Source organism: Paenibacillus sp. B1-35, assembly GCF_050474385.1.
Taxonomy (GTDB): Bacteria; Bacillota; Bacilli; order Paenibacillales; family Paenibacillaceae; genus Paenibacillus_B; species Paenibacillus_B alvei.
On sequence record NZ_JBCHVJ010000010.1, the window covers coordinates 1 to 85,491 of the forward strand.

77 protein-coding genes, 1 tRNA gene, 2 rRNA genes, 1 other RNA gene and 1 riboswitch are annotated in these 85,491 nt (G+C 47.0%); of the genes, 58 read left to right on the forward strand and 23 right to left on the reverse strand.

The features are described from left to right. The 13 genes from ACQ5BJ_RS24715 to ACQ5BJ_RS24775 all read left to right on the forward strand — a co-directional run. Positions 1-225: ribosomal RNA gene (locus ACQ5BJ_RS24715) — 23S ribosomal RNA — on the forward strand; the annotation flags it as partial. A 79-nt stretch (positions 226-304) separates the two neighbouring features. Next, positions 305-421 (forward strand): 5S ribosomal RNA (gene rrf / locus ACQ5BJ_RS24720). Between the two features lie 340 nt (positions 422-761). Continuing rightward, complete coding sequence (gene guaB, locus ACQ5BJ_RS24725) at positions 762-2,225, forward strand: IMP dehydrogenase (RefSeq protein WP_005545604.1); 1,464 nt, start codon at positions 762-764, stop codon at positions 2,223-2,225. Between the two features lie 123 nt (positions 2,226-2,348). Beyond that, entirely contained in the window at positions 2,349-3,737 is a 1,389-nt protein-coding gene (locus ACQ5BJ_RS24730) for a D-alanyl-D-alanine carboxypeptidase family protein (protein WP_005545605.1), read from the forward strand. 135 nt (positions 3,738-3,872) lie between these two features. Further along, entirely contained in the window at positions 3,873-4,754 is an 882-nt protein-coding gene (pdxS, locus tag ACQ5BJ_RS24735; protein ID WP_005545606.1) for a pyridoxal 5'-phosphate synthase lyase subunit PdxS, read from the forward strand. Between the two features lie 119 nt (positions 4,755-4,873). Further along, positions 4,874-5,467 (forward strand): pyridoxal 5'-phosphate synthase glutaminase subunit PdxT, encoded by a 594-nt coding sequence (pdxT, locus tag ACQ5BJ_RS24740; protein WP_005545607.1) that lies wholly within the window; start codon positions 4,874-4,876, stop codon positions 5,465-5,467. A gap of 167 nt (positions 5,468-5,634) precedes the next feature. Continuing rightward, on the forward strand, positions 5,635-6,912 hold the full coding sequence (gene serS / locus ACQ5BJ_RS24745) for a serine--tRNA ligase (protein WP_005545608.1): 1,278 nt from the start codon (positions 5,635-5,637) through the stop codon (positions 6,910-6,912). 78 nt (positions 6,913-6,990) lie between these two features. Beyond that, positions 6,991-7,079 (forward strand) — tRNA-Ser (locus ACQ5BJ_RS24750). A gap of 106 nt (positions 7,080-7,185) precedes the next feature. Beyond that, a complete protein-coding gene (locus tag ACQ5BJ_RS24755; RefSeq protein ID WP_005545610.1) occupies positions 7,186-7,545 on the forward strand; it encodes a hypothetical protein in 360 nt (119 codons plus the stop codon). A gap of 11 nt (positions 7,546-7,556) precedes the next feature. Further along, positions 7,557-7,727, forward strand: coding sequence for a hypothetical protein (locus ACQ5BJ_RS24760; RefSeq protein WP_005545612.1), 171 nt, complete (start codon positions 7,557-7,559; stop codon positions 7,725-7,727). A gap of 19 nt (positions 7,728-7,746) precedes the next feature. Next, a complete protein-coding gene (locus ACQ5BJ_RS24765; RefSeq protein WP_005545614.1) occupies positions 7,747-7,899 on the forward strand; it encodes a small acid-soluble spore protein P in 153 nt (50 codons plus the stop codon). 315 nt (positions 7,900-8,214) lie between these two features. Then, positions 8,215-9,108, forward strand: a complete 894-nt coding sequence (locus ACQ5BJ_RS24770) for a YitT family protein (RefSeq protein WP_163978638.1) — start codon at positions 8,215-8,217, stop codon at positions 9,106-9,108. Between the two features lie 148 nt (positions 9,109-9,256). Next, positions 9,257-10,318 carry a DUF6612 family protein gene (locus ACQ5BJ_RS24775; protein ID WP_268598198.1) on the forward strand — a complete coding sequence of 354 codons (1,062 nt, stop codon included), beginning with the start codon at positions 9,257-9,259 and terminating at the stop codon, positions 10,316-10,318. Positions 10,319-10,433: 115 nt separating this feature from the next. On the opposite strand, the gene tadA is transcribed toward ACQ5BJ_RS24775, so the two are convergent. Further along, the gene (gene tadA / locus ACQ5BJ_RS24780; RefSeq protein ID WP_005545619.1) at positions 10,434-10,922 is read right to left on the reverse strand and encodes a tRNA adenosine(34) deaminase TadA; all 489 of its coding nucleotides are present in this window, start codon (positions 10,920-10,922) and stop codon (positions 10,434-10,436) included. A 417-nt stretch (positions 10,923-11,339) separates the two neighbouring features. On the opposite strand from tadA, the gene ACQ5BJ_RS24785 reads away from it, so the two are divergent. After that, the gene (locus ACQ5BJ_RS24785; protein ID WP_268600382.1) at positions 11,340-13,682 is read left to right on the forward strand and encodes a PAS domain S-box protein; all 2,343 of its coding nucleotides are present in this window, start codon (positions 11,340-11,342) and stop codon (positions 13,680-13,682) included. 97 nt (positions 13,683-13,779) lie between these two features. On the opposite strand, the gene ACQ5BJ_RS24790 is transcribed toward ACQ5BJ_RS24785, so the two are convergent. Beyond that, positions 13,780-14,607 (reverse strand): flagellar motor protein MotB, encoded by an 828-nt coding sequence (locus ACQ5BJ_RS24790; protein WP_289356789.1) that lies wholly within the window; start codon positions 14,605-14,607, stop codon positions 13,780-13,782. Then, positions 14,600-15,391: a flagellar motor stator protein MotA gene (gene motA / locus ACQ5BJ_RS24795; protein WP_005545622.1), complete on the reverse strand. Its 792-nt coding sequence runs from the start codon at positions 15,389-15,391 to the stop codon at positions 14,600-14,602. The genes ACQ5BJ_RS24790 and motA overlap by 8 nt, the downstream gene beginning before the upstream one ends. Before the next feature lie 399 nt (positions 15,392-15,790). Between motA and ACQ5BJ_RS24800 the strand changes: the two genes are divergently transcribed. The 5 genes from ACQ5BJ_RS24800 (at position 15,791) to ACQ5BJ_RS24820 (ending at position 20,830) form a co-directional block, all read left to right on the forward strand. Beyond that, a complete protein-coding gene (locus ACQ5BJ_RS24800; protein ID WP_005545623.1) occupies positions 15,791-16,909 on the forward strand; it encodes a sulfonate ABC transporter substrate-binding protein in 1,119 nt (372 codons plus the stop codon). A gap of 256 nt (positions 16,910-17,165) precedes the next feature. Next, positions 17,166-17,927: an ABC transporter permease subunit gene (locus ACQ5BJ_RS24805; RefSeq protein WP_040735758.1), complete on the forward strand. Its 762-nt coding sequence runs from the start codon at positions 17,166-17,168 to the stop codon at positions 17,925-17,927. Between the two features lie 129 nt (positions 17,928-18,056). After that, a complete protein-coding gene (locus ACQ5BJ_RS24810) occupies positions 18,057-18,863 on the forward strand; it encodes an ATP-binding cassette domain-containing protein (protein WP_367667676.1) in 807 nt (268 codons plus the stop codon). A 76-nt stretch (positions 18,864-18,939) separates the two neighbouring features. Further along, positions 18,940-20,208: an acyl-CoA dehydrogenase family protein gene (locus ACQ5BJ_RS24815; protein WP_430112831.1), complete on the forward strand. Its 1,269-nt coding sequence runs from the start codon at positions 18,940-18,942 to the stop codon at positions 20,206-20,208. 328 nt (positions 20,209-20,536) lie between these two features. Next, positions 20,537-20,830: a hypothetical protein gene (locus ACQ5BJ_RS24820; RefSeq protein WP_005545627.1), complete on the forward strand. Its 294-nt coding sequence runs from the start codon at positions 20,537-20,539 to the stop codon at positions 20,828-20,830. 99 nt (positions 20,831-20,929) lie between these two features. Here the strand turns inward: ACQ5BJ_RS24820 and ACQ5BJ_RS24825 are convergent, their stop codons facing one another. Beyond that, positions 20,930-21,448: a GNAT family N-acetyltransferase gene (locus ACQ5BJ_RS24825; RefSeq protein ID WP_051135105.1), complete on the reverse strand. Its 519-nt coding sequence runs from the start codon at positions 21,446-21,448 to the stop codon at positions 20,930-20,932. 207 nt (positions 21,449-21,655) lie between these two features. On the opposite strand from ACQ5BJ_RS24825, the gene ACQ5BJ_RS24830 reads away from it, so the two are divergent. Then, positions 21,656-22,507 carry a sulfurtransferase gene (locus tag ACQ5BJ_RS24830; protein WP_430112834.1) on the forward strand — a complete coding sequence of 284 codons (852 nt, stop codon included), beginning with the start codon at positions 21,656-21,658 and terminating at the stop codon, positions 22,505-22,507. Positions 22,508-22,824: 317 nt separating this feature from the next. Here the strand turns inward: ACQ5BJ_RS24830 and ACQ5BJ_RS24835 are convergent, their stop codons facing one another. Both ACQ5BJ_RS24835 and ACQ5BJ_RS24840 read right to left on the reverse strand, forming a co-directional pair. After that, positions 22,825-23,730: a Gfo/Idh/MocA family protein gene (locus ACQ5BJ_RS24835; protein ID WP_268622670.1), complete on the reverse strand. Its 906-nt coding sequence runs from the start codon at positions 23,728-23,730 to the stop codon at positions 22,825-22,827. 100 nt (positions 23,731-23,830) lie between these two features. Further along, positions 23,831-24,736, reverse strand: coding sequence for a phosphotransferase (locus ACQ5BJ_RS24840; RefSeq protein ID WP_289356794.1), 906 nt, complete (start codon positions 24,734-24,736; stop codon positions 23,831-23,833). Between the two features lie 163 nt (positions 24,737-24,899). On the opposite strand from ACQ5BJ_RS24840, the gene ACQ5BJ_RS24845 reads away from it, so the two are divergent. After that, positions 24,900-25,316, forward strand: coding sequence for an NUDIX hydrolase (locus tag ACQ5BJ_RS24845; protein WP_005545644.1), 417 nt, complete (start codon positions 24,900-24,902; stop codon positions 25,314-25,316). A 76-nt stretch (positions 25,317-25,392) separates the two neighbouring features. Here the strand turns inward: ACQ5BJ_RS24845 and ACQ5BJ_RS24850 are convergent, their stop codons facing one another. Further along, positions 25,393-25,833, reverse strand: coding sequence for a MarR family winged helix-turn-helix transcriptional regulator (locus ACQ5BJ_RS24850; protein WP_005545645.1), 441 nt, complete (start codon positions 25,831-25,833; stop codon positions 25,393-25,395). 129 nt (positions 25,834-25,962) lie between these two features. On the opposite strand from ACQ5BJ_RS24850, the gene ACQ5BJ_RS24855 reads away from it, so the two are divergent. The 3 genes from ACQ5BJ_RS24855 (at position 25,963) to ACQ5BJ_RS24865 (ending at position 28,864) form a co-directional block, all read left to right on the forward strand. Continuing rightward, positions 25,963-26,550, forward strand: coding sequence for an NAD(P)H-dependent oxidoreductase (locus ACQ5BJ_RS24855; RefSeq protein WP_005545647.1), 588 nt, complete (start codon positions 25,963-25,965; stop codon positions 26,548-26,550). 127 nt (positions 26,551-26,677) lie between these two features. After that, positions 26,678-28,117, forward strand: a complete 1,440-nt coding sequence (locus ACQ5BJ_RS24860) for an alpha/beta hydrolase family protein (protein ID WP_430112838.1) — start codon at positions 26,678-26,680, stop codon at positions 28,115-28,117. Between the two features lie 195 nt (positions 28,118-28,312). Then, positions 28,313-28,864 (forward strand): GNAT family N-acetyltransferase, encoded by a 552-nt coding sequence (locus ACQ5BJ_RS24865; protein ID WP_005545650.1) that lies wholly within the window; start codon positions 28,313-28,315, stop codon positions 28,862-28,864. A 122-nt stretch (positions 28,865-28,986) separates the two neighbouring features. Here the strand turns inward: ACQ5BJ_RS24865 and ACQ5BJ_RS24870 are convergent, their stop codons facing one another. From ACQ5BJ_RS24870 to ACQ5BJ_RS24880, 3 genes are all read right to left on the reverse strand, one after another. Continuing rightward, positions 28,987-30,168, reverse strand: coding sequence for a GNAT family N-acetyltransferase (locus ACQ5BJ_RS24870; RefSeq protein WP_430112842.1), 1,182 nt, complete (start codon positions 30,166-30,168; stop codon positions 28,987-28,989). A gap of 380 nt (positions 30,169-30,548) precedes the next feature. Then, on the reverse strand, positions 30,549-33,032 hold the full coding sequence (locus ACQ5BJ_RS24875; protein ID WP_430112845.1) for a DsrE/DsrF/DrsH-like family protein: 2,484 nt from the start codon (positions 33,030-33,032) through the stop codon (positions 30,549-30,551). Continuing rightward, positions 33,029-33,319 (reverse strand): ArsR/SmtB family transcription factor, encoded by a 291-nt coding sequence (locus tag ACQ5BJ_RS24880; RefSeq protein WP_005545657.1) that lies wholly within the window; start codon positions 33,317-33,319, stop codon positions 33,029-33,031. Before ACQ5BJ_RS24880 ends, ACQ5BJ_RS24875 begins: the two co-directional genes overlap by 4 nt. Before the next feature lie 260 nt (positions 33,320-33,579). Here ACQ5BJ_RS24880 and ACQ5BJ_RS24885 point away from each other — a divergent pair, with 260 nt between their 5' ends. Next, entirely contained in the window at positions 33,580-34,326 is a 747-nt protein-coding gene (locus ACQ5BJ_RS24885) for a YggS family pyridoxal phosphate-dependent enzyme (protein WP_430112848.1), read from the forward strand. A 49-nt stretch (positions 34,327-34,375) separates the two neighbouring features. On the opposite strand, the gene ACQ5BJ_RS24890 is transcribed toward ACQ5BJ_RS24885, so the two are convergent. The 3 genes from ACQ5BJ_RS24890 to ACQ5BJ_RS24900 all read right to left on the reverse strand — a co-directional run bounded on the left by ACQ5BJ_RS24890 (position 34,376) and on the right by ACQ5BJ_RS24900 (position 37,546). Beyond that, complete coding sequence (locus ACQ5BJ_RS24890) at positions 34,376-35,521, reverse strand: DUF4179 domain-containing protein (protein ID WP_430112851.1); 1,146 nt, start codon at positions 35,519-35,521, stop codon at positions 34,376-34,378. Further along, on the reverse strand, positions 35,502-36,086 hold the full coding sequence (locus tag ACQ5BJ_RS24895; RefSeq protein ID WP_268622655.1) for an RNA polymerase sigma factor: 585 nt from the start codon (positions 36,084-36,086) through the stop codon (positions 35,502-35,504). Before ACQ5BJ_RS24895 ends, ACQ5BJ_RS24890 begins: the two co-directional genes overlap by 20 nt. A 95-nt stretch (positions 36,087-36,181) precedes the next feature. Beyond that, positions 36,182-37,546 (reverse strand): ABC transporter substrate-binding protein, encoded by a 1,365-nt coding sequence (locus ACQ5BJ_RS24900; protein ID WP_430112853.1) that lies wholly within the window; start codon positions 37,544-37,546, stop codon positions 36,182-36,184. A 292-nt stretch (positions 37,547-37,838) separates the two neighbouring features. On the opposite strand from ACQ5BJ_RS24900, the gene ACQ5BJ_RS24905 reads away from it, so the two are divergent. The 5 genes from ACQ5BJ_RS24905 (at position 37,839) to ACQ5BJ_RS24925 (ending at position 42,048) form a co-directional block, all read left to right on the forward strand. Beyond that, positions 37,839-38,747 (forward strand): ABC transporter ATP-binding protein, encoded by a 909-nt coding sequence (locus ACQ5BJ_RS24905; protein WP_005545670.1) that lies wholly within the window; start codon positions 37,839-37,841, stop codon positions 38,745-38,747. A gap of 89 nt (positions 38,748-38,836) precedes the next feature. Further along, positions 38,837-39,571 carry an ABC transporter permease gene (locus ACQ5BJ_RS24910; RefSeq protein WP_005545671.1) on the forward strand — a complete coding sequence of 245 codons (735 nt, stop codon included), beginning with the start codon at positions 38,837-38,839 and terminating at the stop codon, positions 39,569-39,571. After that, positions 39,572-40,753: a sensor histidine kinase gene (locus tag ACQ5BJ_RS24915; RefSeq protein WP_005545674.1), complete on the forward strand. Its 1,182-nt coding sequence runs from the start codon at positions 39,572-39,574 to the stop codon at positions 40,751-40,753. Further along, positions 40,750-41,355 (forward strand): response regulator transcription factor, encoded by a 606-nt coding sequence (locus tag ACQ5BJ_RS24920; protein WP_005545676.1) that lies wholly within the window; start codon positions 40,750-40,752, stop codon positions 41,353-41,355. Before ACQ5BJ_RS24915 ends, ACQ5BJ_RS24920 begins: the two co-directional genes overlap by 4 nt. 171 nt (positions 41,356-41,526) lie before the next feature. Then, complete coding sequence (locus tag ACQ5BJ_RS24925; protein ID WP_430112857.1) at positions 41,527-42,048, forward strand: serine protease; 522 nt, start codon at positions 41,527-41,529, stop codon at positions 42,046-42,048. Between the two features lie 297 nt (positions 42,049-42,345). On the opposite strand, the gene ACQ5BJ_RS24930 is transcribed toward ACQ5BJ_RS24925, so the two are convergent. From ACQ5BJ_RS24930 to ACQ5BJ_RS24940, 3 genes are all read right to left on the reverse strand, one after another. Next, positions 42,346-42,825 carry a C40 family peptidase gene (locus ACQ5BJ_RS24930; protein ID WP_005545679.1) on the reverse strand — a complete coding sequence of 160 codons (480 nt, stop codon included), beginning with the start codon at positions 42,823-42,825 and terminating at the stop codon, positions 42,346-42,348. Positions 42,826-42,828: 3 nt separating this feature from the next. Then, positions 42,829-42,970: riboswitch (cyclic di-AMP (ydaO/yuaA leader) on the reverse strand. 317 nt (positions 42,971-43,287) lie between these two features. Then, positions 43,288-44,109, reverse strand: a complete 822-nt coding sequence (locus ACQ5BJ_RS24935) for a carbamoyl transferase (RefSeq protein WP_367667318.1) — start codon at positions 44,107-44,109, stop codon at positions 43,288-43,290. A 4-nt stretch (positions 44,110-44,113) separates the two neighbouring features. After that, positions 44,114-46,090 (reverse strand): M1 family metallopeptidase, encoded by a 1,977-nt coding sequence (locus tag ACQ5BJ_RS24940; protein WP_005545682.1) that lies wholly within the window; start codon positions 46,088-46,090, stop codon positions 44,114-44,116. Between the two features lie 118 nt (positions 46,091-46,208). Here ACQ5BJ_RS24940 and ACQ5BJ_RS24945 point away from each other — a divergent pair, with 118 nt between their 5' ends. Beyond that, the gene (locus ACQ5BJ_RS24945; protein ID WP_005545683.1) at positions 46,209-46,709 is read left to right on the forward strand and encodes a YwhD family protein; all 501 of its coding nucleotides are present in this window, start codon (positions 46,209-46,211) and stop codon (positions 46,707-46,709) included. Between the two features lie 183 nt (positions 46,710-46,892). Here the strand turns inward: ACQ5BJ_RS24945 and ACQ5BJ_RS24950 are convergent, their stop codons facing one another. Both ACQ5BJ_RS24950 and ACQ5BJ_RS24955 read right to left on the reverse strand, forming a co-directional pair. Continuing rightward, positions 46,893-48,101, reverse strand: coding sequence for an NAD(P)-dependent malic enzyme (locus ACQ5BJ_RS24950; protein ID WP_005545684.1), 1,209 nt, complete (start codon positions 48,099-48,101; stop codon positions 46,893-46,895). Positions 48,102-48,308: 207 nt separating this feature from the next. Then, positions 48,309-49,193 (reverse strand): LysR family transcriptional regulator, encoded by an 885-nt coding sequence (locus ACQ5BJ_RS24955; RefSeq protein ID WP_163978596.1) that lies wholly within the window; start codon positions 49,191-49,193, stop codon positions 48,309-48,311. Positions 49,194-49,447: 254 nt separating this feature from the next. On the opposite strand from ACQ5BJ_RS24955, the gene ACQ5BJ_RS24960 reads away from it, so the two are divergent. Both ACQ5BJ_RS24960 and abc-f read left to right on the forward strand, forming a co-directional pair. Beyond that, positions 49,448-49,600: an RAxF-45 family protein gene (locus ACQ5BJ_RS24960; RefSeq protein ID WP_005545686.1), complete on the forward strand. Its 153-nt coding sequence runs from the start codon at positions 49,448-49,450 to the stop codon at positions 49,598-49,600. Positions 49,601-49,706: 106 nt separating this feature from the next. Next, positions 49,707-51,692: a ribosomal protection-like ABC-F family protein gene (gene abc-f, locus ACQ5BJ_RS24965; protein ID WP_430112863.1), complete on the forward strand. Its 1,986-nt coding sequence runs from the start codon at positions 49,707-49,709 to the stop codon at positions 51,690-51,692. Between the two features lie 75 nt (positions 51,693-51,767). Here the strand turns inward: abc-f and ACQ5BJ_RS24970 are convergent, their stop codons facing one another. Then, positions 51,768-53,837, reverse strand: a complete 2,070-nt coding sequence (locus ACQ5BJ_RS24970; RefSeq protein WP_430112865.1) for a transglycosylase domain-containing protein — start codon at positions 53,835-53,837, stop codon at positions 51,768-51,770. A 397-nt stretch (positions 53,838-54,234) separates the two neighbouring features. Here ACQ5BJ_RS24970 and speE point away from each other — a divergent pair, with 397 nt between their 5' ends. The 3 genes from speE to ACQ5BJ_RS24985 all read left to right on the forward strand — a co-directional run bounded on the left by speE (position 54,235) and on the right by ACQ5BJ_RS24985 (position 57,085). After that, positions 54,235-55,062, forward strand: coding sequence for a polyamine aminopropyltransferase (speE, locus tag ACQ5BJ_RS24975; RefSeq protein WP_005545692.1), 828 nt, complete (start codon positions 54,235-54,237; stop codon positions 55,060-55,062). 31 nt (positions 55,063-55,093) lie between these two features. Next, entirely contained in the window at positions 55,094-55,963 is an 870-nt protein-coding gene (gene speB, locus ACQ5BJ_RS24980) for an agmatinase (protein WP_005545694.1), read from the forward strand. Between the two features lie 159 nt (positions 55,964-56,122). Further along, positions 56,123-57,085, forward strand: coding sequence for an alpha/beta hydrolase (locus tag ACQ5BJ_RS24985; RefSeq protein WP_040735764.1), 963 nt, complete (start codon positions 56,123-56,125; stop codon positions 57,083-57,085). A 101-nt stretch (positions 57,086-57,186) separates the two neighbouring features. Here ACQ5BJ_RS24985 and mraY read toward each other — a convergent pair whose 3' ends face one another. The 3 genes from mraY to ACQ5BJ_RS25000 form a co-directional block, all read right to left on the reverse strand. Then, entirely contained in the window at positions 57,187-58,143 is a 957-nt protein-coding gene (gene mraY / locus ACQ5BJ_RS24990) for a phospho-N-acetylmuramoyl-pentapeptide-transferase (protein WP_268600389.1), read from the reverse strand. Between the two features lie 99 nt (positions 58,144-58,242). After that, the gene (locus ACQ5BJ_RS24995) at positions 58,243-59,484 is read right to left on the reverse strand and encodes an amidohydrolase (RefSeq protein ID WP_430112868.1); all 1,242 of its coding nucleotides are present in this window, start codon (positions 59,482-59,484) and stop codon (positions 58,243-58,245) included. A 307-nt stretch (positions 59,485-59,791) separates the two neighbouring features. Beyond that, positions 59,792-60,058 (reverse strand): hypothetical protein, encoded by a 267-nt coding sequence (locus ACQ5BJ_RS25000; RefSeq protein ID WP_005545700.1) that lies wholly within the window; start codon positions 60,056-60,058, stop codon positions 59,792-59,794. Positions 60,059-60,354: 296 nt separating this feature from the next. Here ACQ5BJ_RS25000 and ACQ5BJ_RS25005 point away from each other — a divergent pair, with 296 nt between their 5' ends. The 5 genes from ACQ5BJ_RS25005 to cstA all read left to right on the forward strand — a co-directional run bounded on the left by ACQ5BJ_RS25005 (position 60,355) and on the right by cstA (position 67,238). Next, positions 60,355-60,849 carry a DUF1934 domain-containing protein gene (locus ACQ5BJ_RS25005; RefSeq protein ID WP_163978589.1) on the forward strand — a complete coding sequence of 165 codons (495 nt, stop codon included), beginning with the start codon at positions 60,355-60,357 and terminating at the stop codon, positions 60,847-60,849. 39 nt (positions 60,850-60,888) lie between these two features. Beyond that, the gene (gene argS / locus ACQ5BJ_RS25010) at positions 60,889-62,565 is read left to right on the forward strand and encodes an arginine--tRNA ligase (protein ID WP_163978588.1); all 1,677 of its coding nucleotides are present in this window, start codon (positions 60,889-60,891) and stop codon (positions 62,563-62,565) included. 155 nt (positions 62,566-62,720) lie between these two features. After that, complete coding sequence (locus tag ACQ5BJ_RS25015; RefSeq protein ID WP_430112871.1) at positions 62,721-64,511, forward strand: LytS/YhcK type 5TM receptor domain-containing protein; 1,791 nt, start codon at positions 62,721-62,723, stop codon at positions 64,509-64,511. Beyond that, entirely contained in the window at positions 64,486-65,241 is a 756-nt protein-coding gene (locus ACQ5BJ_RS25020) for a LytR/AlgR family response regulator transcription factor (protein WP_289356811.1), read from the forward strand. The genes ACQ5BJ_RS25015 and ACQ5BJ_RS25020 overlap by 26 nt, the downstream gene beginning before the upstream one ends. A 200-nt stretch (positions 65,242-65,441) precedes the next feature. Continuing rightward, positions 65,442-67,238 (forward strand): carbon starvation protein CstA, encoded by a 1,797-nt coding sequence (gene cstA, locus ACQ5BJ_RS25025; protein WP_268600394.1) that lies wholly within the window; start codon positions 65,442-65,444, stop codon positions 67,236-67,238. 75 nt (positions 67,239-67,313) lie between these two features. On the opposite strand, the gene ACQ5BJ_RS25030 is transcribed toward cstA, so the two are convergent. Further along, positions 67,314-68,456 (reverse strand): S8 family peptidase, encoded by a 1,143-nt coding sequence (locus ACQ5BJ_RS25030; protein ID WP_268600395.1) that lies wholly within the window; start codon positions 68,454-68,456, stop codon positions 67,314-67,316. A gap of 452 nt (positions 68,457-68,908) precedes the next feature. On the opposite strand from ACQ5BJ_RS25030, the gene rpoE reads away from it, so the two are divergent. The 17 genes from rpoE to ACQ5BJ_RS25115 all read left to right on the forward strand — a co-directional run bounded on the left by rpoE (position 68,909) and on the right by ACQ5BJ_RS25115 (position 85,146). Beyond that, positions 68,909-69,463: a DNA-directed RNA polymerase subunit delta gene (gene rpoE / locus ACQ5BJ_RS25035; protein ID WP_005545707.1), complete on the forward strand. Its 555-nt coding sequence runs from the start codon at positions 68,909-68,911 to the stop codon at positions 69,461-69,463. A 548-nt stretch (positions 69,464-70,011) separates the two neighbouring features. Then, positions 70,012-71,613: a CTP synthase gene (locus ACQ5BJ_RS25040; protein WP_005545709.1), complete on the forward strand. Its 1,602-nt coding sequence runs from the start codon at positions 70,012-70,014 to the stop codon at positions 71,611-71,613. Between the two features lie 240 nt (positions 71,614-71,853). Next, positions 71,854-72,252 (forward strand): response regulator, encoded by a 399-nt coding sequence (locus ACQ5BJ_RS25045; protein WP_005545710.1) that lies wholly within the window; start codon positions 71,854-71,856, stop codon positions 72,250-72,252. Positions 72,253-72,526: 274 nt separating this feature from the next. Continuing rightward, positions 72,527-73,513 carry a Gfo/Idh/MocA family protein gene (locus tag ACQ5BJ_RS25050; protein ID WP_430112875.1) on the forward strand — a complete coding sequence of 329 codons (987 nt, stop codon included), beginning with the start codon at positions 72,527-72,529 and terminating at the stop codon, positions 73,511-73,513. Positions 73,514-73,634: 121 nt separating this feature from the next. Continuing rightward, complete coding sequence (fba, locus tag ACQ5BJ_RS25055; protein WP_005545712.1) at positions 73,635-74,489, forward strand: class II fructose-1,6-bisphosphate aldolase; 855 nt, start codon at positions 73,635-73,637, stop codon at positions 74,487-74,489. Between the two features lie 168 nt (positions 74,490-74,657). Then, positions 74,658-75,911, forward strand: a complete 1,254-nt coding sequence (locus ACQ5BJ_RS25060) for a UDP-N-acetylglucosamine 1-carboxyvinyltransferase (protein WP_040735650.1) — start codon at positions 74,658-74,660, stop codon at positions 75,909-75,911. Between the two features lie 470 nt (positions 75,912-76,381). Beyond that, positions 76,382-77,677, forward strand: coding sequence for a transcription termination factor Rho (gene rho, locus ACQ5BJ_RS25065; protein WP_005545714.1), 1,296 nt, complete (start codon positions 76,382-76,384; stop codon positions 77,675-77,677). 146 nt (positions 77,678-77,823) lie between these two features. After that, complete coding sequence (rpmE, locus tag ACQ5BJ_RS25070; protein WP_005545715.1) at positions 77,824-78,021, forward strand: 50S ribosomal protein L31; 198 nt, start codon at positions 77,824-77,826, stop codon at positions 78,019-78,021. A gap of 207 nt (positions 78,022-78,228) precedes the next feature. Further along, on the forward strand, positions 78,229-79,155 hold the full coding sequence (locus tag ACQ5BJ_RS25075) for a helix-turn-helix transcriptional regulator (protein WP_289356814.1): 927 nt from the start codon (positions 78,229-78,231) through the stop codon (positions 79,153-79,155). Positions 79,156-79,173: 18 nt separating this feature from the next. Further along, entirely contained in the window at positions 79,174-79,803 is a 630-nt protein-coding gene (locus tag ACQ5BJ_RS25080) for a hypothetical protein (RefSeq protein ID WP_367667819.1), read from the forward strand. Positions 79,804-79,846: 43 nt separating this feature from the next. Then, positions 79,847-80,114: signal recognition particle sRNA large type (gene ffs / locus ACQ5BJ_RS25085), an RNA gene on the forward strand. 176 nt (positions 80,115-80,290) lie between these two features. Next, the gene (locus tag ACQ5BJ_RS25090) at positions 80,291-81,445 is read left to right on the forward strand and encodes an ATP-binding protein (RefSeq protein WP_163978578.1); all 1,155 of its coding nucleotides are present in this window, start codon (positions 80,291-80,293) and stop codon (positions 81,443-81,445) included. A gap of 100 nt (positions 81,446-81,545) precedes the next feature. Continuing rightward, positions 81,546-83,315: a DNA polymerase III subunit gamma/tau gene (dnaX, locus tag ACQ5BJ_RS25095; protein WP_005545721.1), complete on the forward strand. Its 1,770-nt coding sequence runs from the start codon at positions 81,546-81,548 to the stop codon at positions 83,313-83,315. A 36-nt stretch (positions 83,316-83,351) separates the two neighbouring features. Further along, a complete protein-coding gene (locus tag ACQ5BJ_RS25100) occupies positions 83,352-83,663 on the forward strand; it encodes a YbaB/EbfC family nucleoid-associated protein (protein ID WP_262866527.1) in 312 nt (103 codons plus the stop codon). Between the two features lie 128 nt (positions 83,664-83,791). Beyond that, on the forward strand, positions 83,792-84,391 hold the full coding sequence (recR, locus tag ACQ5BJ_RS25105; RefSeq protein ID WP_005545723.1) for a recombination mediator RecR: 600 nt from the start codon (positions 83,792-83,794) through the stop codon (positions 84,389-84,391). 216 nt (positions 84,392-84,607) lie between these two features. Beyond that, positions 84,608-84,880, forward strand: a complete 273-nt coding sequence (locus ACQ5BJ_RS25110) for a DUF2508 domain-containing protein (protein ID WP_289356816.1) — start codon at positions 84,608-84,610, stop codon at positions 84,878-84,880. A 2-nt stretch (positions 84,881-84,882) separates the two neighbouring features. Beyond that, a complete protein-coding gene (locus ACQ5BJ_RS25115) occupies positions 84,883-85,146 on the forward strand; it encodes a pro-sigmaK processing inhibitor BofA family protein (RefSeq protein WP_005545725.1) in 264 nt (87 codons plus the stop codon). The last annotated feature ends 345 nt before the right edge of the window (positions 85,147-85,491 follow it).

Genomic DNA, 85,491 nt, shown 5'->3' on the forward strand with positions numbered 1-85,491 from the left:
CGGGATGGACGCACCGCTGGTGTACCAGTTGTTCCGCCAGGAGCATAGCTGGGTAGCTATGTGCGGAAGGGATAAGCGCTGAAAGCATCTAAGCGTGAAGCCCCCCTCAAGATGAGATTTCCCAATTAGTAAGACCCCTTGAAGACGACGAGGTAGATAGGTTGGAGGTGGAAGCACAGCAATGTGTGGAGCTGACCAATACTAATCGGTCGAGGGCTTATCCTATTTGATTCAAAACACGAACTTTCGCATTCAGTTTTCAAGGTATGACCTTGAACTTTATATTGGCACTAAGCCAATGCTGTTTGGTGGCGATGGCGGAGGGGTTCCACACGTACCCATCCCGAACACGACCGTTAAGCCCTCCAGCGCCGATGGTACTTGGACCGCAGGGTCCTGGGAGAGTAGGACGTCGCCAAGCACACAAAAACCACTGTTGAGATTACTCAACGGTGGTTTTTCGTATATGCATGTCATAACCGTTTAGATAATGAATGGAGATCAGCTAACCATCTCATACTAACGATAAATATCCATGTAAAATGTGCACGTGCAGTGGACATTCATTCGTTTCGAAATGAAATGAAAGCTCCTGAAAAAACGGATTCCAAAACAAGTCGCATATCCTTGACAGCCACATACTGCTTTGCTAAGATTGCAATAATATATTTTTAGAGATGACGTGAATCATAGGACAAGCCTTTTGTAATAAGGGTTTGGATAATGAATGCGCCAATACAATCACAGGGAGGAACTTTCTGGTGTGGGAATCTAAATTTGTTAAGGAAGGTTTGACTTTTGACGATGTGCTGTTAGTACCTCGTAAATCGAGTGTACTGCCACGGGAAACAGACGTATCGACTGTCTTGAGTGATAAGGTGAAGTTGAATATTCCAATGATTAGTGCCGGGATGGATACAGTTACAGAAGCTCCATTGGCAATTGCAATTGCCCGTGAAGGCGGTATCGGTATTATTCATAAAAATATGTCTGCTGAACAACAAGCTGAAGAAGTGGATCGGGTTAAGCGCTCAGAGAGCGGCGTTATCACAAACCCATTCTCTCTTTCCCCGGAACATACTGTTGAAGATGCGGATCGTGTAATGGCAAAATATCGTATTTCCGGTGTTCCAATTGTAGACGGAGAACATAAGCTTGTAGGTATTTTGACAAACCGCGACCTTCGTTTCGTTCATGACTATAGCATTCGAATTAAGGAAGTTATGACTCATGAGAACTTGGTGACTGCTCCAGTAGGAACTACGCTTCAAGAAGCAGAAGTTATTTTGCAGCAGCACAAGATCGAGAAGCTACCTCTGGTTGATGAATCCAACGTCCTGAAGGGGCTTATCACAATCAAGGATATTGAGAAGGCAATTCAATATCCGAAGGCTGCAAAGGACGCTCAAGGACGTCTCCTGTGCGGTGCGGCAATCGGTATCTCTCAAGATTCGTTTGAACGTGCTGAACTGCTTGTGCAAGCTGGTGTTGACCTAATTGTAGTAGACTCGGCTCATGGTCACCATATCAACATCATTGAAGCAGTACGCAAGTTGCGCGGCCTATACCCAGATTTGACAATCATCGCAGGGAACGTAGCTACAGGTGAGGCAACTCGTGACTTGATCGAAGCAGGCGCTTCAGTGGTAAAGGTTGGAATCGGACCAGGTTCTATCTGTACAACTCGCGTTATCGCGGGTATCGGCGTACCGCAAATTACAGCAGTTTATGACTGTGCGAGCGTAGCACGTGAGTATGGTATCCCTGTAATTGCGGATGGTGGTATTAAATATTCTGGTGATATTACAAAAGCCATCGCTGCTGGCGCGAGTGCAGTTATGCTGGGCAGCTTGTTCGCAGGTACGGAAGAGAGCCCTGGTGAATCTGAGATTTACCAAGGACGTCGTTTTAAAGTGTACCGCGGCATGGGCTCCCTTGGCGCCATGAAGCAGGGTAGTAAAGATCGTTATTTCCAAGATAGCAGCAACGAGAAGAAGCTCGTACCAGAAGGCATCGAAGGCCGCGTAGCTTACAAAGGGCCTCTTGCTGACACCATTCACCAACTGCTTGGTGGATTGAGAGCAGGTATGGGGTACTGTGGTACACATAACCTGAAAGAGCTTCAGAACGATACTCATTTCGTGAAAATTTCTGGCGCAGGATTGCGTGAAAGTCATCCGCATGATGTGCAAATTACAAAAGAAGCTCCGAACTATTCCATGTAATTGTGTTGCAAACACGGAAAATGTCGACAAGGAAAGACAGGGTATTACAACCCTGTCTTTTTTTTGCGTGTCCGGCTATGTTAGAATAGCAATGGGACTCAACAGGGAGAGGAGTTGTACGTAGTGTCTAAGCAACATACAACAGTAAAACAAAACAAATGGAAACGAGCGGTCGCTTTGGTTACCGCATGTCAAATATTGAGCTTTGCCTTATTGCCATCTGCAGGAATGGTGGCTGCTGAGGCGGCTGCACAAACACAAACAAAGCAAGTAGCTACAACAAATGGAAATGCGGGTCAAGTCATTACAGATAAGAAGAAGCTTGACTTGCAGCTTCGCTCAGCGGTACTCATGGAGGCCTCTACCGGAAAAGTATTAGTCGATGTTGACTCGGAAATTGCGTATCCTCCAGCCAGTATGACGAAGATGATGACAGAATATATTGTCATGGAAAAAGTAAAGAACAAAGAGTTGAGCTTTGATGATGAGGTTGTTACAAAGAAAAATGCTTCAGTAACGGAAGGGTCGCGCATCTTCTTAGCAGAAGGGGACAAGCATAAAGTTCGGGATTTGTATATTGCGATGGCAATCGGATCCGCCAATGATGCGACAGTTGCTCTAGCTGAACATATTGCTGGCAGTGAAGCAGAATTCGTAAAAATTATGAACGAGACGGCAAAACGTCTTGGGATGACGAAGACACATTACATCAACTCTACTGGATTAGATTGGGCTAGTATGCCAAAAGACTTCCGTCCCGCTGAAAAAGCAGAGACTATGATGTCTGCTATGGATGTTGCAAAGCTAGTTCGTGCAATCGTTAACGATCATCCAGAATTCAGCGAGTTTACAAAAATTCAATCCTATAAATTTAGAGAACGTGATAAAACGCCAATTTCCAACTTAAACTGGATGCTTGAAGCGAATAAGGATGTTGTGAACTTCAAGCGTTATGCATATCAAGGTTTGGATGGAATGAAAACCGGATTTACTGATATAGCGCAATATTGTTTTGCAGGTACGGCTGTACGTGATAATATGCGTCTGATCTCGGTTGTTATGGGGGCAGCAAATAAAGGGGCTCGTTTCGAAGAAACAGCTAAATTGCTAAACCATGGCTTTGAGCATTTTGAAGTAAAGAACGAAATTGCACCGAAAAAGACAGTAGTAGGAGTAGAGACAGCTCCGATCAAAAAAGGTGTCGAGACAGAAGTGCCGATTGTTGCTGAGTCTGGTGCGTCATTTGTGATTCCGAAGGGTGCAAGTACCGAAGGTAAAGTAACAACAGAAGTAAATTTGAAGCCGGCAAGCGAGCTTATTGCGCCAATTAAGAAGGGTCAGCAAGTGGGAACCGTTACGTTTACCTACAAGGACAATGGAGCCGAGCAGAAGAAAACGGTGAATATGATTGCCACAGAAGATGTGGAAAAGGGCAGTTGGTGGCGTCTATTCTTCCGTGCAATTGGAGAGTTCTTTGCTGATTTGTTCAAATCTATCAAAAATTTGTTCTAGTTTCGAAGTATTGATCTATGAAATGGTCTACGTCTATGACAAAATCAATTGTCTATTCGATTGACCATCATGTAAAATAGAGGAATGAAACTGTAGCAATAGGAAATGACTGATTAGTGGCGGGGGGCAAACAAAATGGAAACAGGTACAGCTCGAGTAAAACGTGGTATGGCAGAAATGCAAAAGGGCGGCGTCATCATGGACGTCATGAATGCGGAGCAAGCGAAAATTGCTGAAGCAGCAGGCGCTACAGCGGTTATGGCGCTTGAACGTGTCCCATCTGACATTCGTGCAGCTGGTGGCGTAGCTCGTATGGCAGATCCGACAATCGTAGAAGAGGTTATGAAGGTTGTATCGATTCCAGTTATGGCAAAGGCACGTATTGGTCATTATGTAGAAGCCAAAGTATTGGAATCCCTTGGCGTTGATTACATTGATGAATCTGAAGTGCTGACTCCAGCAGATGAAGTATTCCATATTGATAAAAATACATTCACTGTGCCATTCGTATGCGGCGCTAAGGACTTGGGCGAAGCGCTCCGTCGCATTAGCGAAGGTGCGGCTATGATCCGTACGAAGGGTGAGCCGGGAACAGGCAATATTGTTGAGGCTGTTCGCCACATGCGTCTAATTACTAGCCAAGTGCGCAAAGTACAAAGCTTGTCCAAAGATGAGCTGTATGCAGAAGCGAAAAACTTGGGCGTAGCGTATGACTTGCTTCTTGAAGTACATGAGAGAGGCAAGCTCCCAGTTGTCAACTTCGCAGCAGGCGGTGTTGCAACCCCTGCAGATGCAGCGTTGATGATGCATTTGGGTGCAGACGGCGTATTTGTAGGCTCTGGTATTTTCAAATCTGACAGTCCTGAGAAGTTCGCTCGTGCAATCGTAGAGGCGACAACTCATTATGAAGATTATGCGTTGATTGCAAATGTGTCCAAGAACCTTGGTACACCAATGAAGGGTATTGAGATTTCCAAGCTTGCGCCGTCTGAGCGTATGCAGGATCGCGGCTGGTAAGATCAATAACATGGCAGGCTGTAGGAAGCATCAATATGGTGCTTCCTAGTCTGCGTTAGAACCCAATCACCAAATGGTGTAAAAAGTACAAACCTCAGGGGAAAGAAGGGACTTCACGGATGAACATCGGAGTATTGGCGCTGCAAGGCGCGGTAGCGGAACATATGCGCAGCTTGGAGGCAGCGGGAGCTCATGCGGTAGCCGTGAAGCGGCCAGAACAGCTGGATGAGCTGCAAGGGCTTATCATTCCTGGTGGAGAGAGTACTACCATTGGCAAGCTCATGCGTAAGTACGGTTTTATCGAAGCGCTTCGTGCATTTGCGGCTGCGGGAAAGCCGATATTCGGTACATGTGCGGGACTTATTTGTCTGGCAGAGCGAGTAGAAGGTCAGCAAGGACTAGAGGAACCGCATCTGCGGCTTATGGATATGACGGTATTGCGCAACGCATTTGGACGGCAACGTGAGAGTTTTGAAGCAGATTTGAATGTGAAGGGCATTGAGCAACCTGTACGAGCTGTGTTTATTCGTGCCCCGCTTATTCAATCAGTTGGTGAACGCGTGGATGTGCTGTGCGAAGTCAATGGTGAGATTGTGACAGCGAGACAAGATTCGCTGTTAGCTTGCTCGTTCCATCCAGAGCTGACATCCGACGTAAGTCTGCATCGATATTTCGTCGATATGGTTAAACAAGCTGAAAATGTAGCAGGCTAAAGGAAAGCGAACACTTTGACTCTTCCTCGAGATAAGGAGAGTTAAGGTGTTTTTATCAGATATACGGTATAATAGTGATATAGAATGATACGGATAGAAACGGTGTAATCCTTGGCTATGGCAATAGAGTTGAGTCGTGTATCCGTTTCTGGCAGGAGGGTCAATCGGTGCTAGATATCAAATTGTTAAGAAATGAGTATGGACGCGTAGCTACTGCGCTCCAACATCGAGGTAAAACGGAGGATATGATCGCGGACTTCCCGGAGCTTGACGCACGTCGCCGCGAAATGCTGCAAGAGACTGAACAGTTGAAAAATCAACGTAATGTTGTGTCTCAAGAAGTAGCGAAAAAGAAAAAGGCAGGCGAGTCAGCCGACGAACTGATTGCGCAAATGCGTGAAGTAGGCGATCGGATTAAAGAGCTCGATGAAGAGATTCGTCAAATTGAAATGCAAATGGAACAGATAACGCTGTCCATTCCAAATGTACCGCATGAAAGTACGCCAGTAGGGAAATCGGAAGATGACAATGTTGAAGTTCGCCGTTGGAGCGAGCCTACTTCATTTTCCTTTGAAACGAAAGCTCATTGGGATTTGGCTCAGGATCTTGGCATTCTGGACTTCGAATCGGCCGCTAAGGTCACAGGCTCTCGCTTCGTGTTCTACAAAGGTGCTGGAGCACGCTTAGAGCGTGCACTCATCAGCTTCATGCTCGACGTGCACACGACACAGCATGGATATGAAGAAGTGCTCCCTCCGCTCATCGTAAACCGCGACAGCCTGATCGGTACAGGTCAGCTGCCGAAGTTCGAAGAGGATTTATTCAAGATTGAAGGGACAGAGTATTATCTGATCCCGACAGCAGAGGTTCCTGTAACGAACCTCCACCGGGACGAAATCTTAACAGATGATCAAGTGCCTCGTTACTATACGGCGTACAGCTCTTGCTTCCGCTCTGAGGCAGGTGCAGCTGGACGCGATACACGTGGTTTGATTCGTCAGCATCAATTCAATAAGGTTGAACTTGTGAAGCTGGTCAAGCCTGAGGATTCTTATACAGAACTGGAGTCCCTTACGAACAATGCAGAGAAGATTTTGCAGCTCCTCGGCCTGCCATATCGCGTTATGGCGTTGTGCACGGGAGATCTGGGGTTCAGCTCTGCGAAGACGTATGACTTGGAAGTATGGTTGCCAAGCAGTGGTTCGTACCGTGAAATATCTTCTTGCTCAAACTTTGAAGATTTCCAGGCGCGCCGTGCGAATATTCGCTTCCGTCGCGATACGAAGTCTAAGCCTGAGTTCGTTCATACATTAAATGGTTCCGGCCTTGCAATTGGCCGTACAGTCGCTGCGATTATGGAAAATTACCAGCAGGAAGACGGTTCGATTGTCATTCCAGAAGTACTCCGTCCATATATGGGTGGAATGGAAGCCATTCGCAAATAATTGAAAGAACACTATTGCAATGTAACAATGCATATGATAAAATAAAGACTGTCCGACTCGATTCGGGCAGTCAAATATGGAGAGGTACCGAAGTGGTCATAACGGGGCGGTCTTGAAAACCGTTAGGGTGCAAGCTCACGTGGGTTCGAATCCCACCCTCTCCGCCATAACATTCAAATGTAGAACCCACATCCTTAGAGATGTGGGTTTTTTGCTGTATAAAATGGCTCCGCTGACCGCAAACTGTAATTGAACAGTGGAGGTGTTGCTCTTATGAATCAGGAAGAAAAGCTGCAAGTTGATCAGTCGACACTTGTGAGTGCTTGGCAGCAGACGCTGCCTACAAGGCTGAACCCTGGCGATCAAGCCAAAGTATTGCCTGACGGTGCGAATCCACAGGCACTCGTTATTCATATCGATACAGCCGGCCGTCAAATGTACTCATTCGATTTCCATTGCGCTTATGTGGATACGCGCGAGGTCAAGCTCAATCTAATTGATGTCGAGAAGAGCGGGGTTCATATCGATGAGCGGACAGAGGTTGTGCAGGAGCTCGTACAAAATTATATGCGTCACATACATGAGTGTGCGCAAGCACTGCATGATGTAACCAATCACGGCCAAGTACACTAGGAGGAATGAAGATGACGAAAGCGAAGGATGGTCTGGACAAAAATTTGAGCAATGTCATCAAGGACTTGGAGCAGGCACCTGTTACTAGTCATCATGCCCAGCAATTGCAGCAGGATCATAACGATCGGCGTCATCAGGATGCATTGAATCATGATAAGCCAACGGATTTGGAACATTTATAATGACAGAGGAGCGTACGCAATGAGCAAGCCAAGAGCAGTGCCTGTACCTGACAAGGAACAATCCAGCCGGCATCAAGCAGGCAATGAACGGAATGCGATGCAAGAGCCATTGTCAGGGTCTAAGAAGACGAAGAATGCGAATCATGTGAGTCACAACAATCCTGAGGGATAAGTCAAAGTGGAAACAATCAACACGGATTTTCCTTGTTATGCGCAAGGGAGATCTGTGTTTTTTTGTGCCATGATAAAGAGTTATTGTTGTCATTCACTAGTGCTTTCCTTATTAATATTTCCCAGTAGGGTCCAACATAGAAAGGAATTCCGATATAATAAAGAGTGTAGTGTATTTTGAGGCTTGTATAGAGAGGTGAAAGCGATGGAGCATCTGACGACGAACACCAATACTGACAACAGTAGTTCTAAGGAGAATCAAGCATCGGCTTCGCAAGAACCGGATCATTTTGAAGCATTCGCCCAACTGAATGCCATGGACGGTGCAGCGGTTGCTAATGTACGACAGTATCAGCACACGAAGATTGGCCTGATTAAGCTTCTCAAGCGAATTATCTTTATTGTCGTTGGATCTGTCCTGATGGGGGTCGGACTTGAATTATTCCTCGTCCCGAATCAAATAACGGACGGCGGTGTAACCGGTATTTCGATTATTTTGTCTTATGTAACCTCGATACCACTAGGCGTTTTTCTATTTCTTCTTAACTTGCCCTTCCTAATTGTCGGCTACAAGCAAATTGGCAAAACATTTGCCCTTTCCACATTGCTCGGCGTCCTTGTCATGTCGCTCAGTACGATGCTGCTGCATGATGTAAGCGCCTTTACGGAAAATACGTTCCTAGCTGCTGTATTTGGCGGGATTATTCTTGGGATCGGCGTTGGGCTAGTCATTCGATACGGCGGATCGTTGGATGGCACAGAAATAGTAGCGATTTTACTCAATAAGCGATCTCCTTTCTCCGTAGGCGAAATTATTATGTTTTTCAACCTGTTCATACTCACGAGTGCTGGCTTCGTATTTGGCTGGGATCGTGCAATGTATTCCCTTATCGCGTATTACATTGCGTTCAAAATGATTGATATTACGGTTGAGGGATTGAACGATTCGAAGGCAGTATGGATTATAAGTGACAATCACAAGGAAATTGGAGATGCGCTGCTTAGCCGTCTTGGCCGAGGAGTAACCTATATGAAGGGTGAAGGTGGGTTCTCCGGGGATGAGAAAAAAGTGATTTTCACCGTCATTACTCGATTGGAGGAAGCGAAGCTCAAAGGGATCGTAGAAGAGCTTGACGAGCAAGCGTTTCTTGCAATCGGCAACATTCATGACGTCAAGGGTGGAAGATTCAAGAAGAAAGACATCCATTAAGAAAGATACGATAGGACGAAGTTCACATGTTTAAAAATAGAGTCATGAAATATATTTCAAAGGAACTATTTTCAATGCCATACGTATAGGTTAATATATACTGGGTATTTTTAGACATACTTATTATGAGGAATAGGGGTTGAACAAGTTGAAAAGAGGTTTGAAGAGCGCATTAGCACTAATATTTGCTCTAGCTTTAATTATTACGGGGTGTGGAGCGAAGTCTAGTCCGAAGGAATTAATCGAGGGTTCTTTAGGTAAGTCCCTCGATATGAAATCTTATGCATTTAATACATCGATTAAGTTAGAAGATCTTCAAGTGGATAATGGTTCCGCAGCACTTGATCCAAATGCAAAAATGGTTCTCAATATGCTGAAAAATGCTGAGCTTAGCGTAAATGGCGTTGTACAACAAGAGCCAATCAAGATGGAAGCGAATGTTGAAATTAGCCTTAAAGGCGACATGGAAATGAAGTTCTCTCTTCCATTCTCCATGGATGAAAATAAAATGTGGGTAAAGATTCCGAATATTCCGATGTTGGCTGGTCAAATTCCTGATGAATTGGTTGGGAAGACAGTTGAACTGGACTTGAAGAAACTTGCTGAAGATTCAGGTCAAGAGATGCCATCCGCAAAGGATTTGAAGGCAATGCAAAACCTGAGCAACGATTTGTTCAAAGCACTTCTTGGCAAGTTCGATGAGAAAACATATTTCTCCATAGTTGAGAAAAAAGACGCTGGTCTTCCTGAAAGTGTAGATGCGAAGCAAATTGTGAAGTTCAATGTTACAAATGAGAACTTGGAGCAATTCGTTACAACATTCGTTAAGGATGCGTTGCCTGCAATCGCTGATGTATTAGGCAAGGAAGAGTACAGCAAGCTGCTTAAAGTGGAAAAAGACCAAGTTGAGAAAATGAAGCAAGAAATGAAAACAGATGACAGTGAACTGAAAAAGGGCATCGAAGAAATGAAGAAGTCGTTGAAGATTAACGAGCTGAGCGTGACTACAGCAGTTAACAAGGATCAATACCCTGCATACCAAGTTGTTGTAGCAAACTTGGATGTAACTGGCGACGATGGTGTGAAATCGAAGATTGCCGCTCGTTTGACAAGTGAATTGAGCAAGATCAACGAGAAGGTTGAGTTTAAACCAGTACCATCCGATGTTCTGACGATGGAACAATTGCAGCAAATGTTCGGTGGCTATTAAGATAAAGTCAAAGGAAGGTCGTCGTTCTCTTAGAGAGCGGCGGTATATTAACAAAGGGAGAAGCCGCATGGTTCAACTAGGTTGAGCCTGCGGCTTCTTTCTTGTTGCATATAGATTAAGCTTTGCCGCGCAAACGACGAAAAAATTGCGTTAGCATTGCCGCGCATTCTTCCCGCAGTACGCCTTCAATAACTTCTGCACGATGGTTGAAGCGGGGCTCCTGAAGAAGGTTCATAAGCGTGCCCGCACAACCTGCCTTGGGATCCGTCGTCCCATATACAACGGTAGGTACGCGTGATTGAACGATAGCCCCGGCACACATTGGGCAAGGCTCCAAGGTAACGTATAAAGTGCAATCAAGTAATCGCCATGCCTGCAGGTGCTCACTCGCTTCCCTAATGGCAATCATCTCGGCATGGGCCGTTGAATCCAGCGAAGTCTCTCGTAAATTGTAGCCGCGACCAATAATTTCGTTCTGATGTACGACAACGGCGCCAATAGGCACCTCTCCAATCGCTTCGGCCTTGTGGGCTTCTTCAATAGCCATGCGCATCCAGTATTCGTGCTGAGTTTCTTGTTCAGGTTCAATCGATTGTATTTCCAACTTTAACTTCCTTTCTCTTATCCCTGCCTCTATTGCTGCCAAGTATAATTGCATTAGACGCAAAGATGTGTAAAAGTATAGCCGTTATTCATCGAACAAATATTCGTTGTTAACAGTGTGTGTATAATCCTGTGGATAACTAATAATTGTGCACAGGATTATACACATCTTATCCATAACTGTTCACATTATGTGTATAAGTTGTTGATAACTATGTGTTATTCATATCGGCAGGGTCGGAACTTGTCGATATTATTATACCTTCTTCCTACAATAATCGCCAAAACCATGGACAAATCGCCCTATATTACGATATGATTCGAAGAGATACTCCAACGAAATCCAACATTTGTCAGGATATCCGACATTATCTCCATTGACCTAGATTCTGATGGATAGGCCTGATAGAGGTGAAGCATGAGACTTTCCATCAAAGCGAAATTATCAATTTCCATAGCTTGTATCGTGTTTGTCGTCCTTTTGCTTCATATGATCCTCACCTACAACATTACCAAGGATAAGCTTGTTGAGGAAATTCAGCAGCGAATGAATGCAATTGCTCAGCAGATCAACGTATCCGTTCAGCAATCCCGCATGGCAGCTGCTTCATTTGAGGAGCAATTGGCGGAGAAGCTGCATATTGCATCTATGTATGCTGCGGATAAGCTCCCATCCCGAATTGATAGTATTACGAACGAGCAGCTGCAGCAAATAAGCAAAGATATCGGAATATCCCACATTTCCCTTTTGCATCAGACGGCGAACGGTGATGATATTACAATTGCTCGATCCTCTGATCCGAAGGAAATCGGAATGTCGACTAGACAGTGGGGATACTGGTATACCGCTTTTACTCAATTGCTCGAGGATCAGCAAGTATGGATTACCCAAGGGCAGAAGCGTAAAGATTTTTGGGCAGGCCCCTTCGATGTGTCTTCTTCCAATCCGGAGCATATCGATAAGTGGGGGTATTATTACGACGGTAAGCGGGATTATATTATTAATCCGTTTATTCGTGATGATAAAGTGGAGACCTTCTTTGAACTAACGAAGCCCAATATCTTAATCGAGCAGACGTTAAATGCTCAGTCCAATATTGTGGAGATCGCAGCTCTGAATGCCGACCACTTTAATAATGAGCCTGTATCCAAAGTTCGCAGCGATGGCGTGCAAATTGTAGATGACACAAAAAGCCGTGTCCTGTATGGCGAATATACATTGAAACATGCACGTGATGAAGAATACATTCGGAATGCCTTGGAGCGAAAAAAACCACTATTTTACGAAAGTGAATTCGGCAGCAGAACGATTATTAAGGGATTCATACCGATCATCGGTACAACAGCCTATGTATTGAATATTTCAATGGATGCTAGAACGCTCGTAGAAGCGCTGCATGACCAGTTAATGCGCAATGTCGCCGTAGGCATTGTGTTATTGGAGATTGTCCTTATTGGCAGTTATATGCTGTCTGGCATCCTCATACGCCCTCTGCAATCGATATTGAACAAGATCAATATGATTTCGGTAGGTCATTTCAATACGCAATTGAATATTGATCGCAATGATGAGCTTGGCATACTGGCGCAGCGAATCAATACGATGGCACGCAATTTGGATGCTTCTACAGAACGACTGCGGATGTCCTATTTGGAGAACCGTGCCATGAAAGAGCATTTGGAATCGTTCATTAACCAATCGAATGATGCCATTCATGTGACGGATTTGAAGGGACGAATTGAGCGTGTAAATCAAGCGTTCGTCGATATGTTCGGCTGGACCTCGGAAGAGGTGTTGGGCAAGCCCTTGTGCAATATTCCGGAGGATAAGCTGGAAGAAGAACGGAAAATTCATGAGGCTAAGCGTCATGGCGAATATGTAAGCAACTGGGAGACGACGCGTCTGACGAAGGACGGGCGTGTTCTGGATGTTAGTGTCACCACTTCGCCAATGTACAATGAGGGTGGAGACTGTATCGCTTGGGCCAGCATTACTCGGGATATAACCAGCCGTAAGCGAATGGAGGAATTATTGCGCCGTTCCGAGAAGCTCACGACGGTTGGACAGTTGGCAGCAGGTGTTGCGCATGAGATTCGAAATCCTTTAACGACGCTGAAAGGCTTCCTGCAGCTGCAGCAGCGTACGAGATCATTGAATGATAATCATATGGACATGATGCTGGCGGAGCTGGAGCGCATCAACTTGATTGTTAGTGAATTCCTTGTACTGGCCAAGCCTCAGGCTATTCAATTCCAGCCGAAAGATGTACGCCGCATTGTAACAGATGTTGTCGCTTTACTGGACAGTCAGGCAAACTTGAATAACGTGCACTTCGCCACCCAGTTCGATGAATTTGTACCGTTAGTGAATTGTGAAGAGAACCAACTGAAGCAGGTATTTATCAATGTGATGAAAAATGCGATGGAGGCAATGCCGGAAGGTGGCATGGTCGAAATTGCTGTACAATCACGACATAAGGGTCTAGTTGTGGTGAAAATTCTAGATCATGGTATCGGTATACCGGAAGAGCATTTGTCCCAACTTGGAGATCCATTCTTCACAAGCAAGGAATACGGAACAGGTCTTGGCCTCATGGTAAGTCAGCGAATTATTCATAACCATCGAGGATTGATTGAAATTACTAGTGAGCAGAACATTGGAACTGAGGTAACGATTTCGTTGCCTGCAATTGGCGCAGAAGAGGAGGGCAGTGGTGATCTTACCGTGCCGCAGCCTACGTTAACCGCAATCTCGTCATAAGGATAGTTTAAAACGAAGGGGTGCCTTGATAGAGACGATATTACGACTCTATCAGGGCACCCCTATTTGTTCGTTGTATTATCTGTACGGTAACGACTCAGTTTTGCTCAGTTAATTCATTCGCCGCTTTATTCTTATCCGTGTATTTGCGAAGAACGGATACCTCTACTCGGCGATTCTTCGCTTGACCTTCAGTGCTGCTGTTGTCAGCTACAGGATGATACTCGCCCATCCCAACCGCTTGGAATAGCTTCGGATCAAGTCCGGAGCGTTCCAAGACGACCTTCATGAAGCTAAGCGCCCGTGCAGAGCTCAGATCCCAGTTCGACTCAAATCTGCTGTTGCGGATAGGGCGATTGTCTGTGTGCCCGCTAATGACGACAGAGAAGCCTTGATACTGCTTCAACATGTCGCCGATTGTAGCTGCAAGCTGCTTCGAATCACCCTTCAAGTTGGCCTTACCGGAATCGAAGAGCGCGCTATCTTTAATTGTAATTTTCAACTCAGAGTGATTAAGTTTCGTATTCAACTGATCAGTTAACCCATTGTTGGAAATATACTGATTCATCTTATTCTGAAGCTGCTCAAGCTGCTGCTGTTCTTGCTTGGCATGCAACATATATTGTTCTCGCTCGTGATTGCGCGATTTGGTGAAGTTTTTAGGATTCGCTTCAACCATGCTGGATTTCGATCCGTCTGAGCGAATAATAGCTGATTCATTTAAAATACCAGCCCCTCCACCGCCGGAATCCAACGCTGAACTGAAGGCTTGGCTCATTTGCTCGAATTTTTTCGCATCAACCGCCGACATGGCATAGAGCACGATGAAAAGAGCGAGCAGCAGTGTCAAAATATCGGCATACGGAATGAGCCATGTCTCATCTGTATGTTCTTCCTTCGGGGGTGTTCGTAATTTCTTACTCAACGCTTGCCCCCTCCTTAACACTCATAAGAGCACGCTCTTGTGGAGTCAAGAAGACAGAGAGCTTTTGGTTAATTGCAATGGTAGATACGCCGGATTGAATGGACAACAGTCCCTCGACCATCATGAGTCGAATTTCAATTTCGCTGTGCGACAGGCGCTTCAGCTTATTGGCGATCGGATGCCATAGCACATAACCGGAGAATATCCCCATCAATGTAGCAACGAACGCTGCGGCAATCGCTTTAGCCAGGTGCTCCATTTCCGACATTTGCGATAGGGCGGCAATCAGACCGATTACGGCACCCAATACCCCAAGCGTAGGGGCGTACATGCCCGCTTGCGAGAAAATGAGCGCTCCAGAATGGTGTCTTTCTTCGGTTGCATGAATGTCTTCCATGAGCACGTCACGCACGAAGTCTTGATCATTGCCGTCAATAATCATCCGCATTCCGTTGCGGAGGAATTCGTCTTCAATTTCGTCTATACGTGTTTCCAAAGCAAGCAAGCCTTCACGGCGCGTAATTGACGCCCATTCCATGAAGAGTTGGATCAATTGAACACGGTCAACCAAATCTTGCTTTTTGAAGAGCAGCCCGATAAGCTTAGGAAATTTTTTCAGTTCCTTCATCGGGAAGGCAATGAACAGGGAACCCGCAGTACCAACAAAGATAATCATAATGGCTGCTGGGTTGGCGAGGTTCGAGATAGGCGCCCCCTTAAAGTACATCCCTAGCGTGACGGCAGCAAGGCCGAGCACGAGACCAATGATCGTAGATTTTTCCATAATTCCATACACACCTCATCCATGAGTATAATGGTGCTTCCTGCGAGCGTATTCGACAGCGTTAGCCGAAATACGTAAAAAAAAGATGCAATATTCTTTTTATCGGCAAAACAGCTCTATTTATTTAATGAACATTTTGTTCCCTGGCTCAAAAGTTAGAGGAAAAAATAGGATTGACAAGAAAGAGGCAAGGAGAATAAAATGTCATCTAAATACTTAGTAAGTTAATCGGAATATATGGTGATTCAGTGGGGAGTGTGGTTTCATTCGATGAACAGCTCTGAAGGAAAAAGGCTGGGCTCAAATGATAACGAGATTTTTGCACAAAGTTTTAGGCGGGTTGTTCAAGGAGAAATGACAACGGGGTGAAAGAATTTCATTGTGAAATGGGGGCTTTCAATGTCTAAAGACCAACTATATGCATTGGATAATTTGGTTACTGTTAAGGCGCCATCTGAACATCTTACGAACAGACAACTGCGTGTGCGTGTTGTAATAATTCTCATCTCATGGTTCTGCTTGATGGCGTTATTGGCGGGTTGCGCATCGGTTGGAGCCGGAACGGGCGCCCAAAATGGGGCGGTAGCCGACACCTCCGGTGCAGGCAAGAACGGGTCTCGCAAAGTGATTCGCATCGGCTATCAAAAGGGCAACACTTTAAACATTCTGAAGGTGAATGGCAATTTGGATAAACGCCTGAAGGAAGCGGGATATGAGGTGGAGTGGAAGGTATTTGCCGGGGGGAACTTCTTGCTTGAAGCACTGAGCAGTGGCAGCATCGACTTCGGGCATGCAGCGGATGGATCAGGTGTATTCGCACAAGCAGGCAATAAGCCATTTGTATATGTGGGCAATGATCATCCGAATCCGGAGGGAATGGGAATCGTCACTTATCTGGAATCAGGAGTGCAATCAATTGCCGACTTGAAGGGGAAGAAGCTTGCGGTAGGCAAAGGCGGTAATCATCATTACCTGGCAGTGCTGGCGATAGAGAAAGCAGGTCTGAAGCTTGAAGATGTTCAGTTCGTTTACGTCAAGGATGCGTCGGAAGGGCGAGCGGTGTTTGAAACGAGACAGGTGGATGCGCTAGGCTCCTGGGATCCGTTCTTTGCAGCTATACAGACAGATTTGAAGCCAATGACGTTAACGGATGGTCAAGGATACTCGCCGAATCGTACGTTCTATTATGCCAATGAGCAGTTTGCCAAGGAACACCCAGAACAGATACGGACTATTTTAGAGGAAATTCAAGTGTCGGATGAATGGGCCAACACCCATAAGGATGATGTGATTAAGCTGCTGTCCGAAACACAGGGAATCGAAAAGGCAGCTATCGAGCTTGCAGTGAAGCGTCGCACCTATGGGGTCGAATTGTTCAATTCGGAAATTATCAACGCGCAGCAGCAGCTAGCGGATACGTATTATCGGATTGGTTTAATACCGAACCCTATCAAGGTAGCTGATCGGATGCCGTTGGATGCGCCTTGGGCCGTACAAGGGCCTGTGAGGAGCAAGTGATAAAGGGGGAATCGCAATGCGTACGACAGATGCTGTATCGTCCACGAAGTTGGCAAATCGAGAAGAAGAAGACTCGCGATCCATCTATGCAGGCAGCGGATCAGTGGAGAAGTCAGGCGCGGCACCATCTTCATCTCTTATAGGTCCTAAATCGCTGGGATCACCGGGGAAAAGGGATTCGGCAAATGCAAAACATAAAAATACGGTTCATGCTTATGCTGCTGATTCGCGACGTAAGGATGGCTGGGGGAACAGGATTGCAGCAGTTAGTGCGCCTTGGCTGCTGCCGATTGTTTTTTTAGCGATTTGGCAGTGGGCTTCCTCGTCTGAAGTAGTGTCTGCACAACTGTTGCCAACACCGACCAAGGTACTGCACACATTGTGGGAACTGACCATAAACGGAACGCTCGGCTATCATATTGGTGTCAGTCTTCAGCGCGCCCTCATCGGCTTCGTTATTGGTGGCGGGATTGGTTTCTTATTGGGCGTGCTTAGCGGCCGATACTTGGGGTTTTATCGGCTGTTCGATACATCGATTCAAATGCTGCGCAATATTCCTCATTTAGCTCTTGTCCCACTCGTCATCATTTGGCTGGGCATTGATGAAGGGGCCAAAATTTTCCTTGTCTCCCTTGGCGTCATGTTCCCGATTTATGTAAATACGTATCATGGCATCCGCAGCGTTGATCCAGGTGTTGTGGAGATGGCAAAGGTGTATGGTCTGCGATCCGGGTCATTATTTCGGCACATTATATTGCCGGGGGCACTGCCCTCCATATTTGTTGGCTTGCGATATGCGCTCGGTGTCATGTGGCTGACTCTAATCGTTGCGGAGACAATTGCCACTGATGCTGGAGTCGGTTATTTGGCGCTCAATGCACGTGAGTTTATGCAGACTGACATTATTATATTAAGCATTTTGTTATATGCGGCGTTCGGTAAAGGAGCCGATGTGTTCGCGAAGCTGCTGGAGCGCAAGGCACTGCGCTGGAGTACTGAGCATCGGGTAGGACATTAAGAAGCGGACTACCAAATACTCGGCTTGCTGTAGGCTTAGACGATAGGCAGGTTCAGCTTTTATTGTTGCAGATTGTGTGGATAGCAACATCCATTTCATCCTTGAAGGAGAGAAGGAGGCAGTCGAACTATGGGAGGATATCAGGCCATGCGTCCACTAACGCAGACACGATGGCCGCTTCAATCAAAGGAGGCGGCTGATCAAGCCAATATCGAAGGAGCGGAAGTGAAGATCAGTGGCGTAAGTAAATATTTTGGTGAGCATCAAGTCTTGGATCACATTGATCTGACGATACCAGAGGGGCAGTTCGTCGCCGTCGTGGGACGTAGCGGCTGCGGTAAAAGTACGCTGCTTCGTCTCTTGGCGGGGTTGGAGCAAGCAACGGAGGGCAAGCTGCTTGTAGGAGGTGTACCGGTTGACGGAATTCGGGGAGGAACCACGGTCATGTTCCAGGACAGTAGACTGATTCCATGGAAAACGGTCGTTGATAATGTAGGAATTGGTTTGCAGGGAGATTGGAGGCCAAGAGCAGAACAAGCGCTTCATCAGGTTGGACTCGATAGCCGCCAGCATGATTGGCCGAATACCCTTTCGGGCGGGCAGAAGCAGCGAGTTGCGCTGGCAAGAGCGTTGGTACGCAAGCCAAAGCTGTTGCTGCTGGATGAGCCGCTTAGTGCGCTGGATGCACTGACGAAGCTGGAGATGCAGCAATTGATTGCGTCCTTATGGGGAGATCAGCGGTTTACAATACTGCTCGTCACGCATGATGTGAATGAGGCTGTGCGATTAGCGGATCGCATCGTGCTCATTGATCAGGGTCGAATTGCACTGGATGTTGCCAATCCATGTTCCAGACCGCGTCAGGTAACCGATCAAGAGTTTGGAGCAATGGAGCGGCGGGTGCTGGAGCATATATTTGCAGATCATGCAGTTTAATGAGAGATCGGAGTCTTTAATTTGCATAATTACTGAAATAACATGTGCTGGATATGAAATAGGATAAAGAGGGGGGATGGACGTGACACAAGGTGTAGGGCATTCATTGGAGAGGCTGGACACTGGGCATATTGATGAACTGCCGGCAGAAAGGAAGAAATCACATACGCAGACGGCAGATCCAGAATGTAAAGTGAAGCGGGGCTTAGCGCAGGTAGAGCAAATTGCTAGGCAGATGCGGGAGGATGCAGCAGATTTGGATAGGAAGCATGGTCTGCCTTCGCATCATGTAGAGAAGTTGAAGAAAATTGGCTATCCGTCCTGGAACGTTCCAGAGGAATACGGAGGCCTTGCAATGCCGCTTACTGCATGGTTGAAGGCGCAAGAACTGCTGGCTCAAGCCAATCCGTCTGTGGCACTTGGGATGGGGTGGCATATGAGCATCATCCATGAGTTGGCGGAGCGCCGTACTTGGCCAGAAGGAAGCTTTGCCGAGGTATGTCGCCGCATCGTGCATGAAGGCGGACTGTTAAATCGCGCAGTTATGGAGGTCGGGGGCGGAAGTCCTTCTCGTGGCGGCAAGACACGAACTACAGCCAAACCTATCGAAAGCGGGGGATATGTGGTAAGTGGCCGCAAGACGTTCACAACTTTTGCTCCGCTGTTGGAGTGGTTCATTGTAACAGCTGCGCTTGAGGATAGTGAGGACGTGATTGAGCTGTTGATACCGCATGATGCTGCCGGGGTGTCGATTGAATGGACTTGGAATATGGCTGGGATGCGCGGAACAGCAAGTCATGACCTGGTGCTAGAGCAGGTGAAAGTGACAGAGGACGCACTCCTATATAGGCATAATCAACGTGATCGCTCACTGCCAAATCCGTATCTTCTTCATATCCCAGCGTGTTATTTAGGCATCGCCACAGCTGCCCGCGATGAAGCGATTTCCTTTGCTACCGCATATACGCCCCCATCGTTGTCGGAGCCCATAGCAAGTACGCCGAACGTGGAGCGGCACCTAGGTGAGATTGAACTGGAATGGACAGCGGCACGAAGATTCCTCTATGGTGTGGCAAAGTCCTGGGAAGTGGGAGGCGCCGAGAGAGAAGCACTGCGGGCTGTTGATCTTGCAGCGGCGAAGGTATTCGTCGTGCAGGCGGCGCAGTCAATTGTCGATAAGGCGATGCGTATTGTTGGCGCGTACAGTCTTCGTATGGATCATCCGCTGCAGCGAATGTATCGTGATGTGCGATTCGGGCTGCATAATCCTCCGATGGAGGATATCGCACTAACTCAGCTTGCAAGAGCTTCCGTTCAAGATTGGAAAAGCAGAAATCTCTCTTAGCAGGGTTGAAGATACTTACTTTAAGATTGCTCTTATATTAGAGGGGTGGTTCTTCATATAAAAATCTATAGCATGTTGCCAGGAGCAGAACGATGAGTCTGCTCTTTGTTCTGTTGTGTTGTGATTGTTGTTGTAGGAGGAACAGGAGAATTAGCATGAATCAGTTTTTACGAAGGAAATGTGAAAGCTGAAAAGTGAACTGACTGACAAGAAACAAAAGCGCGGCAGATAGTAAAGATAGGCGCTCTTAATGCAATAGCTGTTCGAGTGAGAAGGCATTCTATGCTACAATACGGAAGACATAGTTGATTCGAGAGGAGCAGCGTAGATGGGCGTTTCATTCGGGAGACCATATCAAGATATTTTGGAAGAATTGACGAACGCAATAGGACTGATTCCGGACGGGTATACCTTTTTCGAAATGACTGAGGAAGACTGGGCTGAGCTCGGACAAGCTGAACGCAAAGAAGTGCTGGAGGCACTCGCAGATGATGTGTTCTACGGTCTAGGGGAGGACCGGCTGCTGTTTATTGGAAGCGGCAGCGTACAGTATGATCCGCAGTTCCACACCATCGAGATTGTGGTAGAGAGCGATACAGTAGCTACGATTTCCCTCATCTAAAACTTTACAAAATACCGAAGAGCTGCCCGTACCGGGCAGCTCTTGTTGTTCCTGAATGAAAGAATTTGTTTTGCAAACCAGCATCATATTGGTGGTTTACTATACCGGAGCAGCTTCGGGCTGATACACCATGCAGTGGAATTCTCCCATTCCTTCTGGTGTAGGCCGTTCGTAAGTATCTGTAATGAAAAATCCGGCCTTTTGATAGGCACGAATTGCACGGTTGTTCCAGGTGAGCACCTCGAGGTCGATTTCATCCTCTGGATGACGTTGCGATGCATCGCCCACAATAGCTTGCACGAACGCAGCACCCATTCCCTTTCCAAGCAGATCGGGCCGCATGCCTAATCCTATGCGAGTAACTCCAACAAGCGGAAAATATTGCGCAAAGCCGATGAGCTCTTCGTTCCGATCCTTAACGGATACATATTGCTTGCGGCGAATATCGGGGTCGCCCATTTCAACGCCAAGCGCCTTCATCTGTTTCCACGGGAGGAATCCATACAATTGATAAGGCGGCTCGTATTTCCATGTGCAAATATCCTGTGCATCCTCCTCAGTCATCGGGTGAATACGAAATAATGGTTCTGGATGTGCAGGATGGTGATGGCCAGACATCGAATGATTATGGTTAGCAGATGCTGATGGATCATGAGGCGAACTCATTAGTCTGTTCTCCTCCTTCGGGCGATACAAGACTTATCGCGTGGATTTTCTCCCATTGTGACATGGGGAGAGGAGTTTGGCAAATGGTTGTCTTATCATCTGAGTGACAATGGTTTTTGTTGCATAGGCAAAAGATATTTTGATTCGGGAGGTAGGAACATGCAGGAGTATACGGTGATTATAACAGTGGAGGAAGCTGTGAAGCTGCTTGAAGAAGGGCAGGCGGCAGTAGCGGACTGCCGTTTTTGGTTAACTGAGCCGGAACGCGGACAGACAGCGTATGAGGAAGGGCATCTACCGGGGGCGTTTTATTTTGATTTGGATCGGGACTTGTCATCACCGCGTGAGGTACATGGCGGGCGTCACCCATTACCGGAAATAGGGGAATTGGCGCAGAAGCTTGGAGCGAGCGGCATTGATCGTTCCACGACCGTGATTGTCTATGATGACCAAGGTGGAGCCATGGCTAGCCGCCTGTGGTGGCTGCTGCAATATATCGGCCATGAAGGCTATGTCTATGTGATGGATGGTGGTTACAGTGCGTGGGTGGAAGCGGGACATCCTGTGTCGACAGAAGTTCCGGAGTCAGCACCGCTCAACTATAAACCGCAGGTTCGTCCGGAGATGGTGCTGCATGTGGACGATATTCGAGAGCGACTGGGACGGCCAGGTGTGGTCATGATTGATTCTCGCGAGCCCGACCGATATGCAGGACGCCTTGAGCCTATTGATGCAAAAGCAGGTCATATCCCGGGCGCAGTGAACCAATTCTGGCGGAATCGTCTTGACGAAGCGGGACACTGGCTGCCTTTAAAGACGCAACGCGAGCAGTGGAGGCCGGTCGTGCAGGGAGCGGAGGAAGTAATCGTCTATTGTGGATCGGGTGTGACAGCCTGCCCGAACTTATTATCCTTGTGGCAGACGGGAGTAAAGGGTGCGAAGCTGTATGCCGGCAGCTGGAGCGATTGGAGTTCCTATGATGATAATCCGATTGCGACGGGGGAAGAGTAAGCATCATTGCACTATTTCTTTATCTCTGGGGCATATGGCGACGGCGAAGTGAGTCAATCACAGGAAGAATAGGAGTAACCGGCATACGAAGCAGCGGTGGAGCAGAGCAGACAGCTCCACCGCTAAACGTATTGTGCCGCGCTGCCGAAGGCAGCTCGCTACGATAGACACGACAATCAGACCTTATGTATAAGACCGTCTCGAACCTTATTCAGGTGTGGGGGAAACGGCCAAATTGTTATATTGGACAGATGTTCGGTAAATAGGATTGCCGGAACGATTAGGCCTTGTTGGATAGCGTAGCGGCAGTATCCGATTCATAATCGCTCCAATTGCTGAGTTATGTCTTCACAGATGCGATGAGTTTGCAGTGACTTCTCTCCGCTGGATAGGAAATCGTTTCCGCTCTGAATACATTCGATGAAATGGTCTATCATGTCAACAAAACCGCGGCGATAGAGAGTTGAGATCCAATCGCCAAAAGTGGAGTGCTGTTCTGAATGATTTACATATGTTGTGGTGTGAACGCAATTCTGGACGACGATCTTCTGCTGACATCCCATGATTTCCAGTCGTTCTTCCGTGATTCCCGTCTGTCGGTTCATCATTCCGAGTCCGGTCGTCTTTTGGCTCATCAAATTGAGTACTAAGTAATGCAATAACCCATCCTCGACCTTGCCGTTAACCATGATCGTCTCTGGTTTGCCTACATAGTACAGCAGCGTGTCTACGACGTGAATGAAATCATCAAAAACCGTCTGTCGTACTAGTGAAACGGGGCCAATCCGATTTTTTTGCATGAAGGCTGTTTCGATTGTCGGAATTGTTTCTTTTGCATTTTTGTACATTGGCATAAACCGGCGGTTAAATCCGACCATAAGCTTCACTTTGTGCTGTTGAGCCAAAGAAACCATTTCCTCTGATTCATGTAACGAATAGGCGATGGGCTTATCTACAAATACATGAATTCCTGCAGCGATAAGTTGACGTAAAATATCGGCATGCGAATCTGTGGAAGTATGCACGAAAGCAGCATCGATGTTAGATGAAATTAATTCCTGTACAGTAGAGAACTGGTTGCGGATCCGGTATTGTCGCCCGACCTCATCCACCACTTCTTGATTGCGGCTGGCAATGGATAGTTCAATATCCGATCGCGTGCCTAGTATAGGCAAATATGCTTTACGTGCTATATCGCCAATACCGATCATGCCGATTTTCATGATAAATCCCCCTTCCCTTTCATAACTTGTGATTCCATATTATAAAATACAACATAGCCTATAGGTTTCAGGCTATATTTTAGTCTAAGCGCGCATGAAGCTACACAATTTTGTTCACGAGGAGTTCTACCTCATCCATCAAATCTGGCACCCACTCGTCTGAACCGGGAATCGTATCCGTTCCGCCATATACGAGCCATTTCAGCGTTTTAACAAGCCAGCATAACCCGCCGATGTTCACTTGCCATTTAAGCTGCTCCATAGAGCAATCCTGCTCCATCGCGCTATGAAAGGCGGACAGCATCTCTTCTCTAGGTACATGACTATATTCGCGTGCTTCATCAATGAGGCAATGCAAGTCGCCTAGATGGGGGCTAAGATACGAAATCGACCAGTCAATCGGCATAATCTGTGTTCCCTGAATGAGCAGGTTTTTCGCATGATAATCATGGTGAACGAGTGTAAGAGGCTGGGTGTGATACAGTCTCTCCAACTGTTGTGGGAATATGTCATGCAGCTTGCTAAGGGCAGAGTGGTCAGCTAGACGAGGTGAGCGAAGAAGATCTTTCGCATGCGTAAGGAAATCGACAGCCGTTTCTGTGTATTGATGAATGTGGCTAATTGGCATATTTTTTTCTATATTCATCGTGGCTGTATCTCGAATTCTTGCTAGTTGTCTTGCGGCTTCCAAAAATAGCTCAGGGCAGGGCTGCTGCTCCAAATTGTACTTCCCCGCGTCTTCCATAATCATAACTGCACTGCGTTCTGACTCATAAAAATCAAAAATGCGCGGGGCTACTATATGCAAAGGATTGACGAGACGACGGTAATTGGCTGCTTCTTGAGCCATTTCCTTGCCGCCCCATTTCAATATGCGAGTTTCCCCTGAACGTAAAGTAATACGGTATACCTCCGAGAGCGCCCACTCTCGTAAAAGAGCCCATTCGGTTACTTCAGCTAATAAAGGTATTTTGGTGCAATAGGCAGATACGCGTTCTGAAATCATATGCTTCCTCCTGAATGATGGGGTACAACCTTACACAGGAGAATTTTACACGAAAACCCAAAAAAATATAGACTTATAATGGCCGGGTTGATATGATGTTGAATAGGGTCTCGATACTTTTCGAGACCCATTTTTTGTTAATTGTGAGTCGGGAGATGAAGAGATGCAGGGCTATAATGTCATCATGGTTTACAATAAAGAACTCGACAAGTTGCTAATGTGCAAACGAGCAAAAGAGCCGTATAAAGGATTAAGCAACCTAGTAGGTGGAAAAATAGAGGCTGGCGAAACGGGAATGGAAAGTGCTTATCGGGAGCTGGCAGAAGAAACAAGTATTTCTCAGAAGGACATCACTCTGCATCATTTGATGGACTTTACGTATCATTATCAAAATTGTTATGTGGAAGTCTATGTAGGCAAGTTGAAGCATGACGTAATGATTCATGGCGATGAGAATGAGCTGTATTGGTCGGAATTAACCCATAATTTCTTCGATATGGCCTTGTATGCAGGAGAGGGCAATATTGGGCATATGATCGAACAGGTAAATATGTATAAGGACGAGGTTCTACGTGATTGATATGTGAAAAGACGAGGGTTTACGCTTTGTTTAGCGTGTTCTCTCGTCTTTTTGCAATCCATGAAGTGGGCTGCACTTATTCCTGCTCTCTATAAAACACTTTAGACTGAAGAATATCTAATGCCCGTTGTATGTCTTTCATGTCTTCTTCAGAAAAATCATCAATTCGCTTAAAAAAACGCTCGCCAATCCGCCAAAAGGCCTCGTCCATCATCTTTTGTCCAGTCTCCGAAAGCCGAATCAACTGCTTGCGTCTGTCATCTGCAGCTTCGAATTTTTCACATAGATGCTTCTCCGTTAATTTCTTGAGCTCACGACTTGTGTTCGGCATAGACATATGCATGCAGTCACTAATTTGGCTCAGGGTAAGGGGTTGGCTAACCGCAATATACTCCAAAATACGATATTGAACGGGCGTAATATCGTCTGGCTTAATGTCCCTCGTTAATTCATGCGTCACTTCGTGCACGGAGGTTGTAAAGCTCACGAACTGATGAAAAAGTTCTTTCTTGTCCACAACATTCACCTCTTACCTGAACACAATAGCAAATTAATTGTCAATACACAATTATCATTTGACAACTAAATTGGCGAGTGTTACTGTTTTGTTATCAAATGATAATTAAACTAAATTGGTGGTGGGAAGATGAATGTATTAATCGTATACACACATCCGAATCATAACAGTCTGAACTACGCCTTTTTACAACAGGTCATACAAGGATGCAAGGAGAACGAGAACATTGAGGAGATTCAAGTTCTCGATTTATATGAGGAGAGCTTCGATCCGGTACTGGTGTTTCACAAAACAAAGCGGAGGAGAGATATGCATCTCGATCCAAGCCTAGAGAAGTATCGGGAGCAAATTCGCAAAGCCGATAAATTGGTATTCGTGTATCCGATTTGGTGGCTGCGTCCCCCCGCAATGCTGCTCGGATACTTTGATCAATTATTTGCTTCCGATTTTGCATACCGAGATCATGGTGGATTGCTGCCGGAAGGTCTGCTGAAAGGGAAATCTGTTGTCTGCATATCCACCATGAAAGGCCCGGCCCTGTATCCGTTTTTCTGGTATCGCAATGTACATAAAGTGTTGATGAAAAGGGCTTTGTTTCAGTATGTAGGCATTAAAGATGTGAAGTTTTTTGAATTTGGAAGTATGGAAAGTTCGAAAGGCAAGCAGGGTAGAAAAATGAATAAGATTTACCATTATTTTAAATTAATGTCTCGATAAGTGGCTGAGTATGGTTCATATTGTTGCGGATAACGAATAAATTAGTAAGTTTTGAATGTCCCTATACAGTGGACTGTAATGTGAAAATTAACCCGCTGTAAATTATAAATGAGGAGGTTCAATTCTTATGAGATCGCTTGAATTGTTGTCAGTCGTGATGAATATTCTATTGCTTGGCTGGCTGATATTTGCAAGGAACAAAACGAATCGGATGCTGTTCATTGGTTTCGACATATCTGCGTTATTGGTGCTCATACATGGGTTCGTCGAAGGAATGCGGTGGCAGATGATTCCGGTCTACGTGATAACGTTTCTTCCGATCTGTATCCTTGCAGCAAGGTATCTGCTCAAGTCTGAGGGGGTTGTAGGAAAGCGGTCCGTAATTAGGCAAATTGTTATGATAACACTGGCAGTGCTATATTCTTATTTCGCAGTGTCTCTTCCCCTTTGGTACCCGGTGTTTACCTTTGAGAAGCCTACAGGCCCGTACAAGATTGGGACAGTGACATATGATTGGAAGGATGACCAGCGAGAGGAAACGATTAAACCCAAATCAGGCGATAAGCGCGAACTGATGGTACAAATTTGGTATCCGGCTAGTTCGACTGCAAAGGGGAAAACAGCTCCCTATGTACCTGCTTCGGATGTTTTCGAAAATGCGTACAGTCAAAACTTTGATATGCATAAAATGTTATTCACAAGTATGAAATACGTTAAAACGCACGCGATCGAAAATGCGGAAATATCCGATAAAGAAGCGACATATCCAGTACTTCTGTTTTCTCACGGCATGGGTGGGCATAAAAGCCATAATACTTTTCAGATTGAACAATTGGTCAGCTATGGGTATATCGTTGTGGGCATCGATCACACGTATAATAGCATTGCATCGGTGTTCGATGACGGCCGCGTTGCGAATTTTATTCCCCAGGATCCGTCAGTTGGGCACTTGGATGAATTGAATAAGGTATGGGTGGATGACGCCAAATTTGTGCTCAATCAAGTGGAGAAGCTGGCGAATGGTGATCCAGACCATCGCTTTACAGGAAGAATGGATATGAAAAATGTCGGTATGTTCGGTCATTCCTATGGTGGAGCAACCAGTGTTCAAATGCTGATGTCTGACGCTAGAATTAAGGCAGCAATTAATTTGGACGGGGGCTTATTTGGTCAGCTTCGGATTCCGGAAGGCGGGGTGAAGAAGCCGTTGTTGATGATGAGTGCGGATAGAACGCTTGCCGGTGCAAACCAAATAGCCGCTGCTGAAGGTACAACGAGAAAAGTTTTAAACAAGTACTTTGGTGACATATTTGAACGTTATAAGCATGTTGCAGAGGGAGGAAACTACTGGATGAAAATAAAAAACATGGATCATTTAGCCTTCTGTGACATGTATTTGATATCGCCTTTACTCGAAAATACAGTAGGGGTTAATCTGCGTCCTGCACATCGTCTCATTAACGAGTATTCGCTCGATTTTTTTAACCATTACTTAAAGGGACGACCATTTGAGAAGTTGGAACAGAGTATCGGAGACAATCCGGAGTTTTCATTGGAGAAGGGATAAGACTGATTGAATCAGCACGCATTAAAGACACTACATTTCATTAATTTACCAAATATAAGGTTCATGATATAATCCATGACTAGGAAGGGAATGAGAACCATGTAATCGCTAACAGTAATAGGGTTGATTTATGCTCAAGATCTCCGCCCTCGTATGAGGAAATGAGTGGACAGCATCTAATGAGGAGGAGCGAGTATGGTATATCATATTTGGGAAGGGAAAAGGGTCAGATTGCGATCCATTGTCGCCAGCGATTGGGAGAATTTCCACGCCAATGATTATGATACGGAGATTGCCCGATTATGCGATGAGGTTCATTTTCCCAGATCCGAAGAAGGTGCTCGATTATGGACGGAACAGCGGGCGGCTGCAGCGCCGGAAGGCGATCAGTTTCGGTTTGCCATTGAAACGCTTGCGGGTGAAATGGTGGGCGGAATGAACGCGCATGGCGTGGATAAGCGAAATGGCACATTCAAATATGGCGTGTCGATATTCCGAGAGCATTGGCGCAAGGGTTATGCTTCGGATGCGATTCAGGTATTGCTGCGCTACTATTTCGAAGAACTGCGTTATCACAAGGTGACTGCGCATGTATATGCATATAATGAAGCATCAATTTCAATGCATGAGCGTCTAGGGTTCCGGCAGGAAGGAAGACTGAGAGATATGGTCTTTACGAAGGGGCAATACTACGATGAGCTCATTTTTGGCTTAGTTCGTAGTGAATACGATGCCCTGCAAAAGTGAGTTGATCAATTTGTATGAACGATTCCTTATAAATAGGGAAGCCATAGAGTGTCCGCCTGTTAAAGGCAGAGCTCCATGGCTTTTTTGTGTTTGGAAAGCAATCGCGTATATCTAGGGGCAGCCTATCGGCAAGCTTCCGCAAGAGTACGGGCAATTACTTCGCTGTCTGCCTCTCTGTATACATACACGTGATCATGAGGCTGAGGGATATCAGCCCATCCTTTTTCAATGGCTAGTTTGTAAAAATGGACTGCTCGTTCCTGTTCACCGGTCAGATAGAACATGCAGGCTGCATTCCAATACAATGCCGCATCGCCGCCCCAGTCCCAGCCTTGATCCAACGCTTGCGAATAGCTCCATGCAGAACGGGCATAATCCTTGCTTACGTCATATCGTTCATCGCCGTGCATGTAATGGTTGCCGTTAACGAGGAGATTGTTCAGCGGGAGGTTCCAACCGAACAGAACCGGGAAATCAGCAAGCTGCTTAAATCCGACGGATAAAGCTGTGCGCTGCGACCCGATATTGCTCGACCAGCATTGCCATCCGACGCGGGTAATGCCGCGCTGCTTGGCCAGCAAGAGCGTTCCGGATACCGTCTTGCGCGCCCAGCCTTGATTGCGGTATCCTTCATCCGTTTCGATACCCAACTCGCATTCGTTCCCGACGACCCAATCGGTCAGGCACCAGCTTATTATGGCCGGCCCGTCGCCCGTGTGCTGGACAGCCACGCATCCAAAGCCGTTTCCCTCGAAAGCTTCCAGTGAAGGCCAGACCTCTAAGATTTCATCGATGAGCTCTTCGGCCCCTGTCAGATTCTCCTGCTTGAGTAAACTGAGGGTAAGCGGCATTACGCGATCATCCATAATATGATCCAAGCTGCGTGGATCACACGTGAATGTCATGCGGCCGCTTCGCATAGGCAGGATATCCTTCATAACCAACTCCAGTGCTGCTTGCCATACATCGTCATCGCTAGGATAAAACAATACATAGTCAAGCTCTCCGTCAGAAGCAAGGCTTGGCAGCAGTTCTTTAGCAAGCAATTGATTGATTTCCCACAAAAACGGATGAGCTCCCTCGCACGAGGCTGTAGGATTTCCTCCCAGAAAAATCATCCCCTGCGGACTCGTTAATAACGCCAGTTTACCGTCATGGGCAAGGAATACACGGCCAGCTACAACGCCTGAAAGTACGCCTTTCACCGATAAATGCTGCGGGAATGAGTGAATAAGTTCCGCCGCTTGGCGGAACTCCTCGTTAGCAAGCTCTCTGCCATGAGCCATTTGCTGTGAATATACCATATTGGTTGGCCTCCCATACACATATGAGAGGATTCATAGAATCGATACTAGAAATCCATACCTCTCACATGCGCTTTGATTAGTTTGTTCGTAATCAAACATCATCACTCCTTTAACTTGTAGGATAAGGTTGCACGAAGGTGGTATTCATAGATGTCACGGCTTATTATGGTGCAAACAGGAAAAATATTCAAGGTATTTGTTGTGGCAAGAGGTTGGTAGTTAAAGATGAGTAAGCTGCGATAGGTATAAGGTGGCAGGTAAAAATGGAGAAATGAGATGACTGTAAAATAAGTAAATAGGCTGCAGATCATTGATCTGCAGCCTTGTAGTTCGAATTGTCCTTTGATTGCTCTATAGAACAAGAAAGGAATGATATATTAAATAAATAAATTAATGCCCGATTGATCAGCCTTGCCTAGATAGTAGCCTACACCGCCGATGATAACGCCATCGATTAGCTCCTCATGGGCGATGCCCATGACATCCATCGACATCTGACAGGCAACGATTTCGACACCCTGCTGGATTGCAGATTCAATCAACTCTTCTAGCGAGGATACATTGTTATTGTTCATCACCGAGCGAATCATTTTCGGTCCGATGCCCATCATGTTCATCTTCGACAAGCCCAGCTTCTGGCTCCCTCGCGGCATCATAGCACCGAACATTCTACCGATAAAGCTTTTGTTAACGGGAATCTTGTCCGGCTTGCGCAAAATATTCAGACCCCAAAACGTGAAGAACAATGTCACTTTCTTTCCTGAAGCGGCTGCCCCGTTCGCAATAATGAAGGAGGCGATGGCCTTATCGAGATCGCCGCTGAACACGATCATGGTACTGCGATCTGAGGACACACTGCGTGTGTCTGCCAGTTGCGGCTCCTTTGCAGAGGATGTAGGCGGCAGCTTGCGAATATGGGCTTCAATCGTCCCATCCGTGTGTTTCTGAACATGCAGCAGCTCCTGCTTGCTCATACCTGCCCAAGCTTGGATATCCTCATAGAAGCCGGGATCGGATGCATTTACTTTCAACACTTGACCTTCCTGCATCACATCCATCTGCTGCTTCACTTGCATGAGTGGACCTGGGCAGCATAAACCACATGCGTCCAGGGTGCGATCGAAGGAGTACTGTGCATCTTTCTGTTCATTGCTTTCTTTTACTGGACTCACCGCCGTGTCTTGGTCAGGCCTGGCAGGCGGCGTAATCTGACCGGGGGTATATTGTGTATGCTGATATGTCTTATATCCACCCGTTAAGTTCTTCACTTTGAAGCCATGCTGACTTAGGATACGTGACGCTGTATAACCGCGCAGACCAACTTGGCAGTAGACCCAGATTTCTTTCTCCCGATCGAGCTCGTGCAGACGGCTTCTCAGCTCATCCACGGGAATAGACAGCGAGTCAGGAATATGACCATTCTGATGCTCCATATCCGTACGTACGTCAACAAGCATTGTAGTGTGTGGATTGCGCTGTTCCAGATCGGCAGGCGTAAACACGTCTACAGCGCCTGTCCGTATATTCTCAGCTGTGTACCCGGCCATATTCACGGGATCTTTAGCGGAAGAATACGGTGGTGCATAGGACAATTCGAGCTCCGTAAGATCAGTAACGGTACCGCCTAAGCGTATAACCGTAGCAATGACGTCCATCCGTTTGTCTACGCCGTCATAGCCGACAATTTGGCTTCCGAGCACGATGCCTTTCTCATTAAAAATAAGCTTGATTGTCATTGGCTTGGCACCCGGATAGTACCCGGCATGGGAATTCGGATGTACATAAGTAACCTTGTATGGCAACTCTAATCGTTGCAATGTTTTTTCGTTATTCCCTGTTGCAGCACCGGTTAATCCGAATACCTTCAGGATGGATGTGCCTTGCGAACCTTTATAGGAAGTGCCAAGTCCGCTTACATTGTCTGCTGCGATGCGCCCTTGCTTGTTGGCTGGCCCTGCAAGCGGGATCGCTGTTTTTGTCCCATTTACGAAATCGACAACCTCAACTGCGTCTCCTACGGCATAAACATCTTCTACATTGGTTTGCAAGTGATCATTTACGATAATGTGACCACGTGGCCCCAGCTCAATGCCGCTATTTCGAATAAAGCCCGTGTCCGGTGCTACCCCGATTGCGAGAATGACCATATCGCTTGCGAGCACTTTGCCGCTGGCCAGCTGTGTTTCTATTCCGCCGTTCGTATCACGGAACGATTGCACACGGTCATTTACAATGAGAGATGTACCGTGCTGCTCCATCTCCTTAGATAGAATTCCTGCCATTTCTGCGTCAAATGGAGCAAGAATGGCTGATCCAGCCTCCACTAACGTGACATCCAGCCCAATTTCGCACAAATTCTCGGCCATCTCCACCCCGATGAATCCACCGCCAATGACGACAGCAGAGCGGGTGCCATCTTCCATCACGCGCGTCTTCACGCGATCCGTATCAGGAATATTACGAAGCGTATAAATTCGTTTACTCTCAATACCTGGAAGCGGTGGACGTACCGGCTTCGCACCGGGGGACAGAATCAGGGAATCATACGATTCCTCGTATTCCCCTTTCTCTTTGCTGCGTACCCGTACCTTTTTCGCTTGCGTATCAATGCCGATGACTTCGCTGTGCACGCGCACATCGATATTGAATCGGCGGTGCATAGCTTCTGGTGTCTGCACGAACAGCTTGTTGCGATCTTGAATGGTATCTCCGATATAGTAGGGAAGCCCGCAGTTAGCGAACGATACATAAGCATCCCTTTCAAACATGACGATGTGGGCATCCTCATCCAGTCTGCGCAGACGTGCTGCGGCAGAAGCCCCTCCAGCTACTCCTCCAACGATCAGTACCTTTTTGCTCATGATGTCTCCTCCCCGAAAAATGCTTTAACGAGCTGTTTTACCTTCTCGTTCTCTACCTGATAGTTCACTTCTAGGCCGTTGCGATGTGCGGTTACAATCCCCATGCTGCGCAGCTTCTGCAGGTGTTGGGATACCGTGGATTGCGGCAAGCCAAGGCAGTCCTGCATGAAGGATACATTGCAGCTCCCTTTATCCAGCAGCCCCTTCACGATACAGAGGCGAACAGGATGTGCCAGAGCCTTTAGCAGCTCGGCAGTATCATTAAAACGTTCATAGTCATTATTCATATCATGTCTCCTTTAGCGTTTCTAGGAAAGTGAATAGATAGAATGGCTCATTATCTGCAAGAAGGTGTTGCAGTAAATAAATCGTTATATCGTTATATTACGATATTAATATATAATGAAAATAAAATCAACATAAGGATGAAACTAATAACTGGAATCGGAGGCGCTGAATTCAGCTTTATATTGTGCAGAAGGGGACAGCCTTACCCGATTATGTGTGCTAGAATGGACATAAATCCTAAAATAATGTGGTGATAACGATGCAACTAAGCGATATTGAACATAACATACGAGTGATCCGCGAACGTATCGAGCAGGCTTGTAAGCGCAGTGGGCGCAACCCTGAGGAAGTAAAGCTGATGCTCGTTACGAAGACAGTTCCGGTTGAACGAATTCAGATGGCATTGGACGCAGGGGAGAACTTAATTGGGGAAAATAAAGTTCAGGAAGGACTGCAGAAGCGGGAGCCGCTTACTTCGGCTAATCCGTCGCTAGACTTCCACTTTATCGGCCATTTGCAAACAAACAAGGTGAAGGATGTACTTAAATTTGCAACATGCATTCAATCCGTCGACCGCATGAAGCTGGCTACGGCACTCCATGAGCGGCTGCAAAAGGAAGGCCGTACGATGGATGTCCTTATCCAGGTGAATACATCGTATGAGGAAAGCAAATTCGGCGCTGCCCCAGAGGATGCACTTGCTTTAATTCAGGAGGTAGCCAAGCTGGACACGCTCCGCATTAAGGGGCTAATGACAATCGGGCTGTTCACCGACGATCAAGACAAGGTACGCAAATGCTTCAAGTTGCTCCAGAATATTCGTCGTGAAGCGCAAGAACTTGCATTGCCAAACGTCAGCATGGAAGTTATGTCGATGGGGATGTCTGGAGATTTCGAAACGGCAATTGAGGAAGGATCAACGCTGGTGCGTGTGGGCTCTGCCATTTTCGGCAAGCGCATCTATCCAGACAGCCATTATTGGAATGAAAACTCGAAATCCGAATAAATGGGTGGAATAGGGATGGAAGGAGAGAGCCAAGGGGCTCTCTTCTTTTCTATTTTGAAGGTGTAACGGGAAATGTAACTTCGAGCTCGGGGATATATTTGATGAGTGGCTTTCCATCTGCTCCAAAATTGAATTGGGATTTATCATGCTCATTGATGAGATTTAGATAAGGCTTGATCGTAATGGACGTCGGAATAGGGTCGTATGGCTGGTAAAGTAAATTAAACAAAATCGTTTTCCCGTTGTCCTCATGTAATCCTGAACCGTTTAGCAATTTGACTGTGCGCCCTTTATCATCGTAGATTTCAAATCCAATCGGCAAATCATTGACCGTAATCGAATTGCCATTCGATATTTCTAGCCTTGCGGCGAGACTCGTCGTAATCGGCGTTAATTCCACTTTATTGTATGTGATGGTGAATGGACTGCCAGCTTTCGAAATGTACGGCTTCATGACGACTGAATCCTTTGTTTGCATGGAAATGGGAATCGTCATTTGATAAGGCTCTTGTATGCCTGACACGGTAAGCTTTACCGTTAAATCGAACTTGTCGGGCAAGGATTTTCCTTCTTGATTTCGCATATCGGAGAACATAAGGATCGCCGAATTTTCATTTTCCCCTGGGGAAGTAATGATGCCAACCGAGTGCTGGTTGTATGTATATTCGTCAATCCTTTTTCCATCAATAAGGAGTTGAATATTACTTAAAGATTCCGTTAAGGGTTTGCGGCTACTGCTCTCCTGCAACCCTAATAAGCCCGATCGTTCAATGCCAACTGCCACTCGTACTCCGTCATAGGTTGCTACCGGAATCGAAAGTGTCAGACCATGATGGGTCACACTCTGCCCAGATGAGGTGACAAGTCCTTTTTCGTCAGCTGCCTGCAGACCTAGATCTCCCGCAAGGCGAAAAAGACTGCTCACGCCCGGCACATGTCTCATGGACTCGGCTACCGTGGGAGACAGGAAGGAGACCCCTATTAATAAGACGAATGCAGCGACTGCTGCAGCAATCGATGTGACAATGGAACGGACTGCTGGACTGCGACGTGTTTTACGTGAAGCTTCAACAAATAGTGGCTCGGTATCCAATCGATTCATAATTTGGCCCGTAAAATCGGGATTTGTCGGCGTTTGGCGAATCCATGCCTCTAACTGTTCACTATCTACACCGTTACGATGGCTTGATGACATGCTTATGAAGTCCTCCTTCCTCTGTGGATGGACTGGCTTGATATCGAAGCAGTTTTTTCCGCAAACGTTCATATTTCTTTCGAATCGTCGATGGCTTTAAATCCATAATCTCGCTAATTTCATCGAAGCTATATTCTTCTACGGCCCTTAATAACAAAATATGCCGCTCTTCTGTAGAAAGCTTGTCCAGCAATTGATAAACCAGATCTTCATACTTAATCTCTTGATCATTGATTTGATCGTGTTTCAACAGGGAGAGTATTTTTCGGCGTCTACTTCTGCGGTTCAAAATATCCAAGCAATGATTGTAGGCAATCTTATAGATCCAGGCTGAAAAAGATACCTGAGGCTCGAAAAGGTGGATACGTTGAAATCCTTTAATAAATATGTCCTGAACAGCGTCCTCGGCTTCTTCCTTGCTGCCCAACAAATAGTAGCAGTATAGATAAATTTGTTTCTGAAATCGATGGATGATATGGGTGTATGCTTCTTTATCTCCGCGCTTGACTTGAGCAATGGCATGTTCTAAAGTCTCAACAGTTTGATAATCTAAGCTGGATGGCATAGCCGTATGGATCCTCCTTTCATACAGCCCGGATTAACAATGCCTTGTTATTGTATAGCTTCACTTTTGGGTAATAAGAGCACTGTTTCAGTGCATTATTTTTCAGATATTTTGTTTTTTGTTTTTTGCAGTGCTTCTTGTCCCTTCACTTCCAACACGGCTATCGCTTCCTCAACGGTCTGCCTATCATCGATAATCGCTTGCAATTCCTCTGACAAGACAGGTTGGAATAATTGATTGAACTCTTTATACGCGGCTGTACTGCCTAGAGATTCCTCGAAAGAAGGTGCTTTTTTGGGCGTAAGCAAATAAAAAGGTTCCGGGCTTTTGCCTTCAATATCTTGGAGCAAGCCAGGGCGTGCCGGCAATTTTCCGTTTACCGTCCGCGATGCGGACATAGCCATGTCCGCGCTATTTACGAACTTGACGAACTCCCATGCCGCCTGCTTATTTGACGAGTCTCCGGCTATCGCAAAAATTTCCGGGACATGCACATTTGCCGATTCATCTGGGGAGGAAGAAGCAACAGGCATAGTAACGATATCCCATTCGAACGATTTCGATGCTTTGTCGAAGAGAGCGCGTGCTTTCAATTCTTTCGCAAGCCAAGGTCCATTGAGTGTCATCGCAGCTTGACCTCTAAAAAAGCCTTCGATCATCTCTTCGCTAGTTCGATTTGAAGCCTGCAGATAGATATATTTATCGCGTATGGCGTCTGTTACAAGTTTTATTGCTTCTCTCCAACCGTCCGAGTTGATAAGCAGCTTGTCTGTCTTTGCATCGAGTAATCGTAACTCGGAGGAAGACACGACCTGCTGTAACATGTGCTCCACACCGTAGTCCTGATATAATCCAACTACTGTCTTTTCGCCAGTGCTCGTATTGGTGAATCTTCTCGATAACTCAAACAATTGCTTCCAGGTCATCTTGTTCGTCGGCACATCAATCTGATGCTGCTTGAACAAATCTCGGTTAAAATACAGGACATCTGTGTAAAAATACGGGGCTAATCCGTATAGCTTGCCGTCTCCTTTCCCCCTAATCATCTCGATAAGTCCGGGAGAAATTGCGTCGATATCGAACTTGTCCTTTGCAATCATAGTTTCGATGTCGTACAGCAGCCCCTGACGCGCATAATCTTCGAACAAATTCTCGTTTAGCAGCAGCACATCAGGCTTATGTGCCTCAATTAATTTCTTTAATTCTACATGGTAGTCCCAAGCGCCGTTTTGCTCGCGATTTACGTGCACGTTATTCATGTTGATGACATCAAATTCGATTTTTGGATACTTCATCTTGAAGAGATTCCCGTAATCGTTATAGAACGACGGTTCATCATAGTACATGACTTTGATTTTTCCACTTTCCAATATCTCATTTTGTTTTTGTTCTCCGTAACAACCGCTTAGTAAAGACATGACAATGATCAGTGCAATTCCACGCTTCCACTTCTTTTTCATGCTATCTCTCCTTTTCTGCTTATACAACGGACAGACATGCTGTTTTGTGACGGGGCTGCCAAAATTAAGGCTTGGGAAAGTCGTTGATTTTAAAAAGTGCCCTTTATATAAAGAAGCGGTCAGCATTCCGAATACTGCCACTTAATTTCTGACATTTGTCATATGCAGTTGATGACATCGTACACTAATTGGTTCAACTACGACTGCCGTACAATACTTACATAAGCAATACGGCAGGTGAACAATCAGCGCTTACAATACAGCAAAAAAGAAAAGTAAAGGATGATCATAGATGACATACGCAATCGAATGTACCAACCTTGTAAAGCAATTTGGCGGCTTTCGCGCTGTAAACAATATCGATCTCCGCTTTGAGCGTGGACAGATTAGTGCACTGCTTGGCCCGAACGGTGCGGGCAAGACAACGACGATTTCCATGATCCTTGGATTGCAAAAGCCGACATCAGGGGAGATCAAGGTGCTTGGCCAACCTGCGGGGACGAAAGAACTTCGGCAGCGGGTAGGTGCCCTCATGCAGGATGTAAAGGCGGCGGACGGCTTGAATGTTGCGGAGGTATTAAATTTGTTCCGGAGTTACTATCGCAACCCGCTTCCGCTATCCAGACTGCTCGACCTATCGGGTCTGCATGCAGAAGCCAAGCGGCGCGCATCCTCGCTATCCGGCGGACAGCGTCGAAGATTGGCCTTCGCACAAAGCCTGGCCGGCAATCCCGAGCTTGTCCTGCTCGACGAACCGACGGTCGGCATGGACGTAGAAGCACGCGATCGCTTCTGGGATACGGTTCGCGCTCTGTCGAACGACGGACGTACCGTTGTGCTTACGACACATGACTTGGAAGAAGCTGATGCAGTATCTGACCATATCGCCATCATTGCAGGAGGGGCGGTAGCGGCCAGCGGAACCTCACAACAGCTCAAGGCGCAAACGACACTGCGGACAGTGTCCTTCAGCTTACAAGTCGAACAGCAGGACGAGGCGCTCATGCAGCTTCCGGGTGTCGTGAAGGTAGAACGTGCATCGGGTAAGATTCGTATCCACGTTCGGAATACAGATGAGGTATTATCCGCGTTGATGCAATCCGGCTGGGGCGTACGTGATATTGATATCCAATCGGCTAAGCTTGAAGATGCCTTCCGTACAATTACAAAATCGCATGAAGCTGCACGTGAAATTATATAACTGCCTACGGTCTACAAATAAACGGATTAGGGAAGAGAGTTTCCCCTCACATATCGAAAAATCGAATCATTTATCAGGAGGAATTATTAATGTTGCAAGCTCAAATCAAAGCAGAGAGTCTGCGAATTATGCGCAGTCCATTCTTCTTACTATTCTCGCTTGGCATGCCAATCGCTTTTTATTTCTTGTTTGCTAGTTTAAATGGTGCATCGAAGTCTATTGAATCAACGACATATGGGGCCTTTTCGTTAATGTCGATGACTGCATTCAGCCTGATCGGCACGGCAATGAGCCAGTTCGGCATTCGCTTAGCATACGAGCGTCGTGACGGATGGACGCGTTTGCTTCGCCTAACACCGCTCTCTCCATCGGTATGGATCGGAGCTAAGATCGTATCGCATATGCTGGTGCATATGCTGGTCATTCTGATTATTTTCCCTGCTGCCTACTTTGCCTATCATATTGAGCTTACTGCTGTACAATGGATGACATGCGGATTGTGGCTGTGGCTTGGAAGCATTCCATTCCTCGCGATCGGCTCGCTTCTTGGAACGATGAAGAGCGCTGACGCATCCATTGCGGTTGCTAATATTTTGCTCATGGGTTTTGCCATCATGGGGGGCTTGTGGATGCCGCTGAAGACATTGCCGGGCTGGATGCAGGCAATTGGGGAATGGCTGCCATCCTACCGTTATGCACATGGTGCATGGAATATGCTTGCTGGCAGTAGTCCTGCACTGCTGGATTGGGCTATTCTACTGGGCTGCGGCATTATCTTCATGGTAATATCGAGTTATATCTTCAACAGACGGGAAGCGATGTAAGTGAACGTAGGTAAGAAGAGATTATTTCCCGAAAAAGAGGGGGTAGAGCCTTATATCTCCCTTGCCAACTTATGTGTGCCTATTTTTTTCCTGCTGCGTGAAACCTCCGCCAAGTTTTGGCTGGGGTTCACGCTGCTTCTGTTTCTCGTGATCGCATTTTGGCTGCAGTACCATTATGAGAAGCAGGTATTGCTATGGTTGACTGTTCAGGTTGTGATTATTCTCATGTTTATCCTATTCTATCACCCTATGTATGCTTATATGGTGTTCATGATCGCGCAGATGATAAGCAAGCAAAAAACAACAGTTATTTTGGGTATAGCTGCTGTCATGACAGTAGGCATTATAATAGGGTTATTTCAACGCTTGGATACCATAACCGTATGGTCTTCCCTGCATACGCTGTTGTTGCCGCCTTTGTTCGGTATCCTATTCATGCCGTTCATCATGCAGGCAGCAGGGCAGTACAAGCAGATGGCGGAACGATTGCAGGCTGCTACGTCACAGCTTGAGCGAATGGCACAGCAGGAAGAGAGACAGCGCATTGCGCGGGAATTGCATGATACACTTGGACATACGTTGTCTTTAATTACGCTGAAGAGTGAAGTGACAGAAAAGCTGATTACACGTAATCCGGAGCGGGCAATTGCAGAAGCGAGGGAAATTCGGGAAACCTCGCGTGCGGCGTTGAAGCAGATGCGTCAGCTCGTAACTGAGATGAAGATCGTTAAGCTTGCAGAGGAATACGAACATGGCAGACAACTTTGTGCAGCTGCAGGAATAGAACTGAGCTTTCAGGAACGTGGAGAGGGTATCGCCCAACCTGCTACAGTCTCAACTATGGTATCCCGATTGCCGCTGTCGGCTCTGCAGGAAACGATTCTAGCCATGTGCTTTCGGGAAACGTTAACGAATGTTGTGAGGCACAGCCAAGCCAAGTGCTGTACTGTATTGCTTGAAGTTGAGGAGTCCTTAGTACGATTGAATATTGCAGATAACGGTGTAGGTATTAATGAGCATCAGCTTAAGCAATCAAGTGGGACGGGCATGGCAGGTCTCAGGCAGCGTCTGCAGCTTGTAGATGGAACACTTGTGGTAGATTCCGCCCCTCACAAAGGGACGGCATTATCGTTAGTTATACCTCGCGTTATTCGTGATGGGAAGGAGAGAGAAGGGCAATGATCCGAGTAATACTTGGAGAAGATCAGCAGATGCTGCGCAGTGCATTAGCCACCTTATTGTCCCTTGAAGGTGATATCGAAGTGGTTGGTCAAGCGGAGAATGGAAAAGTTGCGCTGGAATTAATAGAGGAGCTGCATCCCGATATTGCTGTATTGGATATTGAAATGCCGCTCATGACGGGGCTGGATGTTGCGGATGCGGTCAAGAAAAAAGGATGGGCATGCCGAATCATTATGCTGACAACATTTGCTCGCTCGGGCTATCTCCAGCGTGCAATGGCATCCAGTGTAGGGGGGTATTTACTTAAGGACAGCCCAAGTGATGAATTGTCGGATGCCATTCGCAAAGTATACGCGGGCAAGCGGGTGATGAGTCCCGAATTGACACTAGCGGCTTGGGAGGATCCTTGCCCTTTGTCTCCAAGGGAGAAGGAAGTGCTGAAACTTGCAGAAGAAGGGCAGTCCATGCAGGATATTAGTGCAAAGTTGTTCTTGTCCTACGGAACGGTACGCAATTATATGTCAGATGCGCTCAGTAAAGTCGGAGCGGGCACGCGAATTGAGGCCATTCGAATTGCGCGGGAAAAAGGCTGGCTGGACTAAATAAACAACTGGATGTACAAGATACAGGGCGGCGTGGACGTGAGACGTTTCCTGCAAGTCTTGTCTTATTCAGGTGTGACCCACCATAAACGAATATTTAGCTCATTTTCAGTTTCATTTCAGGATTAACGAACATACTATAGCCATCCCTTACATAAGGAGGTGGAACCAATGAAACGCAATTCAACCGTAGCAGCATGGACATGTCTGATGCTTCTGTTGATGGCATCGCCTGCAGCAGCGCAAAGCAGCAATGGGGAAAATGCTGTGTCAGATAAGGCCAAAGGCCAGACTGCCATAAGTGTAGCCGCAACGAAGGTAGGACAGTCCAATGCGAAGCAGCAGGATTCGGAGACAGACAAGCAGTTAGAGCAGATACAAGCTCAGATGAAAGAGCTCCGTACAGAAATGAAACAGCTTCATGAGAAAAAGGTTCAATTGCTCGCCAAGAAGCATGGCATTTCGACAGAAGGGAAAAGCAGCAAGCAAATTCGTCAGGAACTGCGTGAGAAATTGGGCATAAAAGGACGACTGTTCCACGAGAAACATCACGATAACGGGAAGCCTGTCGAGGATCGTCAAACGCAGCTTCAGCATGAGGAAGAAAAGCATAAGGCAGCAGCAGACGCAGATGGGCTCACACCAGAAGAGATAAAGGCGAAATTCCAAGAATTAAACGGGTCAGCCAAATAAGTGTGCAGCGCCGATACAAGTATGCTGATAACCAGATTTTAAATATTGGGACATGCGCGGCAGCGTATGTCCCTGTGTTATATAGGCTAGGAAATTGTGCAGAAACCAAAAGGTAATGATTTCGTAAATATATATAGAAGCATGAATCATTGGCATGCAGAGCTGCATAGGATAAAGGAGCCGAAATGTTACGGATGCGAGGGGATTAAATGAAACAACCCGACGAAAAGGCGCGCAGCGCTTCTCATCGGGTTATGCAGTCGTTCAATAATATTAAGAGTGCAGGAAACTAGTAAGCTATTTATCGTCTGTAGCAATAGACGAAAAGTCATTCTCGCTCAATACTCGACGAGCACCTACATAGCGCTTCTCGTAGTAGTCCATGCTTAGGCTGTCGATGCGCGTACCCTTGCTAGTCGAAGCGTGTGCGAATTTGTTATCGCCTACGTAAATACCGACATGAGATACACCGTTGCCGCCGCTTGTGTCAAAGAAAACTAGGTCTCCTGGACGAAGCTCGTCTTTGCTTACTTTGTCGCCAGAGTCGAATTGCGACGAAGATGTGCGAGGGAGATCAATTTCGAACTTTTTGAACACGTACTTGGTAAATCCAGAGCAATCAAAGCCACTCGTTGATGTTCCACCATACTTGTACGAAATGCCTAGCAAACCGTCAATCGTGTTGTCCATTTTGGATGCTGCGAATGTGCTTCCCGCTCCGAGCGATGTAAACAAAACGCTCAGCCCGAGTACCGCTGTAACTAGCTTCTTCTTCAAAGGGAAAGCTCCTTCCGTGCCTGCGAGGTTAGCTGGAGGGTTCGGTTGAAGGACCCCTATGATCCCTGTGTTTCAAGATCAATTCACCCGTAAAAACTGGTTCCCCCGCTTTCCGGACTATCCGGAAATTCGGCAATCTGGTTTTGGGATATGTATTGCTGCGTGCGATAGTAACAATTTTGCAAGAGTTAGTGCCGCTTTCATGACAAAGTTGTAATAAATCTAGATTTATTGTAACAGACGATTTTTCCTTTGACAAATATTTTTTGTCCTTGACACGAAAAAAACTTGTCAAATCAGCGTTATTTTTCGCTGATAGACAAGTTTTTTATTTTTCTTATGCTGCTGTGCATCATTTCATCGTAACGCCTTGTAACTTTTGTAATGTTATCACTTCATGATGTCCTTATTTTCATTCCTATCTATTCATTACTTCTTGATCTATTGCTTCATTTATTTTGTTTATTTCATTTGCTGTTCAGCTTCCTGCCATACCGCATGACGAGCAGATAATCCCCACATTTTCAGCATAGTCATAATTGCAGGCAGCGCCTGTTGAATAATGAGTGCGGTAATGCCTGTGAACATTGCGGCAGCGGATGTAGACATAATGCCTATTCCAATTGTAGTTCCGATAAATATTAGAGATAGCCCGAGGATGGGCAGCAGGCGCCGCGTACCAGCCGTCACAGAGCGAATTAATGGTGTATCTGATGCGGCACCAAAGTTCAGGAACAGGAAAAGTTGGTGAACGAGCCAGCCGCCAATAAGCCAAGCGATTGCAAAGGGGGCTATGGCCATAAGCAAGGAAGTAAGAGAATTCGATGTTGACAGTGCATTCGCAGTATAGGGAACGAACCATATGGCAGGGACCGTGATGAGGAGAACTTCTAACAAATATAGGACAAGCATGGGCTTCCATACAAGCTTGATACCTTGAAAGAAGGCCAGCCCCTGCTGCTTGGGACGTGACATAGCATGGAATACGCCCGCATGAATAAAGGGCGTAAGCAGCAAATGGATGGCGATGAAGCCGATAAGGGCCCAAAAGTATGGCATATAGTCATTTGTCTTCATTAGATGGAATTGGCTTTCTGTTAGAAAGAGCTGCTTGCTCATTTCAGTAGGTGCAGGATCTGGGTAGCGGCGCAGGATAGGCGTCACGATTCCATCGACGAAACGGTAGAGGAAGAACCCCCATAACAGTTGGTACAAAAATAGAATAATCCAAATGTAAATATGATCTTTGCACCAATTCCAGCCTGATCGAACATAGGTTTTCACGCGATCACCACCCCAGAATGTTCGTAATTGCTTCGATTACCTTGATAACGGACAAGTTAACCCGCGTACGAATAGGTTCGTCGACATGAGCACGCATGTAATTGTTGATATGCTTGTTTTCGACGACAATAGTGTACAGTGGATCGACCATTACCCAGCTAAGCGGTGTTTTATGGGTTATCGTATACTGAATTCGATCTCCTTCTCCATTCCATGACTTGCGTGTTGTAGTTCCATCGGTAAATCCAAACACGATTGGAATAGAAGGATAATTGGCTCCCAGCTTGCGAATGTGAACAGTCGCTTCATATTTGATAGAGCCATTTGCTTCAATCGTACGAGATTCAATATTTTCTACAGCGAAGTCTGCCATTTGACCGTTGTACACATATTGTTGGAAGAAATCAATCCACTTGCGATTCGTTACCTGTTCAACGACGCGCTGGAAATCGGCTGTTGTTGGATGCTTGAAACGATATTTCTGCGTATAGGTTTTCATGATGCGGTTCATCATCTTTTCTCCAACCTGCTTCTCAATAGCGAGAAGAACCAGCTTGGCACGCATGTACACATTTTCCGCGTAATGATCTTGGTTGTTGTATCGCCAAGCTTCCAGCTTGAGTGGAGCCGGATCTGTAATATAGCTCGCTTGTACCGCATTATTAGGATGTACGCCGAATTCCTGTTCCATCAGCTTATCTTCCGCATAGGAAGTAAAACCTTCATCAAGCCAAGCTTCTTCAAATTCATTAGACGCAAGAATTCCATAGAAATATTGATGCCCAATTTCATGAATGACGGTTCGCTCCAAGTCATAGCCTGGACTTTCATCTTCTGCCCCAAACGCTGTTATCAAGGTTGGATACTCCATACCGCCGGCTCCATTACCTGCCTTAGGTGGAACGACAATGGACAAGGTGGAATAAGGATATTTGCCGTACCATTCGCTGAACTTCGATAATGCGGTCTTGGCAGCGTAGAAATATCGTTCCTTCAAATCCTTATGCTTCGGATCCAAATACAGCTTGATTCGAACTCCTGGAACTTGGCTGGAGGAGAATGGTTCTTCAAAATAAACAAATTTCGGAGAGGCTGACCACGCAAAGTCATGGACGTCATCTGCATAGAATTGATACGATTTTTTCCCGTCCGCAATAACGGGCGTCTTTGTTGGAAATCCAGTTGCAGCAACGATGTAATTGTCAGGCACTTGAATACGCACACTGTAAATGCCGTAATTCGAGTAGAATTCTGAATTGCCATGATATTGGTGAAGATTCCATCCATCGGAGGATCGCCCGCGAACACCTGCTTTTTCAAATGCAGCAATCTTCGGGAACCATTGGCCGGCCATCACAAAATCATCGGCATGACCCATACGTGCAAATACTTTTGGAAGCTTGACTTCGAACTCCATGCGAAGCGTAACTTTTTCCTGACTGCGTACGGGCTTCGTAAGTCGCAGCTTCATGAGTGTTTCGTCCTTCGAATTGCCGTCATCCGGTTGTACGAATTGTGTGCGGTTCATTAAGGACATGCCGTCAACCGTGGATAACGATTTTAACGTCATACCGCCATATCCGTCGGCTGGCAACCTGTCTTCACGCAATCTTCCTCCAGACTCCTTCATGAAGGTCGTGTCCGGCGAACGGAATGCGTTCGGATAAAAGTGGAAGTATAATTCATTTACAGTTGCTTTCCCGGGATTGGTCCAAGTGACTGTTTGCTTGCCGATCAGCGTGTGAGTGGACTCGTCCAGCTTAACTTCAATATGATATTCGGCAATACGTTCACTTAGCACCTCCACACTGGGAGTCTCCACAGCTTGCTGCGTGATTGGTTCCTGAACCGCCTGTTTATTCACCTCGGGTCCAAGTGATGGGACGGATCCAGACGGCCAGAACCAAACGAGGAGGAAGCTGCAGGCGGCTAAGAGCAAGGCAGTGAATAAGAGCCGGCGATATACATTGCTTCGGGTCATACGTTTTTAACCTCCCGTTGACAAGCATCTACAGCATGTATATGTTGGCTTTTTGCAGATTATTAGCTAAAATGAAAATGATTTTGAGTTCGTGGGCAAGGAAGGAGTGTACAGTGGAATGGAATCTTCAGATAAGAAAGTTAAGAAGCCGCTGGCTTTGAATGTCATGAGCAGTGGTAAGCATAAAGGATTTGGTTCGGGCAGTATCGATCTGAACAATGTCTCGCCTGTCATCATCGATGAAGGGAAGGCGTACATTGATTTGGGAGCGATGCACGCGAAGAGTAAGGTGGAGCGTGGCATTAAGTTCTCTACTAATAAGGAAGATGTTCCGAACGGACGGCAATGCTGGATCGTATGGGTTGCTGTTGACCGTTCACCAGAAGGTGCGTTCTATGGCGGCTTGGCGGCTTGTGAAATGCTGATTGATGCGGAGGCTAAGCGCGGCTGGAAGATGCTCGCTGATCATGTTAATCGCATGGATTACGCGATGAAGCGCCGTGTGCTCGTCGATGAGCTGAATGCAGAGGATAAGGCTGCGCTGCGTGAGTTGCTTATGACACACAATGCAGAATGGTGGGAACGTACGCCAGAAGAAGTGAAGGAACAGTTATCTTAGTAATAATGGCTTATAAAAGAAGGCCGCTATGCCGATCTCAGGATCAGTACAGCGGCCTTCTTTTATATAACTGTATATAGTGAGTTATCTATCGATAAAGATAGGGCTACATGCTCTATTTAGCTTTACTTAATCATCTAAGGTGATACCTATTGCTCCAACTAAGGAAAGGTATTAATACGCTTAGACACGGTATATCGGCATCTTGTCCACCCGCGCGGCTCCTGTCTCGATAGCAACCTGTGCAATCGCAGAAGCAACGCTAGGTACAACTCGCTTATCGAGCGGATTCGGAATGATGTAGGTTGGGCTGAGCTCGGCATCCGTTACGATTGCTGCAATGCCGCGGGCTGCCGCCAGCTTCATGTCATCTGTAATGTCGGTAGCGCGAACGTCGAGCGCACCACGGAAGATGCCAGGGAATGCAAGCAGGTTGTTCACTTGGTTCGGGAAGTCGGAACGACCCGTACATACTACCGCTGCTCCAGCCGCGAGCGCTTCGTCCGGGAAGATTTCCGGAGTTGGATTCGCCATGGCAAAAATAATCGGCTTCTCGTTCATGGAACGAACATGTTCCTGTGTAAGCACCTTGGGTGCGGATACACCGATAAATACGTCTGCCCCGCGTACGGCTTCGGTCAGTGTACCGCGAATATGTTCGCGATTCGTTACCATCGCCATGTCTGCTTGCGCAGGATTCATCCATTCCTCTCCCTCACAAACTACGCCCTTTAAATCCACAAGGGACACATGCTGAACACCTGCCTTCAGCAGCAGCTTCGCGATAGCAATACCAGCAGAACCAGCACCGTTAATCACGGCGCGAATGTTCGACATTTGTTTGTGTACGACTTTCAGCGCATTCATCAAAGCAGCAAGCAGTACGATGGCAGTGCCGTGCTGATCATCGTGGAAGATCGGGATATTCGTCTCTTCCTTCAGGCGCCGCTCAATTTCGAAGCAGCGTGGTGCAGAAATATCCTCCAGGTTAATACCGGAGAAAGTCGGCTCCATGTTTTTGACGATATTGACAATTTCGTCTACATTTTGCGTGGAGAGACAAATCGGGAACGCATCGACATTGCCGAACTGCTTGAACAGCATGCATTTGCCTTCCATGACCGGCATAGCCGCATATGGGCCGATATCGCCTAGTCCAAGAACGGCGGAACCGTCTGTAACGACGGCGATCATGTTGCCGCGTAACGTATATTCATTGGCCGCATTCTTATCATTTGCAATAAGTCGGCATGATTCAGCTACGCCTGGTGTATATACAAGGCTCAAATCCTCTGGGGAATTGACCTCAATTTTGCTTGTTACTTCAATTTTGCCGTGCAGCTTCTTATGAAGTTGTAACGATTCCTCTTTGATGTCCAGTGCTACTGGCATACTACAATCAGCTCCCTGTTATTCTCTCCGAGGAGGCTTACCCTTCCGCCAATGGAATTGCAGATAAGCCTCATGCTACATTGTGCTACGTTAACAGAGAAAAGGGAAATACGTTCCGCATATAAGCTAATAAATTTTATTTATGATCAATTTGGTAAATAACTTTTTTGTGATTTTATAATCGTTCTCTGGATCTATTATGCATCTCTACACGCCCTGAAGTGGCATCTCACGCATACATTCAATCATACTGAGGCAGTCCTTCGACAGATGGTGGTCTTCTTTCCAGCACAGTTGAATATAAAAGGGCATCGGCTCTTCCAATGGGACGGTTACTAGGCCAGGCATATTCTGCACCGCCATCGAGACGATCAAGGAAATGCCGGCACCGGAGGCTACCATCGACTTCACGGTTTGGATTTCATCCGACTCAAATACAATTTGCGGCTTGAATCCATAATGGGTGCAGGCCTTCATGAGCTGTTCATGGTGTACATAAGCATTTGTCAGCACGATAAAGTGCTCTTCCTTAAGCTCTGCAATGGATATCGATTTACGCTTCGCTAAAGGGTGATCATCCGGTACACATACAGTCAAGTGATCCTCATAGAGCAGCACGGAATGAAGACCAGCAATTGGCTCTTTATTCTGTTGCCCGATGATGCCGAGATCCAGCTTGCCCTCTCGAAGCAGTTCTGTTGTTACACGGGAGCCGTATTCCGTTACTTTGAATTGCACGTGCGGATACCGCTTTCTTATGTAAGCGAACATGGACGGGAATAAATAGGCCCCAATAATCGGCGGCAGACCGAAATGAATACTGGAGCTGTTATAATTGCGAACTTCCATGATAGCCTCATCAATTTCAGACAAAATGTTATCTACCCGGGCTAGAAATAAAGCTCCTTCCGCTGTGACGCGCACGGCCTTCTCCTTCTTGTTGCGTTCGAGCAATTGTACGCCCAAGAACTCTTCCAGCCGATTAACGGCCGCTGTTACGCAAGGCTGGGACACATAGAGCTGTTCAGCCGCTTTGGTAAAGCTGTGCTGCTCACTAACCGCCTTGAAATATTCCAGTTCCCGCAAATTCATGATGCTTGGTTCCCTCCGATATGATAATCCAATGCGAGTCCTATTCTACAAGAAACGAGAAGGTTCTTCGATGGATAAAGATTACAATTAAATGAATTTATGAATAATTGCTGTATACAGAGATGACTATAATGACATACGAAGGAACGATGAAAGGGGATTCAGAGTTCCCTTTACGGAGCTCATGAATTGAGGTATAATATACCAATATAGTGTTCTTTGAAGAAGAACAGGAACAGGAGGTGAGGTAGGAGATGAACTTTAGTACGTCGAGTATTCGTATTGGCCAATTGCCAGTGGCTATATTTGGCATTATCCATGATGCAGCCCTCAACGGGATACGTATGTCCATTTTTACCTATACGAATACGATAATACGGCGTGAAGACTCTCCTGCCTTAACCTGATCGGATTAGGTTTATGCAAAGGCTGTAGGGAATTTCCCTGCAGCCTTTTTTATGTTCTGGATCGGGAGGCAAGTGTCGTGCACACGCCCCGAGGAGGATAATGAACGTGATACTAAGCCTTTGGCATGTGAAAAAATATTATGGAGCCAATTTGGTGCTCTCGGATGTTTCATTTGAAGTAAAAGAAGGAGAAAAGGTTGGCCTGATTGGCCGCAATGGCTCTGGGAAAACAACAATTTTACAAATGTTGAACGGCGCTTCCATGCCGGATCAAGGGGATATTTTTATACGCAAAGGCGCGGCTGTAGGGCTGCTTGATCAGGTTCCTTCTGCGCCGGAGTCTGCTGCGGTATATGATGTACTGGCAGAAGGATATGCAGAAGTGCGCAGCTGGGAGCAGGAGATGAAGCGAATGGAAGCGGAAATGTCAGATCCTTCAACAGCCGAAGACGAGGGGCAGATGTCTCAATTGCTGCAGCAGTATGGCCAACTGATGGAGCGATTCGAGCAGGCAGGCGGCTATGAAATGGAGGCTTCCATTCGGCGGGTCAGTGCCGGACTTGGAATCACAGAAGAGCAATACAATCGTCCTTTCTCCTCACTTTCCGGGGGAGAGAAGACGAAGGTAGGGCTCGCTGCACTGCTGTTGAAGCAACCGGACATTTTGCTGCTTGATGAGCCTACCAATCATCTGGATATGGCAGCCATCGAATGGCTGGAATCTTTCCTGCTTGCTTATTCAGGAGCCGTGATGATCGTCTCGCATGATCGGTATTTTCTTGATCGTGTGGCCGGTAAAATGGTGGAGATTGAGGACGGAGAGGCATTCATCTATCATACGAACTATTCCGGTTATCAGAAGGAGAAGGAAGAAAGGCTGCTGCAGCAATTTGCCAGCTATCAGGAACAGCAGAAGAAGATTAAGAAGATGCAGGAGACGATTAAGCAACTGATCGAATGGGGAAATCGCTCGAACCCGCCGAATCCGGGCTTCCATCGCCGTGCCGCTTCCATGCAGAAGGCGCTCGACCGGATGGAGAAGCTGAAGCGTCCTGTGCTGGAACGGCGAACCATGGAATTAAAGCTGAAGCAGGAGGATCGCTCTGGCAAGCAGGTGCTCATGCTTGATGGAATCACTAAGGTGTACGGCGGGCGAAAGTTGTTGAACCAAGTGAACGGGCTGTTGTTATACGGTGAACGTACTGCCTTGCTTGGTGGCAATGGGGCAGGGAAAAGTACATTAATGAAAATGCTGCTTGGCCACATTGCTCCAGATGAGGGGGATATTCGCGTCGGTTCGCGTGTGGATGTAGGCTATCTGGCACAGGAAGAAGCACCGCCTGCTGAGGATAAAACGGTGCTCCGATATTTTTGCGAGACAGTCGCGATGGAAGAAGGAGCGGCCAGAGGGGAGCTTGCCAGATTCCTATTCTACGGTGCTGATGTATTCAAGCGAATTGCGAATCTGTCGGGCGGAGAGTGGAGCAGGCTCCGGCTTGCCTTGCTTATGTATCAGAAGCCGAATTTGCTGTTGCTTGATGAACCGACCAATCATCTGGATATCGACTCAAGAGAAGCGTTGGAGGAGGCACTGGAGTCTTTCCCTGGAACGCTGCTGGTTATTTCGCATGATCGGTATTTCATTAATCGAGTTGCGCGTAAGCTGTGGGTGCTGGAACAGACACAGCTCTCTGTTCATATCGGTAACTACGATGAGTGCAAGGAGAAGCTGCAGTCCTGGGTGAGTCGAGCCAGACATCTAGAATCGATGCCAGTGGCTCCGCATGCAGCTACGAATGTGTCGGAGCAGAGTCCGCAAGCGCGTCAATCAAAGTCTGACGGCGACAAGATGAATGCAGGAGGATACCGCAATCAGGCACAAGGAAAACGGAAAGATCAGCCCGTACGACAATGGGAGCAGGAAATAGAAACTGTAGAAGAACAGCTTTGTCAACTGGAAGAGGAAATGGCTGCATTGTCTACAGAAGGAGATAAGGATGTTGATTGGACACAACTGCTTGGAAGACAGCATGTGCTGCGCGAGCAATTAGATGAGCTGTATCGTGGCTGGATGGCCGTAGAGGAGCAGTAAGGCCAAAACAACAATAGCGAATACACAGCCCCTAGACTGCAATGCAGCTAGGGGCTGTGTTATAGATGGATGGCATTACTCACTCCACCAGCGCTTCAAGTGCTGCCACCACGAGCGTTTTTCCAATTCTTTTGTCGGCCGCTTCTCTTCGTTTTTTCGCGGCTCTGCCGGTGATTGAACATGGAGTTCACACCATTCAGTGGGCTCTGTTCCGCTGACGAAGGTCTCCAGACGCTTATTAGGGCAGTTATCGCCTGCTAGTTTACCTGTATCGGTATCAATATAGACGCTGACGACATTGTCTGGAACCGTAAATATTTTAGGTGGTACATTGGACAATGCCTGTTCCGTATATTCAGCGAATATCGGAGCAGCCTTATGGGACTCTGTCACTGAAATCATTCTGCCCTTGTCATATCCGACCCAGACTGCTGTTGAGAGTTCTGGCGTGTACCCGACGATCCAGGCATCCGTATCTGTCGTTCCCGTTTTACCGGCAACAGGGCGCTTCATGCTAGGAGCTACGCGGCTGCCGGTACCGCCGGATTCGAATACACTTTCCATCAGGCTGGTAAGCACGTAAGCATCTGCTGGCTTAACTACTTGCTCCGCTTGAACAGGCGGCGCTTCGTATAAGACATTGCCACTGCTGTCGATAACCTTCAATACGGAACGGGGAATTGCGCGTTTGCCTTCATTGCTGAATACGCCGTATGCGGATGCCATCTCGATCGGGCTAACAGGGAATGTGCCTAGCGCTAGAGAAGGGAGAGGCTTCATGCTGCTGTCAATGCCGAGACGACGCGCAAGGGATATAACCTCTTCAGGCCCGATCTTCATCATTGTGCTTACCGCATAGATATTGTCAGATACCGCCATAGCATGGCGTAAATCAATATTACCGTAATACTTGCCGCCATAGTTGCTTGGCTTATATTGTTGTCTGCCATTGTCATACGTAAATGTAGACGGCTGGCTGACGAAGTGAGTCACTGCTGTGATGGCTCGCTTCTCGAGCGCTGCCAAGTAGACAAATGGCTTGAAGGACGAGCCGGGCTGGCGAGTATTTGCGAACACGCGATTATATTGATTCATGCGATAATTTTTTCCGCCGACCATCGCCTTCATATAGCCGTTACGGGGATCAATAGAGACAAGAGCTGCCTGTAAATCTCCTTCCACGGGAATAAATTTCGATATCGCTTGTTCGGCTGCTGCCTGTGCCCGCTTATCAAGCGTCGTGTATACGCGCAAGCCTCCGGCCTCTATTTGCTGGTCGGGAATGCCGAGCAAATCGAGCTCCTGTCGGACATAATCACGGAAATAAGGAGCTACAAGCAGTTCGCTTCGCTCCTCCTTAGGCCGAATGGCTACCGTTTCATTGTAGGCGTTCTGCGCCTGCTTCTGTGTAATATATCCGGTCTCCACCATACCCTGGAGTACAACTTTTTGTCTGTCCTTAGCATTTTTCATATTGAAATAGGGTGAATAATAGCTTGGTCCGCGTGGAATGCCAGCTAAAATTGCACTCTCTGCCAGCGTTAGGTCACGGGCCTTCTTGCCAAAGTAAAGCTGTGCTGCGGCCTCGATACCGTATGCGCCGTGTCCGTAATATACTTGATTCAGATATTGCTCTAAAATATCGTCTTTGCTGTATTTCATCTCCAGTTGAAGCGCATATTGCGCTTCCTTCACCTTGCGAGCCCATGTCCGTTCGTGGTTGAGATACAGATTGCGGGCAAGCTGCTGCGTCAAGGTGCTGGCTCCCTGTTTTTTAGACATCGATTCAATATTGACGAGCATTGCGCGTGCGATTCCTTTGAAGTCGATGCCGACATGATGGTAGAATTGCCGATCTTCTGTTGCAATGGTTGCATGAATGACGTCTGGAGCGATATCGGACAGTCTGACCGAGTGCTGCTGCTTCTGACCGCTTGCCAATGACGTTAGTTCCGCTCCATGACCGTCGTAGATGATAGAGGGCTGTTGCATATCGGACGCTGGCAGATCCGTTACATACAGATACCCAAGCAGGATGCCGCAAGCACCTAAAAGGAGCGCAACCGAACAACCTGTTATTTTGAGCCAACGGCAAATCCTGAGCCTCCGTTTGTCCTCTGTCTTCTTACCGCTTAACCGCTGCATGGCAGCGCCTCCTGTTCGACCGTCAACGGGCTATTTAGTGGTTACCATTCAGTATGGAAAAAGCGGAGGAAGGTTATTCCTTTTGATTAGTAATTTTTCACATTTTGTGCACTGAAAAAGGGTTGGAAACTATGAAAAGCAGAATATTCAAGAGCATTTTTCACAATTTCAAAAATCCAGTGGTGAAGCGGCTTTCAGAGCTTTGATAGTTCTGAAAATTGTGCAAATATTCAACTTGACTTCGGAAAATGATTGCATTTTGGGGGGGAACCGATATAATACTTTGTGTTTGGTGCAAAATGGAGATGAAGTGTTACGAATGTTACACATAGGAACCATTACGAGCATTTCGGGAACTAAGCCAACGATACCATGATTATGAAAGAAGGTTGATGTTATGGAATTGTGGTTTACAGAGAAGCAAACGCCTACCTTTGGCATTACGGCAAAAATCCGCGAGACATTCGTGGAGGAGCAAACGCCGTTTCAGCATTTAGCGATGCTGGATACCGAAGAATTTGGACGGATGCTCGTACTGGATGGCATGGTTATGACGACGATCAAAGACGAGTTCGTATACCATGAGATGGTGGCACACCCGGCCCTTGTAACTCATCCGAATCCGAAAAAAGTACTTGTCGTCGGCGGCGGCGACGGCGGAGTTATCCGCGAAATCATGAAGCACCCTGGAGTAGAGAAGGCAGTTCTCGTTGAAATCGACGGCAAAGTCATCGAATACTCCAAGCAGTATTTGCCTGAAATTGCAGGCGAGCTGGACAACCCGCGTGTAGAAGTTATCGTGAATGATGGATACATGCATATTTTGAACAGCAAGAATGAATATGACGTCATTATGGTTGACTCCACAGAGCCGGTAGGCCCTGCGGCGCCGTTGTTCGAGCGCGGCTTCTATCAAGGCATCTATGATGCATTGAAGGAAGATGGCTTGTTCGTTGCACAGACGGACAACCCTTGGTTCAAGGCTGACTTAATCCAGCAAGTAAACCGTGACGTGAAGGAAATTTTCCCGATTGTACGCGTATACGGCGCGAACATTCCGACCTATCCAAGCGGTCTCTGGACGTTCACAATGGGCAGCAAGCAGCACGATCCGCTGCAAGTGGACGAAGCGCGGATTCCGGAAATGGAGACGAAGTATTACTCTCCTCGTCTGCACAAAGCAGCCTTCTGTCTGCCTAAATTTGTAGAGGATTTGTGCAAATAAGACAGTGCACGAAGAAGGAGGAGCTTAGACGATGAAATTGGATCAAAAATATTCGGGCAATGTATTCATTTGCAGCTCTGATGATTACGAAGGAGCAAAGGCCGTCATTTATGGCATGCCAATGGATTACACGGTATCCTTCCGCCCAGGTTCACGCTTCGGCCCAGGCCGTATCCGTGAAGCATCGGTAGGCTTGGAAGAATACAGCCCATATCTTGATAGAAGCATTGAGGAATTGAATTACTTCGATGCAGGCGACCTGCTGCTGCCATTTGGCAATGCGGCGAAGAGCCTGGACATCATCGGGGAATTCGTAGGCAAGCTGCTAAGCGATGGGAAGTTCCCAATCGGCCTTGGCGGGGAGCACCTAGTGACATGGCCAGTCCTGCAAGAGGTGTACAAGAAATACCCTGATCTCGCGATAATTCATATTGATGCGCACGCTGACTTGCGGGAGCAGTATGAGGGTGAGCCTTTGTCTCATTCCACACCAATCCGCAAGGCTGCTGAAATGATCGGCGGCAAGAACGTGTACCAGTTCGGTATCCGCTCTGGTTCGCGTGAAGAGTGGACGTACGCTCGCGAGAACATCAATTTCTTCCCGTTCGATGTAGCGGAGCCTCTGAAGAAGGTTCTGCCTGAGCTGGCTGGTCGTCCGGTCTATGTCACGATTGATATTGACGTGCTTGATCCAAGCTGCGCACCGGGAACAGGAACGGCAGAAGCGGGCGGCATTACGTCGAAGGAATTGCTTGAAGCGGTTCATTCGATTGCTCGTTCGGATGCCAATGTTATCGGATGTGACTTGGTGGAAGTGGCGCCAATTTACGATCCAACCGAGCAGACGCCGATTACGGCGAGCAAGATCATTCGTGAGATGCTGCTCGGGTTCGTGAAGTAATGTAGTCTGTAACAAAGCAGCATCGTCCAAGCGCACGGAATCTGCATGCAGCAGAGGAAGTGCGCTTGTTTTTGTAATGAAGCAGCAAAAAGGCAGGGCTTAGACATGCGTTACAGTCCCCTTTAAAATAAAGAGAAAGGGAGGATGAGAATGGGTAAGATGAAGATTTTACTTATTTCGATCGCAACCATATTCATTATTATTATCGTTGCATTAGGATTCATAGGGAATCATTTCTACAACATCGCGCTTAATCCGGAGACGGAGCGTCCGTTCCTTGACAACAATCCGGATCTTAATCGGGCGGTTCCGACGATGCAAGTAGATGAACAGGAGACGCAAGAAAATGAGATGGCAAAAGAATGGATCGAAACGAAGCATCACGACGAGGTCACGTTAGCTTCTTTTGATGGTTTGAAGCTGCAGGGCTATGAGTACCGGCAAGAGCACCCCACGAATAAGTGGGCCATTGTCGTTCATGGCTATACGAGCTCCGGCAAGCAGATGTCGTATGCGGTTAAGAGATTTTATGATAAAGGCTATCATGTACTGCTCGTCGACTTGCGAGGACATGGAAAGAGTGAAGGCTCCTATATTGGGATGGGCTGGCATGATCGATTAGACATGATGGGTTGGATTCGCCAAATCGTTGAAGCTGATCCCGAGTCTCAAGTTGCTCTGTATGGGGTATCTATGGGAGGAGCGACGGTTATGATGACCTCGGGAGAAGAACTTCCTGCGAATGTCAAGGTGATTGTAGAGGACTGTGGATATACGTCAGCCTATGATGAGTTCACTTACCAATTAAAGCGGCTGTTTCATTTGCCTGCCTTCCCAATCATGACGGCTTCCAATGTGGTGTCTAATATAAGAGCCGGCTATGACTTAAAGGACGCCTCTGCTTTGAAGCAGGTAGCTAAGAGCAAGACTCCTATTCTATTCATTCACGGTGATTCCGACACGTTTGTCCCTTATGAAATGGTTCAAGAGTTGTATGATGCGGCAAAGGTCGAGAAAGATCTGTTGGTCATCAAGGATGCAGGACACGGAGGCGCTCACCTTGCTGGAGCGGTGTATTGGAATAAAGTATGGGAGTTCACAGATAAGTTTATGAAGTCCTAACGAAATGAATAAAAAGACTCGCATAAAGAATGGAAAGTCTTGCAAATGAATAGAAGCCCTGCTCCTTTCAAGGCGGCAGGGCTTGCGTGTGCATTGGTTGTTTAAGATAAAAGGAACTTCCAGGCGATCCAGCATATCCCGACACCGAGCCACGAGATGAATCCAAAGATGACTACGATTTTATTCTCGCTCCAGCCATACTTCAATGAATAATGATAATGGATTGGAGCCATGCGGAACATTCTCAGCTTTGTTTTGCGATAGTACCATACCTGTAGGATCACCGACAGCTGTTCGGCAAAGTAAACGACGAACAGCACGGGAATCAAAATTTCCACCTTTTCTAAAACCGCGAGGAAGGAAAGCGAGCCCCCAATTGCAAGTGAACCCGTATCCCCCATAAATGCTCGGGCTGGATAAATATTATAAATGAACAATCCAAGCAGGCAGGCAATCATGATGAGCGAGAACATCTTCACTTCCATATGATCGGATATGAGGAAGAAGAAGAAATAAGTCGGGATCGACACATTTATAAGCAATCCGTCCAGACCGTCCGTAAAGTTAATTGCATTTGCCGAACCTACCACGAACAGCACCATAATTGGCACATACACAAGAAGAGGAAGATCAAGCGCTAGACCGCCCCCAAGAGCAACGGTTGTACTGACGTTAAAGTGCTGAATGAGCACGTACAGCAGCAAGCCGGTAAAACAGAATTGGAATACAAGCTTCGCCTTGCCGGATATCCCAGATGGATCCTGAAAAACAGCCTTCTTCAAATCATCCATTAAACCAACGGAACCGAATAGCAGAAACGTCGAAGCCAGAAAAATGGTCATTGGCGATGGATGATAGGAGATGGAGGTGATTACACCGATAAAAAGGATAAGGCCAGCCATCAGCGGTGTGCCGCGCTTAGCTTGATGATCGGGCGGCAGCTCAGCTCGAATCGGCTGTGTCAGCTTCAGCGTTCGCAATCCCCATATGAGCAGCGGTGTTAACGCGGCTACCAGCAGGAAGGATACGCTCGAAATGCCTAATAAGGAAGAGTTCACGACATCACCTATCAGTATGTATTTTTATAGATGAGTACATTTTATTATAATTCACATCAATGGACAAATATTCCTGATTCATTGCTGTCGTTGCTTCAGTTATTTCCCCTTGCAGCCTTCCAAAGAGCCTGCGACAATGCTGCCTCGATGAAGTACTGCTTGTCTGTTCGCACGTCTTGCAACAGCCTCAGCTGAGCAGCTTGCATCGACGAGCACTGCATCTGCGGTATCTCCAACCTGAGGCCACTGGCGTATACCGTCCTGACTTAACGGGGTTACACCCCCCGTAATGAATCCGAGCGCCTGAGACAGGGATCGCTCATCAGAGTAACCGTAGACTTCAGCTAACTGTCCTGCCTTCTCAAGCAGATCGCAATTGCCGAACGGCGACCAATGGTCGGTGACACTGTCAGTACCGAGTCCGATGTGTACTCCGCGATTGCGCATTTCCGGCAGTGGCATATTCGTTCGGCCGATAGGCACAGTGGACATAATCGCGATATTAAGCGCTGCAAATCGTTCAATCAGTTCCGTTGTCTCAGGCGTGCGATCAGCGAATGCGAATGCATGGCTGACTGCTACTTTCCCCTGCCAACCGGCCTCTTCCGTTAATTCAGCCAGTCGCTGCAGCGTTGTCCATCCGTCCGGGCCGCGGTCATGCAAATGCATGTCGATCCCAGCCCCTGTTGATACGGCGATATCCATAAGCGTATGAAGTGAACGTTCAATATCCCCGTCGACGCTCGCAGGATCCACAGAGCCAATCCAACCAGCACCGTGTGCTACCGCTTCGCGGACAAGGTGAGATACATTCGAGTGAAGAAGACCATGTTGGGTGAAGGCAACAACCTCATAAGCAAGTTGATCCTTGTACTCTTCCAGCACTTCAATAGAAGCCTGCAAATTGCGCAACTCCATAACAGGGTCAATATTAATATGGGTGCGTACGTGCGTAGAACCGTGCTTAAGGACAAGATCAAGCAATTTGCGGGCACGTTTCTTCAAATAAGGAAATTGGGCAGGGAGCAGGCGGCGTTCCTCTTCCATTCGTTCGAAGATACTGGAGATAGGACGTACCGCTTTCCACGGCCCCCCGTAGTAGGTTTTATCAATATGGATATGCATTTCCCGAAAAGCAGGCAACAGGAGGAGACCGGCTGCATTTACACAAGGAAGAGACTTGAGATCTTCATCCTTCAGGTCACTTGCTGGTACAATTGCATGTATTGTGCCATCGTCGATTTGGATATGGAATAAATCCGTATCCGTAATCGTAATACCTTCTTTGTCTCGATATGCGGTTTCAAGCCGTACATTGATTAGCCAATAAGCGTTAGGCATGCCCGTCACTCCTCTAATGTTGGTAGTAGAATAACTGGATCTATACTGCAGGGTTATTTCTTTATCTACAAGATTAGCATGAAAGAAGATGGGAGAAAAATAAAGATAAAGCATGGAAATTGTTTTTGGATTGGATTTCTACGTGCATACATAAATGAAAGAACAGAGTAGACAAGAACGAGGTGACCTCACATTGGGCAAGGAATGGACATGCTTTCGCAAGCTCAGCTTTGAAGTGAATTTATCTATCAGTTAGATGTAAAAAAGGGAGCTGTCTCTAGGACTGCCCCCGATCTATTTCGTCCCGTCAGACGCCAGTAGCTTCTGTACGTCTGCGATGGTTACGATGTGCGGTTCGCTTCGTATTTCGGATCATCATATAAATACATAATCCAAACAGCGGAGCAATGACAACAATGGCCGTCATGCCGATCGTGAAGAAGCCAGAGCGTTCAATGCGGATGCTGTCGACAAGAACCCATACTGCCGAAGCTAGGTGGAGTACAAGCGTCAACAGGAGCAGCCAGTCGCTATGGTTCGTTAACCAAGTCAAAAGTACTGTCAATTCCACCATATATCGCCCCCGTATTCCTCGTGGTACTGACATAAGCTGAGCAAATATGCAGCAGCGGACATTCGAGGAATCATTTACTACTCTTATTATAATTGAGGGGCAATTCGAATTTCCACGTCTTTCTTGAGGCATAACCTTACAAATTCGTAAGTTATCAGATTGTGTCGTATTTTGTGAATCCCCCACTTCTGCTGAGATTAACTGTACCCTTGGGGACGAAAAGGAAAAGGAGGTTGCAAAAGGCGGGCGTATACCGGATAATTTAGAAATCAGACTTTGGAGATTGGAGCTTGACAATGACGGAGCATCAGAGGGAAGCGGCTGACAGATTGCCGGTTCTTATCACGATTGACAGCCGACAAGATGATGAACGGGTCACACAGCAGGTAGAAGGAGAGCTGTTTCGGAAAGGCTCGAATTTCTACATTCGTTATATAGAGGCTGAGCCTCAACCGGAGCGGGTGAAGCGACGAAGTGATTCTTCTATAGATGCGAGCCGCACACAAGTCACACTCAAGGTGAGTGAAAACCTGATTAAGCTAACTCGCAGAGGACAGGTGGAATCGGAGCAATCGTTTGCTCTTGGAGCGAGGCAGAACGGATATTATCGATCATCTGCGATTCGATTTCCTCTAACTACAGTGACGTCGAAGCTGTCCTGGGACGAGCCTTGGCCGTTCGAAGGGCCGCTGCAATTCGATGAATTGCGCATTGCGTGGTCGTATCAATTATATATAGAAGAGCGTTGTACGGGAAAATTCAATATCCGATTACGTATTATACCCGCCTGAAATAGGCATGAACGATAAGAAGCAGGAGGAACGAGACATATGAGCAGTGTAATGGAACGAGTGAACAATCAAGTTAAGCAGGCAATCGAGGAGGCGATCGTACAAGCAGGTCTTGTAGCGCGTGAAGACATTCCTACGTTTGTTATCGAAGTGCCTAAGGATAAAACCCACGGTGACTTGGCATCCAATGCGGCGATGCAACTGACGCGTTTAGCAAAGCGCAATCCACGCCAAATCGCAGAAGCAATCATTGAAAATTTAAATAAAGATGCGGCTGCAATCGAAAGTGCGGAAATTGCGGGGCCTGGATTTATTAACTTCCGTGTGAATAAGAGTTACTTATATGATATTCTGCGTGAAGTAAATGAAAAAGGAAGCGACTACGGCCGTATTACTGCTGGCAGCGGACAGCGTGTGCAGATGGAGTTCGTATCTGCGAACCCAACAGGAAGCCTCCATCTTGGACATGCGCGTGGTGCAGCTGTCGGTGATGCACTGTGCAATCTGTTGGATTACGCGGGTTATGAAGTAACACGCGAGTATTATATTAACGATGCCGGAAATCAAGTGAACAACCTTGCTAAATCGATTGAATGCCGCTATAAACAAGCACTTGGGCAGGATGCAGAAATGCCTGAGGATGGCTATCATGGCGTAGATATTAAAGGTTTTGCTGAAGAGCTTGTTCAAGCTGAGGGCGATCGTCTATTGTCCTTGCCTGAGGAAGAGCGTGAGCGCTATTTCCGCAACTATGGTCTCGCGAAAGAATTGGACAAAATCAAGCGTGACTTGAACCGCTTCCGTGTTCCATTCGACGTGTGGTTCAGCGAAACCTCGCTCTATGAGAACAACGAAGTGACAAAGGCGCTGGATGCACTACGTGCAAGTGGTCATGTGTTCGAGCATGAGGGCGCGACGTGGCTGCGTACAACGACATTTGGCGATGACAAGGATCGCGTATTGGTGAAGAATGATGGCTCTTACACGTATTTGACTCCTGATATTTCGTATCATATGGACAAATATAGCCGTGGCTTTGACAAAATGATTAACATTTGGGGTGCTGACCACCACGGGTACATCCCGCGTATGAAGGCGGCGATGGAAGCGCTCGGTAATGATCCGGACAAGTTGGTCGTACTGATCGCACAAATGGTTAGCTTGTTCCAAGATGGCGAGAAAGTGAAAATGTCCAAGCGTACAGGGAAAGCCGTAACAATGGAAGATTTGATGGATGAAGTGGGTGTTGATGCGATCCGCTACTTCTTCACGATGCGTTCAATGGATTCCCACCTTGACTTTGATATGGACTTGGCGATTTCAACATCCAATGAAAACCCTGTCTATTATGTACAATATGCACATGCGCGTATTTGCAGCATTTACCGTCAGGCAGAAGAGCAAGGTATTGCATTGCAGCCATTGAATGAGCTGAACTTAGCGAAACTGACGGCTGAGCATGAATTTGACCTGCTTCGTAAGCTGGGTGAGCTTCCTGAAGAAATTGCGGTTGCTGCCCGTGATTACGCGCCGCATCGTTTAATTCGTTATGTGTATGAGCTTGCATCGCTCTTCCACAGCTATTATAGAGCAGAGCGTGTCATTACAGAGGATGCAGAGCAGACACAAGCCCGTCTTGCATTGCTCGGTGCTGTTCGTACGGCAATAGCGAACGTGCTTCGCCTGGTCGGCGTATCCGCTCCAGAACAGATGTAAGGGCAGCGTCTAACGAAATAAAGATGTTTATCGCCTAATATAGAGCGTCCTGTAAGCTAGAATTAGCTTCAGGGCGCTTTTCTTGTTCGTCCTATATTTGTTCGGTAGAATAAAATCAACGAAGTGAATACGTAGGATAGAGAGTAGGTGACGAGATGCTGTATTTGCTCCCGCTTATGATTGAGCGCGTTGGCGTGCTGCTGATCATTGCATTTGTGCTGTCGCGCATGAAGTCATTTCGCCACATTGTCCATAATGAGCATGGTACTGCTGAGAAATTGCTGCTTATCGTCGTGTTCGGCGCATTCGGGGTTATTAGCAACTATACCGGCGTGCAGATTCATAACAGCTCCGTATTTTCACAGGCTTGGCATGCGGACGTAGAGACGGGCAGCGCCATTGCGAACACGCGAATAATGGGCGTTGTCATCGGTGGACTGCTTGGCGGTCCATTTGTCGGGACAGGCGTCGGATTAATAGCAGGCCTGCATCGACTATCGCTCGGCGGATACACTGCGGCAGCTTGTGGAGTGTCGACGGTATTGGCCGGCATTATTACAGGCCTCATCGGGAAGCGGTTCCGCATGATTCAAGGCAAGCATGCAGCATGGCAAGCGGCACTGGTCGGCATTGGGATGGAGTGCGGGCAGATGGGCATTATTTTGCTCGTAGCCGAGCCATGGAGCTCTGCATGGGAGCTCGTCAAGCTGATCAGTGTGCCGATGGTTGTGGTTAATGGATTCGGGATATTGCTGTTCATGCTAATCATTCAATCCATCTATGAGGAAGAGGAACGTTCCCGAGCGCTGCTAACGCATAACGCACTTCATATTGCCGATCAGACACTCCCTTATTTCCGTCAAGGATTGAATAGCGATTCATGCCGGGCAGCGGCCATGATTATATGGAAAGGGACGAGTGCCGACGCGATTTCCATCACAGATGAGCACCAAATTTTAGCTCATGTAGGCGCAGGAGCCGATCATCATGTACCGTTGAACGGTATATCTACTCAGTTGACGAAGCAGGTGCTTGAGGAAGGAACTGTTCACAAGGCCTCCTCAAGAGAGGAGATTCATTGCTTCGATCCGCACTGTCCATTGCAGGCCGCGTATGTGCTGCCGCTGAAGGTGCATGAGCGTACGGTCGGCACATTGAAGTTATATTTCAAGCAGTCATCACGTCTGGATCAGGTGGAGCAGGAGCTTGCTGAAGGCCTTGGCAAGCTGTTCTCTAATCAGTTGGAATTAGCGGAAGCGGAACGGCAAAGCCGGCTGCTGAAGGATGCGGAAATTAAGGCACTGCAAGCACAGGTTCACCCGCACTTCTTATTCAATGCCTTTAATACAATATCGGTGCTCTGCCGCACTGATTCGGAGAAGGCGCGCAAGCTGCTGCAGCAGCTAAGCATATTTTTCCGCAGCAACCTGCAAGGGGCGCGGAAGATGCTCATTCCGTTACACAAGGAATTGGAGCATGTAGAAGCGTACTTATCATTGGAGCAGGCTAGATTCCCTGGAAAATATATGGTGGAAACGGATATTGATGCTTCCCTTATGGATGTGCTCGTGCCCCCATTTACACTTCAGCCATTGGTGGAAAATGCAATCCGGCATGCGTTCTCCAAAGGCTTTGCAAGGCCGCAAGGGGTTGTGTCCATTTGTGCGAAGGTGAATGAAAAGAATGTGCTCATTACGACAAAAGACAATGGGAAGGGAATTGCGCTGGAATCTATGGCTGTGCTTGGCAATGAAGCCGTTCCATCTGTCGAAGGAACAGGGACAGCGCTTTGTAATATTACAAAGCGGATAGAGGAGCTGTATGGAAGTAGGGGCTCGATTCATATCGATAGTACGCTTGGTCAAGGGACATCGGTAACGATTACCTTGCCGATTCATTACGGCGATCGGGGGGGCATCAATGTTGAAAGCATTTATCGTGGATGATGAGCCGCTGGCGCGCGATGAGCTGTGTTATTTGCTGCGTCGTACGAAGCGGGTTGAAATTGTAGGCGAGGCTGAATCGATGGAAGAGGCACTGGAACGTATAGGTGCTCTACGCCCGGACGTGGTTTTTCTCGATATTCAGCTTGCAGAAGCAAGTGGATTGGAAGCCGCCGAACGGATAAGTGCAATGGAGGAACCTCCATCAATCGTGTTTGCAACTGCATATGATGAGTACGCACTGCGTGCATTCGAGCTGAGTGCATCCGACTATATATTGAAGCCGTTCGATGAACAACGCATTCAGCTGACTGTAGAGAAGCTGGAGAAGCAGAGATCGCGTCTTGCTCCAATAATCCAGAACGATCCCGTGGCGGAATCTCGCTCTGCTCCAATTGAGCGGGTAGAGCGGCTTGCCATCACAACAGTGGATGAACGGATCGTCGTACTGCATGTGGATCGAATCGTATATATCGGATTTGAGGAGGGGAAGACCGTTGTTGCAACGACAAAGCAACGGTACCGTGTCGGAGAAGCGCTAAGTGTATTGGAACGGAAGCTGAACCATCCATCCATCGTTCGTGTGCATCGAGCGTACTTAGTGAATGTAGATCGCATTGTTGAGATCGAGCCATGGTTCCATTCGACGTTCCAGTTGAAAATGCAGGACGGTGCCAGCATCCCGGTTAGCCGAACCTACATGAAGGAACTGAAGCAACTTCTAAGGTTCTAACGGTAATAGCAGATGAATAGGCAGCTTTTCATGATTGAAGCTATTCTCTACATAAACCAAAAAAGGAATTGAAATCGCTTGCATTCCAATCCCTTTTTTGTGCACTTCATCATAAGCATACCGCATTCTGTTATGAAAACGAGGGATAGCTGTTTTCATAAGGTATGATAACAGCAATAGCTCGAAAGGAGTGGACGATCATGAATGCGGTTTCAATAGTGATTGGTTCGATATGCATCTTGATGATCACCTATCGCCTCTATGGAACATTTATGGCGAACAAGGTGTTAAAGCTAGACGATTCCAAGCCTACTCCGGCGCACGAATTAAATGACGGCAAAGATTATGTGCCGACGAATAAATGGGTGACCTTCGGTCACCATTTTGCAGCCATTGCTGCTGCAGGTCCGTTAGTTGGCCCGATATTAGCAGCCCAGTTCGGGTACTTGCCAGGATTGCTCTGGCTGCTGATCGGTGCGGTTATTGGTGGGGCTGTCCATGATGCTGTTGTATTGTTCGCTTCTATGCGAAAACAGGGCAAGTCACTCTCTGAGGTGGCGAAGGAAGAGCTTGGCCCAATCGCCGGCTTCTGTACAGGACTTGCAATGCTGTTCATTATTACGATTACGATGGCTGGTCTATCGATGGTGGTGCTTCATGCGCTTGAGCACAATCCTTGGGGTACCTTCTCGGTAGGCATTACAATCCCGATTGCCATGATGGTGGGGATTTGGTACAAGAAGACAGGCAACTTGAAGCGTGCTTCTGGCGTTGGATTTATTCTGCTGATGATTGGCGTATTTATGGGTCCTTACATTCAAGGAACCGCACTTGGCGAATGGCTGACTTTTGATATGAAGACGCTCGCAATTATTTTACCAGTATATGCCTTCTTTGCGGCTGCGCTGCCTGTATGGCTGCTGCTTGCACCGCGCGACTATTTGAGCAGCTTTATGAAAATCGGAGTGTTCCTTGCCCTTATCGTTGGTGTGTTCATTATTAATCCGGACATCCCATTCCCAGCCGTGACCGAATTCATTAACGGCGGTGGGCCGATATTGGCAGGACCAGTATGGCCGTTCATCTCGATTACGATAGCCTGCGGAGCAATCTCCGGCTTCCATGCCTTTGTTGGGTCGGGAACAACACCGAAGATGCTGGATCGCTGGAGTGACATTAAGGTTGTTGGCTTTGGGGCGATGCTGGTCGAATGTGTTGTTGGGATTATGGCGCTTATCGCAGCGACTGCCTTGCAGCCTGCTGACTATTTTGCAATCAATTCCACACCGGAAGCATTCAAGACACTTGGCATGAACGTCGTTCATCTGCCAGATCTGGCAAGAGAAATTGGTTTAGATTTGGAAGGGCGAACAGGAGGAGCTGTAACTTTGGCTGTTGGGATGACTTATATTTTTACAAAATTCCCGTGGTTCGAATCACTTTCATCCTATTTCTTTCAATTCGTTATTATGTTCGAAGCGGTATTCGTATTGACAGCGATTGATGCGGGGACGCGTGTAGCACGTTACATTATTCAAGATTTCTTCGGTGAAGTATATAAACCTTTGAAACAAGTGGATTGGGTGCCGGGCTCTATCTTTGCAAGTGCTCTAGCATGCTTCCTGTGGGGGTATCTGCTCTTCTCGGGAGATATCGGTTCTGTATGGGCACTATTTGGAGTATCGAACCAAATGATGGCCTCCATCGGTCTCATAATCGGTGCAACGGTTATTATGAAAATTGCAGATAAGCGCCGGTATGCACTCACATGTCTTGTACCACTTGCGTACTTGTTCGTCACTGTTAACTATGCAGGCATATGGATGATTACGAATGTGTACTTGAATTCATCGGGTAAAGGATACAGCATCCTGAATGCAACGCTGTCGATTATTATGATGGTGCTGGGCGTTATTATCCTCATCTCTGCTATTAAGAAGTGGCTGGAGCTGTGGAATACACCAAGAACAAAGCTGGAGCCTCTATCGGCTTCCTAGTATAACTGTATGAAAGAATAATCAAGGACAGTCGGTCAGTCGGCTGTCCTTGTTTTTGTTCAAACCGCGGACACGCTATCGGCCTGCCTCCTTAAGGAGCCGCATGACATCAATTTCCCCTACGCTTCGCGAAGTGCTGCTTCGGCTTCGCATTGGGGTTGCAGATCGTCTTAGCAAGGACTTGATTTCTGCGGGCTTCAGATCGGGCTTCATGGCAAGCAGCAGTGCAATAGCACCGCTTACGTGTGAGGTGGCCATTGAGGTGCCACTCATTTCGTGGTATTTTCCCTTAATCCACGCAGATACAATTTTATCGCCAGGCGCGTAAATATCGACGAAGCGGCCTCGATTGCTGAAGGGAGCAATTTTCCGGATGCGATCGGTAGCCCCTACCGAGATCGTTTGCAGGTAACGAGCGGGGTAATCAATGGATTTGCGCTTCGCATCATTTCCGGAGGAGGCAACAATGGTAACGCCAGCGTTGTATGCGTTCGTGACAGCGGTGAGGAGCGACTTGCTGCGGGTTTTCATGCCGAAGCTCATATTAATGATATTCATACCATGGCGGACACACCAATCAATGCCTTGAATAATATCGGATACGAAGGCAGCTCCATTCTCATCGAATGCTTTGACTGGATGAATAACGGCGCGAGGGGCCACCCCTATAATGCCGTACATTTGATTGGCGGCAGCTATCGTGCCCGCAATATGTGTGCCGTGACCATTGTCGTCATGCGGAGGAAATCCGCGCTGAATCAGATTAATGCCGCGCGTGAGCGAATGCCTCAGGTCAGGATGGTGAAAATCTGCCCCGGTATCAATGACACCAATATGAACACGGTGACCGGTTGTTGTGCTCCAAGCCTGTGGAGCTTTGATGTGCCGGACTCCCCATGGAATGCCGCGCTCCCAGTTGACTGGCCGCTGGGACACGGCATGCATGGAAAGGTGAATGTCTTCTTCAACGATAACTTGATAAGTGGACAATAAAAGGGTTGAGTCGAAGTCAGCACTGGCTGGATATATCCAAGCATTAATAAGTGGAACCTTGCGTATTACAGTAAGCTCCGGTCTGCTTTCCTCGAGCAAATTCAGTGCCTCGCTGCATTGTTCATACTGTTCGTGGGTGTGGAAGCGGATGAACAGTTGACGCCTGCGCGGCTTATCGGTGCTGAGCCCTTGAAGCAATAACTGGAGTAAGCCCGTAGTATCCAATGTCGAGTCCCTCCCGACAGTTCCTTTGTAACGGTTGTTCAAAAAGTTACATGTGATAATCAAGAGACCAAATATGAATTGGCTGAAACGTCTTTTTTGAACAGACAATTTTACATATCGTATGCGTTAAATTCCTGCGTGGACTGGGGTAGAAGCCTTTTTTGCGAAAGTTAGGCCTTCCACCGTGTCAAATGACTTCCACGGACATAGTATGAAGAAGAGCCGACGAAGGGCTTAGCACACCCGATACGGGGGCGTTAGCCTTCATCGGGTGCGGATACAGTCGAACGCGAAGGGGATTCCCTTCGCGTTTCTATTTTTTGTCCGACTTGTGGCATTTCCTCGTCTATAGGAAGAAAACTTGCATTTTCACTTGAGATCGGTTTTACTTATGTGTGAACATGGATAAGTGAATGCAATTTGAACTTTTTAGAGAGAGAGGATGTGTCTTTATGAGCACACCGCTGGATTTGAAATTGGATCCTGAAAAAGTGCAAGAAATACCGATGGTGGATCTTGCTTTCATGGTACTGAAAACTGCCAACACGCCTTTCTATTACCGCGATCTCATGAATGAAGTCGCTAAGCTGCGGGGGTTGTCCGAAGAGCAAATTAACGATGTCATTGCGCAGTTATATACGGAAATTAACATTGACGGACGATTTGCTTGTGTTGGCCAGAACCTGTGGGGATTGAAACGCTGGTATCCGGTCGACCGTTCTGAAGAGGCAATGGCCGGGGGTACGCCGCGTCCACGCATCATTAACGATGACGACGATGACGATTACAATGATGATGACGACAACTACCACAATGATGAAGAAGAAGACTTCGACTTCGTTGATGAAGATAGCGATGAAGACGAGGAAATCTTCGAGGATGATGATTCTGATGTGGAAGATGATGTGGACATCGAAGAAGAAATCGATGAAGAAGATGCAGATCTGAATGAAGATGAAGATCGCGACGAATTTGAAGATGAGGAAGACAAAGACGGGGATATGTAAGATCCTCTTCTTGATTTGAATCCGCATTTTAGAATGCCGCTTGCTTATATTTCCTGTGCCCCCTAACTGATCTTAGGCGTGTGCAGGAGGGATACGTAAGCGGCATTTTCCATATGAGCTGCCCGTGCGAAAAATCACCTCGATCTCCCTTGACACGGGATTGCCTACAGAGTAAACTAGCATATGGGCTTTGGATTTACACGTAATTAAATAGAGTCATTTTCACATATGAAGAAAGTGCCCCGTGACACTACGGGAGTCACTTTTTTGTTTTTTTAGGATACGAATTGCGGATTTTGCGGCTTTGTTGCTGGTTGCAATTGGTACAATTTGATTCGTATAAAATAGCTCCCGTCCACTACGGAACATGACTTCCGGACAATTTAGACAGGAGCTTTTTTAATGACATTTTGCATCAATGAATATTGCGCAAATGGGTTACGATAACAACATGAGATTATGGGACTCGCGTGTATCGAACCTGTTCTACAGACAAAGCCTCCCGAGAACATGTCTTGAATGCACTTGATCATAGGAGGGTTTCACCAGTGGCAAAATATATTTTTGTAACGGGCGGCGTCGTTTCTTCTCTTGGTAAAGGGATTACGGCAGCATCCCTGGGCAGATTGCTGAAAAATCGAGGGCTTAAAGTAACGATCCAAAAATTTGATCCTTACATTAACGTTGACCCGGGCACAATGAGCCCTTATCAGCATGGCGAAGTTTTTGTAACAGATGACGGAGCAGAGACAGACCTTGACTTAGGTCACTATGAACGCTTCATCGACATCAACCTGTCGAAGAACAGCAATGTGACAACTGGTAAAGTATATTCTACGGTAATTTCGAAGGAGCGCCGCGGTGAATACCTTGGCGGTACTGTACAAGTTATCCCGCATATTACGAATGAAATTAAAGAGCGCGTATTCCGTGCAGGCAAGGAATCCGGTTCTGATGTTGTCATTACCGAAATCGGCGGTACAGTCGGCGATATCGAGAGCTTGCCGTTTTTGGAAGCAATCCGTCAAATTAAAAGTGATGTAGGTCGTGACAACGTGATGTACATTCATGTTACCTTGATTCCTTACATCAAAGCTGCCGGCGAAGTAAAAACGAAGCCTACGCAGCACAGCGTAAAAGAATTGCGCAGTATCGGTATTCAGCCGAACATGCTCGTATGCCGTACAGAGCATGAGCTTGCAGAAGATATGAAGCGCAAGATTTCCTTGTTCTGCGATATTGATGCGAATGCGGTAGTAGAATGCCGGGATGCTTCCACATTGTACGAAGTACCATTGATGCTTCATGAGCAAGGCATGGACGATTTCGTTGTAAATCACTTGAAGCTCCAAACTCCAGAACCAGATATGGTGGAGTGGACGAAGCTTGTAAACCGCGTGAAGCAGCTTGAAGGCCAAGTGGAGATCGCAATCGTTGGTAAATATGTAGCCTTGCATGATGCTTACTTGTCCATCGTAGAAGCGTTGGCGCATGCAGGTATTGATGCCAATACGGAAGTTAATATCCGTTGGGTGAATGCAGAAGAAATTACAGAAGAAAACGTAGATGCAGAATTGTCGGGCGTACATGGTATCTTGGTGCCAGGCGGATTCGGCGATCGTGGTATCGAAGGTAAAGTAACAGCAATCCGCTATGCGCGTGAACAGCAAATTCCGTTCTTCGGTATTTGCCTTGGTATGCAAGTTGCGGTTATTGAATATGCACGTGCTGCGGCAGGCTTGAATGGCGCGAACAGCTCCGAAATCAATCCTGCGACAGAATATCCAGTTATCGATCTGCTTCCTGAGCAGAAGGATATTGAAGATTTGGGCGGTACAATGCGTCTTGGTCTGTACCCTTGCAAACTGCAAGAAGGATCGCTTGCAATGTCCTGCTACAATGATGAGCTGGTGTACGAACGTCACCGCCATCGTTATGAGTTCAACAATGAATATCGTGAAGTAATTGAAGGCGCAGGCTTGAAGATCAGCGGTACGTCCCCAGACGGCCGATTGGTGGAAATTGTAGAGCTTCCAGGTCATCCTTGGTTCTTGGCTGTACAGTTCCACCCAGAGTTCATTTCACGTCCGAACCGTCCACAGCCATTGTTCCGCGAGTTCGTCAAAGCGGCAATGACGCATCGTGGATAAGGAACAATAGTCGCTGGAATCGTTTGAAGCGGGGCTCTCCTATTGGAGAGTCTTCGCTTTTTTTGTTTTTATGTGGGAGTTGCGATGTTTTTCCTAGAAGAAGAAGGATTTTATTGTAAAGAAGCGAATAAGTACTGTACATGTGGAGTGGTAAAATAAGCATGCAGTGTGAGAGATTAACTCATTTGAACAAGAGGATGCTGCACACTCGCTCGTGAGACGCGGTGGGAGGGGTACCAGTTGAATAATAAGAAAGTATTGATTGTCGATGATCAGAATGGTATTCGGGTTCTTCTCATGGAAGTGTTCAGTAGTGAAGGATACACGACTTTTCAAGCGTCCAATGGCAAGATGGCGCTGGAGATCGTAAAAGAAGAGTCGCCGGATATTGTCCTGCTAGACATGAAGATACCGGGCATGGATGGATTAGAAATTTTGAAGCAAATCAAGCTGATGAAGCCACATATGAATGTGATTATGATGACCGCTTATGGCGAATTGGATATGATTAAGGAAGCGACCGATCTCGGTGCATTAATGCACTTTACGAAGCCATTCGATATTGATGAGATGAGAGTTGCGGTCAATATGACATTAGAGCAGGGGCAGTCAAGTAACGAGATGACGATGCCTTCTTAAGAAGTAATGTATGATATAAAACAAGAAGCCTGCTGGGGGTTAAGCTCTAGCCTTCTTCAAAGTATCCGGTCAATGATAGTGGGCGACTTATAGCATTGGCTTGCGATACAGTGAATTGGACATGCCTCTAGTGGAGAGTGCTCGTGGACGAGACCTCCTTAGGGGCCTTCCTCGTTTATTGGGTATTGTGCTCTAAATCGCTGCTATAGGATACGGAAGCGATATAATCTAATGGTCAGTGGCACAATCATGGGATTTTACAGGGGGCGGATAAATGATGATACGAGTGGCTGTTTGCAGTTATTGGCATGTTCATGCGGAAGAATATACGGATTTTATTCTTCATCACCCAGATACAGTGCTGGCAGCAATATGGGATGAAAATGAGACGCGTGGCGAGCGCTATGCAAGCCGCTATCAGGTGCCGTTTTATGCAGATCTAGATCATATGCTGGCACAGGCGGATATCGATGCGGTTGTGGTTGTAGCGCCGACGCGTCTGCATGAGAAAATCATGGTAAAGGCAGCAAAAGCAGGCAAGCACATTTTCACAGAGAAAGTATTAGCCCCAACCTTGGCAGAAGCTGATCGCATCGTAAGGACTGCAGAAGCAAATAATGTTTTGCTGACCGTTGCTCTTCGAAAGCTATATGAGCGAGATATCATAACGCTGCGCAGAATAGTAGGAGAGGGCGCTGTGGGGAATGTATCGCTTGTCCGTGTGCGTATGGCGCACAACGGAGCTCTAGCAGGATGGCTGCCAGATCATTTCTACGATCGAACCGATTGTGGTGGTGGGGTAATGATCGATCTAGGCTGTCATCCAATGTATATTGCCCGTGTGCTGCAAGGGATGCCTCGAGCCGTGACTGCATCATATGGGTATGTTACTGGTAAAGAAGTTGAAGATAATGCAGTCGCGCTGCTCCAATATGATGGTGGTGCTATCGGAATTGCCGAAACAGGATTTGTTACCGGTCAATCCCCGTTCATGGTTGAGATTCATGGCGCAAATGGCAGCATTATGTATGGCATGCCGGACGATCAAATTCGCATACGACTGAATGAAGGAGACGGAGAGTGGAATATAATTCCGTTCGATGAACCGATTCCGAATATGTTCGAGCAGTGGGTAGATTATGTGCTGCGTAGAGAAACCAATCCAGACAACGTTAATATGGCGCTGGATCTGACAAAATTAATAGAAGCGGCCAATCAGTCAGCGGCTTTAGGGAAATCAATTCCTGTAAACGTAATGTAGCTGTTTTGTCAAGAGGTTGTTTACTTTTTCACGCCCAATTGTGATATAATAACACCGTATAAGATGTCGGCTCTAATCAAGATAGACAGACGACGAACAACTTCCTAGGAGGATGGAGACCATGCCATTAGTTTCGATGAACGAGTTCTTGCCTAAAGCAAAAGAGAAAAAATTTGCGGTAGGTCAGTTCAACATCAATAACTTGGAATTCACACAAGCAATTACAGAAGCGGCGATGGAAGAAAACGCGCCAATCATCTTCGGTGTATCCGAAGGCGCTTTGCGTTACATGGGAATGGAGTACACAGTAGCAATGGCTGAGGCGGCTGCTAAGAAATCCGGCTTGCCAATCGCTTTGCACCTTGACCATGGTAGCACATTTGAAGTAGCAATGGCTTGTATTCGTGCCGGATTCTCTTCCGTTATGTTCGATGGTTCCCATCATGCATACGAAGACAACATCCGTTTGACAAAAGAAGTTGTTAAAGCAGCTCACGCTATGGGCGTATCGGTTGAAGGTGAACTGGGTACAATCGGCGGCGTTGAAGACGATCTTCACGTAGACGAAGATGCAGCTCAATTGGCTAACCCAGAAGAAGCAATTCGTTTCTATGAAGAAACAGGTGTAGATGCACTTGCAATTGCTGTTGGTACTGCTCACGGCATGTACAAAGGCGAGCCTAAACTTCATTACGATATCATCGAAGCAGTAGCTTCCAAAATCCCAGTTCCAGTCGTATTGCACGGCGGTTCCGGTGTACCTGACGAGTCCATCCGCAAAGCGATTGCAGCAGGTGCAGGTAAAATCAACGTGAACACTGAAAACCAAGTTGCTTGCACAGCAGCTATCCGTGAAGCACTGGCTAAAGATGCGAACGTTATCGACCCTCGCAAATACTTGACGCCAGCACGCAATGCAATGGTTGAAGTTGTTCGCAACAAAATCCGCTTGTTCGGATCCAATAACCAAGCATAATCGATATTCATATTTATGTTTACGAATGCGGGAAAAGCACCGGTTCGCGCCGGTGTTCTTCCCTTTTTTGCGATTATTCCACGTTTTTGCAAATGAACATGAATCCAATAAAGCATATGGGCGAGCCGGATCTGTAACAGGTGCGGCGTGGGGGGAACTTAGCTTGTGATGGAAAAGTTAATGATTTGCGGTGGGCGACCGCTGCGTGGCGCTGTGCAAATCAGCGGCGCAAAGAACAGTGCAGTCGCACTCATTCCTGCGGCAATATTGGCAGAGAGTGAAGTAGTGCTCGATAACTTGCCGGCATTAAGTGATGTTGCAACCTATACGGAGATTATTAGCGAACTCGGCGGAGAAGTAAGCTGGGAGGGCCCTTCCTTGCGAATTGACCCATCTAGCATGATTTCGATGCCAATGCATAACGGACCTGTGAAGAAATTGCGGGCCTCCTATTATCTAATGGGTGCCTTACTTGGGCGTTTCGGCGAAGCGACTATTGGCATGCCGGGAGGATGCAACTTTGAACCCCGTCCGATTGATCAGCATATTAAAGGATTCGAAGCATTGGGCGCTACGGTAACCAATGATCACGGAGCAATCCATATTTCGGCGCGCGAATTGCGCGGCGCCAAGATCTACCTCGATGTGGTTAGTGTAGGAGCAACCATTAATATTATGCTGGCGGCTTCCCGAGCCAAAGGCATCACCATTATCGAAAATGCGGCCAAAGAGCCTGAAATTATAGATGTAGCCACTTTGCTCAATGCAATGGGGGCTAGAATCAAAGGTGCTGGTACTGAATCCATTCGAATTGAAGGAGTGGGGGGGCTGCATGGGTGCCGACATTCTATCATTCCGGATCGCATTCAAGCAGGAACCTATATGATCGCTGCGGCAGCTACGCGTGGCGATATTCTCATCGACAACATCATCCCTAAGCATTTGGAAGCACTTACGGCGAAGCTGGAGGAAATGGGTGTGCAAGTCATCGAAGGAGACGAGTCTCTTCGTGTGATTGGCCAGCCTGACTATGAGGCTATCGATGTAAAGGCCCTCGTGTATCCAGGATTCGCAACAGATCTTCAATCACCGATGATCAGCTTGCTCACGCAAGCTGCTGGCGTAAGTATGCTGTCCGATCTCGTATATAGCAATCGATTTAAAAATGTGCCAGAACTGCTTCGTATGGGCGCCAAAATCCGTGTGGAAGGACGTTCAGCAGTCATTGAGGGAGCAAAGCTGAATGCAGCAAAGGTGAAAGCCGCTGATTTGCGTGCGGGGGCATCACTCGTGATTGCAGGACTAACTGTAGCAGATGGCATCACAGAAATCTCCGGTGTAGAGTATATTGACCGGGGCTATGATAATCTGGTTACGAATTTGCGCAATTTAGGCGCTGATGTATGGCGTCAGACGGAATAAATTGGCGGTTATAGGGTAAAAATAGGATAATGATCGTTTCGCAATCGTGGGTCAAGGGTGGTAACAACTTTCCGATAAGCTCCGATCAAGTGACCTGCAAGCGCGAAAATTCTAGTACTCGGCGTTTGTTTAGTGATCTGTATCCGAAAGAGAGTGATAGTGGTGCATTCTCTTTCGGATACAGAAGAAAATGCAACCTTTTAGCAAGTTCGAACGTACGAAGAGTATTTCCCTTTCTATTCCTTGAAGACGCTGTAGCGTTTAGCACCATCACTTCCATAAGTGCTTCGCTTCAATGACTTTCTTACCCAGGCCGACAGTTCCCATCTGTTATCTGTCCACTATTCATTGTATCAACCAGCCTTCATTTCTCATACTGACATACCGCTGCGTTTATACGTATCGATATCACAATTGGACTTATTCTTCTGACATCATTTGTATTTATCAACAGAATAGGAGTTGTATTCATGGAGTTACAAATTTCCGATTTGGAAACGAAAAAACTGACCGAGCTATATAAACTAGCAAAACAATTTCAAATTGCAGGCTATGGTCAAATGAAGAAAAAAGAATTAATATTTGCTATCTTGCGCGCGCAGGCGGAACAAGGCGGCTTTATGTTTATGGAGGGAATACTGGACATTCTTCCGGAGGGCTTCGGTTTCTTGCGTCCTATTAACTATTTGCCGAGTTCAGAAGATATTTATATCTCTCAATCTCAAATTCGCAGATTCGACCTTCGTACGGGTGACCTCGTATCAGGGAAGTGCCGTCCTCCAAAAGAGAACGAGCGATACTTCGGATTACTTCAAATCAATGCTGTAAACGGCGAGAACCCAGAAGATGCGGCACAGCGCCTTCACTTCCCTGCCTTGACACCGCTATATCCAGAGAAGAAGCTTGTGCTTGAAATGGCTTCCAACAAAGTGTCTACTCGTATTATGGATATGCTCGCGCCGGTTGGGCTTGGACAACGCGGACTTATCGTAGCACCTCCTAAGGCCGGTAAGACATTACTTCTGAAGGAAATCGCGAACAGCATCTCGACCAACCACCCTGAGATTGAACTATTCGTCCTGCTCATTGACGAGCGTCCTGAGGAAGTAACGGATATGCAGCGTTCTGTAAAAGGAGAGGTTGTTGCATCCACATTTGATGAGGTGCCAGAGAATCATATCAAGGTAACAGAGCTTGTTCTGGAGCGCGCTTTGCGTCTAGTAGAGCATAAGAAGGATGTAGTTATTCTGCTTGATAGTATTACGCGCTTGGCTCGAGCTTACAATCTGGTGGTTCCACCGTCTGGCCGTACATTATCTGGCGGTATCGATCCTGCTTCCTTCCATCGTCCGAAGCGGTTTTTCGGTTCTGCCCGCAATATTGAAGAGGGTGGCAGCCTGACGATATTGGCAACAGCGCTGGTTGAGACAGGCTCGCGTATGGATGACATCATTTATGAAGAATTTAAAGGAACAGGGAATATGGAGCTTCATCTGGATCGTAAGCTGGCTGAACGCCGTATTTTCCCGGCTATCGATATTCGCCGCTCAGGAACGCGCCGCGAAGAAATGCTCTTGTCCAAGGAAGAACTGGATAAGTTGTGGGCAATTCGCAAGAATATGAATGAATCTCCAGAATTCGTGGATCAGTTCTTGAAGAAGCTGCGCGATACAAAGACGAACGAAGAATTTCTGGCATCACTGGATACGAGCGGTACGCCAACACCGCCTCCGCGCAGAACGCGCAGCAGCTCTGTGAGCTCCTAAGCACTCGTTCTTTGGTCATTAAGCGGACAAGAATATGATTATAACATGAGATTGCGAACTTGATGCAAACATGCTATAATCCATTCATGCGTTTTTTATATACTCTGGGCACGCAAAGGGCTCAGGGCGGAAAGAGGTGAATTCGAGTGAAAGAAGCAATTCAACCGAAATACCACATTACGACTGTAACTTGCGCTTGCGGTAACACTTTCGAAACAGGTTCCGTTAAAGAGAACTTGAAGGTAGAGGTTTGCTCCGCTTGCCATCCATTCTTCACAGGTAAGCAGAAGTTCTTGGATGCTGGTGGTCGTGTGGATCGATTCAAAAAGAAATACGGCATGTAATACGTATGTTTATGATATGGACTCCCTTGCTGGCAACAGTCAAGGGAGTTCATTTTTTTTATATGTATAACTGCTCCCTTAGCGGTCTAACAGTTGGAACGGAAAATTCGCACAAAATGTCAAAACGACATTTGTGAAAATTCGCTACAATTAATTGGGACGGGAATTTTATCAAGATAGAAGCCTTCATCATGGGGAGGTCAGGCTATGTGGCGGGAACACGAGCAGTGGATTAAAGATGCTGTATCCTACATAGAACGAAATATAAAAGAAAACGTTGATGCGGTGGCCGTTGCGGAACATTGCTCGGTATCCCGTTTTCACTTTAACCGGGTGTTTCAACGGCATGTCGGAGTAAGTGCAGCAACTTTATTGCGAGAACGCAGACTGGCAGGGGCTGCGGCGGATCTGCTTTCCACAGATAAACGAATCCTGGATATTGCGCTAGAATACAGATTTTCTGGTCAAGACAGCTTTACACGTGCCTTCAAGCAGATGTACGGTATGACACCGAATGAATATCGCAAAGGTTTTCGTTGTTTTCATTGGACAAAGGAGGAGAATAGAATGATTGAAAATCAGGGTTCTATACCTGAACTGCAAGCTGCTCCGCCAGGATGGACAATTACAGGTGTATATCCGAACCAGTATCGGGTAAGCGTTGATCGTGTTCATGTTCATCGGGGAAGGGCATCGGGCACCATTCGAGCTAAAGAGGTTGCGGATCCACGGGGGTTCTGTACGCTGATGCAGATGATCAAGGCTGGAAAGTATGCTGGCCAGCGACTTCGTTTGTCTGGGTTCCTGAAGACGGACGGCGTTAAGGGATGGGCAGGCATGTGGATGCGGGTCGACGCCAAAGATGAAGTGCCTATCAACTTTGATAACATGGATGAACGCCCGATTGTTGGATCAACGGAGTGGAGCTCCTATGAAGTAGTGCTTGATATTGCTCCTTATGCGGAAGTGATTGCATTCGGTGTGCTGCTAAGCGGCTCAGGTCAAGTGTGGATGGATGGGATTCGCCTGGATATAGTTGATGACTCTGTTCCCACGACTGGTGGATTAGCGACGAATAATAAGATGCCTGATGAACCGGTGAATTTGGACTTTGAGATGAACTGTGAATCGTAAGAACGGAGCCTAGGCGGTATGGTTGAAAAATTATTCGAGCTTGGATTAGGATTTATATGGCATATCATTAAGGGAGAACTGCCGTTAACCATCATCGGTAGTACGCTTTTGTTAGGGGTATTGTTTGTATGTGTGGGGGAATGGAGTGAGCGCCGCAAGCAGGAGCGGTTGGTTCAGACCGAGCCTAAACCGCTTAGAAGCAAGCGCACTTTTATTAAGGACGCCATCATTGTGATGGCTGCCACCTTTGTCGTGGTCGGCAGTGCATATGGTATTTTTCGTTTGATTGCACGGGCTCTTCCTCATTGGGGATGGCCTGTTCTTCCGGATGGGAATGTCACACTTGCATGGATAAGTCTCATTGTGGTGATGCTATCTCTAGCAGGAATCCTTATCCTGGAGTTATTTTGGGGAGATAAGCCTGTGACTCTCGCACCATTTTGGATTGCATTTGGATTTGTGTGGGCTGCATTATCTACTTGTGTGCTGCAATGGGTGTATCCGATAGCGAGCGCTAAGCCTTGGGTTTATTTTATCTCAGGCTTGATTAGTGCGTTGCTATGTGTACTGCTGAGGTATCTTCAGCAAATGGACGAAGAACCGGGTAAAAACAAGGAAGAAGGCAGTTCCATAACTGTTAACAAATGACGTTGGTTGCACTTTTGTTGCAAATCGTCTATACTAAGTTATGCCGTGCTAGACGGGGAGGTAGCGGTGCCCTGTAACTCGCAATCCGCTGTAGCGAGGTTGAATTCCTGTTAGAGGTTTTGTCGATGTGGGGTTTGGCGTCTACACTCGGTGTTGACGGCTGGGTCCTCCGCAATGGGTGCCTATGAACTTGGTCAGGTCCGGAAGGAAGCAGCCATAAGTAGGAGAGCTCATGTGCCGGAGGGAAGCCTGGCCTGAGTCGTAGTGTGGAAGTGCCGCTCGGATCGCAATTATCAATAACAGGTGCACGGTTCATATAGTGCATACGAGGACACCGGGATAACCGGTGTTTTTTTGTTTAAACAAATATGAATACATGTTCATATTATATATATGGCAGGAAAAATACCGCCTTTTGGCGAATTGTACAACGAACAACAAGTGAGCGGATAATCTCATTTTCGTTTCTGCAAAAAGAGGTGAGTGTATGAACGAATCAAGCATACCGATACATGGCGCTCTGTCGCAACAGTCCCTACCTTCCTCCTGCAATGAAGGGGCAAATGTGAAGGCGTTGCACATGGAACTAACACTGCTACAGCAATTTGCCGGTGCTTTTATACAGGATGTAAATTTAGGGATTATGCTGTTGGATATTCAGTTTACCCTGGTGGACATCAGTGATATGGCCTGCAAAGTGTTAGGCTGGGAGAGGGAGAAGGTGCTCGGAAGACGTGTTAATGAGTTGTTTGGCGACATGCCTACAGAGCATCATCTCGTACAGCGATCATTGCTTGAAGGTGTGAGTGTTCGGAATCATGCTGTCTCTTGGCGAAATGGTGTTGAACGATATGAGCTTCTTATGGATTCCAATGTCATGCGCGATGAACAGCGCCGCATTGTAGGTGCGTATGTGCTGTTCAAGGATGTATCCAATTTGCGCTCGTTGGAGGAACAGGTGCAGCGAAGTGATCGGTTGGCAATGATTGGGCAAATTGCAGCAGGGACGGCCCACGAAATTCGTAATCCCTTAACCTCTATAAAGGGTTTTCTGCAGATGTTCAAGAAGACACTGCGTGACAAGGGGATGGCGAAGGAAGTCCATTATACCGAAATCATGCTAACGGAAATCAACCGGATTAATGAACTGGTCGGTGAGTTTCTGCTTTTAAGCAAACCGAAACATGTCACAATTGAGCGTGTTAATGTACATCAGGTAATGAACGATATTTTACCGATTATTCGCAGCGAGGCAGTACTGCACGGTGTACATGTTCGATACGAGGCAGGGGAGTCTGTACCGAATGTGGTGGCGGATCGCGAGCTGCTGAAGCAGGTGTTTATCAATATCGCCAAGAATGGAATAGAGGCGATGGTGGAAGGCGGCACGCTGACGGTGAGCGTGAAGCGGGATAGTGCAGAGCAGCGTGTGCTGATCGATATCCATGATACGGGTCCGGGGATTCCGGCATTTCTCGTTGATAAGATATTCGATCCCTTTTTTACGACAAAACAGAATGGAACGGGACTGGGGCTCTCGGTATGCCAACGAATTATTCATGATTTAGGGGGGACGATACGCGTTTCCTCTAAGGGGTTTGGCACGACATTTACGCTCGCAGTCCCTTATCAGAGCTCATAGAGATGTAGTAAGCGCCTCTCTTTTCCAAAGAGAGGGAATGGCTGTTTTTTTAGAGGTTATGATATAGTATAATAAGTAAAAACGTTTTCGAGGTTGCATCATGGGGCATATCGCATTGTATCGCGCATGGAGACCACAGTCATTTCAAGACATGGTCGGACAACAGCATATTATTCAAACGCTGCAAAATTCGCTGCGGGAGCGGCGTTTTTCGCATGCATATTTGTTTAGCGGCCCGAGAGGAACCGGGAAGACGAGTGCAGCGAAAATACTGGCGAAGGCTGTCAACTGCGAACAAGGGCCGAGCCCGGAGCCTTGCAACGCTTGTGAAGCGTGTCAGCGCATCACTGCCGGAGCTGTGATGGATGTAGTGGAAATCGATGCTGCATCGAATCGCGGTGTAGAGGAAATTCGCGATCTTCGTGAAAAAGTGAAATATGCGCCAACAGAAGTTCGCTACAAGGTGTACATTATTGATGAAGTTCACATGTTGACGACGGAAGCTTTTAACGCCTTGCTGAAGACGTTAGAAGAACCGCCTTCGCATGTGATGTTCATATTGGCGACGACAGAGCCGCATAGGCTTCCAGCTACGATTATTTCGCGTTGCCAGCGTTTTGACTTTCGTCGAGTCTCGCTTGCTGAGCAAGTACAGCGCTTGGCTCAGGTGTGCAAGGAAGAGAATATTCAAGCTGATCATGACAGTTTGACCTATATTGCAAAGCTGTCTGACGGCGGGATGCGCGATGCGATCAGCTTGCTGGATCAAGCAGCCTCCTTTACTGACGGAGCCATTACCTATCAACAGGTATTGGACATTACTGGGGGTATGCCCGAAGAGAGATTCGCTGAACTTGCCCGAGCGGTACAAGCGGGTGATGTTGGATCGGTGCTTTCGGTGGTTGAGCAACTGATGCAGGAGGGCAAGAGCGCAGACAAGTGCATGGAAAGCCTGTTGTACTTTTTCCGAGATCTGCTTATGATGAAGATGGTGCCGAGCGGAGATACACTAACGGATCGGTTGACTCGCGTGGAGTCTTTCCGTGATTTGGCTGAAGGGTTCACAGAGAGTCGTTTGTTTCACATCATCGATACGCTGAATCGATACCAGACGGATATGAAGTTCGCTGTGCAGCCGCAGACTTTGTTCGAGGTCGCACTGCTTCAATTGGCAGCTTCGGGTCAGCGTCCCTTGCATCGTGCTGCGGATACTGGCGAGTCCGTTCAAGGGGAGATTCGACAGGATGGAATGGAACATTCCTCCTCCCTGCAACATTTGCGTCAACAGATTACGTCTTTAGAGGCGAAGGTTGAACAGTTAATGAAATCAGGGGGGGCAGGTGCAGGCCGTCAGGAACAAGTAACGAATGAACGTACACCTGCTGCAACACGCCCATCTGGACGCGTATCCAAGTTCTCTAAGCAGCCGCCGCAGTTTGAGCGATACCTTGCGAATCATAACAGCGCCGAATTCAATCGCATTCGAGGTACTTGGGGACAAGTGCTGCAGCGAGTGAAGGAAGCGGGTGTCACCATTCATGCTTGGCTGGTTAACGGTGAACCTGTGTCATGTCTGGAGGATCGGATTCTGATTGGTTTCAAAAATTCGATTCACCGAGATACGACAGAGAAGCCGACTAATAAGCAGGTGATCGAGCAAGTGCTGTCCGAAACCTTTGGCAAGCCGTACCAGATGGATACCATGATGCTCAAGGATTGGGAGGCTGCAGCAGCCCGAACCGAAGACAAGGAAGAGCAGGAATTCCAATTGGAGCCAGAGGGCCAAGAAGGCCGCAATCATTCTCAAGAACCATGGATTGACGAGGCAATCCAGTTATTTGGAGAAGATCTCGTTGTCATAAAAGAGTAATTTATATTAAATGGAGAAAAAAGGAGATTCACGGCGATGAACAATATGAATCAAATGATGAAGCAAGTTAAAAAAATGCAAGAACAAATGTTGAGAGCTCAAGAAGAATTGGCTGATAAAAAAGCAACTGGCACTTCTGGCGGCGGAGCTGTAACTGTAGAAGTTAACGGCCACAAAAAAGTGCTTAGCATTGCTATTAAACCAGAAGTAGTGGATGTAGAAGATATCGAAATGCTTCAAGACCTTGTTATGACCGCTGTTAATGATGCGTTGACAAAAGCAGAAGACATGGCAAATGACGACATGTCCAAATTCACAGGCGGAATGAAAATTCCTGGCTTGTTCTAAATCTAGACACATGAATGTGAGGCATATACCGATTCCGGTATATGCCGTTTCTACCATTAGGGGAAGTTTTTTGGGTGTAAGGACGAGGTTGCAATCGTCGATTAAGCTATCGTAAAGGAGAGCCCGCATTGTATTATCCAGAACCGATCGCCAAGTTGATCGAGGCATTTACACATTTGCCCGGAATCGGGCCGAAGACGGCGGCTCGTCTTGCGTTTCATGTACTCCGTATGCAGGAGGACGATGTTATTGATTTTGCGAAGGCGCTTGTTAACGTAAAGAGAAACCTGCATTACTGCTCTGTGTGCTGCAATATTACAGATATTGATCCTTGCCGTATTTGCTCAGATAAGACGCGTGATGCCTCTGTCATGTGCGTTGTACAAGAAACCAAGGATTTGGTTGCGATGGAGCGTACGAAGGAGTTCATGGGGTATTATCATGTGCTTCAAGGTGCAATATCCCCAATGGAAGGAGTAGGCCCGGAGGATATTCGTCTTGCTGAGTTGCTCAAGCGGCTTAGTGATGAGCGGGTTAAAGAATTAATCTTGGCCACCAATCCGAATATTGAAGGGGAAGCAACAGCAATGTATATCTCAAGGCTTGTGAAGCCGTTTGGCATACGTGTTACGAGAATTGCCCATGGTCTGCCTGTGGGCGGTGACTTGGAATATGCGGATGAGGTGACCTTATCTAAGGCGCTAGAAGGCCGACGCGATATTCAATGAGGTAATTAGAGTGGTTCAGCACAGGAGTGTATAATTGCTGTTATTTGATATAGGGGCTCTCGACCATCGAGGGCTTTTTTTTGTTGTCTGCAAGGAGATCTGTAGTGTTGAATGGATATGAAACGCTAAGACCTAAGCAGGAGCCTGACAAAGATGTTCTAGCCTTGTCCCTTCTTTCATATGAATGAACCAGTAAGGGATAAGGGAGGGAGCTAAATGTGGGAAAAGATCCAAAAATGGTTCATGCGAAATCGGGACAAGCGTGAATATGGTTTGACTTTGTCTGAGCAGCAATTGTTGATGAGAGATATTCGAACAGCATTATCAGAGTGGGAGATGGCCGGTATTCGTTTTGACCATGCGTTGGGGTCAGATGAAATAGACTACGCAATTTCTACATTAGAGGCGGCTGAGAAACGGATTGCCATGCTAATGAAACGGGCGAAGCGGGTGAACCTGCATGCATTGCGTTTAGGGGAGGTATTATAAAGATGAAGATACTTTTGCTTGTATTGCTCATTGCATCCATAGCTGGGCTGCTCCTTGTCCTCGTCCGTCAGCGGTTGGCATGGCGTGGGATCTTGACCTTTCTGCTGCATGGAGTTAGCGCATTTGCGCTATTGTACCTTGTGAATACGACTGGGTGGGTTGCAGGAGTTCAAGTCCCGATTAATCCAGTTACCTTAACGGGAGTCGGATTGCTTGGAATACCAGGACTTGCTCTCGTTATTTCCCTTAAAATGGTAGGTATTTAGTGGTTGACGCAACCCTTGCCTTTATGATAAATTAATCAATGTCGCTTCGGACATGAGTTAACAAACTTAAAACAAAACAATCTCGAAAGAGATTAAAAAAAGTTTTAAAAAAGTGTTGACACGAAATGAACGAAATGATAAGATATAAAAGTCGCCGCTGACAAAGCGGTGAGAAAAAGAAAGTAACTAAGAGATTGGTTACTGACTGAGATTGTTCTTTGAAAACTGAACAACGAGCAACGTTTGTGAATGAGGTAGCAATACCTCGTCAAAAGATATGAGCAGTTCAAACTTAACTTTAACGGAGAGTTTGATCCTGGCTCAGGACGAACGCTGGCGGCGTGC

Excerpts from the sequence above, each read along its gene's own strand:
- pdxS (WP_005545606.1), top strand. The coding sequence starts at position 3,873 with ATGGAAACAGGTACAGCTCGAGTAAAACGTGGTATGGCAGAAATGCAA.
- pdxT (WP_005545607.1), top strand. The coding sequence starts at position 4,874 with ATGAACATCGGAGTATTGGCGCTGCAAGGCGCGGTAGCGGAACATATG.
- ACQ5BJ_RS24755 (WP_005545610.1), top strand. The coding sequence starts at position 7,186 with ATGAATCAGGAAGAAAAGCTGCAAGTTGATCAGTCGACACTTGTGAGT.
- ACQ5BJ_RS24760 (WP_005545612.1), top strand. The coding sequence starts at position 7,557 with ATGACGAAAGCGAAGGATGGTCTGGACAAAAATTTGAGCAATGTCATC.
- ACQ5BJ_RS24765 (WP_005545614.1), top strand. The coding sequence starts at position 7,747 with ATGAGCAAGCCAAGAGCAGTGCCTGTACCTGACAAGGAACAATCCAGC.
- ACQ5BJ_RS24770 (WP_163978638.1), top strand. The coding sequence starts at position 8,215 with ATGGACGGTGCAGCGGTTGCTAATGTACGACAGTATCAGCACACGAAG.
- ACQ5BJ_RS24785 (WP_268600382.1), top strand. The coding sequence starts at position 11,340 with ATGAGACTTTCCATCAAAGCGAAATTATCAATTTCCATAGCTTGTATC.
- motA (WP_005545622.1), bottom strand. The coding sequence starts at position 15,391 with ATGGAAAAATCTACGATCATTGGTCTCGTGCTCGGCCTTGCTGCCGTC.
- ACQ5BJ_RS24800 (WP_005545623.1), top strand. The coding sequence starts at position 15,791 with ATGTCTAAAGACCAACTATATGCATTGGATAATTTGGTTACTGTTAAG.
- ACQ5BJ_RS24810 (WP_367667676.1), top strand. The coding sequence starts at position 18,057 with ATGGGAGGATATCAGGCCATGCGTCCACTAACGCAGACACGATGGCCG.
- ACQ5BJ_RS24815 (WP_430112831.1), top strand. The coding sequence starts at position 18,940 with ATGGACGTGACACAAGGTGTAGGGCATTCATTGGAGAGGCTGGACACT.
- ACQ5BJ_RS24820 (WP_005545627.1), top strand. The coding sequence starts at position 20,537 with ATGGGCGTTTCATTCGGGAGACCATATCAAGATATTTTGGAAGAATTG.
- ACQ5BJ_RS24825 (WP_051135105.1), bottom strand. The coding sequence starts at position 21,448 with ATGTCTGGCCATCACCATCCTGCACATCCAGAACCATTATTTCGTATT.
- ACQ5BJ_RS24830 (WP_430112834.1), top strand. The coding sequence starts at position 21,656 with ATGCAGGAGTATACGGTGATTATAACAGTGGAGGAAGCTGTGAAGCTG.
- ACQ5BJ_RS24835 (WP_268622670.1), bottom strand. The coding sequence starts at position 23,730 with ATGAAAATCGGCATGATCGGTATTGGCGATATAGCACGTAAAGCATAT.
- ACQ5BJ_RS24840 (WP_289356794.1), bottom strand. The coding sequence starts at position 24,736 with ATGATTTCAGAACGCGTATCTGCCTATTGCACCAAAATACCTTTATTA.
- ACQ5BJ_RS24845 (WP_005545644.1), top strand. The coding sequence starts at position 24,900 with ATGCAGGGCTATAATGTCATCATGGTTTACAATAAAGAACTCGACAAG.
- ACQ5BJ_RS24855 (WP_005545647.1), top strand. The coding sequence starts at position 25,963 with ATGAATGTATTAATCGTATACACACATCCGAATCATAACAGTCTGAAC.
- ACQ5BJ_RS24860 (WP_430112838.1), top strand. The coding sequence starts at position 26,678 with ATGAGATCGCTTGAATTGTTGTCAGTCGTGATGAATATTCTATTGCTT.
- ACQ5BJ_RS24865 (WP_005545650.1), top strand. The coding sequence starts at position 28,313 with ATGGTATATCATATTTGGGAAGGGAAAAGGGTCAGATTGCGATCCATT.
- ACQ5BJ_RS24870 (WP_430112842.1), bottom strand. The coding sequence starts at position 30,168 with ATGGTATATTCACAGCAAATGGCTCATGGCAGAGAGCTTGCTAACGAG.
- ACQ5BJ_RS24875 (WP_430112845.1), bottom strand. The coding sequence starts at position 33,032 with ATGAGCAAAAAGGTACTGATCGTTGGAGGAGTAGCTGGAGGGGCTTCT.
- ACQ5BJ_RS24880 (WP_005545657.1), bottom strand. The coding sequence starts at position 33,319 with ATGAATAATGACTATGAACGTTTTAATGATACTGCCGAGCTGCTAAAG.
- ACQ5BJ_RS24885 (WP_430112848.1), top strand. The coding sequence starts at position 33,580 with ATGCAACTAAGCGATATTGAACATAACATACGAGTGATCCGCGAACGT.
- ACQ5BJ_RS24890 (WP_430112851.1), bottom strand. The coding sequence starts at position 35,521 with ATGTCATCAAGCCATCGTAACGGTGTAGATAGTGAACAGTTAGAGGCA.
- ACQ5BJ_RS24895 (WP_268622655.1), bottom strand. The coding sequence starts at position 36,086 with ATGCCATCCAGCTTAGATTATCAAACTGTTGAGACTTTAGAACATGCC.
- ACQ5BJ_RS24900 (WP_430112853.1), bottom strand. The coding sequence starts at position 37,546 with ATGAAAAAGAAGTGGAAGCGTGGAATTGCACTGATCATTGTCATGTCT.
- ACQ5BJ_RS24905 (WP_005545670.1), top strand. The coding sequence starts at position 37,839 with ATGACATACGCAATCGAATGTACCAACCTTGTAAAGCAATTTGGCGGC.
- ACQ5BJ_RS24910 (WP_005545671.1), top strand. The coding sequence starts at position 38,837 with ATGTTGCAAGCTCAAATCAAAGCAGAGAGTCTGCGAATTATGCGCAGT.
- ACQ5BJ_RS24920 (WP_005545676.1), top strand. The coding sequence starts at position 40,750 with ATGATCCGAGTAATACTTGGAGAAGATCAGCAGATGCTGCGCAGTGCA.
- ACQ5BJ_RS24925 (WP_430112857.1), top strand. The coding sequence starts at position 41,527 with ATGAAACGCAATTCAACCGTAGCAGCATGGACATGTCTGATGCTTCTG.
- ACQ5BJ_RS24940 (WP_005545682.1), bottom strand. The coding sequence starts at position 46,090 with ATGACCCGAAGCAATGTATATCGCCGGCTCTTATTCACTGCCTTGCTC.
- ACQ5BJ_RS24945 (WP_005545683.1), top strand. The coding sequence starts at position 46,209 with ATGGAATCTTCAGATAAGAAAGTTAAGAAGCCGCTGGCTTTGAATGTC.
- ACQ5BJ_RS24950 (WP_005545684.1), bottom strand. The coding sequence starts at position 48,101 with ATGCCAGTAGCACTGGACATCAAAGAGGAATCGTTACAACTTCATAAG.
- ACQ5BJ_RS24955 (WP_163978596.1), bottom strand. The coding sequence starts at position 49,193 with ATGAATTTGCGGGAACTGGAATATTTCAAGGCGGTTAGTGAGCAGCAC.
- ACQ5BJ_RS24960 (WP_005545686.1), top strand. The coding sequence starts at position 49,448 with ATGAACTTTAGTACGTCGAGTATTCGTATTGGCCAATTGCCAGTGGCT.
- ACQ5BJ_RS24970 (WP_430112865.1), bottom strand. The coding sequence starts at position 53,837 with ATGCAGCGGTTAAGCGGTAAGAAGACAGAGGACAAACGGAGGCTCAGG.
- speE (WP_005545692.1), top strand. The coding sequence starts at position 54,235 with ATGGAATTGTGGTTTACAGAGAAGCAAACGCCTACCTTTGGCATTACG.
- speB (WP_005545694.1), top strand. The coding sequence starts at position 55,094 with ATGAAATTGGATCAAAAATATTCGGGCAATGTATTCATTTGCAGCTCT.
- ACQ5BJ_RS24985 (WP_040735764.1), top strand. The coding sequence starts at position 56,123 with ATGAAGATTTTACTTATTTCGATCGCAACCATATTCATTATTATTATC.
- ACQ5BJ_RS24995 (WP_430112868.1), bottom strand. The coding sequence starts at position 59,484 with ATGCCTAACGCTTATTGGCTAATCAATGTACGGCTTGAAACCGCATAT.
- ACQ5BJ_RS25000 (WP_005545700.1), bottom strand. The coding sequence starts at position 60,058 with ATGGTGGAATTGACAGTACTTTTGACTTGGTTAACGAACCATAGCGAC.
- ACQ5BJ_RS25005 (WP_163978589.1), top strand. The coding sequence starts at position 60,355 with ATGACGGAGCATCAGAGGGAAGCGGCTGACAGATTGCCGGTTCTTATC.
- argS (WP_163978588.1), top strand. The coding sequence starts at position 60,889 with ATGAGCAGTGTAATGGAACGAGTGAACAATCAAGTTAAGCAGGCAATC.
- ACQ5BJ_RS25015 (WP_430112871.1), top strand. The coding sequence starts at position 62,721 with ATGCTGTATTTGCTCCCGCTTATGATTGAGCGCGTTGGCGTGCTGCTG.
- ACQ5BJ_RS25020 (WP_289356811.1), top strand. The coding sequence starts at position 64,486 with ATGTTGAAAGCATTTATCGTGGATGATGAGCCGCTGGCGCGCGATGAG.
- cstA (WP_268600394.1), top strand. The coding sequence starts at position 65,442 with ATGAATGCGGTTTCAATAGTGATTGGTTCGATATGCATCTTGATGATC.
- rpoE (WP_005545707.1), top strand. The coding sequence starts at position 68,909 with ATGAGCACACCGCTGGATTTGAAATTGGATCCTGAAAAAGTGCAAGAA.
- ACQ5BJ_RS25050 (WP_430112875.1), top strand. The coding sequence starts at position 72,527 with ATGATGATACGAGTGGCTGTTTGCAGTTATTGGCATGTTCATGCGGAA.
- fba (WP_005545712.1), top strand. The coding sequence starts at position 73,635 with ATGCCATTAGTTTCGATGAACGAGTTCTTGCCTAAAGCAAAAGAGAAA.
- ACQ5BJ_RS25060 (WP_040735650.1), top strand. The coding sequence starts at position 74,658 with ATGGAAAAGTTAATGATTTGCGGTGGGCGACCGCTGCGTGGCGCTGTG.
- rho (WP_005545714.1), top strand. The coding sequence starts at position 76,382 with ATGGAGTTACAAATTTCCGATTTGGAAACGAAAAAACTGACCGAGCTA.
- ACQ5BJ_RS25075 (WP_289356814.1), top strand. The coding sequence starts at position 78,229 with ATGTGGCGGGAACACGAGCAGTGGATTAAAGATGCTGTATCCTACATA.
- ACQ5BJ_RS25080 (WP_367667819.1), top strand. The coding sequence starts at position 79,174 with ATGGTTGAAAAATTATTCGAGCTTGGATTAGGATTTATATGGCATATC.
- ACQ5BJ_RS25090 (WP_163978578.1), top strand. The coding sequence starts at position 80,291 with ATGAACGAATCAAGCATACCGATACATGGCGCTCTGTCGCAACAGTCC.
- dnaX (WP_005545721.1), top strand. The coding sequence starts at position 81,546 with ATGGGGCATATCGCATTGTATCGCGCATGGAGACCACAGTCATTTCAA.
- ACQ5BJ_RS25100 (WP_262866527.1), top strand. The coding sequence starts at position 83,352 with ATGAACAATATGAATCAAATGATGAAGCAAGTTAAAAAAATGCAAGAA.
- ACQ5BJ_RS25110 (WP_289356816.1), top strand. The coding sequence starts at position 84,608 with ATGTGGGAAAAGATCCAAAAATGGTTCATGCGAAATCGGGACAAGCGT.
- ACQ5BJ_RS25115 (WP_005545725.1), top strand. The coding sequence starts at position 84,883 with ATGAAGATACTTTTGCTTGTATTGCTCATTGCATCCATAGCTGGGCTG.